The sequence below is a fragment of the Emticicia sp. GW821-FHT11C11 genome (assembly GCF_058808615.1).
The window spans coordinates 737278-852321 of sequence record NZ_JBXARV010000003.1 but is presented as its reverse complement, the minus strand read 5'-3'; the positions used below and the strand labels follow the sequence as shown (position 1 = coordinate 852321).

Genomic DNA, 115044 nt, shown 5'->3' with positions numbered 1-115044 from the left:
ATTGTCGCAATCGGAACGAAGGCTGGTAATAACCGTTGCCGTGGTAATTATAATAGCCGTGTTGCTGATTGCTTTTTTTGCCTGGAGAAACGCCCGCAAAACACGGTTGGTCAATACGCAACTGGCGGAGTCCAATCAGGTGAAAGACCGTTTGTTTTCTATCATCGGCCATGATTTACGCGGGCCAATCGGCAACATGACCCAGTTGCTGTCGATACTTGAAACAGACGACCTCGCTCCTGACGAACGCCGGGAGATTTTCGGTATCATGAAACAGCAATGCGACTCCTCGTTTGAGGTGCTTACCTCGCTACTCAATTGGGGTAAAATACAAATACAGGGCGCAGCAGTAAGTATGGAAGATTTTGAACCGAGAGACATTACTGATAAAAACATAGGTGTATTGCTGAACCAGGCAAAAGAAAAATCATTACAGATTACGAACTGGATTCCGGAGGGCTCACGTGTATTTGCCGATTCGGCGCATTTTGATTTTATCATTCGCAATCTGTTGTCTAATGCCATTAAGTTCAGCTACGCAGGTGGCAGCATTGAGGTGCATTCAGCACCGGCAGGTGACGATTTCGTGGTATTTTCGGTAAAAGATTACGGCAAGGGTATCAGTGCGGAGCAGCAGCAGCAGTTTCTGAAAAGCAATATTAATGTGGCCTTCGGTACCAGTGGCGAAAAGGGTACGGGGTTGGGGCTCTTGCTGATAAAGGAATTTGTGCAATCGAACGGTGGAAAAATCTGGCTGGAAAGCGAAGAAGGCAAAGGCAGTACGTTTTTCTTTACACTGAAAAAAACTTTGTAATTGTCGAATGTCGACGGTTCGCCGCTGCGATTGCAGATTGTCGAATTCATTGGAAAAGGGAAAACGAAGAAAGTGGGTAACGACAAACTGAATAAATCTGTATTGTGAAACATTGTGCGGCGGTCGCTACCGTACTTGGTGAACATAATGGCTATCATTTTGCCACGATGTAAACAATGTTAAACAATGTTTCACAATTCTTTTTTTCTTTCTCCGTTTTCCTTGTTTCGTTCTCCAATAATTCGACAATCTGCAATTGACAATCGACAATTCCCTAATATGACAATTCCCTAATAGCTATATATCGATATATTCATGATTCCCAGTCTTGAGGAAAACGATGAAGCGTAGCGAAGTTTTTCTTTTTCCAGAAACGCCTTGAATCTCTTCAGTGAAGTTAAAGTCATTTCACCTTCAATCCTGACTTTTATCGTGATGAAAAAATCATTACCTGTGGTGTGCTGAGGTATCAGCTTATTTGACTGTAAGGCTTCTGATACCTTGTTCCGGAGGTTAAAAATAGTTGTCATGGCGAACAGATATAATTAAAAATGGGGATTTGTTGTTTTATTGTACCGTTATTCAAGCTGTGAAACACAGCCATTGGAGAAACTATCCGGCAAACCAATTACCTGCCGATAAGCAGCTATTCAGTCGGGCGACAGGAGACGTTTCATGACTATAATTCTATTAATACGAAATTAAATCAATTGCCTGAAGTTTGAAAATATTTTTTCTGAAATCTGCAAAAGATTTTATTGAATGGACTACACACCGGAAAATTATCTACCGTAAAGGCTGCTTCCACGCTGGTATACTGGTACGTTCCCTAAGCAATATCTGTCCTATGCCCATCCCCATCCCCATCCGCCTTTTCCTTTCCCCTCTGCCCTACGCCCTATGCTCTCTACCCTCCCACATTCGACAATCCCTCAACAATTCCTTGTTTTTCCAGCAAAAAACTTAAATTTGTTTCCGGCAAACTAAGATTACCCTAAAAACCATTGTAATGAAGAAAAACCTGCTCTTTTTTCTATTGCTGCTTGCAGCCTGCAAGAACAAACCTTCGCAAACACAACAAATTAAAGGCTTTAGCGAATACGCGGTCGATGTGCCCGGTATCCAGACTTTCTACAACAAAAAAGGCGTACTGGCCGATAACGGCATGGTGGCATCGGCACACCCTTTGGCCTCTCAGGTAGGGGTCGAAATACTGAAAGCGGGCGGCAATGCCATTGATGCAGCCGTGGCCACACATTTTGCATTGGCCGTGGTGTACCCATGGGCGGGTAATTTAGGCGGTGGCGGTTTTCTGGTATATCGTGATAAGAAAGGCGGCACATTCACACTCGATTTCCGTGAAAAAGCACCGGCCAAAGCGCACCGGGATATGTATCTGGATGCCAACGGCAACCCGATAGCCGGGCTGAGTATTCTGGGTCATCTGGCCAGTGGTGTGCCGGGCTCTGTTGACGGCATGGTAACCATGCACGAGCGGTTCGGGCAGTTGCCGTGGGACAAAGTGGTGGCTCCGGCCATTGCACTGGCAAAACAAGGCATTGTGTTGACCGAAAGAGAGGCGGTAGGGCTAAACCGCGTAAAAGGCGATGTCCTGAAAGTAAATGCACCGGGCTCACCCTATTATGTAAGAGCCAACGCACAGGACTGGAAAAAGGGCGACACTCTGGTGCAGGCTGATTTGGGCCGCATGCTCGGGCTGATTCAGGCTCAAAAACGCGCTGGTTTCTACGAAGGCGAATGCGCCGACCTGCTGGTGAAAGAAATGGAACGCGGTAAGGGGATTATTACACACAACGATCTGAAGAACTATCATTCGGTGTGGCGGGAAGCCATTGTCGATAAATACAAAGATTTTAAGATTATCACCATGCCGCCTACCTCAAGTGGAGGGGTGGCGCTGATGCAGCTGATGAAGTTTGTGGAACCCTACCCGATCAAACGCTGGGGATGGAACTCAGACTCAACCGTGCAGGTGATTATTGAGGCAGAACGCCGGGTATATGCCGACCGCGCCAAATGGCTCGGCGACCCTGATTTTGTGAAGGTGCCCGTCAAACAACTGACCGACAAGGGTTATCTGAAAAACCGCATGGCCGATTTCTCGTTTGCCAAAGCAACCGACAGCAAGGCCATCAGCGGTGGGGCAGTGCCGGGTTATGAAAGCGACGAAACCACGCATTATTCGGTAGTTGACAAGGATGGTAATGCGGTGTCTATCACCACTACGCTTAACGGCGGCTTTGGCAGCAAGGTAATAGTACAGGGCGGTGGATTTCTGATGAACAACGAAATGGACGATTTCAGTATCAAGGCAGGAGTACCGAATATGTTTGGCCTGATTGGAAACAAGGCCAATGAGATTGTGCCGGGCAAACGGATGTTGTCGTCAATGACACCTACCATTGTAGAGAAAGACAATAAGCTGTTTATGGTAGTAGGCACGCCGGGCGGCTCAACTATTATTACTTCGGTGTTCCAGACCATCATTAACGTGCTGGAACACGGCATGACCATGCAACAGGCCGTGAATGCCCTGAAGTATCACCACCAATGGCTGCCTGATAACACTACTTATGAAAAAAACGCTTTCAGCGAAGCCACTATCAACAACCTGAAAGCCAAAGGCTATAATCTGGTACCCATGAACGGCTCACTCGGCCGGATGGACTGCATCATGCTCCGTCCTGACGGCAAGCTCGAAGGCGGCTCTGACCCACGCGGAGATAACACGAGTGTGGGGTATTGATATTCAGAATTAGAAAACTATTATAAAGCACTTCTGCCTTGTGGGGAAGTGCTTTATAATAGTTTTGATAAGAATAATGCTAGCTTTAACAATAAATATTGACATTATTATTGACGAGTGAATAATTAAAATATAATTATTCATTCGTCCCCTTTCAATTAGCATAACAATTTTTTATTGCAGGTGTTGGCATCTTAGGAATAATCATTAGTCTTTTTCCATTAAACTTGAATTTTGTATTAATCAATGTGTCCATTTTTAAAGAGATATCTCTTTTATATAACTCTTGCTCGGTTACAAAAAACAATTTAATATCATTATAATTTATATCTAATAATTCTCTGAATTTGTGTTTAATAAAGTCATTTAATGTAGTTTCAAATTTCTCTGTAAGATTTGACAAATTAAACTTACTTGAGGACCCTATTGCCTTTAACTCAACTAATGTTAAGCCGTAACCGCCATTTATACATTTTCTGATTATTAAACAATCAATAGAAGCAGGTCTCCTTTCTATATTTAAGGAATTATAAAATTTATCTACTTTTATTATAAGATATGAATCAGATGATAAACTTGCATCGAAGCTTACACAAACACCATTTTCACAGCATTCATCTTCAATAAATTGAGATAATATTGTATCTGATTTTATTCTATCAAGCATCTGTTTCTAATAAATAGTTCATTCTTTCACTATATAACTGTTCTGAGATATCTTGAAAATTTGAATCATTTATCCCTTCTGCAGTTATCTCCATATCTTGATTTAGTGTAGTACCATTCTGGTTTCTAATTAAATGGTATACCATAATTTTGTCTTTGTTTATTTCTTTTTTTATTAGTAAATTATTAAGTTTATTAAACATGTAATTACTATGAGAAGTAATGAAAATTTTAAGCTTCAAAGGTGACAGTTTGGCAAATATTTCCATTAATTTAACCTGAACCTCTGGATGTAAATGAGCTTCAGGCTCTTCAATAAAAAGTATATCAAAAGGTTTTTCTCTTTTTTTTCGACTATCATAAAAATGGTGTGATTCAAAATTAACTCTATTAGAAGAATATTTGTGATTTAGAATATGCTTAAAATAAACAACTAATGGTGATAATTCTGATACCATTGATGATGCTTCAGATAGGTTCAATTCAAGTTTAATCCCTTTTGGTTTATACAATATTCTTTTTTGTTTGTCATCATAATTTACTTCTCCTCTAAGAATGTCATTTTGTAACATTTTAACAATTATTTCAAATTCCTTATTAATGTTACTTTTGTCAACAGTAGATAAATCTATAAAATAATCCGATAAAGGTTCTGAAAGAGATGGCAGTTCAATACTTTTATTCTGTATAAAAAATCTACTTTGAGTTAATTCAGCAATTATAGGAGTAAATGCATTCAATGCTTGGTAGAGACCGGAACGGCTTGCTGGTAAGTAATAAATATCTCGTATATTGAAGTCAAGTTTTTCAAGGATAGAATTTAAGCAAGTATAAAAAAACTGAACAAACGCACTTTTGAATTCTTCTTCTGTTGGTTTACCAAATTCAATATGACCATTTACATATATTGAGTATTTAGTCGATTTAGTATTTTTCTCTATCCTTGTAATCTTTTTTGTCTGATTTGAGTACCTTAGATTTAAAATACCATCATTATCAGAAAAAATCTTCACGTTTTCATCATTCGAAATCCAAATAATGATTTCGTAATTTTTATTAGAATATCTATTTTTAAGATTCTTTAAAGAAGAAAAGGTATTAGTCAAGGAGTTTTGTAAACCTTCAATGATTATATTTTTTAGTTCTGTTTCAATCAATTCAAAAAAATCACTAGTGCAATCTATTGATTTCTCGTTTTTTGAATTTTTCCCAATCACTCTAAAAAAACTATCAAATTGCGCACTTTTATTTTTTCCATAATAAAGATAGTTATTTTGCCCAAAGTAAAGATAATTATATGGAATTACTTTGTTCTTGATATTTTTAAGCAGACAATAAATACAATATGTAGCATATGATTTTCCTACAGCATTTTGCCCATAAATAAGATGAAGATCCTTGTCAATATCGAATTTTATATTTTCAATAGGGCCAAAGTTTTTTATTTCTATTTCCATTTTAAGACTATTTTGGGTTTCTCCATTAAGTATTTTTAGCGTAGTAAATATAACACTAAAATTGAATTTGCTTTTATTATTTTTTCTCTCCTAAGTATAAAATTTTACAGAAAATTTGCAGTAATTAGCTTTGAACTAATTTAAAATCACTTAAATTCATTAAACTGTCGTAAAAAACTAACAGTAAACCATATACGTAAAATTACTTATATTATATATATAAGGTATTGAGATTATTGAGGAACAAATATTATAAAGCACTTTTGCTGTTTGGTAGAAGTGCTTTTTGATAAACTCTGGATAATATTTTGTTGTGAACTAAAAAATAAACTTATAAGTTGATTTTTATGAGGATTAAAACTATCTTTGCTGTAGACAATTCTGATATACTTTATTCTGTGGCTTTTGGCAGCGAACAAAACGAATTTCAGCGGCTACTCAATTTATGGCTACATGATGTTGAATTTCTGGCGCAATTTTTTGAAGATAATGAAGCTGATTTACAAAGCGGCTATTTTGGAGAAATTACTATCGATAAGGCTATCAGAATGACTCGCCGTAATGCAGAGAAATTAAAAGAAGCATTTTATAATATCTTGAATAATTCAAATCCTGACCAAATAAACCTTCAGCATATATTTAAGTCATTAAATAACAACCATTATACGTTAAGATCTTTGGCAAAGGAAAAATCAAAAGCCGGATGGCTCAGAATTTATGCAATAAGAATCAGTGAAAACGTTTATGTAGTTTCGGGCGGAGCAATCAAATTGACAGCAACGATGAATACAAGACCCCATTTAGAGTTGGAATTGCAAAAATTAGAAATGACCAAACGGTTTTTAATCGAGAATGATTTAACAGATGAGTCTAATTTTGATTTTGTAGAACTTAAACTGTGATTAATATGGAAAATCAGGAAATCATTGAAAAATTGAATAAAATTGCACAGGTTGACACATCCTGGCAAGATGATTTTATATTCTATAAGGAGAATAAAGCCTGGCTTGATTATTCAGCAGAAATTGCTATCCAAGTGTTAAGTGTTTTAAGAAATAATCGTAAAGAGGGCCGCTTACCCGCTTCCCAAAAAGACCTGGCAGAGCTATTGGGCATCAGCCCGCAGCAAGTGAACAAGATTGTAAAAGGCAATGAGAATCTGACATTGGAAACAATAAGTAAGTTGGAAAGGGCCTTGTCTGTACAGCTAATAGAAGTTGGTCAACCTGCCAATAAGGAAACCATGAGTCATTATGAACCGGAGGCTCTGGTGGCTGAAAACAAGCCTGCATACGATACCAATAAAGAAATTGCTTCTTCCTCAGAACCGGAAGTGTAATTTAGATTCCTATCCCAAAACTCGTACATTCAGATTTTCAACCAATCAATGAAACTATTCCTCACCATACTGAAATGGGTGTTAATACTGGCGCTCGTATCGCAACTGACACTGACTATCTCATTGTTTTCAAGTGGTTATGAAATCTCCACGCAAAGGTTGATTCCCGTTGTGCGAGACATCGCCATTCTGCTGGCACTACTGGGCGGTGTTATTTATTGGCGTAGAAAAAAAGCATGATGTTGCTTCCCATGTAGACATTTTATTCATGATGTAAGTCGTAAAAACAAAAAATGCGAGATTATCGTTGAATCTCGCATTTTGCACTTTCACTTAATTACCTAACTTTACAATTTCACTTTATTCCCCGTTTCCGTGAGGGCAAAAAGTTTTGTTCCTTCTCTCTCAATCGGTTTCACCAGGTTTTTGTCAACCAGCGTTTCCATCAGTTCGTTAATCTTCTTATCGCGGATATTCGCTTCACTGGCAATTCCTTTGGCTGTTCTGAATACATACCGCGAATGCTTCAATACACTCAGTGCCGCAGAAATATCGTCAGTAGTAATGCCATTGTCAGCACCTGCTATTTTCATGCCTGTGCTTTTCGGCAGTATATCTTCTACCGGCACCTGTTCGTTTTCGTCTACTTCGGTCAGGCCGAGGGTTGCTATAGTAACAATGTTTTTCGCTTTTTCAGCTTCTGTTTTAGCTTCCTGCGCGTGGCTTTCTGCTGCGGCAGCTCTTTCACTGGCCTCTTCGGCCTGCTTTAATATTTTCTTGCCGATGGTATCAATAAAACTCTTGGAAAGTATGGCAGCGATTAAACAAAAACCGGTAAAAATCAATAGATTCTCATTAAATCCTTTACTTTTTTCAATCAGATCGCTCGAAATCATTTTCAGAAACAGTGGTATAAGAAAAGAAGCCCCCAGACTAGGCACCGCACATTTCAACCAGTTGGTGCCTCCCTTATAGGTTTCTGAATATTGCTGCATAAAGTTGATGGTTCCACCGAAGATACCCGAAAAGATAATGGCTGCAATTAAGTATTCCATCTTTGTAATGTTTTAGTCCTGGCATAAAGTTTACACAAGGTTAAACATATTTTTTGTTATGTAATACTATTTCAATCCTATTGCCTCCGGTTTTTATTTAACGGCTCCCCGACACTCGTTCAGGTTAGGCTTTAATAAGAAAATTCAGCGTAAACCCTGCGCGTTTGCCACAAAGTACACAATGCTTCACAATGCTGTTACTCACAAAATCAGCAAACGTTGCCCGCTCATTCACTCAATCACTCATTCACTAAATCACCATTCACTCAATCACTAATTCACCTCCCCTACCACTGCCATTGATGGCCGGCTTTGAGCCAGCGTAATGGTTATCTTATCGCCCACATCATAGGCATCATACATGTCTTTCGGCACTTTTACTGCCTTGCTATAGGCTTTTCCCTTAAACTGATACTCCAGATTAAAACCCGTTGCCATGCCCTGCACCGAATACTTATCCGTTATTTTAGCCTTGCATGTATACGGACTTCTCTTTATCAATGTAAGCTGATAATCGTTGTATTGACGCTCGTTTACCAGCATTGTATTTCCCAGAAGCCCGAATAGCATCAGAAAAGCAACTATTACAATAACAATTAAAAGCGTGTTGGAAGAAAATCTCTGCATCATTTATCCTAATAATTTTGTATGGCAACATTGACCATGCCATACAGACCTAAAAATTTGTACCAACAAATTCGCTACAGCATCCACAAACAAATTCTCGTCTGTATTAAAAAGTATCGGCACGTAATTTTGAGATGCCATACTGAAAAATCATCAACAACAGATACCAGCCTTTACGGTCTGGCTGCCATCAATTCACACATATGCACATTGAAACCTATCTAAGCAGAATCAATTATGAGGGCCCTCTGACGGCCGACCTCCCGGAGCTCATCCGGTTACATCGGTTGCATCTGTTTCATATTCCATTCGAAAACCTCGACATCCATCTGGGCAATACCATCCGTTTGCAGCTGTCGGCCATTTACAAAAAAGTAGTAGAGCTACAACGGGGTGGTTACTGCTACGAACTCAATAGCCTGTTCAACTGGTTACTTGTGCAATTGGGGTATCAGTCGCGCATCATTGCTGCACAGATTGTAAACAACAACCAACCCAACCCGGAGTTCGACCACATGGCCGTAACCGTAAAACTGGAAAGCGACTGGCTGGTTGATGTAGGTTTTGGGGATCTGTTTCTGAGTCCGATTGAAATAAAACCGGATGTGGTGCAGACTGACGGCGTCAATTACTTCATGATTAAAGCCTTGAACGACGATTATTTCAGCCTGTGGATGTCGACCAATGGCACTAGTTTTGAAGAAAAATACTGTTTCAGATTAAATCCGGTGACTATTGAAGACTTTGAAGATCAGAACCGCTGGAAGCAGACATCGCCGGATTCTCATTTTGTCAAGAACCTGATTTGTACCCAACCCACTCGCATGGGTCGAAGCACCATCTTTAACCAGAAGTTTCTGCAAAGAAATGGCAACCAAAGGAAGATTACGACTTTCGACAGCAACGACGAGTTGGTTCAATGTCTCAGAAATGAATTCGGCATTGACATCAGCGCTCATCAGCATAAGCTGGCAGAATCTGCCACTTATAGTTTTTAGTTGATGTTGCCTGATTGTTTAATATTGAATTATACAGCTTTAATAAGGGTCTCGTCTATGGCCCGGGCCAGTTTTTCATCAACCTTATATGCCCCGGCATAATCTATCCATCGGTTTACTATTGCCAGCACATCCGTTAGGATGCCCTCCGGATTGCGGATGGAATTCTGCTTGGCTATGGTCAATAAATCATTTTTTGAAAAGTCTTTTCTTTTCCCATTGATACTCAGGTTATGCTGACTCACCCAATCGCTATCCGGTCGGTAGGCATGGCAAATATCGTAGGCAGGAGCCAGTTCCCAGTTTCCGTCCCGATCCATTATAAACGCGAAATTCTTCGTGTGGTCGTCACAGTTCCGGGCAAACACGTTGAACACCATCCGGCGATACATCTGCTCGGCTTCGGCATAATTCAGTTTTAATAAGCGCATGGTCTGAAACAACTGTTCGTAGCTATAGCTGGCAATCTGGTTGAAGTCATAATGCTGCAAGGCACAGAGGGTCTGCACATGCAGTTTTTGGTTCCCGTTTCTGCGGTCAAAACGTCTGGTCATAAAATGCGCCCTTCCTTCCTCTTCAATCAGGCGGCTTTCCATCATTTGCACACCGGCATCGGTAGCCATTTTATAATAGGCCATTTCTACGCGACCATACCCATAGCTCGCCCCGAATTGCGAATCATTCACGCCGTCAAATTTAATCAGCCAGTGTTCATATCCTTTTTGCTGTAGTGTTTGCCCTGAGCGAATCATACCTGTGGTCTCGTTATAGGCTATGATGGCTTTAGGACGTGCGCCTCCGGCAGAGGTACCCATTTTCAATACATCCAGCAATGTATCCTGCATGGCGTGGTCGGTATGGGCGGCAAACTGCTCTTTGCTTTGCAGCAATTTCATGGTTGTGTCCACAAGACCGGAAAGCTCCAGTACACTCCCTTTCTCCTTTGCAGGTAAAGTAGGCGGCTCAAATTCCAGCGCCCCCATGCCACGGGTACCTATAAAACACAACAGCTCTACCGGATTGAGTGAGTTCTCCGGACGCCCGTTCCGGGCCAGCCAGATATTAATCAACTCATTACCGTATCTGTCAGGCAGCGAATCTGCCAAAAGCCCCGGTAAACCCTTAAAAGTATTGGTATTGCGTAAATCCGGAAAGGAATATATCCGTGAAGACAACGGCATCTTTATCGGAGCCACGGCAAGGCTGCCATTCAGAAATTTCTTATCATATTCAAAAAAGCCAATATTCAGACTATCGTCCCAGGCTACTGCTCCGATTCTTTCGCCCCATAGTTTGACAAAGGCTGTTTTTACCATCCGATGCTCGCTTTATTGTTTTGCTCATTACTTTTCGAAGCCCGTTTTCTTCTTTTCTCGTCTTCTCTGGCCAATTGCATGGGGCTCACTTGCTGTTGTGTTTTGAATGACTCCAATGCATAGAGGGCATCTAGCACCCGCAATATCTTGAGCAGATTAAGCAACGATATATTTTCGCCCCGTTCGGCAAGGCTGAGCGTAGAACGGCTGATAGCCGCCTTTTCAGCCACTTCGTCCTGAGTAAGATTCTGGTCAATCCGCTTCGACTTGATGAATCCACCCACTTCTCGCAAAATGGCAGTATCGCTGAATTCAGTATTGTATGAAATATTATTCATTATCTATGATAATCGACGTTAATGTCTGAATTATCATTCAAATATAACATATCCATATCGCATTTGCAAAAAATAATAGATATGTATGAAATATCATTCGCTAACGATAAAATAATGACTTAATGAAGCATATTTCATACAGAAATTATATAAATAGTAGAATGAAGCTGGTAGATTTAAAACCATCAATATTATATGCTCTCAATCTTCATTAATAGTCTTAAATAAATAAAATGGGAGGAAATTATTAGTTCAGCCGTCTATTCATCAGCTAATTATCTAATCAAGACAATTTATTCAATAAGTTAATTCTCGACTAATAAAGTGAGGGTGTGGTTCACAACCAATCATGGGATTTGAACTACGAGCGACTCTGTTTAAACAATACAAGGAAGGAAATACTACTAGGTTCTAATTTTCTTAAAATCGTAAAGGCTGATACTTAAAAATACGAGAAGAAATAAAAATAGGTTAATTCGAATTGCGAAAGATTTTAATAAGCACAAAAGGGTATACGTAGTCAATTTGTTAAAATATCAGAGCATTTGATACTAACTTAAATCGATTTCCCTGCATTGATGTTCCTCCATATTCTTTACTGGTAATTTTTGTTTAGCTGCTAATACTCTAGTCAAAAAAAGATTACAATCTTCTATGGTCATTTTCTTTGTTTTTAAAGCTTCACATAAAAAATCCATTGTGGTAAGATAAGCAAGTTTATGCATACTGCAATATCTTTTAATGTCTTTAAGATTGCTACTGGCAAGAATATTTTTTGAATAACGAACAACAGCCATGCAAGCACTTTCTCCATCACCTCTAAATTCCAATTTTTTCAGACGAAAGTATTCTTTTTTTATATCATCATTATCTTCAGGAAATGCTAATATTTCAAACAAATTGTAATCTATCAAATTATCAATTTCTTTCCTCTTACCTGGCATCCTTGAAAGTTCAGAATATACTTTGTCCAGAATTTTTATTTGATACGAAAAAATACTGGGTAATACTGTAATATAACCTCCAACAATGAAATGCGATACTACATCTGCATCAATCAAAATAATTCTACTGGTTGATTTCATCATCTTGAAACTCAACATTTTCAATTGGAACACCTAGGGCTGTCATTATACTGTAATAATGATTTTCGGAAATCCTTTCTTGCTCATAAAGTTCATGAGCAAGCTCTCCATAATTACCTACAACAGATTCGGCAAGACTCCGTTCATACAGAAAGGGAGCGTAACCGTAAGAAACTGCCGTAGATTTAATCGATTTCTCAAATCTTTCAGCTCGGTTTCCATTCAAAAAGCCAAGTTCTTTTAGTCTAACAAGCAAAGCACTTCTGGAACAATTAAACATTTGTTCAATTCTTAAAATCGTCGCTACTGTGATATTCTCATTAATTATTTCTTCATCAGGTATATTAACACGAATAGCATCTTCTGGCAATAAGAAATATGAAGCAAATACATCAGCATTATACTCTTCCTTATCCTTTTTATTAAAAGACCCTACCTCACATATGCGACTTTGAAAATTGTTTTGAATATAAAGATGATATAATTCATGACAAATAGTGAAATTCTGATGCCCAACAGATTTATCAGAATTAATCATCATAAAACGATGAGTTTCTCCATTCTGCTCAATTTTTATAGCCATTCCAGAGAAACTATCGCTCATTGGCCTAAATAATGTCAGCACTTGAAGTTTTAATAATAATGCTTTTAATTGTATAGGTTCAGTTTGTCCAAATCCTAAACTAGTTCTGAAATTGACGGCTTCTTTTTCAAGAATAATTTTATTCGTTATCAATCGTTTCATCTTTCATAGCAGTTTTCATGTGAAGATAGTTACGAACAATTTCACGAAAATTAGCAATTTGTTTAACATCTTCGTCTGTTAAATATGCAGCTCTAAAAGCAAAAGCTATAGCGGCTTGTTGGTTAGCACTATCCTCTTCATATAAATCATATCCATCTATTCCAAACAAGGTCGAAACTTGTGATATAACTTCAGTTGGTACGCTTCTTTTGCCAGTTTCATAATAACTTATAACAGCATGAGAAACTTTTAGATATTCCGCCAGCTTTTCTTGACTTAGACCAAATTGCTCTCTAAATCGACGGATATTATCGCCAATAATGCTATTTAGTGTCGCCATTTTCTTGCGTTTTTTGTTACAAAACTAACGTATAAATATAACAATTCAAAATAATTTAACAAGTTTTAATTCTGCAAATCCATTTTATTTAAGGTGGTAATTCTATTTTACTAAAATCTTAAAGAGTATTTATTCTCCCACCTCCTGCCCAAACTGCAGCAAATACCCGTTGTTGTCAAAGATGGCAAATTCGCGCATGCCGTAGTCGAAGGTTTCCAATTCGTAGCAGATAGTGGCTTTGTCTTTCAGTTGCTCCCACAAGGCATCAACGTTATCAGTATTGAAATAAAAACTGCCGGTGAAAACAGGCTTTGTAAACTCATAATGCGCGTTAGGCAGCGATAACATAATTGCTACTTCATCCTTGCTGATAGATGCCCAGCCCCAGTCTTCCACATAATTATCGATACTAAAGCCCAGCACTTCGGTATAAAACTTTATAGTTTCCTCTATTTTATCAGTCCATAAAACAGGTCTGAGTGCTTGTAGTCTCATCAATTCAATTTTTAGCTTTTTCGGCAGGGATAAAATCGGCTTTAGTAGTTGCATACTCCAGGCCTAGTATCCAGCTAAGCATAAACACATAGCTTATTTTCTGCGCAATAGGCAGTATCTCCAGCCACAGGCTTGTGTAATATAGAAAGGCATTGAAATAGAGCATAAAGAGACAGATGCAGGCATTTATTTTGAGCAGACGCAGGCGAGACCTCAGCACAAAAACAAAAAGGTAGAATATCGCCAACATACCGAATACACAGGCAATGGTAACGGCGATGTCGTGCAGGGGAGAAATAGCCCAGAAAGCAAAAAACATGGAAGCAATACCCCCATAACGGATAATCAGTGCGCTACTATGATGCGGTATTTTGGCAGCCACACGATAGAAAAACGCTCCATAGCCAATACACAAGAAAAACATGCCCACAAATGCCCATTGCTGCCCCGGATTATCGGCGCCATTGATACCCTTTGCACCAAAAAGACTACAGAGGTAATTATCGGCAAAGCTATAACCAATCGAATTGGCACTTGCCTGCGAGCCACCGGGATACATGTATACGGCTACGCCCAAAAACAGCAAAGCCAACGCAAGACAAATACTGGTGAAATGTTTCTGAATCATGGAGTAGTGTTTGATTGGCTGAATTTCGTGATTTTCCGGAGAAATACATTATCCTGCAAGTATTTTTTGTGCGAAAGGTGTATTTTGAGTGCATGGTGGTAAATATAAAGGTATCGTTGGAAATACCTTGAACCTTTAAATAAATTACGGACAAATTATTGCCACTATTGCCGGATACCCTATTTTTGTAAAAAAACGCTTATGACTAAATACCTCCTGTTAATGCTGCTCGGGTTCGTTTTATGGTCTTGCGAAAAACCGGGTCCGAATACCAGAACCTATCGGCTGTCAATAAAGGCAACATATTGGAAAGGCAACCCTGATAATGGCGCTACTGTTTATATATTTAAAGACATTAACGTACATTTTACCGATTTAAAGTTTGATGGTAAGGGCAATATGTACAATACCAAAAAAACTGTTAAATATAACCGGATGCTGACCCTCAACGATAACGGAGAAGGTGGGGTTGTACTCAAGGAAGGATTATACGCCGTAGTATGTGTAAGCAACAACTTCATAAAAGATGGCTCAAAATATTGGATATATACTTCCGTTATTCTCGACGGGCAATTTGATGATTTAACATTCGACTTCAAATAAAGCCCGCCTGATTTCCCTTACCCCTTTATTTCCCCTCCGTATTCGTTTCTCCGTATCCCATCGGGCTTATTCCTTTTTCCATCCTCCCTTCTCCGTGTTTCCTTCGCAATCTTACAGCCCTGCCGCGCGTAAATCTCCGTTGGTGCCTCCTAATTTTTTCTCGATTGTTTCAAGGCGTTCGAGGTGTTTCAGGAATCTCGAATTGGTAGCTATCTCAGTAAGCGCCAGCAGTTGGCTCCGGTTTACCTCCAGATTAGTAGCCTGCGTGATACGGATGGCGTTCATCTGCCCGGCCAGTACTCCGGCGGTTTCTTCTGAAACAGATTTAATAGAACCGGTGAGGCCGTTGCTGTTTTTCCCGAATGCATCATTAAAACCCATTTCTTCAAGCGCACGATTAGCCTCATCAAGAGCCTCAACGTATTGCTGAGGTTTACCTGCTATATTATCATTAAAGCGGGCCATGTCGTCAACAATTGACTGATCACCCCAGATTCCGTATGAATCCATCATTTCTTTTTCAAGCTGCGCAAAATTCTCCTTGAAAAGCGCGGCAAAAAGCAATTTGGCAACCATGTCGGCAATCACATTTCCTACTGTACGGCTAAAGGCTTCGGCCGCATCTTCGCCCGACTTGAAGGCATTAACCAGGCTGTCGCGTATCGAATCTCCCAGCTTGCCGGTCAGCTCAAGAATACCTTCCTTCATCTGTTCTGATGATTGGTTCACTGCGTCGCCGTAGTCCAGTGCGGTCTGCACCAGTTGCTTGGTGTTGTCATCAAGCTGTCCGTTGGCCAACAGGGCCTTGGCCATTTCAACGTTTATTGATTTCCATCCGTCGGCACCTGTTTCTACAAGTGCTGGGTATAATTCCAGGAGCCCGCCGAACGTATCCTTTTTCTTTTTTGTAAACAAACCAGTAATCGCACCCACCGCAGCTCCAATACCAGCTCCGATTGCTGCTCCTGCGAGCCCACCGAATATTGACCCTATCGTTGCACCCACACCGGCACCCTGACCAATCAGTTTACCCATCGATTGCCCGTCAATCACATTTTTCTGGCCTTCTTTCGCTCTTCCTTTGTTCAGTTTTTCTATGGCTTCCTGATACTTGCTTTGGGCATCCTGTAATTGTTTGGCTCCGGCTTTTATCTTGGACTCAATATCATCCATAAACATATTGCCACTTTTCTTGTAGCTGTCGCCTATGCCCTTGTTGAGTGCCAACTGATATTGGTGTTCGTAACCGATTCTTTCCTGTGCAAATTGTTTCTCTTGCTCGGCACGCTTTTTATTGGCAGAAATCACGATTCCCACCATATTAATCACCCCCTGAATAGCCGAGGCGTAATCCTGTACACCAGCTGTAAACCCTTCCTCACCAACCCGCTCAAATATCTTCTGGAGATTGCCGAATTCTCCACCCAAGCCAGATAAAAACGCTCCGACTTCTCCAACATCTCCGCCTACTTCCTGCAGAGCATCACCCAATGCTTTTACACTCCCCGCAATGGCAGCCCAGTTTTTCAGGCTTTGTTCCTTATGCTTTTTCTCGGCTTCTTTAACTACTTCCAGTTGTTTCTTGTATTCTTCAGATGCTTCGCCGCCCTTTTCTTTCAGAATTTGCAATTTTTTTCTTTCAGCATCCAGAATAATCTTCGTCTGTTCGCTATATGCATTTTTAATGGTTGCAGTCAGTGCATCAAACTCTTTCGACTGCGCGGCCACGTGCGCTTTCTGTCCGTCTAGTTCTGCCTTTTCGCGCTTGTCTATTTCATCCAATGCAGTATGATAGTCCTGCCCCATGTTTCCGTTGTATTCTTTTTCCAATGCTGCCCGTAGATTGGCATAATGGCGTTGAATATCAAGTCGTTTTTGCTCTGACCCGGCTACAGCCAGTAGAAAATTTTTCAACTCCTGATGCCTTTGTCTTTCTGCTTCAATGATCTGCTGGTCGAGAAAAATGGATTTCGACTGCCCATCCTTGTCGTCTGACACCTTCAGTGCTTCTTTCTCTTTATTTAGTTGATTTATTTTCTCGGTCTGGCTTTGCGCCTCCCCCATTGCTTTCTCCACCCGCTTCTTGAATTCATCCAGAGCACTGGTATCAGCCACTATTCTGGCTTTCAGTATTATCAGGTTGTTTGTGTCATTGTTTGTGGCAGATTTATCATCAACTTTTGCCTGAAGCGCATTTATTTTGTTTTGCAGATACTCCTGATAGTTATTGCCTGCATCTGTAAGGCTCTTAAACTGCTCAGCTGCACTTTCTTTCCCATATTCTTTCGTCCACTTACTGAACAATTCATACTCCGTTCTTTTCTGATCGAGTTCGTCTTTGAAAATTCTCAGCGATTCACTTTTAAGTTTCAGTAGGTTTGTTTTATCATCGCCACTGCCTTTGCCATCACTGGCTTTAGCTTCTAAAGCGGCAATCTCTTTATCCAGATACGCCTTGTAACTATTGCCAGATTGGAGCAATGCCTCATACTCCTTGTCTGCTGAGGCCTTTCCATAAAGCATTACCCATTGCGTGTGCTGTTCATATAACTTTTTCTTTTCTTCAAGGGTTTGATCAAAGGATTTGATGGAAATGAGCTTGTTGATTTCTTCTGCATTCCTATTGGCTTCAATTTTCTCTTGTTGAAGTTCCGTTATTTTTTGTTGGTCATTTTTATTAAAAGGATTCAGTTTTCGTAGAAGTTCATCAGCCTTTCTGCTGACATTATTCCAATACGTTAAGGAACCAAAAGGTGCATTATCTGAAGACCCTGACTTATTTCCCTCACCGGTTATAGCATTGCGCTGCTTTTGGAGGTCTGCAATTCGCTTTTCATAGTTTTTTGCTTCTTCACGACTTGTACTTGTTAATTTCCTTTTCTTTTGTAAACTATTAATTTCTTCATCATACCAATCTATTGTTTTTCTTCCAATTTCTTTGTTAACAGCATCTTCTTTCAGCTTTAAATTAATACTGTTGGTTATTTGGTTCTGCAATTCTTTTTCTTGCTTTACAATTGCTTTGTTCAACTCTTCTTCATCTCTTCTATTTCTTGCCGACCATGCGCTTCCACCAGCAACAACAAAATTGAGAAGCTTTTTTCCAAAACCAAGTTCATTTTTATTGTTTTCCGCATCTGATTGCCGCTTGATGCTTTCATCAAGTTGCTTGGAAAGCTCACTAATTTCTATCTGTCTTTTTCTTGCCTCTACGTATTTATTAATGAGTTTTGTACCCTCGGCAGTGGCAATATTTTCAAGATTGAGAGCATTTAGTTGTTGAGGAGACTTATCTATTAATTCCTGCAATTTTCTATTACGCTCATCTCTGCTGATATTCTCATTATTTATCTGCGAAACAAGCAATTGAATTTGTCCAATTTCAGAGGCTATTTCTTTTTGACTATTTTCCGATGCTTCATTAAATTTTTCCTGAATCTTCTCTGTATCACTTAGTTCACCTTTATAAGTTATTAGATAGCCTATTAATCCCGCTAATGCAGTTGCCGCCAATACTAAAATATTGGCGTTCATAGCCGCATTAAATGCTGTTTGCTTAATTGTTAGAGGTCCTAATACATTGCCTAAATTGAAGTATCCACTTATTAATGCAATTGTCGAACTAATTGCTTCTCTATTTTGATATATGGTTGTAAGTATCAAAGCTGCTCGGTATGTCCCATATGCAGAAACCAAAATTTCTAATATCTTAATTACATCCTCATAATTCTCAATTAAAGTTGTAGCACCTTGCACTACATCATTTAAAATACCCCCCTGTTGTTGACCGAGCTCATTAAACATCCCGGTTAATGCATTTTTGAGACCCGTAATTAACCCCGCAAGCGATTCAGATTCTTTTTGCATAAGACCTTCGAAAATTCCACTCCCGCTTGTCATTGCCGCAAACGCATTCTGTACTTCCGAAAAACCTATTTTGCCAGCATCTGCAAATGCATTTACTTCATTTACATTAATACGCATGACAGTGGCCAATTCTTCAAAAATTGGGATATTCTTACTGGCTAAATATGACAAGTCGCCTGCAGAAACTGAACTCTTTTCTCTTAACTCTCCATATACTTTGGCCAATTCATCGATAGGAGTTGCAGTCCCAAGTGCCACATCGCCCAACATTTGTATTTCACTGATAGCTGTTTTGGCATTGGCACCGAACGAAATCAATTGTTCGACCCCGCTTGCAATGTCTTTTAGCTCAAAAGGGGATTGCGCTGCTATTGAAGCCATTTGTTCAATAAGCTTGTTTGCCTCTGCTTTACTTTTCAATATTCCGGCAAATTCCCCTTCTATCTTCCTGAATTCCCCTCTCACTTTCACAATAGCCGACGCTACCGCATCTATTGCCTGTATGGCTTCGCTTGTTTCAGTTATCTTAGAAAAAACAGACCCACCACTTTGCAGGCCCTTAATGTTATCCTCAATACCTTTCAATGCCTTATTAAACTGGGCATCGTCAATCGATGCCGTAAATTGTAGATTTCCCATCTTGCAGAACTTGTTGTGTTGGATTCTTCGTATCAACAAATATAATCATTTCATACTTACAAGATAAGCATAAATAAGAAAAATATTTTCAGGCCAAAACACCATTAAAATTTATTGTATGATGGCTGTATCCGGCTCAAAAATCACTTACAAACTACCGCTTAAAATTTACAGGCGGTTTCTGCGGTAGTTCTCAAAACAGAAAATCAGATTTTTAAACAATTGCCTTAATGCTATTAATATTATAACTGGTAGTGCATTTGGAACAATTTGAGTATCAGCGAATAAAACGGTCCGACGAATCGGTCGCTGTCTATTTAAACAAAGGTTTTTCTTATTAATGGCCGACCGCGCGGCGGCCGCTTAAGTCGGCGTAAGAAATAAATCACTTCCTTTGTTAGGATAGCCACCGACTTTAGTCGGTGAGAATAATAACATAAGGAAATTAGGCTTGTCAAATGCACTATTAATTAATATTATAATAAAAAGTCTCGTTTAGTTTTGTTTAGTTTAATTAATGGGTAGCACTTAGGTTACAGCTTAGGTGCATACTTAGGATAGAACTTAGCGCTCAATGATTGACACCTTCTTTTTTTATCCACAGCTTAGGTAATTATCAGCGTGTCAATGGCTGATACCTAAATCCCCTCTTAGGCGTCAGAATCTGATATCCACTGGCATAGAGTTTTTAATGATACAGACACAATTAAACATATCACACAATGGAAAATACAGCCAATACAAACAGACAGGAAAACCAGCTTTCGGCAACTGAGCAAGGAAACAGCCAGTCAAACGATGCCTCAGAAAAATTAACCAGCACCACGCGTAATCAGCAGTCGGGAGATAGCACAGCAGTGCCGGAGGAAACTTCCGAAAGCCCGTATCGCGGACAAGGCGGACAGGAATATGATGTAGATGCCGACGATGCCGTTAACCGTGACGCCAGTTATTCAGACGATAACGACGCACCGGAAATAGAGACTGTTACACCTGAAACCGAATCGGCCGAAGTAGAGTCAGACGAAGATATCGAATCGCAAAGGGATTCTGACCAGAATATTAATCCGGGCGACAAAGCTACTAACCGGGATTTCAACCGATAAACATACATACGCAAAAAAACGGGGCAATATCCTTTTGGGTATTGTCCCGTTTTTTTGCGGATTTCTTTCCACCCCACACCGGTATTTTCAGATAAATCTCAGATAATGCCAATCCAGACCATATAGCCTTCCTTGTTCCTCATAAAATTATTGCTACAGTTGTAACTTTCCGGCCATGATGCAGGTAAGCATATACGAAACGGATACTATGTCGTTGCGTTGCTCTACAGTTTAAGACACATGTAATACTAGACTCACACAACTTTGTTTATGTGTTTGCTGTACAAACAAAATTTTTTTAGGTATTAAACCTTTTATCTTCATTTTTGTCTAAAAATTTTAATGATTTTTAATCTCAATTCATCGAAACATTTTGTACATTTGTCGCACTAACCTATTATTTGGTAGATAGATTATGAAAGTAGCTTTACAAAGAAATGATTTAAGGCAGACTGTTGAAGAAGCATTACAAAAAAGCGATATCCATTCTGAGGAAATCATCGATAATCAGGATATCAGCAGTGTAGCTATTCTCATTCATGAAGCCATACTTCCGGCGCAGCTCAGCACTTTTGTAAAATTGATACAAGAGCAGGAACTGAAATGCAACACCAACACATTTCCGGACATGACCTACATTTCGGTGTTTATTTAAACACCGGCTTTATTTGTTTCTTCCTATCCGTTTTTTGAGCATCCGTCTGTTAATCAGAGGGGTTTCGCTTCATTCCTTTTTATATTCAATTATAGTCTTTTCTAATCCATGGTCAATGACACTGTGCGGTGAATAGCCTGTGTAATCACCGTAAAAGATGCGGTGAATACAACAAGCTTAAGTATTTCAAACGTACCCTCATAAATGACCAGCATACCACCCAAACAACAGAAATCCCCGGCGATCTAACAATCGCCGGGGATTTCTAATTAAGCATCGCTTAAATATCGTGCTGCAATTTGCCTGAATTTCCAGCTTTTACTTTCATCAGGCTATTCTTTTTCCGCATGCTACCCTCAATGCCAGACCACCATTTACGCACAGCGGCCAGGTCAGACTCATCAAAAAATCCTATGATGAGCATGGCTATGATCAGAACTATTTCAATTTCGTAATACATAAGTTGTATGGTTTGTAATTTGTACTGATAATATCTGTCCGGGCTATATTTTCAACCTTCCGGTTTTCCGTATTTTCTTAAAAGAAGCGGAATCCCAGCGTGACTTGTACCCAAGCATTTTTGTAGCGTGGATTAGTCGAAGAGCCATCGCCGTTATTATTCTGCACGTCCCATCCAGCTCTGGTACCAATCACGACTTTATCCAGATTAAAATCCAGTCCGGCCACGGCACTCAAGGTGTTTTTACGGATGTTGTCGTTCGTAAACTCTCTTTCATCTGCTGATGTTCCGAGTGCATTTTTGAACACATTGTTTTCCTGCATTAAATATGAATACTGCGGTCCAACCTGAATCGTCAGCACATTACTGGGTTTTATTGAAACCAGCAAAGGGATATCGATAGAATGTGTGGTGCGGGTTAACTCATAGTTGCTTCCCAGAAAAGAACCGCTCTGTCTGAACCCTTTCTGCGAATACAGTACCTCCGGCTGAATGCCCAGGTATTTGCCCAGAGGAATGGCCAGAAAACCACCGCCTGCAAAACCAAACTTACCGTCGGCGGTGTAATCCTCACTATTCGAATCATAGATGTTTGAATAATTGGTACCCGCTTTTAGTCCGAAAATAAAGTTCTCACGGAGGTCCGGATTAGTGTTCTGCCCATAACTACTGATACTGAACATAGAGATTACTGCTGCAATTGCTACTAACTTTTTCATGGTCATTATTAATGTTTATGTGGGAAAATTGTACTGAGTCGGATCTCAAACGAAAACGTAAGAAAATCGAACAGGTTAATACTAATGCTCTATCATAAAATAACCGTGCCTGATTTACCAGCATACTGGCCTAATAAGTTTTGTGGAAACTTTTCTACGAAATTGGGTATGGGCATCCTATCACTTGTGCGGAGTAAAGCCTTCAAGGGCATTCAGCTATTTAATTCTGGCCTTATTCTTTCATTCAACTGAACCTCAGCGCAACAAAAAATAGGATGGTGCGGATTCTGGAAATATATGTCACCGGCAGGAAGGTGAAGTGGAAGCGAGACAAGAAGAGGCGGTGAAAATACTGTTCAGAGAATGGCGGGCAACATTTGCACATAGTGACTGATTACAGAATCATCCAAGCAGGGCTAATATCCTATAAAAATAGTGTGAAATATTATAAGGAAATATTGGAATATCCCTTCTTTCAAAGGATGCCATATCGTGATCTACAGATAATAAACTTAAATGTTTATCCTTAACACCACGGCCAAAGAGTAAGCCGGCATGCCGGAAGGTTCTCAAATATCTGATTGTATATTTCTCATGATAAAATTTTGTCACAAAGCTTCCATAAGTTTCGAATTCAGAAAATGAATTCAGCTCATTTCTATCTATTGCATTTAAAATTTTGTAAACCCAGTTGCTTCCTTCCAGTTCAGAAGTTTCAACATCTTGTAGCATTTTTTTCATTAAATCTACATCAATCACCATGTGCTCAGCAATAAATGAATACGGCACCTGTTTATCTATCCCCAATATCTTTTTCAGAGTTGTAAAATAAGGTGCATGATATTCGGTCATCCTTGCAAATAGTATCTTGCCATTTTCAAAAAAGCTAATGGGCTTAAGCGGAATAGTATCAGCATCCCAAATCAAATAATGTTCATTTGCATACTTAGATAACGCAAAACCCATCTTGAGGAACTGCTGAAAATACCAGCCGGGTAACTTGACCGAGGCCATTTCTGCAACTTCATTAAAGGTAACACCTTCAATGAGGACATTTTCATCAATTAACTCTACATTATAATCCTTTTTAAACTTTTCCGGAAAGCGTGAAAAATTTTTACAGCTTGTTATAATATAAATACGGTTTGGACTAATATTTTTTTGTATGTATTTAATGTTCTTTTTTACAATCAAACAATCTTCCTTCCCAACTGGTATAATTATATCAAGGTGTTCCATGTCTCTATTAATTATTTTTAATATAACCGGTTGTTTATTATATAAAAGGCTGGCTCAAACCCCTAAGAAGGAGTATCAAGAAGTAGTGTATTGCATTGACTACCCATCAAATACAATCATGAGCAACTTCAAGGCAATTTATTAAAAATTTTGAAATAGTTACGTTCCGCTTTACAAAACATAAATTTACTTCATGAATTATCTGATTTAGAAGTAATTAGCTTGATTGTGTTGGATGAATGAGTGAATGAGCGGATAAATCTTTATACATTGCCCCAATGGAATTGCAACAATGGAATTGCCACAATGTACGCGATGTACTCAATGCTTTATAATTTTTTTATAATCACTAAATCACTCAATCACGAATCAACAACCAATCGCTCATTCACCCTATCAGTAATATTGGTACAAATTACGGTAATATCTATACTTACAACCACATTATCAGTACCTTGAATTTACAATTTCAACCAACAGAGCCTTCTCTGTGCCAGATCGAAGCGAGCGATTCAGATACTTAATTTTTATTTAACTTTACCTAAGTAACCAATTCCGTTTAATTTTATAGTTAAAAACAAAAAGAATGAATCATTACCTGACCGGATTACTAAAAAATACGCTTTTGTTAACCATAATCGTGATTTTTTCATTTAATGAAACCTCAGCGCAACAAAAAGAGATGATGATACGAATTGCAGAAATTGAAATCTTTCCCGAAAAACTGGACGAATACAAAGCCATTTTAAAAGAAGAGGCAGCGGCAACTGTAAAACTGGAGACGGGTGTGCTGGCTATCTTCCCGATGTTTCAGAAAGAACACCCCGCACAGATACGAATTCTGGAAATATATGCCAACCGGCAGGCTTATGAAGCTCATTTGAAAACTCCACATTTTCTGCACTACAAAACAAGCACAGCTGCAATGGTGAAGTCATTAAAACTGATAGACATGAGCGCCCTGGACACAGGAACTATGAAAGAGATATTTTTGAAACTGAAACAGGATTAACGAAGATATTGAAGATAATCTAACGTTTGACTAATAACTATACTGAAATTATCTTTTAGAACAAACATCGGACTTTGCCATCTTCTACATCTTATAAAGCGCCTCTCTCCTGAACAGAAACCATAAGCAGCATTACAATAAATAATCTATTTAATATTAAACCCGTCATAATGGGCTTTCAGTATACACTCTTTTTTTAGTGCTTCTTTCATATCAGGTTTATCTTTTGTGAAACAGACCACAACTATTTCAAAATTTTTAGTAAATTGCCCTGAAGTTCCTCATCATTACAATTGATTGATTTCAATACAACATGTTTTAATGGCATGAGCAACCTTTTCTTTATCGTGTACAGCTGGTATACGTTCATTTTTTAATGATGAGACGATTTATTCAATTAACTGCGTTGTTTCTGTTAGTAGGATTCATACTGATTTCCGTTGCTGTTGGATACTCTGATTATTACCTTAGCAGAAAGGCCGATTTCAAACTAGATACAAACCCTAAATACCTCTTACTCGGGCACTCACACGCCGAATGTGCCATTAATGATTCGCTGATTAATGGCCTCGTAAACATGGCACTTTCCGGTGAATCATATTTTTATACGTATTTCAAGGCTAAAAAAATCCTGGAACAGAATCCGTCTATTAAAGTGGTGTTTGTTGAATTTACCAACAATCAGGTTGATGCATCTTTTGATTATTGGCTTTACAAAGACGGAATCAGTAATCGCTACCTGCACTATCGGCCATTTATGGACTTTTCTGACAAAATGATTTTAGCAAAAGAGAACCCTGTAGGCTATTTAAATGCCACTCTTCTTTCTTACAGACGCAATTATCACCGGATATTAGCGAAGGATTTCGACTATTTTGTACAGGATTTTCAATGGGCAAAATATATAGGCGGCTACCGACAACTGAAACAAAGCCACGTAGATTCGCTGCTCAACACGATGAAAAACAATCCTCCTCCTTCAAAAGAAAGCATGGAGGTTTCGGCCTATAATCTTCAATATCTGACAAGAATTATTGACCTCTGTCAGAAACAAGGTAAAAAAGTAGTTTTTATAAGGAGCCCGCAGCATGAAAAATATCCGGGGTTTTCAAATGAAAAAGAATATCAGGAAATACGAAAAAGATTTTTTCCAACCATTGATTATCTTGATTTTTCAAGATTCCCTTTGCAAACCAGTGAATACTGGGATCTGGAACATTTGAATAATGTTGGAGCCAAACTGTTTTCTACCTCGTTAGGCAATATGATCAATAACGGTTTATTAGATAAGCCTGACAAGCAGGCCTATATTGATAAAGAAATGCAGACACTAAAGCAGAAAACGGATTCGGTATCAGGCGCGGTGAAGTAATAATATTGAACTTTATCCTAAACAATATTTTCACTCCGGCATAGCCGAGCCGCACAAGAGAACCCTGCCGCTTTCAACAAATTAACTCAATACCGACACAGGCTTCTTATCCTCCCCTATCGCCACAAAGGTAAATATCCCCTTAATAGCCTGCTCGCGTTTATCTTCATACATTTCTTCGATGAATCTTCACTCTCATATCCAACTGAATACCAACGATTTAAAATAAAATCCAAACAAAGGTACCTTAAAATAAAAATACTTTGTCTAAATCAATTATATAATCCATATTTAACATAAATCTTAATTAAGCTTCTTGTGTCAATTAAAGGATTGCTGATACTACATATGAAACTACATAAGTTTTAAAGATATGTCAAAGAACATTGTAATTCTCATTGATGGTACTTGGAATGATAGTGTTACAATCAATACAGACACTAATATTCATTGCCTCAATCTTTCGATTTCTTCAGAAAATCAGGTTAAATACTATCATGCAGGTGTTGGTCAAAATGTTGGAGGGCTAAATCGACTCTTATGGGGTATCACAGGAAGAGGTGTTTTCAACATTGCCTTAAATTGTTGGCATTTCATTCAAACAAATTTTACTAACGGGGACAAAATTTATATTTTCGGCTTTAGTCGTGGTGCATTTGCTGCAAGACATTTGGCTAGCATGATAGTTCGTTATGGTGTAAAAGGTTTCGAGGGCAACCTTGAAGAGACGTTTAGGAATTACATGAAGGTTTGCTATAACCCACCTGAATTTACAAAACAAACAATCCAGTTTCTTGGCCTATTCGACTGCGTTCCAGGCAATCATTTATATTTAGCTAGAGACAGAACTTTTCATTTAAATAATTCGAAACTAGAAGAGGGAATTTTAAATTTTCGGCATGCAGTTTCTTCATTGGAGCGCAGATATTCGTTTCGACCTATTTTATTCGAAAAAACTAGACAAAAAACCTTTGCTCAACATTGGTTCCCCGGTTACCATTGTGACGTGGGAGGACACAAAAACAATTCGCGGGGACTTGCTAGTTTTAGTCTTTGGTGGATGATTAGGGAAGCATATGGACTAGGGTTAGATTTCCAAAATATCTATTGTCCCCAACATATAGAAGGAAACTCATTAAGTGTAATCCAGAATTTGAATCCTGATGATAAACCAGTATGCTCAGATTACTGGACAACTAAAATAGGTATTAGATGGGATAGAATTAAAAGTGAAAAAACTAATCTCCCAGAAAAAACACCACTACTCCAAGACTTGGATAAATGCCCGAGATGTCAGCGCGATATGTTTGAGTATTTTTTGACTATTCCAGGTGAAAACTGGCTAAAAAAAATGAATTTTCACAAGACCACTCCGCCACCCCCGCCGCTCTCAACACATTAACTCAATATAGACACAGGCTTCTTATCGTCTCCTATGGCTACAAACGTGAATATCCCCTTGATTGCCTGCTCGCGTTTATCTTCATACATTTCTTCTTTATAGATTTCAACCTCTACGTCGAGGCTCGTATTACCTACTCTGATAATCCTCCCCACAATTTCAATAATGGTATCTGCCGGAATAGACTTCGTAAAATCTATCTTGCTCGACGAAACCGTAACCACCCTCTTCCGGCTGAATCTGGTCGCAGCAATAAAGGCCACTTCGTCCATTAAGTGCATGGCTGTTCCACCGAACAGTGTGTCATAGTGATTGGTTGTGTTCGGAAATACCACCTTAAAAATTCTGGTCTCTGCAAACTTGATTTTCTCTTCAATGCTCATTGTATGTATTTAAATTTTGTTGATTAAAGTGCTCCATTCCGTTCATTAATAATACCCCAACAAACTCTCCCGTGTGCGCTGGCAAAGGTCGGGCAAGGGAACTCTGCGTTGCCTTTTTCTTCTACATTCTGCAAAAGAAAAGCAAAAATAACCCAATCAGTAATATTGGTAGCAAATACAGTAATTTATATACTATTCAACAGGAATATTCCTGGCAACTTTGTATAGTGAAAAGACCACAGGTCTATAATTAATTCTATTGTAATCAAAATAATAAAAATCAATAGGATTAATAAGCAAACCATATCCGTCTGAAACACAAAAGAATACTATTTATTCAACACTTAAAATTTAAAAAATCGTGATAAGAAAAATAACTACCACCGCTCTGCTTGTAATCCTGCTTTGCAGCGTATCCTCGTCTTTCGCTCAAAATACTAAAGAAGAACAGACCGTGCTGCAATTATCAAAAGACAAATGGCAGTGGATGGCCGATAAAGATGTAGACAAACTGAAAGACCTCTTTGACGACAAATCAAAATTTGTGCACATGAGTGGCACCTGGAAAAAGGATGAAGAATTAGAGATTATCAAAACCGGAAGTATCTGGTATAAGAAAGCAACCGTTCATGATTCAGCTATAGAGCTTTCCGGTAACACAGCCATTGTCTGGAATAGGATTACACTCGAATCGGTTGTGAGAGGGAATGACGCTAAGGTAGAATTCACTGTAACTGAGGTATATCAAAAGCAAAAGAAATCCTGGAAAATGCTGGCTCTGACATTCAGTAGTGTAAGAGATACCCATCAGATCAAAAAATAGTGGTTTCATATTTACGGGTTCTCCCGCTTCATGCTTCACAAACCGGCAATACTATGAAAAAATCAGTTCTTACAATATTTCTGCTTACTTTAATTGCGAGCGCGTCCTTCGCACAAAATTCAGTTTCAGAGCAGGAAATAATAAATCTTTCGAAAACAAAATGGCAATGGATGGCCGATAAAAATGTAGAAGCCATCACAAAGCTATTTGATGACAAGTCAGTCTTTGTACACATGGGCGGCTCATGGGGAAAAGACCGCGAAATTGAAGTGATAAAAAGCGGAGGTATCCACTACAAAAAAGCAGACATACACGAGGTATCTGTCAAAATCATTGATAACACCGCCATTCTTTTGAACAGAATCACACTTCTCGCAGTAGTCGGCGGCAACGAAGTCACCAACCCTTTTATGGTAACAGAAGTGTATGTGAAGCAAGGCGAAACCTGGAAAATGGGTTCTCTTTCATTTACACGGCTATTGGGCAACTGATAGTAAATGACGCGCCGATTTTGTAAATTTCCTTATGTTTTAAAATAACCTGTATATACTATGGCAGTATTCAACCTTAAAATCAATGGTAAGGTTCAGAAAATAGACGTTGACCCCTCAACGCCTATTTTGTGGGTTTTACGCGACCACCTCAACCTGCAAGGCACCAAGTATGGCTGCGGAGTAGCCATGTGTGGCGCCTGCACGGTTCACCTCAATGGTTCGGCCGTTCGTTCATGTCAGTTACCGGTGTCGGCAGTGGGTAAGCAAGCCATCACTACTATTGAAGGTTTATCGGCAAACGCCACTCACCCCGTGCAAAAAGCCTGGATTGAGCATGATGTAGCCCAATGCGGCTATTGTCAGGCCGGACAGATTATGAGTGCTACAGCCTTGCTGAAAGACAATGCTAACCCTACCGATGAAGATATCGAAGCCTACATGAGTGGCAATATCTGTCGGTGTGGTACTTATCTGCGCATTAAGGAAGCCATTAAATCAGCAGCTAAAACTAACCTTCAAAAGAAATGACAACTCCAAAAACATATAGCAGACGCTCTTTTCTAAAATCTTCTGCGCTTTCAGGCGGTGGTTTGTTGTTGAGCATCAGTTGGCTATCAGGCTTTAAATCTCCTGATAAGATAGAAGCCTTGAATTTACCCATCGATTGGAAAGAACTCAATGCCTATATCAAAATCACACCTGACAACGCGGTTAAAATCTTATGTCCTAATCCTGAATTCGGACAAAACGTGATGACCTCACTGCCGATGATAGTAGCCGAAGAGCTGGATGCCGACTGGAAAAACGTGGTGGTAGAAATGGGTCCTCATGATAACGTGAAACTAGGGCCTCAATTTACAGGCGGAAGTAACTCAGTGAGAATGTATTGGAAACCGCTTCGGGAAGCAGGGGCAGCAGCCAGGCAAATGCTTCGGGAAGCCGCGGCTCAAACGTGGGGTGTGCCGGCAGATGAGATAAGTACCAGAACGGGCGTGTTGCATCATTCAAGTGGAAAGTCGGCCACTTTTGGTGAGATGGCCACCATAGCAGCCACGCTTCCGGTACCTAAAGGTATGAAACTGAAAGACCCGAAAAATTTTACGGTGGTCAGACACTCAAAGAAAAACGTGGAAGGGCACAAAATAGTAATCGGCCAACCACTTTTCGGATTAGATTACCGTGCTGAGGGTATGTTGATCGCCATGATTCAGCATCCGCCTGCGTTCGGTATGAAACTGAAATCTTTTGATGCCTCGCAAACCCTTAAAATGCCGGGCATAAAAGATGTTTTCAGCCTGAAATTATATCCGGACGGTTTTACACAGGGCGGCTTTGATACCCGCACTTTCAACGATTTGCTGGTAGTTGTAGGCAAAACCACCTGGGAGGTAATGAATGCCCGCAAGAAACTAAAAGTAGAATGGGAGGCCGCAGGTGATGTGAAAGACACGGTTGCCGGAAGAGGCGCTGCCAGAGAGGTGATTGTGCCGGGTAGAATTGAAACCAGCACTGCTCAGTTAGAGTTAATGCAGGAGCGCGCCAAACAACCTGCCACCGTTTTAAGAAAAGACGGCGACCCCGAAACGGCCTTCAAAAATGCGGCTCAGGTTATAGAGCGCACCTACAATGCGCCGTTTCTGGCGCATAACTGCATGGAGCCGATGAATTTCTTCGCTCATGTAACAGACGAAAAGGCACTACTTGTTGGCCCTTTACAAGCACCCGGCTGGACAGAACCCACACTTTCAAAACTATTAAATCTGCCGGCCGATAAGATCGAGATTCAGATGACACGCATGGGCGGTGGCTTTGGTCGCCGTGCTTACGGACATTATCTGGCAGAAGCCGCATTGATTTCCAGAAAAGCCAAAGCGCCTGTTAAATTGATGTATACCCGTGAGGACGACATGACCTACGGAATCTATCGTCCCATGTATACTGCAACCTATCGTGCAGCCTTAGATGCCAATAAAAACCTGATTGGTTTCCATATAAAAGGTGGCGGTGTTCCCGAAAACCCCATTCATGCCAATCGTTTCCCTGCCGGAGCCATCGACAATTATCTGGCAGAAGGCTGGGAGATTCCATCCAATATTACAATCGGGGCATTCCGTGCACCGCGCTCTAATTTCAATGCCGCAGCCGAGCAATCGTTTTTAGACGAAGTAGCCGAAGCCATGGGCAAAGACCCGTTTGAGTTAAGACTGGAGCTATTGAAACGAGCCAAAGAAAACCCCGTTGGCAAAAATAACGAGTATGACGCCAAAAGGTATGAGGGTGTTCTGGAATTGCTGCGTAAGAAATCAGGCTGGGGCAAGCCTGAGCATAGCGGTAAAAAACGAGGCGTGGCCGCTTACTTTTGCCACAACTCTTATGCCGGCCATGTAGTTGACATGGTGATGCGCGACGGCCAACCCTACGTAGAGCAGGTTTTCAGTGCTGTTGATTGCGGCGTAGTGGTTAACCCGGATGCGGCTATTAATATGGTACAGGGTGCAGTAGTTGACGGCATCGGCAATGCTTTCTATGGTGCTTTAACTCATAAGGATGGTGCTGCCGAACAAAACAATTTCCATAATTATCGTATCATTCGCCATCACGAAGCACCCAAAAAGATAGAAGTCCATTTTGTTGAAAACGATATAGACCCCACCGGTTTAGGCGAACCACCCTTCCCTCCTGTTTTTGGAGCTGTAGCCAACGCACTCTATAAAACCACAGGCAAACGGTATTACAACCAACCTTTTAAGACGGAGAGTGAGAAGTCTTAAACTTAGCTTGCCGAAATAAAAGGAAGTTTTCTAAAAAAGATTTTTGGCCGAATATTTTTTTGTAAAACCCCACCCTAACCCTCCCCAACCGCGGGGAGGGAATAAAAAAACCCCTCTCCCTACTGTTGGGAAGCAGTCGCTGCTGCAGAGGGGTTGGGGTCAAGAGGTCATCCCAAAAAGAAAAGTTGCAAAATATTATTTGGTACCAGAAAACCGCCGCGGCCGCCGCGCGGAGAGACTTTAAGTCCTTCCCCACTGTTGGGGAAGGGTTGGGATGGGGTCTTTACCAAAGATTATTTGGTTCAAAATCTTTTTGAGACGACCTATTGACTTTCATACCCCCCCCTTTTCACACCAAAAATCCCCATTCCTTACTAACAATCAATCTTTCTCTTTAGCCGGTGCATTATACTCATCCTCACTTACTGGCTCTAACCAGACTACTCTGCCATTAACATTAGTGGTTACCGCAATCTGCACCAGTGTGTCTGTAGGGGTTGCGCCATGCCAGTGATGCACATTAGGCGGACACTTGATCGCATCCCCTTTTTGTATAATCTCTACCGGTTTACCTTTTTCCTGATAAAGCCCTTTGCCCTCAATAATTAAAAGTATCTGTCCACCCGGATGATAATGCCAGTTGCTTCTGGCACCGGGCTCAAAGGTTACACTGCCCACCTGGGTGTTATTGGTTGTATCTGCCTCTATCAATAAATTAAGCCAGGCCGCGCCTGTAAAATTATTGTTGGTGATTTTGTTACCCTTACTAAATACGCGGTCGCTTTGTGTCTGTTCTGCAGAATGCCTGCAAGCGCCAATGCCGATAGCCATTACAGCCACCAGCATTATGGATATGTTTCTGTTCATCATGAGGTATTATAGGTTTTTACCGTAGAAATCCGTGAGCTTATTGACAACCTGCTCCACATATTGCGGCTTATAGTACAAATCCATGTGTGAGGCACCTTTCACACTGAAAATCTCTTTAGGCCCTTTTGCCTTGTCGTAGGCTTCCTGTGCGAAATAATAACTGTCTGCTTCACTTCCTGCAATAACCAATACAGGCCGAGGCGCAATCAGTTCTACATGATCTAATGCTGTGAAGTTGATGAGCTTGTCAAGACTGGTGAACACATATTGGTTAGGTGCATTGGGGTGAGCATGCGTTACTCTATAATAATCGTAGCCCTCTCTGTACATCACAGGGGCATTGGCCGGTATGTCTTCTATTGACTTCGGCACATAATTGTTGTATCTGACAGGCTCCCCATTCGCTTCCTTGATACGCTGTCGGGCTACTTCATCCAGACGAGACTGTATCTGAGGTTTCAACACTCCGTTCAGTCCGTCCCGGCGTAGTTGTCCTAAATCTACCATGCTTACCGTGGCTACAGCTTTCAAACGCTTTTCTGTCTGTGCGGCATTCATGGCAAAACCACCACCTGCACAAATACCTAACACACCAATTTTATTACCATCAACAGCAGGGTGCGAACTCAGAAAATCGGTAGCGGCACGATAGTCTTCTACTCGCACGGCCGGGTCTTCCAAAAAGCGTGGTTCACCACCGCTTTCTCCCTGATGAGCCGCATCAAATGCCAGTGTAATGTAGCCCTTTTCTGTCAGTAATGCTGCATAATGCCCTGCCGTTTGTTCTTTAACCCCTCCGGCCGGATGCCCTACTAAAATGGCAGGATACTTTTTATTTTTATCAAATCCTTTCGGGAAATACAAATGACCAACCAACGTGATATTTCTATTGGGGAAAATTACTTTTTGAATACTTATCCCATTCGGCAGGGTTTCCATGGTTGTATCTTCCGAACCAAAAATTCTGTCTATCATTTTTGTAGCAGCATTGCCTTGCGGCCACCCTATTTTTGTTGCAATTCCAAACGCAATACCTCTCAGTTGCTGTTCTGTCAACCCCACATTTCTGCCTACGTTCAGGTGGCTGTTTAACTGGCTTTCTACCCCACTCATACTTGCCAATGCGGCAATAGTGGCAATTTCACGGGTCTGGTAATCAAGAATATCCCTGCCAAAAATATCAGCAAACAGATGTTCTTTCAGGAGTGTATCAATGAGCGGAACAAACCTCTGCGCCGAACCGGTTGCCGTTGTGCCTGTTAACTTTGTTACTACTTCTTTGCCATATTCAAATTTTCCGTTTTTGAAATCCTGTTTTGATGGCTCCCTGCCGACAGGGTCATTGATTCCCTGCCCCTTGCGTTCTGTAACCACCCTTTCAAAAGTATTAATGGCATTTAAACTGCGTGGGAATCCGGTGTAAGCATACAGTTGAACGAGAATTTCTTTTATTTCATTAATGCTTAAACCGGCATCCAGCCCCTCACTCAAGGCATTCTTTAAATGTGTCTGATCACCATTAGCCATATAGGCAGCAATAGGAACAATGCTTTGCTGCTTGGCATTTAACGCGGGCGACACGCCCCTATTCTTCTGTGCATTTACCTCTTCTGCCAAAGAAGCGAAAAGTATACTGCCTCCCATTATCATTTTCATTAGTCTCTTTTTCATTGCATCAATTTTGTTATGTGGTCTTTGATTTACTTCAATAAACCGATTTGTTGTAACCATTTTCGTACTTCTGTTTGCGCCTGTTTTTCCTTTTCACCTTGTATGACGAAATAAACGCCATCCCGTTCTACACCGCCTTTGGTCGTGAAGCCTTCTAAAATTTTGCTATCCGGGCATAATTGCTTCACAGTTTCAAAGCTGCTCCCAATTCCATAGCCCGCATTGGTATTAAAGGGGATAACGGTTTTGCCATTGAAGTTATACTGTTTCAAGAAGCTTTTGATGGGTGGCGGCAATTGCATACCCCAGGTAGGGAAACCCACAAACACGACATCGTATTTTTGAATACCGTCAATTCTGGTTTTGAGTGGAGGTAGGAAACCGGTAGCATTCTCGTCAACTACCTGAGCCACTATTGCTTTGTAATCTTCCGGGTAAGGCGTTTGCAATTCTAGTTCAACCAGGTTTCCACCCACATTTTTATGAATGATTTCAGCAATTGCCTTTGTGTTTTTGGTTCGGGAGAGAAACACAATCAATATATTTTTGCCTTTGGCCGATTCTCCTTTTCTGATGGATGAATCCTGAGCCTTAGAGCAGGCAGATAGCAGACAAAAAAAGGTCGCTGCCACCAGCCAGTATTGGGTTATGCTTTTCATTTCATTGCTTTAAAGGTTCTATACAAATTTCGGCAAATGAAACGAAAAGCATGGTATACGGATTACTGGCTTTGCTACCAATATTACTTATCTAATCCCTTTGCCTTTAGCCATCCGGACATTAAATCTGCTATGGCTACATTATTCAGGTCAGACATGGGGAAGTGGGTATTGCCTTTAATACCGACTTCGGGGAGATGAACAACCGTAACGTCTCCGCCATATTTATTTACTACATCTCTCCACTTCTTAGCCATTACAAGCGCCGCACGCCATTGTTCCTGTCCGGGATTCTGCACCGGTTGACTGGGGATGTAATCTCCATAATAAATAACAATCGGGATTTTTGTTAAACGCTTAAACTCAGCCATAGGAACGCTTAAACCTCTCAATGTTCCTCCAACATAAAGCAATGCTTCAGGTACTTCTCCCTCAGGGAACAGAAAATTGCTACCCGGTTCATAAGAAACAATGGCCTTTATTTTCTCATTTTTTAGTGCCGTCAGCCACCCCATACCACCACTGTGTGAATGCGTAACCAGAATACCGTCTCCTATTTTATTGAATAATTCCGAAACTGCATTGGTATTCACAGTTATATCAATAGGCCCGGTATCAGGAGTCATCTGACGGAAAAACTGATCTAATGCCTGTGGGTCTTTTGAAAATTGTACATCCGGATAAAGTTCTGTACCTACACCCATACGAAAAATCCCAAACCAGAGTTGGTCGTCCGGCGCGGCGCTGATGGAACCGGGCCTTGTACCGCGTCCGGCATTGCCCCTTCTGGGTTGGTCTAAATTATAGACGCTGAATCTGCGTCTCAGAAAAATATTCTGGAAACCCTCCCGTCCATCAGGAGTGGTTTGCCAGGTTCTCATAGACTGCCCATAGCCATGCCAGAATACAATAGGAAGTTTTCTTGCATTGACAGGCTTTTGATAGATTACAAAAGCATGGTCGCCATGCAATGTCTGACCCGCAGCATTCTGATTACCGGGACTAAACGCTCCCTGTTTAATAGGGTCAAATGTCCCCGGAGCGGTAATGACAGTTCCGCCTACTGCAAAGCCACCTTGCTGCTCAATCATCAAAGGCGCAGTCTTTGCTGGTTTTTGTGCATGGGCGCAGGCTATCTCTAAGAAGAGAAAAACTACTATTCCCGGAATCCTGAATGCTTTAATCATATTTTTGAATGGTTTATCAGATTAATATTACGCATAATTTGTGCTTTTGATAGCCTGTATGTCCTGTTTTCTCTCGCTTTCTTTCAAAGCAAAATTAATTGGCAGTATTACTTCCCTACTCTTTGTTGCAAATGTGCCGGATATCTATCACCCTGAACATTCGCCTCTGCAAAAGCATCATCTATTGCTTTTACGTCATCAGGCGATAAATCAATGGAAGCGCCTCCGATATTTTCTGTCAGTCGATGCAGTTTTGTAGTACCCGGAATCGGAACAATCCAAGGTTTTTGTGCCAGCAACCAGGCTAACGCAATTTGCGCCTGAGTAGCTCCCTTATCTGAAGCAATGGCACTTAACAAATCTACCAGTTTTTGATTGGCCTTTCTGTTTTCTTCACTGAAGCGAGGCACTATATTTCTGAAATCGGTGGGGTCAAATTTGGTATTTTCATTCATTGTTCCTGTTAAAAAACCTTTACCTAAAGGACTGAAAGGCACAAAGCCGATTCCTAGTTCTTCAAGAGTCGGGATGATTTCCTGTTCTGGTTCTCTCCACCAGATAGAGTATTCACTTTGCAAGGCGGTTACAGCCTGCACAGCATGTGCTTTACGAATAGACTGAACACCCGCTTCCGAAAGGCCGAAGTGCTTTACTTTCCCTTCCTTAATAAGGTCCTTAACCGTTCCGGCTACGTCTTCCATGGGTACGTTCTGGTCTACTCTATGTTGGTAGAACAAATCAATTACATCGGTTTTTAATCGTCTTAACGATTCTTCTGCTACAATTCTGATGCGTTCCGGGCGGCTGTCTTGCCCCAGCTTAGAATCACCCTCTTTAAACCCAAACTTAGTAGCTATCACTACCTCGCTGCGAAAAGGCGCCAAAGCTTCTCCTACTAATTCTTCATTTTCTTTACCATAAGCTTCAGCAGTATCAAAGAAAGTAACTCCCTGATTGTAGGCCTCTCTGATCAATTTTATAGCTGTTTCTTTATCTGTTGCAGGCCCGTAACCGAAACTCAGACCCATACAACCCATACCCAAAGCCGATACTTCCAATCGGCTGTTTCCTAATGCTCTCTTTTTCATACCTTGTTTTTATTAATTTTAGTAATCCTGTTCCCTCCAATCATTCTTTTGCAAATTTCAGCACTTAAAGTAAGACTTTTATTATATGGATTACTGGATATTCAACCAATATTACTTAATACTTAATAAGTGTTTGAGAAGTGTTAATTGTTGTAGTTCAGGTATCTGGCAAAATTATGCCTTTGACAAGTACATTGGAAACGGAGTCAGTTTTATCAAATGACTCCATTTCTAAATAAAAATTTCAATCTGAAATACTTTATAATCCTTTCTTGAGTCTTATTAAATACCACGAGATTGCAGACGACCTCTATTCTTGAATGCTTTTTCGACTACATCGAATCTCGCTTTACGAGGATCGGGTTTGCTCACTATTTTGCCATCTAATTCTACATCGAGCATATCCTGATTTTGGTTGTTGTATAACGGCCAGTTGGGCAATCCTTGTCCATTCGGGTTACCCGTTTTGGCAAAGTTAGTCCAATAGCTACTCATGGCTTTTGCCAGTTCCTTTTCCTGAGGAGTAGCTTCCGCAGGAGCACCCCAGCGAGCATTGAGCGTGTTAAAAACAAACGATACCTCAGACCCATGCCCGGCACCATAAGGCGACCGCTGCTGGGCTGCGGCAGGCACATAGCCAAACTGATACACATAGGCAGGTGCTCCTTTGGCAAGGAAAACCCTGGCTGTCATACGGGCAGGCTCACCCCACACCCAGTCGGTGTTAAACCTGGTGATTACCTCATTAAAGTTTTTGCTGCCGTCAGCATCATAAGCAGCTTTTGCTTCGAATTCCAACGCGCCAAACGAAGCAAAAAACTCTTCTTTTGTTTTGCTGCTACTAACAAAAGGACCACCGATTTCGGCACTACAGTTTCCTATCATCAATGGCATTTTAGGTTGTCTGCCAGCCATATAAGCGCTTTCTGCTGTTTCTACTACCAGTTTCCCATCTAAAATAGGCCCGGAATAGGTGCGAGGACCACCCGGGCCATCGGTTTCCTGACCACCATCAATTATTTTTTCCGCACTCAAGGCTCGTAATTTTGCCACCGCTGAGGCATCAGTCCCCTCGATACCTTGTTTGCGGGCAAAATTTACTCCGATTGTTTCGGCAGATACCGTGTAGAAAACATCAGCATTTTCTTTGCTGATAGGTCTGCCGGTAAGTACGCCATCTCTACCACCACCCGATTCACTTATCAATTTATGAAACAGCCCTTTAGCAGCAGGAATAGTCAACAATGAATGCACCGAAACACCCCCTGCCGAGAAACCGAAAATAGTCACATTTTTTGGGTCACCACCGAAGGCAGCAATGTTTTTCTGAATCCATTGCAGCGCGGCTATCTGATCCATGTAGCCGTAATTGCCTTTTGGTTCATTAGGAAACTCAGCACTTAAAGCAGGGTGAGCAAAAAAGCCCATACGCCCCAAACGGTAATTGATATTAACTAAAATAACGCCATGCTTTGTCATTTCATAGCCGAAGTTCTGAGGACTTGACCCGCTTCCTCCTGTAAATCCACCACCATGTATCCATACCATAACAGGTAATTTTGACTTAGCTGTACTATTGGCCGGTTTCCAGATATTCAGGAAAAGACAGTCTTCTGACGAGTTGGGGTTCATTTTAGGTGCATTAGGGCCAAATCCCGCTTGCCCGCAATCTTTACAGGGTTTGGTAGCATCCAATTCTCCTTCCCAGTTTTTTACTGGTTGGGGTGGCCGCCAACGAAATTCACCCACTGGTGGAGCTGCATAAGGAATGGCTCTGAAAATAGAAACGTCACCTTCTGTTACACCACGTACCATTCCAGCCGCTGTGCGAATGGTAGGATTTGCTTCCTGAGCATAGAGAGAGCATGTCATAAGAAAAGTAAATGCGAATAATATTTGTTTCATAGTATGAATAGTTATTAAAATAAGGTTTGTTTTCGACAGGCTGATTTAAAAGTTATCAGGGGGTAGAGCATTGTATTTGTTGCTGCATCGGTTGTTTTCGTTTACAGTGAGTACAAAGATATTCCCCCGTATTGGCCTGCATGGTATACAGATTACGGATTATTCTACCATTATTACTTATTGGTCTGTTTGTATTATTATAACAGTGTGGAAATGCTTAAATTTGTTTTAAGCAAAAAACAGGACGTATGAAACAGGCATTCCAATTTGATACCATTAGTGAATACAATGATTTTAATAACCACGAAACATTGCATCCATTGGTAAGTGTGATAGATTTTTCGAAAGCGCTTCCAAGAACAGGTTCCCGGATGACCTTCGGGCTGTATTGTGTTTTTTTGAAGGACATAAAATGCGGTGATTTGAAGTATGGCCGTCATTATTATGATTATCAGGAAGGCACGCTGGTTTTTATCTCACCCGGACAGGTCATTGATGTAGAAAATAAAACAGACATTTATCAGCCAATGGGACATGGATTGGTATTTCACCCCGACTTATTGCGTGGAACCAGCCTTGCAAAATCTATTCTTGAGTATAATTTTTTCAGCTACTTTACCAATGAGTCGGTACATCTTTCGAAGCGGGAAAGGCAACTGGTACTGGATTGTTTCTCTAAAATAGCATATGAGCTGGGGCAGTCTATCGACAAACACAGTAAAAAATTGATTGCCTCTAATATTGAGTTATTTCTTAATTACTGCGACCGTTTTTATGACCGTCAGTTTATTACCAGAGATAACGCCAACAGAGGTATTCTGGAGAAGTTCGAAGAATTGCTGAACAGTTATTTTTTATCGGATAAACCGCTGAATATCGGCTTACCGTCTGTTGCCTACTGTGCCGACGAATTGCATTTATCTCCCAATTATTTTGGCGATTTAATCAAGAAAGAAACAGGGAAATCGGCACAAGAACTTATCCAAAACAAAATATTAGACGTAGCCAAAAACAAGATATTCAACAATGATAAAACCGTCAATGAAATTGCTTATGAATTAGGGTTCAAGTACCCTCAGCACTTTTCACGTTTTTTCAAGCAGCACGTAGGTCAGGCGCCTAATGAATACAGAGCACTAAGCCAGTTGAATTGAGGTAAGGCCATACTTATGCCCCGGCAGAGTCTCCCGTGTGCACTGGCAAAAACCGGGCAAGGGGACTCTGCCGCTTCCCATTTAACCATATCTTTTCCGAGAGTACTGGTTATCCCCTACTCCCCGCCTATCATCTTCTTCCGGTGCAACAAGCCCCAGAAATGGAGTTCGTCCACCACCTTTTCGAGCGACATCCCATGTTCGGTGATCGAATATTCTACCGTAGGTGGAAAAGTATCAAATACTTCCCGTTTTACCAGCGCATTGGTTTCCAGGCTTTTCAGTTCTTTCGACAGAGTTTTGTCTGTAATACCGCTCACCTCTTTGGCAATTTGTTTGAAACGCTTCGGTCCGGTATACAGCGAAAACAGAATCAGCAGTTTCCATTTGCCTTCCAGTGCCTCAAGGGCATCTTTAATAGAAAGCATATTTTTTGGGCAGGTTTCTCCGTTCAGCATTGTTTTGTTTTTTACGATACTATCCTGACGGATAGCGCTATCCACCGGGATAGTACTATCAATCGGATAGTAAAATTACATAAAATTGCAGCACAAACGAAACGTATTATTGCATGAACAACCAAAACACACCCAAAACACTGAACATCATCGCCTGGCTATGCCAGATACTCCTGTCGGCAGGTTTTCTTTGGGCGGCTTACATGAAGCTCTTCCAACCGGCCGACCAACTGGCGCAAATGTGGCCCTGGACAGCCGACAACCCCACGCTTACCAAAGTAACCGGCATTGTTGATTTGTTGGGCGGGCTGGGTATTATACTCCCGCCGGCACTGCGTATCAAACCCGTGCTTACGCTCTATACAAGCTATGGAACCATCGTGCTGATGCTCGCCGCCAGTATCTTTCACATTGCCAGAGGTGAAGCCTCACAAATTGGTTTCAATGTTTTCTTTGCGGCATTGGCTGTATTTGTGGTATGGGTGAGAGGACGGAAGGCAGCGTGAAAAGGACTTCGTCTAACCCAGCAAATCATCCCGCATTCAAAATTAATTCAGAATTGAAATGCTACATTTGTTGGCATGAAGATACTGATTATTGAAGACGAAAAAGAACTGGCGCAGAACATAGCCGACTACCTGTCGGCCGAAAGCTACGCTTGTGAATTTGCGGCCACTTACCACCAGGCCATCGAAAAAATCAATCTGTATCATTATGACTGTATCCTGCTTGATCTGATGCTGCCCGGGGGTAACGGCCTGCATATTTTAGAGGCACTGATCGACCTGAATAAGCAGGAAGGTGTTATTATTATTTCAGCCAAAAACGCCATCGAAGACAAAGTGAATGGTCTGAAACTGGGGGCAGACGACTACCTGGCCAAACCTTTTCACTTACCTGAGCTATCTGCCCGTATCTACTCGGTTATCCGCCGGAAACAGTTCAACAATACCAACGTTATAGAGCAAAACGAATTGCAGATTGATGTGCCGGCAAAAACTGTAAAGATAAATGACGAAGCCGTGAACCTCACCCGCAAAGAATTTGAACTGCTGTTGTTTTTCATCGGCAACAAAAACCGTGTGGTTTCTAAAAGCGCACTGGCTGAATATTTGTCAGGGGATATTGCCGATATGCTCGATAACCACGATTTTATTTATGCACATATCAAAAACCTGAAAAAGAAACTTACAGACGCAGGTTGTGGCAATTATCTGAAAACCATATACGGCTCAGGATACAAATGGGAAATATGAGCAAATTACTAAACAGGCCCTTGCGTGCCTTTACGCTCTATGCCCTGGTGATTCTGGTATTGAGCATACCGGCCTATTATTGGGTGGTAGATAAAATATGGTTGGCTGAACTCGACGTCCATAACAAAACCGTTGAAGGCCGCATCAAAGATGGTTTTAAAAGCATTAAACTTAACGATAAGCAGATTGCTGATGCAATCAATATCTGGAATCAGATTCAACCGGGTATAAAGATTAGCCCTGTTCCGGCCACCGAAATAAAGAAAGACAGTGTTTATGAAGTGATAAGACCCAACAAATATGCACACGAAATGCTTGAACGTTTCAGAGGGCGTTCAACCTATTTTTATATTCATGGCAACCTTTACCATTTATTGGTAGAAACAAATGTGGAAGAAACCCACGAAACGGTGATAGCCATAGCGTTAGTTACTGTTATATTTTTCAGTTTATTGGTAATAGGGTTCATTATATTAAACCGGAAAATAGCCGGGCAGATATGGCAGCCTTTCAAAAAAACTTTGAACCAACTCAAAACTTTTGACCTCAATAGCCAGAAACAATTACAATTGGCAGCCTCGGACATTGAAGAATTTGAAGAACTGAATGGGGTATTAACCCGGTTGATTGATAACAACATTGCCGTATATAATCAGCAGAAACAGTTTACCGAAAATGCCTCTCACGAACTCCAGACACCCCTGGCATTGCTGAAAGCAAAAATAGATCTGCTGCTACAAGACAAAAACCTCAATGAAAAACAGTTGGAGCTGATTACAACTCTGCATATACCGCTGGCAAGGGTTTCGCGCATCAATAAAAACCTCCTGCTGCTGGCCAAAATTGAAAACCATCAATATGCCGACAGTGAAACCATTGACTTGAACGAGTTGCTGAACGAAACCATCAGTATCCTGACCGATTACGCTGCCAATAAGGAAATCAATATCCGGAACCATATCGCTGAAACAATAGCGATAAAGGGCAACCGAAACCTGATAGAAATACTACTGACTAATCTGCTGGTTAACGCTATCAGACACAATACCGAAAGAGGTAGTATAGGCATCGAATACCAATCATCTGTTCTTAAAATCTACAACTCAGGCACCATTCCGCTCAACGAATCCACACTTTTTAAGCGTTTTGCCTCAGCCTCTGCCGAATCGCCCAGTAGCGGTCTGGGACTGTCTATTGTGAAAGAAATCTGTCATCGCTACGGCTGGTCAGTCAGCTACACCTTTCAGAACGAACAGCATATTTTTTCTATTGCATTCCTGTAAATTCAAAATTTCTTCAAAATAGGCCGTTTCCTTTGTCCCATCATTCTCTGCTACTTCCGGGCAGTGTTAACCACCCGGTATAATAAACAAAATAGAACAAGCACAAAAACGTCGGCAATACAATGAAAGAATTAATCTTATTACTGCTCCTGATTCCCGGTCTTAGTTTCGGTCAAGCCACAGGTGTAAGTGTTTCGGGCAATGTAAAAGACCAGAGCAGCAAGGCTCCACTACCGTATGTAAACGTAGTATTGAAAAACGAGAAAGACAGCAGTTTTGTAAGCGGAACGGTCACCAGCGAAGAGGGCCGGTTTACTCTGGCCAATATCAAACCCGGAAACTATACCCTGGAATTTTCTTTTATTGGCTACACAACCAGAAAACAATCGCTTTTTGTAGGCAACCTTAGTTCATTTCTGGATGTTGCCACCATTGAACTGTCTGAAAAAACCGAGGTATTGAATGAAGTAACCATAACCGCCCGGCAAGATGAGGTAGGCAGCAAAATGGATAAAAAGATTTTTACAGTAGCTGACAACATCAGCCAGAGTGGTGGCTCAGTGCTGCAGGCTATGCAAAATCTGCCCGGTGTAACTCTGCAGGACGGTAAGGTACAGCTGCGTGGCAGCGACAAGGTAACGGTGCTGATTGACGGCAAACAAACTGCGCTGACAGGCTTTGGTAGCCAGACGAGTCTGGACAATATTCCGGCCTCGGCCATAGAAAAAATCGAAATCATCAATAATCCCTCTGCCCGATACGACGCCAACGGCAATGCCGGCATCATCAATATTATCTATAAAACCAACAAACAGGAGGGTTTCAATGGCAAGGCAGGTCTGGCCGGAGGGCTGGGTGCTTTGTGGATAAAACAAGATAACCTGCCGGGTATTCGCCCACAGTATCAGGCAACGCCCAAAATTAACCCATCGCTGGCGCTCAACTACAGAAAAAACAAAATCAATGCTTTTTTTCAGGGCGATTACCTCTATACCAAAACGCTCAATAAAAATGAATTTGTAGACCGGTATTATGATAGTGGCGACGTGGTGCGACAACAAACCAAACGCAACCGTAGCACAAGCCTGCCTATCGCCAAAGTGGGTATGGACTGGAACATCAACAACCAAAACATGCTTACGGTATCGGGTTTCTTTAGCAGTGAAAAAATACTGGACAACGGCGATGAACCCTTTTTCAATGCCGATTTAACTGAAAGGCTGCGCTTGTGGCAGTTTCTGGAAGATGAGTTGAAAACAACCGTGATGGCGTCGTCGGCCTATCAGCATAAGTTCAAAGAAGCAGGGCATCTGCTCAATATAGGTTTCAATTATACCTTCCACCGCGAAGACGAAAAGTATTTCTTTACCAATATCATGCCCACTTACACGGGGCTGGATGCCTTTAAGCTGATTTCGGATGAACACGTAGGCGATTTGAACGTAGACTATGTTCGTCCGCTCCGGTATGGTCGTTTTGAAAGCGGACTGAAGTTCAGACGCCGGGTGATACCCACCAACATGCTGTTTATTCCGGGGCTTAACTCACCGCTGGATGTAAACGCCGGAGGAGCCGCCACTTACAAAGAGACGATTCCGGCATTGTATGGCACTTATGTGTTCGAAAATCCGAAATATGAACTTGAAGCAGGGCTGCGTCTTGAATACGTCGGGGTGCGTTATGACGTAAACCCCAACCATAATACTTACAAGAGCGATGGTTACAATTACACCCAACCATTCCCCAATGTGCGGTTGGCTTATAAAATCAATGATCAGAACAAATTATCGTTTTTCTACAATCGCCGGGTTGATCGCCCCAACGAAGTAGATATCCGTATTTTCCCGAAATATGACGACGCCGAAATCATTAAAATAGGCAACCCTGCGCTAAGTCCACAATTCACTAATTCACTCGAGTTGGGCTATAAAACGGGCTGGAACAAAGGCTATCTATACTCGGCGATTTATCATCGCATAGCCGATGGTACCATTACCCGCATTGCCAGCACAGTACCCGGCAGCAACCTGATTTACGCCATTTTTCAGAATGCCAAACGCAGCTACAACACAGGTTTAGAGTTGCTGCTTTCGCAGGAACTGAGCCCGGCATTTACCTTAAACCTGAACACAAATATCTATAAAAACAGAATTGATGCCTTTACCGTCGAAAATAAATACCCTGCACCACATACTTTTACGGCTGCTAAACAAGAGCTGGTGTCGGGCAATGTAAAACTAAGCGGCACCATACACCTGCCCAAAAAAGTAGACGCCCAGTTTGTGGCGATATACCTTGCCCCCGACATTATTCCGCAGGGTAAAATGGGTTCACGTTTTTCGGTCGACGCAGGCATAAAAAAGACAATCAATAAGTGTGAAGTATTCTTAAACGCCACCGACCTGCTGAACACAATGGTAATCAGGAAAGAGGTTTTCGGCGATGGTTTCAGATACATAAGCACAGACTACTACGAAACACAAGTGATTCGGATAGGGTACAATTATAAATTCTAGGCTTGAGATTGCTTTACTTGTAGCATGGGTGAGAGGGCGGAAAGCTACAGTCGACTGCCCCCCTTACATCCGGCTACAACAAGCGTAGATTCGGCTACGTCTGTCAATTGAAACCTGCAGAACTTTGCAGAAACAAAAACAGACAAGCAAATGAAAATTGTATTGACAGGTTCCTTAGGCCATATCAGTAAGCCATTGGCACAAGAACTAATCCAAAGCGGGCATTCGGTAACGGTCATCAGCAGCAATGCCGGCAGAGCCACAGATATTGAAGCATTGGGCGCACAGGCAGCCATCGGGTCGGTTGAGAATGTCGATTTCCTCACCGTCACATTCACCGGTGCCGATGCAGTGTATTGTATGGTTCCGCCCAACGATACCGAAACCAATCAGGTGGCTTATTATAGTCGCGTAGGTCGATGCTATGTCGAGGCCATCCGGCAGGCAGGTGTGGCGCATGTAGTAGAGCTCAGCAGTTATGGGGCGCATCTGCCCGCAGGCACAGGCTATATTGTGGGTTCGCATCAGGTTGAGCAGCTATTCAACGCATTGACAGACGCATCGGTTACACACATTCGTCCGGGCTTTTTTTATTACAACCTGCTCAATTTTATCCCGATGATCAAACACGCAGGTTTCATAGGCACCAACTATGGCGGAGACGACAAACTGGCCACGGTGTCGCCGACAGATATCGCCACGGCCATTGCAGAAGAAATAGTAAAACCCACCGAAGGAATCAATATAAGGTATGCAGTGAGCGACGACCGCCCCTGCAACGAAATAGCCGCCCTGCTTGGCAAAGCCATCGGCAAACCCGACTTAAAATGGCTGACTCTCACCAGTGAACAGATGCACAAAAACCTGACCACGAACGGTGTACCGGCACACATAGCGGATAATCTGGTAGAATTGGGCGAAGCCACCCATAGCGGAGCCCTGCGCGAAGACTACGAAACACAGCAGGTAACATTAGGAAAAACCAAGCTGGATGATTTTGTGGCTGAATTTATTGAAGCTTATAACAATTGAGTGAGTTAGTGAATGAGTGATTATAATTATTTGTTGAAGTTTTAAATGTATGGAGCACTAATCATATCCAATACTGTCATAATATGGGTATGTTTATTTGCAAATTAGTAGAATAATTGATAATTTAACTATTCTCAACATTCACTCATTCACTCATTCACTCATTCACTCATTCACTCATTCACTCATTCACTCATTCACTCATTCACTAACTCACTCAATCACTCAATAAAATGCCTCCCATCCGACATATCAGAACCATTCAGGAGTTTCACCAGCTCAGGGGTTTGCCCAAACCGGAGCATCCGCTTATTAGTGTGGTCGATTATGATGCTATCAAACATTCAATTGATGATAATAGCACGAGCCTGGTGCTGGACTTTTACTCCATCGCCCTCAAACGAAACATCAACGGTAAAATCGTCTACGGGCAACAGGAATACGATTTTGATGAAGGGCTGATGTTCTTTATTTCTCCCGGCCAGGTTTTCAGAGTAGAAAGAGACGCCGAAGCCATATCGAAGCGCACGGGTTGGATTCTGCTCATCCACCCAGATTTCCTTTGGAATACAGCATTGGGCAAGCACATGAAACAATACGAGTTTTTTGACTACTCAACCCACGAAGCCCTGTTTCTTTCAGAAAAAGAAGAAGCTATTGTGATGGAAATCATCAAAAACATCGGGCACGAATACCGCTCCAATATCGACAAGTTCAGTCAGAATATCATCATCTCTCAGCTCGAATTGATGCTCAATTACGCCGAAAGATTCTATCACCGGCAGTTTATTACCCGCAAAATAAGCAACCACCGCCTGTTGGAACGCCTCGAAGAACTATTGAACGACTATTTTAACAGAGATGATATAACGGAGAAAGGCCTGCCTACGGTGCAACAAGTGGCCGATGCTCTCAACGTATCTCCCAATTACCTGAGCGGACTCCTGAAAGTACTGACCGGACAAAGCACCCAGCAACACATACACAATAAGCTCATCGAAAAAGCCAAAGAAAAACTGTCGGCTTCCAGTTTGAGCGTCAGCGAGATAGCCTATCAACTGGGTTTCGAACACCCGCAATCGTTCAGCAAGCTATTTAAAACCAAAACTAACCTGTCGCCAATGGAATTCAGGGCATCTTTCAATTAAAAAGCCTTTATGGATAATTCTGCTTGTAGGTCATAAAGGGTCAAAATTTTGCCCCCAACATCATGATAACCCCATTCGACAATCTGCAATCGAAATTCGACAATAATATATTCTTATTCATCTGAAATTATTATCTTTCACCCATCTAACCAACCCTTTCAAATGAAAAAGATATTCAAAATTGTACTATGGTCGGTACTGGCCATTGTAGTAGTGCTTGGCGGCTTGCTGGGCGTGTTCATCTACAAAGTTAAATATGGTTTTCCGGTGTCTTATGAAACCGAAGCGCCTGCCATCAATTTCCCTACCGGTGCACCCGCCATTCTGGTGTTTTCAAAAACCACCGGTTTCCGCCACGGCGAATCCATCGAGGCTTCAAAACCTGTTTTTGCCGACCTCGCTGCTAAAAACAACTGGTTTGTATATGAAACCGAAGACGGCGGTGTATTTAATGAAGCCCAACTGGCAAAATTCAATACCGTTATTTTCAATAATTCAACCGGTGAGGTCATCAACGACGAGCAGAAACGAGCCCTCGAAAAATATGTAGAAAACGGCGGTAGCCTGATGGGTATCCACGGTGCCGGTGACGACTCCCACCACTGGGACTGGTACGAGCAGAACCTGCTGGGTTCTAAATTCTCGCACCACCCTATCGACCCTCAGTTTCAGAAAACCTTTGTGCTGCTTGATTCTCAGGCCGACAGCCTCATTACTTCTGACATCCCGCCAAGCTGGGCTCATGCCGACGAGTGGTATGTATTCTTTAAGAACCCACGCGAAAAAGGCTTTCAGATTCAGTATACCATCAATGGCGAAAGCATCAATCCGAGCGGTAATATCCTATTCGTAAAAGACAAAAACTACGGCATGGGCAAAGACCACCCTGTTGCCTGGTGCAAACAGATTGGCAAGGGTAAAACTTTTTATACGTCTATAGGGCACAACGAATCAGCCTGGAAAAACGAGCATTTCTTAAAACTCGTTGAAAACGCCATCCGCTGGACACAGGAGAAGAAATTTTAAACATTCATATTGTATCCATAAATTTCCCCTCCTTATTTCAAGGAGGGGTGGCAATTTCCCTGACAACGTCGGAAAATTGACGGGTCGGACCGCCGATGCGGTGGTGCAATGGCTTAGGCGCACCTCAAATCAGTTTTATATGCATTTCAATCCATCATGCGAACCATGAAAAAACTTCTATTTCCCACCATACTACTAGCCTTGTGCGCCGTGTTGATGGTTTCTTTCAAAGCCTATCAGCCCAAGAAAAACAAGCGGCCTAATATCGTGTTCATCATGTCTGACGACCACGCCTATCAGGCTATTTCGGCGTATGACACCCGCCTCACCAGCACGCCCAACATTGACCGCATTGCCAAAGAAGGCATGCTTTTCAGCAATGCCTGTGTTACCAACTCTATCTGTGCACCATCAAGGGCCGTTATTCTTACGGGCAAGCACAGCCACATCAACGGAAAAATCGACAACAATTTTCCGTTTGATACCACCAACGTAACCTTCCCGCAGATTCTGCAGGCCAATGGCTACCAGACAGCCATGTTTGGCAAGCTGCACTTCGGCAACAATCCGAAGGGTTTCGACGAATTCAAGATTCTTCCCGATCAGGGGCATTATTATAATCCGGATTTCATCACCAAAAAAGAAGGAAAAACCAAGGTTCAGGGATACGTGACCGACATCATCACCGACATGACCCTCAACTGGCTGAAAAACGAGCGCGATGCCGACAAGCCTTTCTTTCTGGCCTATCTGCACAAAGCGCCACACCGCGAATGGCTGCCTGCCGAGCGTCATTATCGCCAGTTTACTCAAAAAAAATTCCCCGAACCAGCCACCCTTTTTGACAGCTATGAAGGCCGCGGTCGTGCTGCCAAAGAGCAGGAAATGACCCTCATGCACCACATGACCTGGGGCGGCGACTCAAAGATAAAGCCTGAAATAATGGATAAGTTCGGACTGAAAGAGAATCATCCTACCGACAGAGCGTTGTACAAATCGAATCTGGCCCGGATGAACGATGCGCAGCGGAAATCGTGGAACGAAACGTACGATAAGGTAAACGAAGATTTTGTGAGCCGGTATCCGTCCATGACCGACAAAGACCAACTGCAATGGCGTTATCAGCGATACATGCAGGATTACCTCGGCTGCATTGCCTCTGTTGACGACGGTGTGGGCCAGGTGCTCGACTTCCTGAAAGCCAACAATCTCGACGAAAACACGATTGTAATCTACACCTCCGATCAGGGCTTTTATTTGGGCGAACACGGCTGGTACGACAAACGCTTTATTTATGACGAGTCGTTCAAAACACCCCTGCTAGTCAAATGGCCTGCCGTAATCAAAGCCGGTTCTAAAAACTCGCAGATGGTACAGAATCTGGATTTTGCGCAGACATTTTTGGAAGCTGCCGGTATCAAACCTCCGGCCGATATGCAGGGAGAAAGCATGCTGCCGATTTTTAAAGGTCAGGGTGGTAAATTCCGTGATGCCGCCTATTATCACTACTACGAATACCCCGGCGTGCACATGGTGAAACGCCACTATGGCATTGTAACCGAAGATTTCAAGCTGGTGCATTTCTATTATGATATTGACGAATGGGAGCTGTACGACCGTCGTAAGGACAAAAACGAAATGAAAAACGTGTATAACGACCCTGCCTACGCCAAAGTGCGCGCCGAGCTACACAAAAAACTGACTGCCCTGCGAGTGAAATACAAAGACTCAAAAGAGTTAGACAAAATGTATATCGAGAAATATAAAGAGCTGGGGAAAAAGTAATTCCATTGCCGCAATGGAATTGCAACAATGGAATTGTGGCGCGATTTTTCAAATCGCATCATTGACTCTGCTCCCTTAGCAGAATACAACAAACAGAGACGCACCACCATGCGTCTCTGTTTTGTTAATTAGTTTTTCACTATTACCAAAAAGTTAAAAAAACGTAATGCTACAATTAAAAAACGAGAGCAGAGGTACCGGCAAATAATTTCCGTGGCTTTCTCATTGCATTTATCAATCTCGCAATTACATTTGATTATCCATGAAAAAACTACTGCTCATTACTAAATAACACGTGACTAACAAAAACTCGGTATATCTGTAACAATATCGATTAAACACACAAACCCCAGGTATCATACAAATTCCAGCCCTTTTTGTACACGGCTTACTACTCTGAAGACAGGTATTCGTCTTTAGATGTGCTGTCTTGCCCAAAAACAAGACACCCCCTGTTCAGTAATTCTTTGAGTACAATTATCCATAAATTTTTAAACCTTCTATTTCATGAAAACTACATTTAAACTCATCAAAAACAGCAGGCTCATTGCATTACTTATCCTGACTATCTTTGGGATAACACTAACCCAGTGTAGTAAAGATAAGCCGCTTACGCCGGACAATACTACTTCAAAAAAATCACAAACCGATTTCGAGGTCACCCTCTCTGATGCCCAGAATCTGGCAACACATCAGCTAAACATGGTTGATGAACAAAATTACCGACGTTTACGCAAAACAAAAGCTGTAGCCGACCCTTTCAAACCTGAGAAACGGGAAATTGAAACTTCAAGAACAGTTAAAGACTTAGGTGAAGATTTATATCATATTGTTAACTACAAAGAGCAAAAAGGCTTTGTTATTATTGCCGCCGACAAAAGGGTCGGCCCTGTTCTTGCTTATTCTGATAACAGCACTTTTGGTGATGAAAATGCGCCCGGGTTAAAACATTGGTTTCATAATGCCCAAAAACATATAAAACATGCAAAATCGAAAAGGGAAATTCCTGCTGAAACAAAAAGGCTTTGGGAAATTCTTGAGGGTAAACCTTTACAAAGAAAAGGACGTCAAACTGATCAATGTGATGAATTCACTATATATTATGAAACGGGCAGATACGTTGATGCTATAGCCCGGTGGTGGCAGAAGGGTTGGTACAATTATTACTCTCCAACAGATAATGGCTGTAATGGTATTGCAGGATGCAACAAAAAACTTGCAGGTTGCGGGCCGGTAGCAATGGGAATGGTTATGAGATACCATCAATATCCATCAAACCTATCAATATGTATCAATGGAGATTGTGCAACGATGGATTATCCAAACATGCCACAAGACCCCAGTAATAACTGCTCTTTTGCTAACAATAACGAGAAACAAGTGGCTTTATTAATCCGGCAATGTGGAGCATTTACAAGCACAGGATATGGTGCTTTTGGAAATTGTAATACTTGGACCGTACCCGGTAATATCAACAACGGACTTGCCAGTTTTGGATACATTAATGGTGGTGGCACATGGGATGATCTAAACAATAATTATGCTCAGGTAAAATACGATTTAGAACATTTCTATCCCGTTATTTTTACCGGGACACTTAATATTGTTAATTTAAGCGATTCTCATACATGGGTTGGAGATGGATATTCCTATTTATCTTATCAGTATTACATAAATGATTGTCCGGAAAACCAGTTCTGTAATGATAATTGTATAAGTGCTCTGTATGAGTATATAGGATTAAACTGGGGTCTTGGCGGAACAAGTAATGGATATTACACTGCCAACTATAGCTTCCCGTATCAATCTTCACCTGGTGTTTATGACTATTACGACACCTATTTGAGAGCGTTAACAGGGATAAGAAAAAACTAATGGCTTATCAAAAAGAATAGGTTGATGCCCGGCTATTCTACGGCATATTCTAAAACAGAGACGCACCACCGTGCGTCTCTGTTTGTTTGGCTGGTTAATCAATTTCAACAAACTAATTGGCTTATGATTTATAGATTGACTAATCTTTATGTCTGATATACTTTGAGTATTCGGTTCAAAACCGTATTTTTGATGAAATCACAACTACACGAACTAGAAATCCAAAATCCACAATTGGAAAACCGGAACAATTGTCTGAAAATCCGGAAAACGCGAGCGAGTTACCAGTAATATTGAAATTATAGTACTAACAACCATTGAGTGAACGCTTTAAAAGCCAGATACCTCATCATGCAACAGACAAAAGTTTTAATAACATTTTTTAACGTACCTAATCACTAGAATTTTTATAGTTTAACACCTTAAACATTACCCGATATGATTATTGAAACAACTCATTTGCCGGTTGAAGAAGGCGAATCAATTGCTGAGGTTACAGCAAAAAAACAGTGGGTTACTCCAGACCACCAAAAAATAGAGGTTTCTGCCAGGTTATCCATGCTTCTGGACCCGGACTCGACAGGTTCAGCATAAAAAATATCCTATCAGGCATGGTACACACGTATATTTGATACCGTACCCCAAACAATCTTGTTTGCGCTCAGCGTCTCCCGTGCACAACACTTTAAATCGTGCAGAGAGACGCTGAGTTTTAATGTTATTATCCCACACCAGTAGTGACAATTCTCTATCGGCTTTCAACATGCAACTGGCCATTGGTTTGGGTATTTCGAGCGGGCTTTTGATACTGAAATATTTCCAGTACGATCACGCAATGACCAACAACAACGCGCACAACGCTTTCAGATATACGTTTGTCGTAGTGAATTTGATAAGTACCTTATCCAGTCTTGCTTTCAGAAGACTCACGCGTCAGACGGCTCCAATTTGCAATAGTCTTTGATGCCCTTGCAATTGGATACCCGATAGCCGACCCAAAGACTTGTCTGAGAAGTAGAGACAAGGCAATGCCTTGTCTCTACCCCAATCACACAAAAATATCTTCTGTCTGGCTAAATATTCAATCTTCAGTACATCATCCGTTCACAGAAGGCGTTTATGTGTGACAGCAAATTTTCTGCATTAAAATGCTGTAACAATTGCAAATCCGTCAATATTATAATAATATTGCATTCAAATCCGTCAATATTATAATTATTCAGGATTTAAATGCGAAAAAATGATAAAACGTCATCTTCATATACCAATTGAAAACAAACTTTTCAAGGGGAAAGCGATTCTTTTATTTGGCCCGCGCCAAACCGGGAAATCAACACTGATTGAATCTATATTGGAAGATAAGGATTATCTATACCTGAATGGAGACGATGCTGATACCGGGGCTATTCTGGCAAACGCAACAGCAACAAAGTTGAAACTGGCAATCGGTCAAAAGAAAATAGTCTTCATTGATGAAGCCCAGCGAATCTCTAATATTGGCCTGACCCTAAAATTGTTTACAGATCAAATCAAAGATGTGCAGGTTATTGCAACCGGTTCATCTGCCTTTGAATTATCCAACCGTGTGAATGAACCTCTAACAGGGCGAAAATATGAATTTATGCTTTATCCACTGAGTTTTTCAGAAATGGTTGGATATCACGGTCTCATTCAGGAAAAAAGGCATTTAGATCATAGGCTAATCTATGGATATTATCCAGAAATAGTGACCAAAATAGGAGAAGAAAAAGAACATCTAAAGCTCCTGGCCGATAGTTATCTTTATAAAGACCTGCTGATGCTGGAACAAATTAAAAAGCCAATGCTGCTTGAAAAGCTACTAAAGGCATTAGCTCTGCAAATTGGTAGTGAAGTTAACTATCAGGAGCTTGGTCAATTAACTGGAAGTGATGGAAAAACGGTTGATAAATACATAGGTCTGCTCGAAAAAACATTTGTTGTTTTCCGCTTGCCCGCATTTAGCCGGAATGTTCGGAACGAAATCAAAAAAGGTCAGAAAGTGTATTTTTATGATTGTGGCATTAGAAATGCCATTATAAATAATTTTAAGCCGATATCGGGCAGGGCAGACACAGGAGCATTGTGGGAAAACTTTCTCATGGCTGAACGTATGAAATACATTAAGTATAATAATATTGATGCAGAACGATATTTTTGGCGAACAACACAACAGCAAGAGATTGATCTGATTGAGGATTCCGAGGGAAAACTTTATGCTTATGAGTTTAAATGGAATCCATCTTCAAGAGTAAGATTCCCTCAGACATTTACACAACACTATGCGGGGTCTGAAACCAAAGTAATTACTCCTGAAAACATGGAGGAATTTCTCCTCAGATAAACCAGAATATCTTCCACTCAACTGATCATTCTCCAAACAGTGCAAAGGGGACTCTGAGGTTTTCAGGGCTGCCCTTGGCATACTCTTTTAGAAGATAATTGTGCTTGTCTATCGCCGAAATCCACTAATTTTGGTTCATTCATCAGACGTACGGTCATCTATGGATAATACCCTCGTAAAACAAAGGCTACCGGTAACACTCGCAATTGCCATCTTCATGCAAATGCTTGATTCTACCATTCTGAATACAGCATTGCCGGCCATAGCGCAGGATCTCCACCAGTCGGCCATCAATATGCACTATGCTATAGTGAGCTATGTGCTTACATTGGCCGTACTGATGCCCGTGAGTGGTTTCCTGGCTGATAAATTCGGTACAAAGAAAATCTTTATTATGGCGCTGATTATTTTTAGTGTCGGTTCATTGCTTTGTGCGCTTTCACAATCCCTCACGCATCTCATCATTTCTCGCATTATTCAGGGGGCAGGCGGTAGCCTGCTTACACCCGTCGGCAAGCTGGCGCTCATCAAAACATTCGACAGCAAAGAAATGGTAAAGGCCATGAACTTTGCCATAGTACCTGCTCTGATAGGCCCGGTTATGGGTCCGCTAGTGGGTGGGTATGTATCAGTCTATCTTTCCTGGCACTGGATATTCCTCCTCAATATTCCCATAGGCATACTGGGCATTATTCTGGCGCAGAACTACATGCCCGACTACCGCTCCGAATCACCCAAATTTGATTTACGGGGCTTCTTCTATTTCTCTGTCGCCTCGCTCCTGTTGTCGTTGTCCATCGAATTACTGGGCGACATCGAAAATCTTACACTCGTGCTTACAGTTTTCATCGTAGGTATTTTATTGTTTGTCATCTATTTTGCCTATGCCCGTAAATCTGACAACCCCCTCTTTCCCCTCAACCTGTTTCTGGTGCGCACGTTCAGGGTCGGTATACTGGGTAATTTCGCCACTCGGCTGGGCATCAGCGCCGTACCTTTGCTCCTGCCCCTCATGATACAAACCATCTACGGGCAGTCGGCCATTGTATCGGGTTGGATGGTGGCCCCTATGGCACTGATGGCCATTTTTGCCAAGTCGAGGGTTATTAATATCCTTTCCAGGTTCGGGTATCGCAACACACTGGTGGTGAACACCGTCATTATCGGTCTATTGATAAGCGCGCTGGCCATCCCGGGCATACATACCTCTATTTACTGGTTTGTGCCTATCATTGTAGCCATCGGGTTTTTCAATTCCATTCAGTTTACATCCATGAACAGCATCGCCATTGCCGACCTCCGCAAGCACCACACCAGCAGCGGCAATTCTCTGTTGGCTGTCAACCAGCAGTTGGCCATTGGTTTCGGTATTTCGAGCGGGCTCCTGATACTGAAATATTTCCAATACGACCACACAATGACGGACAACAACGCGCACAACGCTTTTAGATATACGTTTGTAGTTGTCGGGCTCATCAGCACCTTATCCAGTCTGGTTTTCAGAAGACTGCACTCCTCAGACGGCTCCAATTTACAATAGCATACCCTTACAATTAGATTTATAAACCCATATTTTAATTTCTCAATTTCCCTTCCAGCCGATACCTTTTATAGCTTATCTTTGTTGAGTACGCTTGTCAATATTAATCCTCAATCATCATGGCACGCTTAAATTTTCTCACTCCGCTTTTTATTGCTGCCAATCTGCAGCAGTCCGTATCATTTTATACCGACAAACTCGGCTTTGAAATATGGTACATCGGCCCGGAAGAAGACCCCTTCTTTGCCTTCCTTGGCCGCGACGGTGTCTCAATCAATCTGAAAGTAATTAATACCGAAGTGCTTCCGCTTCCCAATTCCGTCAGACACAGAGACGCCCGCTGGGACGCCTACATCAATACGTCAGACCCTGACGGCCTGTTTCAAGAATTTCAATCAAAAGGTGTCACATTCAGCCAGCCTCTTATGAATAATGACGACAACCTGCGGGGATTTGAACTCGCTGACGCCGATGGCTATATCTTATTTTTCGGACGACCGCTAAGTGAGGAAGAAAAAGCCCTGCCCGGCTGATTATTCAATTTCTGGCATGGTTCTTTTCTGTCTATGCGTGTAAACTAACAGATACTGAAATGGAATATAAAATCGAAAAATTCTACTTCCTTGATGACGGTACCATGCCGAACAGCGAACTACCCGTTATTATCTACCGGCAAGTAACCGATGCCGAAAACAAAACCAAATGGTTTGAAGAGACTTTCAAAGCCAATGGCTGGACCAACAACTGGCGCGATACAATTTATCATTACGATCATTTTCATAGTACCACCCACGAAGTACTGGGTGTGGGTGAAGGAAGCGTTACCCTGCGTATCGGTGGCAGAAACGGAGTTTCGTTTGAAGTAACCGCCGGTGACGTACTGATATTACCTGCAGGTACTGCGCATTCTGCCGTATCTGAACATCTCAATTACGAAATAGTTGGCGGCTACCCCGACGGCCGGAAATGGGATATTCTGATAGGCAACGATGACGAACGGGAACAGGCACTGGAGAATATCAACAATGTACCCATGCCCACCACAGACCCTGTTTTCGGTCAGCAGGGAGAATTACTGAAACAATGGCAATTTCAAGATATTAATGAACTACCCGACTTCAAGCGGGTTATCGGACCAGGCGGGTGTTGAGGGGCGTATTTCTTTGCAATTAATTCGTTCACCGAATACTTCAACTGCCACCTGAACCAGAGCGGCATTATCTCCTCTTTCACCACACCCTGAACCCAACTGCCAGACTGAACGCCTTTCCCCCCTCATTAAGATAATTCTCATGTCTGCCGGCTACCATAAATCTCCCTGCTTCCATGCCTACTTCCATCACATATCCTACCATTCCATCAATGAAACCTCCATTAAATTTCCTTTGACCTCGAACGTCAAAATAAGGTCCAGACCATGAAAAAGCAAGACCGCCGGCTAGGTAAGGTCTCACTGTGCCACTAGCCAGATTAGCACACAGCAGCGTAGAAATATTATAGGCATTCCACTTAACGGTCGTGTTCTGATAAGAATACCCGTGATCGTTCATATTTAATTCCATGCGACTGTACAAGTGCCTGTTAGAACCCGATAAAGGTATTTTCATAAAAACTCCGAGCAGTTTTCCCTGCATGTAGTTATAACCCTGTAAACTCGAGGCTCTATTCGATAGGTTTATCCCCCCTTTCACACCAAAGGAAACATGGTTTTTGGATGTAGTCTTGACCACCTCGGTACTCCCACCGAAACATGAATTATATTTCCCGACAATAGTCGATAAATCCTTCTCTGTGAACTCAACATTGGTTACTGGCAACGTTATCTTGTCACAATCCTGCAACAATATATTGAGCATATTCAGGTATTCTTTTCGCACTCTTTCATAAACCAGCCCGCCTTGCTCCTTCAGCACTTTTTCTCTGATTATCCGTAGCTGCAAGCTTAGGGTGTCCTTTTCAGCAAAAAAAATGGCCAGGCCATCCTGCTGTTGATAAGTATACAACGATACCCTGCCTCTCACCAGTGCCTTTGCAAAAACCTGCTCTTCAATCGTTCCTTCATCCGATTTCACCCGAAACATCTTGCTCACAAACGGGGTTTCGTCAGTAATAAACCCACTGATATCTTCCGGCCCATAATTTACGGCTTTGCCCTTATCAATTTTGAAAGAAATACCATAGGCATCACGAAAAACATTGATAGCCCCACTCAGCGTATCTCTATGCGGTGTGATTATCTTACCCGGAATAAAATCTCTTTGCCCGAAAGCATGTAGAAGAATTACTGAAAAAGCGAAAGTCAGAATGAATTTTTTGGCCAGCATGTTGGTGGATAGTAGTTTTAGCCCAGCGTATTTAGGGTACGCCACAAATATACTTCTTTTCAGATTGCATACAAATAAACACCTCTGAGTCTCACAAAAATATCCTATCCCAGTGGGGCTTACATCCCTTTAACAAATGGCCGTATATTCAAACATCGCTTACTACCACCTTCCGGTGTTCGCGGCCCCAGTTAATCATTTCCTGTATAATCCTGCCGAAAGAGCGGCAGTGTTCGGTGGGTTCGTATTCAATCAAAACAGGTATATCGGTATAAACCGTGCGTTTCACCAGCTTGCTCATTTCCATTTCCTTCAGTTCTCTTGCCAGCATACGCGTGGTGATACCAGGTATACTGCGTTCAATTTCTCTGAACCGTCTGTTTCCGTTGCAAATAGAGTTGATCACCGGCAGGCGCCATTTACCACCAATAAAATAGAGGGTATCCTGCAATGCTTTCAGTTCTTCGGTATGATTTCTTTCGTTCGCCATGTTGTAATCTGATATACTTAGTGATACTGATTACAAAAGTATATCATTTACCAAATACCTTTGCCAAAAATCAAAGAAAAAATGACAACATTCAAAAACAAAGTAGTACTGATTACAGGCGGAAACAGCGGCATAGGCTATGCCACAGCGCAGGAATTCGCACAACAGGGCGCCACGGTGCTGATTACCGGCCGCCGCAAAGAAGCCATAGAAAAGGCCGCAGCAGAAACAGGCGCCATACCATTTGTAGCCGATCAGGCAAATCTGGACGATACCGACGCCCTCGCAGAAGCCATGCGCACGCAATTCGGGAAGATAGATATATTGTTTATCAATGCCGGTATCACAGGGCAAATGATCGCCATAGAACAGGCCACCGAAAACAATTTTGATGAGGTGATAAACATCAATTTCAAAGGCGCCTATTTCACCCTGAGTAAACTGATACCTTTACTTAACGATGGCGCATCGGTAGTCATTCTGTCGTCAATCGTAGCATCAACCTACAAGGTGGGCAGTTCGGTCTATCAGGCCAGCAAGGCTGCACTCAATTCCATAGCCAAAACAGCGGCCAACGAACTGGCGCCACGCAATATCAGGGTAAATATCGTCAGTCCGGGGCCAACCCGTACCGAGGTACTCAGCAAATCAGGTTTAGATGAAGCCGGTGTGCACCAGTTGTACAACAGCCTGGCGCAGGTCATTCCCCTAAAGAAAATCGGTACGGCCGAAGACGTGGCCAAACTTGTGGCGTACCTGAGCAGCGATGCCGCGCTGTTCATCACGGGCAGCGAAATTATCATTGACGGCGGCATGACCCTCTGAAAGATTCCATCTCAGTACACCATTGCCCCGCAGCGAAACAGATTGTTTTTAAGCGGGGCAATTATTGCATCAAGACCCCTGCGCTCCGGCAATGCAGCCCCGCAAAATAGTGCTTCCGACTCTATGATTAGCAGTAACACGGCCTTATACAAGCATAATTATCAATATCTGCTCAAAAAGTAAGTCATTATTACTAAAAATTATATAATATGGCTTGCATTTTCAATAGCTTCACTATAATTTTGAATAATTGACTAAAGATACCCAGATTAAACGTGAAAGGCAGCTCTTAAAAAGAGTACGTACGCCTGCTATCACTTAGCCAAGACGTGTATAAGCAACCATTTTGGTAATACATTTACCAGAATGAATATAAAAATTCTGCAATAGGTAATTATTCATTGCAGGCACCTGACAAAGCATTATTTGTACCCGATTACGTGTTTTTAAACTATTGAACCTCTCATGAAAATGGTATTTTGCAGAACAACTGTGCTCAGTCCTTTCTTTACGTGCAACCCCCAGTTTGATATTTATTTACACCATTAACTTATGATTAGCCACTTTACTGTGTTTTCCGATTTTCATCATACATTTGTGTACGCTATCAAACTGAAACTTATTTAACCTAAAAATTTTGTCTTTATGCAACCGATTTTTCGCGAAATTACCATTTCCGCCTCTTTTTTGTACTTTTCCGTCTTCCTGATCCTATTCCTGCTCTACTTACTGTTATTCTTCACCAAGAAAAAAGCAATGCTGAGGGTTTTATCGTTTCCGATAAAAAGAATAAGCAATGCCAATTTCACCAAGCTGCTTGACAAATACTCGGCAGACGAAAACGAAGATTATAAAGGGATAATGATTATTGCCTACACCCTGCTGTACCTGTTCTTCGCTGCATTTATTCTTAAAATAATGTTTATCTTCTTTAAACAATTATTTATTGACAGCGCCGATATCAGCAGTACAGGAGCACCGAATCCGAATTTTGTACCGGGTGCCATGTATGAGCTGTTGTTACACATGGACCTCGCAGGTATCATCATCGGGTTTTTAGGTATACTTTTCGGAATCATCATTGCACTGATGGTTGATGGCGAAAACAGAAAAGAAAAAGAAGTGAGCTTTGCTTCTATCTACGATAAAAGCAATATCCTGCTTGAAAAGACAAATAACATAGTAAAGAATTTTACGGCGGTTCAGCCTAAATATACGCTTAGAGAAAGACTTGACTCACTCAAAAGTATTCTGGCGCTGTGCCTTGAAAACGAAGAAGACAGTGAGTTATACATCATGAGCTACTCGGCCGACCTTAATTACATGACCAGCCACAACCTGGAAGTAGTACTGAATTCTTTCGGCCAGGGTAGTACAGACATAACGAAACTCAGCCAGCTCGACTACCACAAACACTACAGAAAAATTGACAGACAAAATACGGAGATCAACGATCTGATAGAAAAACTGGTTACCCGATACAGACAAAAATCTGATTCGATACACTTTGCGGTTCTTAATACCAAAAAGGATGACATCGAGTTCAGCCAGTATGAAAACTACCTCACAAAAGGTTTGGAAAGAGCCGATATCATCTATTATGACCAGTTCGGTGAAGAAGCACTCAGCAACCGTAAAGTGAGCCTGAACGTTGAAGAAGGAAACGTTGTATACGCGTTTGCCAAAGCAAACAATTTAGGCATGAGCGACGACAAATCGATTGAAGAAAAACGCGAAGAACTGAAAGAATTCTTGTATGCCAATAACCTGAATCAGATTGATAAACTGATAGACTGGGGTTATCTGAGAGAAAACATGCTCGAGTTCGACAGCATTCCGTTCCAGTTTGTGCTTACCAAGTCTATCAACGGCACAACGCCTTCAAAGGCCTTAATCACGCTTACCAATATTGACGCCCTGGGCAAAAATGGTGGTATTTTCTCGTTCGAAACCAACGATGCCAAAACCATTGCCAACCTGGTTAATATTTTCAATGCTTACAGCAAAAGCCAGCAGTCGAGAGACAACGATGCCCGCGAGGTAAAAGAAAGAAGAGCGAAGTTCAGCAACCTGTTTAATGCTAATACAGTAAACAGAAACAATATAGCTACTATTCTTAAATATAAGTTTATTGATACTGACAACGACGATTTCTACCCGGGTGTTCCTAAAACAGACATCAAAACAGCCGTGGCTGTGAGAGAAGCGTTCTATGATAACCTCGGCATCATTCCGCTTCCGGTTTATATCGGTGTTGGTGAGAAATACAAAAACGTTAAAGAACTTATAAGAACCAGAAAACCGGGTGTTTATATAGCCATCGGTATATTCGGCAGTGATCAGAACCCGCCAACCGTTGCTGAGTACATCATCAACTCTGACAACTCGTTGCCGTTCGAACTGGTAAGAAAATCGACAAGACCTAAAAAGATTGAATACAAAGACGAAAGCGAAAGAAACATTTTCTATGCCAAGTTTGCCGACAAGTGGGTTGAGTATGAAGAAAAATGGGTGAACGATGATTGCGCAGACTACGCTATCGTAGCTAAATTGAACCTGGGTGACGATATCTCTATCTTCATTGCCGGTGGATTGAATCACTATGGTACCGAGAAAATCGGAGCGTATCTGAGAGACTCATGGGAAACCATTGCCGACGAAGTGGGCGATAAGGAATTCCTGTTCCTGTATGATATCCCTGAAAAACAATCAAGTGAGCCAATCACTTTAAGAGAGAAGAAAATCTGGTAATAAATATACCGGTCAATTCAGATACACCCTTTGTCTGTGTCCTCCCGTATGGGTGGTTCCCGGGCAAAGGGTTTTTCATTCAATAGCCAGTTTATTGCCCTACCTGATGCTGTTTCACCACCTTCTCCCCCGCCGGTTTACCCATTACTTTTTTACATTTTCCTCATATTGCGAATAAAGCCGCATTCTGCTTAAAAATTATTCTCTAAAGTTCATAATTGTTCCCGCCAGTGCGCAAATCAGACTTGTATTTCAATTGCTTACCCCTAATTTTGGATGAATTAAACTGCTTTTGATTATTAAACAGATTTGAAGTAAATGTGTCTAACGTTAACAATTGAACTTGCATAGGAAACCTTCCAAAAAATGAAATGAGGCAGGCATATCCTGCCGTAAATAATACAGGCACATGCCGGACAAACACAAAGACCGGCGCTCAGAAGTAAATACATTGGCACGACCGATCAGGCCAGAGTGTATTTCAGGATTTTTTACAAAACAAAGCCCTGCAAGGGCGGGCATATTGCTTTCTATGCAGCAGCACTCCTCAAGCCGGCTGCCACCAGCTAAGGCATATACCCACTTGTTTAACATGTTTCATATATGAATTTTGCTGAGAAAAAACACCATGAGAGTTCCCTGTCGTTATTATTCATTTCTTTTTTTACCGGATTCACAGCTTTCAATTATTATCTGATCTGGCAACAATGGCTCATGGCACGGCCCGGGCTGCATTTTATAGACCTCCGGCTGGCCATAGTGCTGTTTATTGTATGGTTTTTTCTGGGCTATTTTATTGGTGAACAAATGCTGCCCGAAATTACCAAAAGCCTGATGATGACCATCTTTGTATTACTGGAACTGACTACGGCCGTTTTTGCCATATTCAGCAAGTTTATTTTTTACAATTGGTTGCTTAAAGGAAGCTTCATTCAGGACCTGCCGACCGTTCAGCTTGTTCTGTTGCTTTTTCCGGTCATGATCCTGCCGTGTATAGTCATGAGTTCAACCAACTCGCTGCTGTCTCGGATATTCGACATACCGAAAACCCGTGGCGGCAACAGGCTGTATTTGTACTATTTTTCAGGTTCGGTATTCAGCTTTTTTGTATCATCAAAAATGCATAGGCATCTGATGGGATTCGAAAACGCTATTTACCTCGGTGCATTTTTGAATTTTTCGTGCGCGGCCATAGCTGCGGTTCATTACTATTTCACTCGTACCAAAAAAAAATAATGAAAACGGAGCTCTGTAAACGGCAGAACCATAAAATTTTAAGGTTATAGGTGCATATAAGCATGAACTTCCGCATAGGGGATAAAGCCACGCCCGTTTTATTCTATATATTTGCAGAGTCATGCTCCCACCTTAAAAGTCTCATCATGGGCAGGCAACACTGCTCATGGCTTCGCCCCGTAACTAGGTTTTAAAACCCGCTTACTAGGTCCATACAAACTTTGTTTGCTGTTAATAATTCTATTGAGTGCCTTAAAATTAATTCAGATTCAGACTTACCCTAAGAAAACATCAGATACCTGCGGGTACATATTCTGACAGTGTATCCGGACAGTTCTGTTTTGATTAACACAGACACAGCCGGTCTGAGTTAGTCACTGAATCCTGTAGCCTGAACTCAAATACAAAGCAATTTGCTGTACAAACGAAAGCTTCTTGATCAGCCGGTGGCTTCCTGCCATTGGCTGACTGAACGAAAGCTTTAGCGGAAAACGCCGTTTACCTGATGATAACCCCGGGTAAAAGGCGCCATTTGTACAGCAGAGCATCTTTTGCATTTTTTAAGAGGCAGATAACAAATTAAAATAGAATAGAATGTTAATAGGAACAAGGCTGAGGAAATTACGTGAATTACGGAACTACACCCAGGAATACGTAGCCAGAGAACTGAACATGACCGCTACCGGGTATGGAAAAATAGAGAGAGACGAGTCGGAAGTATCGTTTCAGAAGCTGAAGAAAATCTCCTCTATACTAGATGTAAAAGTAGAAGACATCATCAATTTCAGTGAGAACATGGTATTCAATGTAATCAGCGGCCAATCGGCTGCAAAGAGCAATAATGCATTGGCAGACACCGAAAAACGCCTGTATGAAAAAATAATTGAACAACTAAAAGAAGAAAACGCCTATCTGAAAACTATTATTGACAGGTTACAGGGGAAGTAGAAGAGGATAAACACAATGCACTGAAGCAATAATAATCTTATTAAGAACTGCCTTCTTTTCCACACTTTTTTAGTTTTTAATTTATAGCCTACTTGTTATCTTTATCTGGAGGTACATTTAGTAATCTTTTAAGTTGTTCATCAAAATTATTTGTTTGGGTTTTTGCCGTTGGTATTACATCGTCTTTCATCGTTATTTTGATGAGTTTATCAAAATCTGATTCATAATTATTGTCTTGTGCTATTCTGAATTTTTCATACTCTTGTTCAGCGAATGAAACAGCACTTTGATGCGAAATACTTCCGGCATCTTTTAATACATCATATTCGTTGAATTGCAGGAATGCATCTACACGATTAACCCAATCAGACATTTTCATTTCTTTTTTTCTTCTTGCTTGCGATTCAGCATATTCAAGAAGACCATTTACTACTCCGGTTAAATCTTTTAATTCTTTCTCTGTTAAATAGTTTTTGGCAATAACTGTATCAGATTTTTGAATTTTTCCACCTTTAGATTCATTCCTCCATGAAGTTAATCCCATATTAAGGACATTGGCATTTGCTCTTGACTTTACAATTTCTGCTGCTGTGTAGCCTGTTATTGCATAAGCTAATTTATTCTGAACGGTTGCAAAAAATGTCTTTGTAATTGGAGAATTTTTATCATAGTCAATACTACATTGTTGATAAATGTCAGTTATTTTTTGATAAAATCTTCTTTCAGAAGCTCTTATTTCTCGAATCCTCTCAAGTAATTCATCAAAATAATCCTTTCCGAAATAACTTTTTCCTTGTTTTAATCTTTCATCGTCTAAAATAAACCCTTTTATTAAATACTCCTTTAATATATTAGTTGCCCAAATTCTGAATTGAGTAGCTGAATAAGAATTAACCCTATAACCAACTGCTATAATAACATCTAAATTATAATACAGTATTTCTCTTTTAACTTGTCTTTTACCTTCCATTTGAACTTGTGCAATTTTTGCACAAGTTAGATTTTCATGCAACTCACCAGTTTCATATATATTTTTAATATGTTTCACTATTGAGGTTCTATCAGTTTGAAAAAGTTCAGAAATTTGGAGTTGACTTAGCCAAACTGTTTCTTCTCCTAAGATTACTTGTATCTTAATACTGCCATCTCCACTCACATAAAAAAGAAAATCGGAATAGTCCTCTTGAATATTCATTTTTATTTATCTATATAAATTACACTAAGTTAATCTCTTATCATTGCTTTTCAAAACAATGATAAACCTTACAACTATTTTACTTTAACAAAAACTTTAGTACTATGATTAACTCTTTGGTACTTAAATTCTTCTTTGATTTTACCTACGTTACTACATTAACTAATACTAAAAATACCCTCCATCTCCCCTTTCCTGCTTTTCTCATTCAATAATTGTTTACCGTACGCCCTTAGCCCCCTGCCCTCTGCAAAACAATTCACCTAAACTGCTCAATCAACTCCCGGCGGTAAGTAAGGCCTATTGGCAGCGACACATCATTCATAAACAGATCATTGCCGCTGATACGCGTTACACGTTTAATGGCCACCAGATACGATTTATGCACCCGCACAAACTCTGACGTCGGTAGCCGCTGGTCAAGCTCAGAAAGCGTCAGCGCGGTGAGATAAGTATGGGTATCGGTAAAAATCTTCACATAATTTCCCCAGCTCTGGGCATATTTTATTTCTTCCGTTTCAAGCCGCATCCAGTCGCCGTCTACCCGAATCACGATAGACGATTCAGTCTGGGCAGCCGGTGCCATACTATCGGCTTTATCAGGCAAGCCCAAACCAAAATGATAAAAGGCTTTATCTACCGCTTTCAGAAACCGTGTAAACAGAATCGGTTTCAGCAGATAATCAACCACATCGTAGCTGTAACTTTCAAGTGCGTAATCAGAATAGGCCGTGGTGAATATCACCAATGGCTTTTGTTTCAGAGTACTCAGCATTTCGAGGCCACTCATCTGCGGCATGTTGATATCCAGAAAAACCAGATCTACCTTGGTCTGATGCATCAGGTTGATGGCCTCCAGCGCATTTTCACAACTACCAATCAGCTCAAGCCTGTCAATCTGTGATACATAATGCTGCAGCACCAGATGTGCCCCGCGCTCGTCGTCAACAATAATACATCTTAAACTTTTCGGAGTTGTGGGCTCGGTCATTTGTGTTTTATTTTAATTGCAGGGTTAGCAGTGTCCGGTATTGACCTTCCGTTTCGCTCATCGTAAGGGTATAACGCCCGGCATAAAAAGCCTCCAGCCGTTTTTGGGTGTTGGGTATACCAACTCCGGTAGATACCAGTTTGGGTCTGCGTGCAGGAACAGAATTCAGTATGTCAAGCACCAGGGCGTGGTTAACAACACTGATACCGACAGAAACAAAACAGTTTTTAACCGTTCCGCTGCTGTGTTTAAAGGCGTTTTCTATCAACGGCAGCAAAAGCAGGGGCACTATCTGATAAGCCGCCAAAGACTCAACGGGCTTCGGATGCCGGTAATCAAGCGTGCACCGATGCCCTATGCGCTCTTTTTCCAGATTGATATAACTGCTCAGGTACTCAATTTCATGGCTTAGTTTTACCTGTTGCTTCGAAGCCGACTCTACCTGATACCGCATCAATTGCGACAACTGCATGATCATGTCCGGCATACGTACCGGTTCTTTGATACTGATGCCATACAGGTTATTGAGCGTGTTGAACAAAAAATGAGGGTTTAGCTGCGCCTGCAACAGTTTGGTTTGCGCCTCGCTGAGCTGTAATAACTGATTGCTACCCCTGATTTGCTGACGGTAGAAGTATTCGAGCAGAAAAATGGCCTCCATTGTAATCAGGCTCACAGAGGTAGTGGCTATATAGAGCAGGCCCATTTTTATCCAGTTCTGCGACTGATGAAATTCAGGATAAAACCAGAAATAATCGGCAACGAAGAGAAATATACCGCTCGAAACCAGCAGAACCACCGAAAAAAACAAAAACCGATTCAACTGTCCACGGGTAAAGAACGGAAACAGAAACACCCTGTAAAAAATAGCCAGCGTATACAGAATCAGAAAATGCAGAAAGCCTTCGGTGATTTCTTTGACCGACGAAAGGAAGTTCCAATGGCTGATAGACATCAGAATAAAAAAGCCCCAGAAGAAAATCAGTTCGCGTACCCAATCAATTTTACCCGTCTTTATATTGGTTTTCAGCATGTTTTTATCATTTCTACAAAAGAAAATAAATCAATTTTTTTATCAAAAAAGAAATGACAAACTCAGAATATCACCAAAAAAACGGTGTTCGTCATTCATATTTCGGCATAAAACATTTAACGCCTATATTGGCTTAAACTAATGAGTGAATTTTAATTCGTTTTTAAGTTTAAATCGTTTATATTTGTACTATTGACACTTATTAGATTCCTACACAGTGGAACAGGAGTGCAATCACATGAGTGTGACAAATATAAATGAAAAAGTTATTGACTACCTCGCGCAAGCTTAAAACTGTCATGTAAGTCAATCTAACCAATATAAAAACAAGAGGATGAAATGATTTTTCATCCGTCGTCAGTGTTTTTAAACCAAGCCATGAAAAAAAGATATGCCGGGCCTGCAGAGGCCCTCAAAGACGTTAGATTCTACATGAATCTTTCATACGCTTGTAGCAAAAAGCCCCTTCTTTTAGGGGCTTTTTTGTTGGGATTCATCACTCAATTGCCATTAAATCTTTGTCCATCTTTTATTATTTTTCGGTATATTTAATAGCATTATTAAGAACATTTGTTATATTTATAACGTTATATTCATCAAGGTATACTCCAAGTTAATTTGGGTTAAATTAATAGGGTATTTAATTTTAATACAGGACTTCCTCTTTTATTTTTATATTGGCTATAAACTTGGATATAATTGGTCATTTGAAAATACAGGTAATATTGATAAGGAAAGATTTAAACAATAGATATGCTGTGTAGTCTTATCATTTTGTAAGACTATAACTAATTTCTTGTAAGACTATAACTAATTTCCTTAATTTAGTAAATTGCAATTAACTTTAGACCGATACAACAAATTATAAACAAACTGATATTCAATAAGAATAATTAGTAATTTTGAATTATGGAAAAGAAACCACTTTATACCATAGGACACGGAAGCAGGAAAATTGACGAGTTCTTAAAAATACTGAAAGATTTCGGTATAGAATATCTTATTGATGTTCGATCTCAACCATACTCCAAATTTAGCCCACAATACAACCAAATAGACTTGAAATTCTATTTAGAGAGTAATGGAATTACTTATGTGTTTATGGGCGATAATATTGGTGGGCGACCAAAAGATACAAGTTGTTATGATAAAGAAGGAAAAGTTGATTATGAAATTGTAAAAACAAAAGACTTTTTTATTCAAGGCGTCAATAGATTAAAAACAGCATATGAGAAAGAAGTAAATGCTGTCATTATGTGTAGTGAAAGTAACCCTTGCGAATGTCATCGAAGTAAATTAATAGGTAGAGTATTACAGATCGACAAAATAATACTAAAACATATTGATGAGAAAGGCAAGTTAAAAGACCAAATAACGGTAATTAGTGAACTGAACAAGGGTAAATCTGAAATCAATTTATTCGGAGAAATTCAAAATGCAACATCAAGAAAAGCATATACATAACGATGGAATTTTATACAATTGGAGTTTATAATTCCACAGAAAAGGAGTTTTTTGATAAACTCATAAATAACCAAATAGATACATTCTGTGACATAAGACAACGAAGAGGGGTTCGTGGTGCGAAATATTCTTTTGTGAATAGTAACCGTCTACAAGAGAAACTAAATGATTTGGAAGTAAAATATGGTTATATCCCAGAATTAGCACCGACATCTGAAATCCGTGAGTTACAAAAAGAAGTTGACTTTGCAAAAGGAGAACTCAAAAGAGAAAGACAAGAATTAGGAAAAGTATTTGTTATTGAATATAAAAACAAAATCCTAAAAGATTTTGACTTTGAGCAATTCATTGAAAACCTAGAAAAAATTGGAGCAAATCGAATAATTCTTTTTTGTGTTGAGGAGCATCCAGAGGCTTGTCACAGGTCAATTGTAGCTGATAAACTTATGAATCGTTATAACTTTAAAATCACTCACCTGTAATGGAGGTATTAATCGTTTCAAAAACTCATATGTCAACTTTGGCTTGCGTAGGCGGTTTAGTACTTTCAGATAATCGCTATGTTAGAATATTAAATAAAGGAAACTATAATCAACCTCAAGATACAGATTTTGCTGTAGGACAAGTTTGGAATTTAGAATTTACTAATAGAACAGTTTTGCAACAGCCTCATATCGAAGATATTATCTTGACCTCTAAAAGATATTTGAGAACAATTGAGGATTTACCTTCATTTTTTATAGGAGCGAATACAATTGACTGGACCGATCATGTAGACAATTTATTTGATGGTTTCATTCATTGGACAAATTCTGGAACAGGTTATATACCATACAATCGAAGTATGCCGCCCAAAAGCGTTGGTTTTTGGATTTCTGATAAAGATTTAGTTAGAGTAACATTCGACAATAATAGTAAAACAAAATATAGATATCCTAATAGCACCAACTACCGAAATATTGCCTATGTTGGTTTTCAAGAAACTATATCAATTATTCCTGCTGGGACAATTTTAAGAGTTTCGTTATCTAGAATTTTTCCGCCCGAGAACTCCGAAATTAATGCACCAAGAGGATATTATTTACAATTATCAGGCTGGTACTTGTGATGATATAAGAAAAACGAATACATAACATCATTTTTGTGATAATAGAGCAATTGAGAATTTCCGCTCTAAAAAACATTTGTACATAAACTGACGTATTTCGATTTCTACATTTATAATAAGACAGCCCGATAAACATAAGGAACAAAATTAAAATAATATTCAGACTAAAACTAGAAAGTATTAAACTCAACGACATTCTGAGACTTAAGAATTTAGATAATGTTAAAATCAGACTTAAACTTTCAAATAGCTCTTTTATGCATTAACGAAATATCATAATAATCCAAGTTCACTTTTGATTGAGAACTTTTACAATGGGAAATAGTATTTCAACTAATCATAAAGAAAACGACTGGAACCATCCTGATAACAACCACTGGGACGACTATTAAAAGATTATGTACAAACAAGGCGATATTGTTCTGCTACCATTCCCTTATACTGACAACTTTGTGAATTCTAAAAAAAAGACCTGCAGTAATTATTCCCAAAACCTGAGCGAATATTCGTGGTTATATTGTCGCTAAAATCACATCGGTTATTCATAACTATAAGTTTAGTTTCCCTATATTTAACAGAGATATAGATTTTATTCCGTAAAAACCATGTGAAGGATAATAACGTTAAGCCATACCCTCATTAATCGTAAAATAGGCAAAATTAAGTGCGACGGACTTGAAAAATTATTAGCAATGATTGAAGATAATATTGCCTTGGAATAATAGAATCCAAATCATCCACTATGTTCCACTTCCGTAATTAAATCCTGAATAATGGCCGTGGTTGAGCGCCCGCTGAAACCATTCAGAGATTGCCCAGCCCATATACTTACAAAATGTGGGTTTTCCTGCGCTTTGGCTACTTTTCTCAGTTCAGCGGTCAGCTTGTTCTGATACGGATACGGCAGTATGAAATCTGTATGCTCTAGTGTTTCAATGAATGTGTTTTTGATACCCCGGGCGTATCGTCCCGTAAAGCTTCTGGTCAATACAATGCTGCTCTCCGTTGCCTTACGCAGCCTTTCTTTCTCGAAGTCTTGCAGGGCGCTTTCTTCCGATCCCAAAAAAATGCTGCCAATCTGAAACCCCTGCGCTCCGAGCGCCCTGGCCGCCAGCAAAGTGCGGGCATTGTAGATACCCCCGGCATAAATCAAGGGTACTTTCACAGCTTCATATACCTGTGCAAACAGCGGCATCCCTCCTATCAGCGGTATCGTGGCCCTGGCAAAGCTGCCTCTGTGGCCACCGGCTTCAATACCCTGTACGCAAATCAGGTCAATGCCCGATGCTTCCAGTATCAGCGCCTCTTCAACCGACGTGCAGGTACCAATTAGCAGGGTATTATTCGCTTTTAGCCGGGCAATGCTTGGCGCATCCAAATTGCCGAAAGTGAAACTCACAATCCTGCAGTTTTCGGCTATAATGGCATCAATCTGGTCGTGATAGTTGGTAAGCTTGATATTTTCAATGGCAGGTAATGACACATCCAACTGATATTGCTTAGCCAGTTGGTCAATAAAGAGTCTGGCTTTGTTATATTGCTCCCTCAGTACATCAGTTATGGCAGGTATTTCGTTCAGAAAAATATTAACCCCAAAGGGTTTGTCGGTAAGTTGTCGGGTTGATCTGATGGCCTCCACACATTTTTCAGCAGGCAAATCTCCCAGCGACAAAGCCCCCAAAGCTCCTGTTTTCAACGCTGCGGCCACCATTTGTGGTGTAGTGACACCCAACATTGGCGCCTGAATAATTGGATACTCAATGCCCAGCAACTGAGTAAGTTCGTTTGTCCACTTCATTATCCTGCCTTGTTTATTGTTGCACAATCAAATATACATAGGCAAGGGCAAACATCAAAGGATAATTACCTCTCGTACAGACGCAAATCTGCTCATTAGTAAAGCATTATAAAGATTCCGGTAGCTTACTTTTTGGCTACAATTTTTATAAGCAATTCAATGTCATCTGAAACTATTTGATCGGCTACAATATCATAAAATTTCCCTGAGTTGTAACGGATACCCCAATCTGTTCTATCAATGACTAGCTTACCATTCGCTTTTAAAATTCCGTCCACAATTTCCATTTTGGCAGGAAAAGTAACCGAACGTGTAACCCCTATAATGGTCAGGTTCCCCGTAACTTTTAAAGTCTTCCCACTGGCTGATGTAACCTTGGTAATTGCGATTGCGGCAGTGGGGAATTTTTCTACATCAAAATAATCGGGCGATTTTAAGTGTTTAATTGGGGTATTTTTATTTGTCTTGTCTTTATACTCCATTGAATTCATGTCTATTTCAGCAGTACCACCCACAAGCTGGCCTTTCTCTACCAGCAATTCACCTTTTGATAGATGGACATACCCCACATGCCCTTCCTCAGAATCCAGCAGCATTGACCCTTTCCATGTTATAACACTTTCTGTCGTGTCTATACTATATTTTTGTCCAGCGGATGCTGAGCTTGCCGATGCATTGTCGTTTGCCTCATTGTCAGATCCACCGCAACCGAATAACAAAGACGCACTCATTAAAACTAAGTAAGAGATTGATAGCTTGTTGTTCATAGTATAGAAATAATAAATGACAAATGATTTTAAACTCAGCAATACACATGAGTGCTGAGTTTAGAGTTTTTCAACATCCTTTACTTGGTATGACATAGATTACCTTGTCCGAAACAGATAAATTGAAGCCAAAATTTCCTGTAGGAGGAAGTACTAGTTGTTGCCATGTTTTGCCCATGTCTGATGACCGGAATATACCATTTACGCGACCACAGACTAAATACTTACCCATTTGTTTGATAGATAAAATATCTGATGAAGATTTTAGTAGGCCTACTTTTTTCATGAATAAACTACCCCGGGAAGGCTGAAGGTCTTCGCCTATGGTATTCCAGGTTTTCCCACCATCCATTGAAATGTGTATTGTGTTTGTTTGGGTATCTGTGTTATTTACTATGGCAGCGAATCCCCCATTAATACGTTCCACAGCGAGGCCAACACCCCCTTCATTAAGCACAAGATCCCAATTTTGACCATCATCGGTCGATCTTAATATTCCATCTTTGTAGGTAGCCATGAGTACACCGTTTGATTCTATCAATTTCATTGCCACGCCCCCGGTATGTACTTTTTCCCAGGTTTTTCCTTTGTTAGTTGATCTAAAAAGAATGTTGCTGGCATTGATGAAAACTGTGCCTCCGGCAGTTTCAAAAACGTTGGTTACTTGTCTCGCTTTATAATTCTTGTACATCCAATCTTTCGTTTGGTCTAAGCGTACGGCTTGCTCTTGAAAATCCGTGTACACGGGCGACCAATCACTCGTTCCGTTTATTTTTTGTATAAATTGACCCCTGAAATCATAGGCAAATATCCCATTCTTACCAGGGGTAATGTTACGTTGTTTACCAGGGAAAATCTCTTTTGTCCAAAATGAAGTTGTGGAATTTGGTTCAGTATGATAAACCCCATTGCCAGCACGTAAATAGAGTCCGTGGTCATTTGCAAATAAACCATCTCTCGACACACCCGCTCTCTGCAAATTTTCAGGCAGCCCTTTGCTAATGTCCTGCCAGGTTTGGCCGCCATCAGTAGATTTAAAAATGATGTTGGCAATCTCTGATGATTTCCCCTCTTTTATTATTTTCTTTTTTGCTTCCTTTTCTTTTACCACAAAAGAATTTAGTAGAAATAATACCAGGAAGATAGCCGGAATAAACACAAATAGTTTTTTCATTTTTTAAAAATTTAAAGTAAAATCCTATTAATTAGTAATTAGCGGAAAGCAGCAGATGGGGCTATCCCTATTATTGCTGACTCTCTTTACTTTTAAAATCCGTGATGGTCTTTCCTCCCGCCCTGAGCATTGCCGAAGGGTCATATCGATACACTCCGGATAAAGATCCAAACCAAATACTTCCATCGTTAGCTTCCAAAATCCCACAAAGCATTTTTTCGGTTAACATTATTTCGGTTACAGCGGGGGTTTTATTGTACAAAGACTTTGCATCATAACGGGAAAGTGCCCAGTTTCCATTGGGCTTTACTTCACCGGTAGTCCAGATGTTCCCTTTTTTATCTTCGATTATTGCAGAAGCACCCCTCTTCGCTACGTTTGTAAAGATACTGCCGTCATAGCGCCAAAGACCACCAATGTCACCGAACCAAATGCTTCCTTTTTTATCTTCGATTATTGACCAAACGTTTTTAAACGCTTTGCCATCTTTGTTTTTTAGAACGGTAAATGTTTTTCCATCATAAAAACAAGGCCCGTCCTCTGTGGCAAGCCATAATTTCCCGGTTCTGTCTTCGATAATATCCTTAATACCATTAGGGGGCAGTCCGTCTTTCGTTGTAAAACTTCGAAAGGATTTCCCATCTGCCCTTCTGGGATCGTAACGGCTTAGTCCACCTCCGAACCAAATATTACCGGCTTTATCTTCATGAATAGAAAAAACCAAATTATCGGCAAGTCCTTCCGCGGTTGTAAAATGTTGAAAGGATTTCCCCTTGTAACGATAAACTCCTGAATCTCTGGTAGCAAACCAAAGATTTCCTTTTCTATCTTCCAGAACATCCCAGAAGCTGGGAGAACTTATTTTACTCGTGAGGTTGGTAAACGATTTGCCATCGTATCGAAAAATACCTTTGAAGGAAGCAACCAAAATGTTTCCGTTTCTATCTTGCTTTATATTCCGAACCATACTATTGGGCACACCGGAAGTGGTGGTGTCTTTAGTTTCGGACTTGACATTATCTTTTGAGAGGTCTGTCTTGCTGTGCCCCCAGGAGGTGTACAAAACAACCATCAACAAAACACATAGCTGCAAAAGCTTAATCATTTCTCTTTTTGCTTTTAAGAATTTCAGTAAAGCTAAATGTTCTTATTCCGACATCTGTAAAAGGTCTGTAAAAAAAGGTTAATGATATGTAAAAATTGTAGGGACAGGCATCAAACAACTGAGAAAACAGCAATACCTCCCTATTTTTGGAATCTCAGTGCCGATAAAACTTCTTCGATTAATATCCACATAAGGTTGTACAAACAAATACCCACGGGCAAGGGCATACATCAAAGGTCTAAACACGTTCGGTGTCCGGAACAAATAGACTAGAAAAATGTATATTTGTGAAATACACAAAACCAATCAATCACTCATTCAACCTGATGAAAACAAAAACTATCTACTTATTGCTGATACTCCTGGTGGGTGTATTCCACCTGAGTGCTTCAATGGCACAAACCAAGCCCCGCACCATAGTAACCACCGACGGCGAACTGGACGACGTGGACTCGTTCATCAGGATGCTGCTCTACGCCAACGAGTTTAAACTGGAAGGCCTCGTGTACAGCAGTTCACAATGGCACTACAAAGGCGATGGCAAGGGCACAAAGTTCACGTCGGAAATGGAATCAACCGCCAAACGCTACGGTGAACGCACTGAATTGCGCTGGCCCGGTACTACCTGGATGGAAGAACTGATTGATGAATACGCCAAAGTACAGCCCAATCTGGCTAAACACGCCGCGGGCTATCCCAAAGCCGCTGCCCTGAAAAAACTCGTAAAAGTCGGAAACATAGATTTTGAAGGAGAAATGGAAAAAGTAACGGATGGGTCTGAGCTCATCAAACACGTATTGCTTGACGGCAACCCGCAGCCCGTATACCTGCAGGTATGGGGTGGCACCAACACCATTGCCCGCGCGCTGAAATCAATAGAAGACGAATACAAAACCAAACCCGATTGGCAAAAGATTTACGACAAGGTATCAAAAAAAGCCATCATCTATGCAGTGCTTGATCAGGATGCCACCTATCGCAAATACGTAGCACCCAACTGGCCACAGATACGGGTTTTCTATAATTCAAACCAGTTCTGGTGCCTGGCATACCCCTGGACACACGTAGTACCTGCCGAATTACAGCCGTACCTGCGCGGTGAGTTTATGAGCAAAAACATCATCCATAATCACGGGCCGTTGCTGGCTAAATACTATTCTTGGGGCGACGGACAAAAAATAGCCGGAGATGCCGAGCATACGCAAGGCACCATTGAAGACATGACGAAAAATAAAATGACGCCATACGATTTTATTTCTGAGGGCGACTCCCCCGCTTATTTTCAACTGCTTGACGTAGGCCTCATGAACCGTAACAACCCCGAATACGGTGGCTGGGGTGGCCGCATGGTGCAATCGAAAGACAATCCGTACCGTTGGGAAGATGCCCGCACCCTCACAGACTATAATCTTTTCACCGGCAAGCCTGATGCTTCGTTCCCGCAGACCCGCTGGATCGACGCCCTGCAACTGGATTTTGCTGCCCGGGCAGACTGGTGTATTAAACCCTATAAGGAGGCGAATCATGCGCCACGTATCTCTGTAAAAGGCGGAAATATCAGAAGAGTAAAGCCAGGTGAAAAACTAACGATTACGGCAACAGCCTTCGACCCCGACGGACACACGGTAAGCTACACCTTCTGGCAATATGCCGAGGCAGGGACATCGCCTGAAAAAGTTACCATTCAGTCACCCACAGGCGATACTGCCGCAATTGAAATACCACAAACCGCCAAAGTCGGCGATACCATCCATATCATAGCAGAAGGCAAAGACAGCGGCACCCCGGCGCTGATACGCTATCAGCGTGTGATATTAGTGGTTTATTAAATAGCTTAGCTTTGCAGAGGGCATGGGGCTAAGGGCAGAGAGGAATTTTATATCAAGCGTGTCACGCCTATCCTCGATATAAAACGGGCGTGGCACGCTTAATTGCTTCAATTATCATCACAAAAAAAGGCTTAAACCCGCCGGTTTAAGCCCTGCATCAGAAATTTATACTATTTCAATCCCTCTAATATCGTTAGCCATTCATTAAAATGCCTGCACTCCAACCTGAGTTTATCTAATCCAATCTCTTGTAATATTAGAACTCCATCTGTAACTTTATTATAAGATTTACAAATGCGTAGAATCCTCTTTGATGGAGCAGTTTCAGGGCTTTCATTAATTAATTCAGGATTAGCCTCTGGCATTGAGGCTTTAATCTCTAAAAAGCAATTATCAGGCAACTCATTATCAATTTCCAGCCATTCTTCCATCAATTTCGGATCCGAAAACAATAGCGTTTCAAATTCATGTAGCTGGATATAGGGAATAAAATTCGGAAAGTTTAAGTCCACTTTTAACATTTGTTCCATTGCAGCTATACGTTTATAAGGGCTTAGCTTTCTGGTAGAATTATAACCTGGAAAGTCCGTTGTTAAACCATATAAATCAATCAAACAAGAGTGATATACATCAGGGCATTCTTTGAACCATTGAGTTACATCATTTTTAAACTTCGAATATCCCACTATTCCACCTCTTTTTCGCAATGATCTATTTGTTAGCACCTTCCTGGCCTCGACATAAATATTGAACTGAAGCAAGTGTGGCCTTAAAATATCAGACACAAAACGCTCTTCTGAAAACCCCTCTGCAGTTATATTTAATCTAATCATGGGTTGCCTCCTATTACATTTTTATCCCACAAATCACCCAATGAATAGCTTTCCAACCACGAATCCAATTTTTCCAAGTCTAATCTTCTAAAAACCGTCTCTGCACCCTCTTTTTCAACAACTATTATATCTTCAGTCTCAAATTCATTAACTAAACTTACAGATTGTGTTGAAATAATAACCTGTGTTCGTGTAGAAGCTTTTTTCAACAAACCTGCTAAAATGGTAATAGCTGTTGGGTGCAAACCAAGCTCGGGTTCATCAATTATCACCAACTTAGGCAAGTTACTTTGTAACAAAAGAGTGGCCATGCATATAAACCTTAAAGAACCGTCTGACAATTGATTGGCTGTAAAGGTTTTATCAGAAAAAACATCGTTCCATTCCAATCTGATGTTTTCTGTATTTAAAAGATTAGGCGACAAAACAAAATCCTTAAAAAATGGAATGACCAACTGAATTGTTTTAATGATTCTGTCATAATGCTTTTTATCCGCATTCTTCATTCTAAATAAGAATGGAGCTAAATTTGAGGCATCATCGAACAAAAACTTGTCATCAGCCAGAGATGCATATTTTTTTATACCGGCAGTTTCGCTTGTGTCATGAAAATGATACACTATCCAATCCTTCAGCACATCATATACATGATTGGCAACTCTATTAGATTGAGCTTTAGACGAAAGCTTGCTTTCGTCTTCTGAGAATGTTATTGTAGTAAAATAAGGATTTTTATAATCTTCTGCAGTGAAGCCGCATTTCTCAGAATCTATAATCAAACTGTCATTTAAGGTAGGCAGTAGATTTATCTGGTACGAATTCGGATAAAAGTCAAGAAATAAATTTATACTTTTAGTTTCTTTACTTCCATAATAAAGTATATTTTCTGCCCCTTCTCTGATAGATACACTCTTAAGTCTGCCTATAATAATATTCCTGATAAACTTAAAAACGCCAATAAAATTACTCTTTCCTGCACCATTTTGGCCAATTAAAACATTCATATCGCCAATCGCTACGACTTGCGAACGAATTGATTTAAACCCGCCAATAGTAATCTCTTTTAAATTCTTGTTGTTCATTATCTGGCAATTAACCTATGCTATACATTATAACCCTACTACCTGAAAAAGAAAAAATACAAGCTTCATTTAAATCAAAGTATTGTTAAAATCAAAATTAGAGTATTCAAATTAAGGAACCAAATTTAACATAAATAAAAAAAGGCTTAAACCCGCCGGTTTAAGCCCAGGAGGAACGTTGTTCCCAGCCGGAGCCACTGATAGTGATTCATGTCTTAAAGATTAGCATTTTTTCTATGGGATCCGATAGAAAGGTACATCTCTTCAAGAAAAGTAAAGGTTTGTTTTGCGTACTATCGTTGTACAGATATCAGAGATATCTATTTCCGGGATGCATTACGAAGTTAAGGAAATAAATTCCGGATTTCAAAACAGATTGGTAGAAATTTTGAACCCCTGCCTATGCGTGCCACGCCCGTTTTCTATCGAGTATAGGCGTGCCACGCACACATTAAAATTTATTATGTTCCAGAAACACTCCCAGCAAGAGGCATGTCAATAGATTACCCAATTTGCCGGGTTCTGTCAATTGCTGTGCTTTCACCAACTCTATACTTCTTCCGAGTTTTGGGGTATCAATAAAATGTCTGAACGTCGGGTTTTCTTCAAAACGGTGGAAATAATCTTCTACTCTGTCGATATCGGTATGAATACGCATAAAAATATCGGCCGATTGCAGCCCCTTTCGTTTTTCATACAACACCTTATCAGGCAGCCTGCCTGCCATCATGTGGCGTATCACCTGTTTGTCTTCGCCTTTTTCGTTAAAGTAAAACTGATTCGGTATCGCCAGACAATGCTCTATCACACGCACATCGCCGATGGGGTCTAATTTTCTGAAGCTGAACGTTGTATCAATATCTACCTGTCTGAACAGGTCCGACTGCCTCTGTATCGTAAGGATATGTTCCGTCCGGGTTCTATATACGGTTTTCAGGCTGGTACCGTTCAGCAATATATCGGTTTTGGGTTTGTATTCATCAAGCAGAGAGGCATTCAGGAAATGATCGTTCCACCTCTCATTGAAAAACCGGTAGGTCAGATAATTACTTAATGCCGGTTTTAGTACTTTTTGTTTCAGTGCCTGCCAGCCTGGTGGCATCGGCAACAGGTGTTTTAGCCCTTTGTAAGATATTGTCACATTGCCCATAGCAGCATTAAATAGCACTTCTACTCCCATGGTCGATGCCTGTTCATAAATATCAATGAGCCAGAATGCATTCCCGCCATTACCGATAAGCGTATTGAAATTTTTCACAAATCTTTCCAGCCCGTCCAGAGGCGAAATATGCGCTGATTTCAGTTTCATCGACCGGATGTTCGGCCAAAAAGCAGCCACGGCGTCAATATGCTCACTTTCGTCGTTAAACAGACTGCGGTACTTATGAAAAAACTGGTCATACAAAGGTATATGGCTGAACGTAAGCAGGGGTGCATCTCCCAGCAGCTCGGCAGTAAGGCTGGTGATAGTGCCTGAATCGTAACCACCGCTCAGTAGCGATCCCACCTTCCCGTTTTCGGGTATACGGCATCTGATAGCCTCTCTGGTTATTTCCAGTAGTTCATCGGCATAATCCTGTGTAGACTTGTAATGCTTCAAACCAATGTTTTCAGGATGCCAGTATCTTTCGATTCTCAAACGACTTCCCATATACGTAAGCATATGGCCCGGCGCTAAACTGTTTATGCCCTTAAAAATGGTTTCGTGCTCCTGATTTTTATACCGCCACCGGCTTAGTGATCCGAACGCGTATTGATAGTTTAATTCTTTCGATACTTCCGTAAGTCGGCGTAAAGAATTACTGAAACAAAATCCTGTGGGTGTCTGTCTGTAGAACAGTCCCTCCTTACTTGCGTGGTCTCTGGCAATAAACAGTTCGCCCGATTGTGTGTCATAAGCCACAAACAGCCAGTCGCCCAGTATACGTGAGGCACATTTTTTTCCCCATAGCAAATAGGCCTTCCAGATATACTCCGCAGCCGACGAGCACTTGCCTGTAAATGGTTCTAATGCAGGCTTGTTATCTACCCTGCCTTGAGCCATAAAAATCAGATGCCTGTGCTCATCCTGAAAAATACCTGCCCCGCAATCACTCCTGTAAGCCAGCTTTATGGCTGGTGTTTCAATGGTTTCAAAACCTGAAAAATTGAAAGAATCTCCGGCAGGAGTGCATCCAAGTATCATATCATTAGTTTCAGTATTATACCATTCTCAAAAATAAGCTTTCCGGTTCCATCAAGCAAATTCTTGTTCTTTTTAAATAATCAGGCAATAATATCTCGGTTACAATATGCCTCTGCCCTGTTTATCTCAGTACGTAGGCGCAGAAAAACACCTGATGCCTGCAAACCTTTTCATGTAGAATTTTATCGGGTAGCCGGAGGCTATTTTCAGAATGCAGGTATCGTTCATTATGCAGCCTTTTTCCTTTACTGGTAAGTGTGTGACCTCGCAAAAAGCAAAGGTCTGTCTGTAATCTAAAAAAACAAAGCGCCCACATTATCCAGACATCAAATCCGGTCGGGGGCGCTTCTAAAGTTTTAAGTCCTGTGAAATCAATAAGGTGTCTTTCTGATTACTACCTGATATCAGGATTCATCAACGCTATAAGTAAAAGAATCCGTACCGGAATGAAGAATACCATACTCAATTTTTATATGGATTAATTCAGGTGTAACCCATTGGCTTTTTTTTATAGTTTCTTCGTTGGGAGATACCAAAACACTGCTAGCCACTTTTTGCATAAATTTTTTGGCTGGGTGATGTGACGAAGCCATTCTTCAAAGCTACTTATTCGAATCGTAACTAACAAATAATGAGATAGTTATATTAAATAGACTCAGCAAGCATTTCTATTCAGAATACTGTTTTCTAAAAGTAATTTTTTAGATATCAACATTGCTTAGCATTAAACCATGATACATATACGTAAAAACCTCGCCTATCGCATTTTTACATTTTTTAATCCTGTGAAATTCGGTTAGGCATTTGAGCATACTTTGAACCTAAAACCCGTTCTGCTCCAGAAACACCCCCAGCATCAGGCTTGTCAGGATATTGTTCATCGCACTGCGCTCGGTCAATTTCTGTTCCTTCACCATCGTAATCGCGTTTCGCAGCTTGGTAGTATCTATAAAATAACTGAAAGCCGGATTCTCTTCAAAGCGGTGGAAGTATTCTTCTGCCCGGCCTATTTCCTGATGCAAACGCATAAAAATATCAGATGCCTGAAGCCCCATCCGGTTTTCGTTCAGGGTTATGTCAGGCAGCCTGCCAGCCATCATTCGGCGTATCACCTGTTTATCTTCTCCTTTTTCGTTAAAGAAAAACGCATTCGGTATCGCCATACAATGCTCTATGATGCGCACATCAGCTGTAGGGTCTGCTTTTTGAAAACGATAAGTATCGTCAGGAGGTAACAACCTCGACCCATCCGATCGTCTTATCAAATGCAGCATATCTTCCTGAATAGATTTCGGAACCTCTTTAATGCCATTACCTTTCAGCAGTATGTCGGCCCTGACACCGTAATCATCCAGCACCTGTGAGTGCAGAAAGTTATTCCCAAGGTTCCGCATCAATTTCCGGTATCCCAGATAATTCCGTAGTGCCGGCTTCAGAATCTTTTGCTTCAGCGCTTCCCAGCCCACACTCATGGGCAGCAGTTGTTTCTTCCCCCGGTACGACAAACCCACATTTCCCATTGCTGCCGAAAACAACACGTCTATACCCATGGCATCTGCCTGTTCGTTGATATCCATCAGCCAGAACGCATTGGCGCCATTCGGTACAATCACATTATAGCTTCTGACAAACTTCTCTATGCCATCAATGGGTGAAATACTTTCGGATTTCAATTTTATTGACCTCATATTGCGCCTCGAAGCAACCAGCGCATCTATGTGCGTGCTTTCGTCGAAAACCTTGTTAGTGCGGTTATGATAGAAACGGTTATACAGAGGCACATGGCTGAATGCAGTCAGAGGAGTTTCTCCCAGCAATTCAGACGCCAGATAGCCAACAGTACCCGAATCGAACCCGCCACTAAGCATTAAACCCACTTTCCGGCTAGGCGGAATCCTGCACCTGATTGCCTCCCGGGTTATTTCGAGCAGTTCGTCGGCGTAGTCTTGTGTTGATTGATAATATTTAAGAGGAATGTTTTCAGGATGCCAGTATCGTTCAATATGCAACCTGTTTTCTTTATAGGTAAGTGAGTGACCGGGAGCTAAACTCGTTATGTTTTTAAACACTGTGTCATGCTCAAAACGGTCATACTGCCATCCGCTGAACACCCTTATCACATAACGGGGGTTCAGTTCTTTCGACAAACGCAGCAGCGGATACACGGAGGTACTGAAACAAAACCCTTGTGGAGTGGACAGGTAAAAAACGCCACTTTTGCTGTTGTGGTCGCGGGCTATGAAAATTTCGCCAGACCCAATGTGATAGACAGCAAGAAACCACTCCCCCAGCAAACGCGACGGACAGTTTTTACCCCATTTCAGATAAGCTTTAAGTATAAAATCAGCATTGGTAGCGCAAACTCCCAGATGGCTTTGTAGTTCGGCCCTGTTATCTATTCTTCCAAATGCGGCCAGTAATAGCTGTCGGTCGGTATCATGCTGCACAACAACATCATTGCTTCCCTTACGCCCCAGGCGAAAAGAAGACGATTCAATGGTTTCGAATCCTGTAAAATCCAGCGAAGAACTAAGTCCTAAGCCCCCTAGAATCATGAAAGATCCCGTTTCGCAGATGATACATCAATCTCATCCTCACCGCTATTATTGATATTCAAAACCCTTGCTTTAGGTTTAACCCATTGTTTTTTAGAAGAAATTTCTTCCTGATTGGCAGAAACAGATGGTACTTCTGCAGTTTCTTGTTTTGAAAAATTCTGGTTCATTACAGCTTTATTGGATTGGATTTACCTTTACTTACATATAATTAGATTGTCTGAAAATCAATCATAATCTTTCAAAGATAAGTAATCAAATCCAAACGTTCCAATTAGAAATGTTAAATTCTGATTAAATCACTATTACGTATATATCAGGCACTTAAACCCAGTTTTACTCAGGAAACTGCTGTATTTGGCGAAAATTGATAGTAGAATATGATTAGTGTCTGCTCTTTCGGCAGAGGATTCCTTTGTTAGTTCATGCAGGCTATCATGTTTTCATAATTTATTGAAAATACAAACTAAACAATATTTACAATCAAACCAATTATTTATATAAAATGCAATAACAACAAAAACCATTGAGGGTGATTCGCTCTACAACCTTAAGAGCGAATCCCTCGCTGGTTCCTTATTAGTACCGGCACGCAAACACCTCTATCAACCTTAACTTTATCTTTATAAAATAGTATCTAAGTTACATGGTATCTACAAGCCCTTATTTGCTCAGTGAAAAGAAATAAGCTGCTTTGAAACCAATTAAATAATGGCGTGCCCAATACTCAGACGCATCTTTTGTAATGGAAAGATATGAAGTAAGCGACGGCGACGCCATCAAAGAGACTTCCAACGGCTTATCCATCACGGTAAAGTCTTTGGCAAGACCCAGATTCAAACTGATATCAAGCGGTTTAATATCACCGTCACTACCAATTTCTAACGTTTCAGTTGCACTAATAGACCCTCCTTTATACTTCACCTTCGCACTAAGAGCAAAATTAAGCGAAGGACCAGCCAGTAACTTAAGGCCAGAGTCGCCGATTTTATAGTTCACCAAGAGAGGAATTTCCAGATAAGTAATTTTTTGATGAGCCTTTCCATCACCTGATGACTCCTTTGTGGTTACGCCTTTCCCTGAAAAAATTAAGCCGCTTCTGAACCCAAGTTTTTCATCCTTTGCATATTCAATCCAGCCGCCTATACTTAACTTAATGGCCGGACTGTTTTTGGTATCCGAATCTTTTAATTCTGAAGAATAGAGCGCACCTGCCGCTCCGATACCTATTACAGGAGCTACCTTGATTTCCTGACCATACGAAATAAATGAGATTGTCACAGCAAAAAGAATAAATAGTGATTTCATAAGTGATAATGATTAATTGGATATATGTTTAATTAAAAAATGCATCGGCAAATACCTGCACCGAATGATTCAACAGCCCTTTATTCCTGAAAAAAATAAAAGGTTACAACCAAGGCACATAAATTTTGAAAATAGTTTTTGCAGAAATAAACCCTGCCAAGGCGAGTAGAGAGATGTAGAGAAAGAAGGAATGAATCAAAAATACTGAATTTTCAGAAATTACTGAAATATCAAAAATAAAAGTAACTACTTCAAGCGATTACCCTGCCGGATGCGTATTCCTTACTTGCGCTGTCTGAAACTCTGTGCGAGCAGGCCACGGCACAAAAACCATAAGTTGACAATGAAAATAACCAGGTTGACAAGAAAGATGTTGTCGAAGAAATAAGAAAAGTACCTGAACTCAATGCTGTTGTCGCCCTCGTTTCGGAACGAACTCACATTGGCATAGAAATAAACTACAAAACCTGCCGCCAGCATCAGCAAGCCAAAGTGAATATTGTTGAGCAGCAAAGCCCTTTGCTTTTGGCCGAACTGCCCACGCCAGGCAAGACCTGCATGCAGCAATTCCAACACCCCAAACACCACCCAGAAACTACGTACCAGCTTCACGGCACCGTAGGTATACAACGCCATGCCGACAACCGCCGCTATCACAAAAGAGATTATTAACCAGCAGATATGAAACAGTATTCGGTAGAGCATAGGGCAGATTGGTTTTTGGCAAATGTAGTGATTTTCACAAACCATTAATCCACATTCTATTTTAAAACCTGTATGTCCCGACAGAGTCTCCCGTGTGCGATAGCCTAAAGCTAAGCAAGGGGACTCTGTCGCAGAGGCTTGAATAAGCTAAATCCTGTAAGGACGATATACTAATATACCGTCCCTACGGGACTAAAGATTCGCTTTCATTACATTTTCTACTGATATATCATCCCTACGGATTAAATCAACAACTATCATAATCTGAGAGCCTTCAGTAAATTACCACACTTCCCCTCACCCACTAATTCTCAAAGATAAAATCGTATCCCCTTCCAACTCAAAATGGTACTTAAACACGATCGGACTACCGGGAAAAGTACCTGAACCGCTTACGGTTAAAACACCTCCATTCGTGGTGTCTGTAAACGCAATCGGCTCAAGAACGGTACTATATTCGTCATTAGTCTGTTCGTTCCATGCTTTTATTGCTGCAAAACCAATGTGGGTTCGTCCATCGTCAAATACTTTTGCATTTTCTGCAAAACATCGGGCATATGCTTCGCTGTCAAAATCCGTCTGGGCTTTCAACAAAGCCGCTATTACATTTGGTAAGTTCATATTTTTTTATTAATTATTGTTAAACCTTTAACCACGGAGTTGCACTAAGAAAAAAATAACAAAAAAAATTAAAGTCCTTGAAACATCATTTTTTGTTTGAGACCAATTAAAAATCGAGCAATGAAACTCGGGAAGGGGAAATTAATTGCGGATTTTTAATTGGACGAGTTTAAATGATGCCTGCTTTTTGGGTTACTTTTTTTCAGGTAAAAAAAGTAACAACCGGGGCATATAAAAACAGTAGATTTTTTTTTTGAAGTGTGGTAGCAAAGTTTAGAACAGTATTCAAGCGACTAACCCAGCACAACCCCACTATAAAAAATCTCTAAACCGTAGGTATCGTCCCACCGTCAATTACATATTCCGTTCCTGTCAGGTATTGGGCTCGTGGCGACACCAGAAAACCCACCAGTTCGGCCACTTCTTCGGGTTGCGCCGCGCGGCCATAGGGTATCCCACCCAGCGCATCCATCACACTTTGGGCGGCTTGCTCCATAGTAATGTTTCCGCTTTCTGCAATGCGTTCCATCATTCGGACGGACGAGTTTGTCATAATCCAGCCCGGCGAAACCGTCAGCACACGCACACCTTTAGGTGACACCTCATTCGACAGACTCTTGCTGTAGTTAATCAAACCCGCCTTGGCTGCTGCATAAGGTAGTGTAGAGTCATACAGAGGCAAACGTCCCTGAATAGACGCAATGTGAATAATAACCCCGCTCTTCTGCGCTATCATTGGTGGCAGAAAAGCCCTGTCGAGCCGCACAGGTGCCAACAAATTGGTCTGCAGGGTCTGTTCCCAATCTTCATCGGTCAGCACTGCAAAACCACCGCCGGGAGTTTCGGAACCTCCCAGATTATTGATAAGAATATCCAGCCTGCCGTATGCTGCCAATATTACATCGGTCACCTTCCGGGCACCTTCGGGCTTACTAAGGTCTGCCGCTATGAAGTGCATCTGCGGGTTGGCTTCATCCGGCGGGTTTCTGGCTGTAATAATCACCTTAGCCCCTGCCTGTAATAGCCGCACAGCAATGGCTTTCCCCGTCCCTTTTGTTCCGCCAGTTACCAGCGCAATTTTTCCGTCCAGTTCGTTACTAAAATTAAATTTCTGCATCTTTTTTAAGTTTTTATTGTGCAAATTTCAGTAGTATCTACGGCCTGTACAAGTACGGAAATACGATTCACATAGGGATAAATTTTTCCCTATTGCGCATTTTGACACATAAAGCTACATTTGTAACATGTACGAAAGAAAGATTACACCCAACCTCAACTGTGGCCTCGACCTGATAGGCGAAGTGCTTTATGGCAAGTGGAAAATACGCCTGTTGTGGTTTATTCATGAGGGCAACCTGCGCCCCAGCGAACTGCAACGTAAAATTCCGGATGCGTCCCGACGGGTGCTGAACCTGCAACTGAAAGAACTGGAAGAACACGAGCTGGTATCGAAAGTGATTTATCCGGTTGTTCCTCCCAAAGTAGAATACAGCCTGACCGATTTCGGCAAAAGCCTGATACCCATCATCGGGGCAATAGGCCAATGGGGCGATGCGAACGAAGAGCGCCTGCGCACAGTGATTCTGAGGCAACTGGCAAAACCTGATGAAGAACAATAGTACAAGAATCATGTTTCATATTTTTCAATAATTATTGAAATTACGAAATAGATAATCTATTCTAAATATCCAATCACAACTAATTCCCCTTAAGAAAAAAGCGGCATTCCGATTCCCGGTTCAGCAATTTCTTTGTATATTTGACTTAAGCACCAGGTAGTCTATACAGATTTACATTTATCCTCATCCACCATACCCATGCAGTTAACCCCGGAAGAGTTATCCGACCCAGATTATACCCTGCTTGAGCGCCTCAACCACAAAGACATGATACCCTTTGTGCAGACATACCTCAAAAAACGTACGTTTTCATCGGTTTTCTATTATGGCATCAACCTGCTGGTGCTGTGTGTTATTATCTTTTTGCTGGTATTTAAATCTATGTCGGCGCAGATACGCTGGGTCGACGCCTTGGAGTATCTCTCACTCGGTTTCGGGCTTTTCTTTCTGCTGATACCCCTGCACGAATACATCCATGCACTGGCCTACCGATGGCAGGGTGCCATGCAGACATCTTACGACATGAACCTGAAAAAATTCTATTTTCTGGCTGTTGCAGATAGATTTGTAGCCAGTAAGGCTGAGTTCAGAATAGTGGCTCTGGCGCCCTTTATAGTTATCTCTGCTATGCTGGTCGCCTTGCTGTTTTTTGTCAGTCAGTTGCAGTTATTTACCGTTCTGACGGCTTTGTTTATGCATACATATGCCTGCTCCGGCGATTTCGCCCTGCTCAGTTTCTATGATTTCCACGCACACCGAACCATCCTGACCTACGACGACAAAGCCAAGCAGATATCTTACTTCTACGAAAAAACCAAATAATCAGAGAACGAAGATTGTGGTGCGAACTTTCAGTTCGCAGTAAAACCGGAGATTTTCTCTCCACTACTTTCTCCATGTTCCAATAATTCGACAATCCGAAATCGAAAATCGACAATAAAACCGCATCTTACATCACCACCCCATACACCCGCTTATAAATCTCGGTCTTGGCGGCTATCACATCCACCGGCTCAGTAGCCATCAGATACAGATTCGGGCTATTCTTCGAGGCATCATACGCCGGTTGTCGGTAATGTTTATCAATCACCTGAAAACCACTGCTTTCATAGAAGCCAATCCGTTTCCGGGCGATCGACCCCATTTCCGGCGGTTCGGTTTCGAGCACTATTACGTTATAATTGTTTTTTAGTTCTTCCAGTGCCCTTGCACCAAGCCCTGTACTTCTGAATACCGGGTAAATCTCGAAAAACTCGACAAACAAAAAGTCCTGCATGGGCCAGGTAACAAAATACCCCATGGCTTTGTCGTTCGAGTCGATACTTAAAATAGAAGTACTGGCATTTGCAAACAAGGCATAGAACTGTTCTTCGTTCCGTCGTTCATCAATCGGGAAGGTCTGGATATACTGATTGTAAATAAAATCCCATTCGTCTTTGGGCGCAGTTTTTAAATTTCTGAAATTCATCTCAATAAGCCACTTATTTTAGCGGTACGAATCTAGGCCTTTTTAAAGGAAGTAAACAAGCATTTGTCCGGAAATTATTCCCGGGCATGCCCTATTTAATACTATTCTAAAAAACAGCTCGAATCTGAAATCCCCCCGACAGGTCTTCCAAACCATCGCCTGAACCAATTTTTTGACGTATATCCCTGAAAAAAAACTATATTTGTTACCTACTTCAACCTTTAACGAAAAACAAAAATGAGAAAGTTAACCTTAATGACCCTCTTGCTCGGTTTTACGCTGATTCAATTAAACGCACAGAACACCCTCACTGCCGAAGAAAAAAAAGCCGGCTGGAAACTGCTCTTCAACGGCAGGGACTTTACAGGCTGGCATGCCTATGGCGATAAGGAAGTAGGCGCTGCCTGGTTGATAGACCAGGGTGCTATTAAGCTCAATGTGCCCGAAAGAGCAGGCAACAAAGCTAAAAATGGTGGCGATATTGTAATCAATGAAGAAATCAAAGGCGATTTTGAATTGAAAGCCGAATGGAAAGTGAGCAAGTTTGCCAACAGTGGTATTTTCTTCTTTGTGAAAGAAGAACCCCAATACAGAAACATGCACGACACCGGCCTGGAACTACAGGTGATTGACGACAAGATATATGAAGGTGCCGCCGAAAACACCCACCGCGCCAGCGATTTCTTCGGTGTAGCCAATGCCCGCTTGCGCGAAAGCAACCCGCAGGGCGAATGGAACACGATTCACTTTATAGTGCGCAAAGGCAAACTGACCGTGTATCAGAATGGCTTTATGGTGCAGGAACACAACCTGAACGGACAAGACTGGAAAGATAAAATAGCTAAAAGCGGGCTAGCCAGAGCACCCATCGGTAAAGGTAATTACACTGGCTTGGTAGGTTTGCAAGACTGGGGCAGCACAGTATGGTATCGCAACATCAAGCTGCTCAAATTGTGAGTTAGTATTCCGTTCTTTTTTAATTGAGGCCTTCTCAAAAAGAGAAGTTGCACAGTATTATTTGGTACCAAGAAAACCCCACTCTCTAATCTCTCTCCGCGCGACGGTCGCCCCAACAATGGGGAGCGGACGCCGCGCGGAGAGACTTTAAGTCCCTCCCCACTGTTGGGGAGGGTCAGGGTGGGGTTCCCCCCGGCCCTCTCAACAAAGTAAATTCGGCCTTTTAAACAAAATTCCTCTGTTTTTTATACCCTAGCTTTGTTCCATCAAATTAATATAAACATGGAACAAAACAATTATCAGGGCGCCTTGCAGCATCCTATCGGCTCAGGATTCAACGCACAATCAACTACAGAAGAAGTAATCAAGGGTATCGACCTCAGCGGTAAAACCGCCATTGTTACCGGTGGCTATGCCGGTATCGGTCTGGAAACCACCCGCATACTGGCCCAAGCCGGAGCAACCGTAATAGTACCTGCCCGCGACACCGCCAAAGCACAGAAAAACGTGGAAGGCATAACAGGCGTAAGCGTAGCCGCAATGGACTTGATGAATCCCGATTCCATTGATGCATTTGCGGCCGATTTTCTGTCCACGGGCAAGCCACTACACCTGCTCATCAACAATGCGGGTATCATGTGGGTACCACTTCGACGCGACGCCCGCGGATACGAATCACAACTGGTAACCAATCATCTGGGACATTTTCAGCTTACTGCCCGTTTGTGGCCTGCACTTAAAAAAGCAAATGGCGCAAGGGTGGTCAATGTGTCGTCATTGGGTCATCAGATGGCTCCTTTCAATTTTGAAGACCCCAACTTTGAGCACCGCGCCTACGAAACCCTGCTGGGTTACGGGCAATCTAAAACCGCCAATATTCTGTTTACAGTTGAGCTCGACAAGCGGGCAGCTGCCCACAACGTGCGGGCTTATGTGCTCCACCCGGGCTCAGTAGGCGGTACCGACTTAGCCCGCGAGGCCTCAGTAGATTTATTCAAGCAAATGGGCATACTGAACGATGCCGGCGAAATACGCCCCGAGGTGGCAGCGCAACTCAAGACGATTCCACAGGGCGCAGCCACTACTGTGTGGTGTGCCACCAGCCCGCAGCTGCAAAATTCAGGAGGCACGTACTGTGAAGATGTTGAAGTTGCCACCATAACCAGCGGAGATACCCCGGCCACACATGGTGTAAAACCCTACGCGCTCGATGAACAGTCAGCCGGAAAATTATGGCAGTTAAGTGAACAATTGACAGGTATTACCTTTCAGGTTGATTAACGCTTAGATAGCTTATCCTTTGCACTCAGCCCGCTCCGGTGGGCTGTTTGTATGAGTATATGAGAGAGGATATAAAAATAAAGACCGCTCAAAGAGCGGTCCTTATCCAGAATAACTTTTGCTGTGACTTTTAAAACACAAATTAACACAGGACAAAAAGGAGTAATGAGAGAAATTATGCGAATGCCCGGAATTGCCCGTTAAACAGCATAAAACGGGGGATTTTTGGTAATAAGATTTCTTTAAACACCTGATACTTTTTAGCCTGAAAGAGCAGCAATGCCCCTTGATTGAACAGCACGCACGGGAAATCTGAAACAGAAGAAGTAACTTTCAACGTAAACATCACTAAAACATGCTCAGTTTTTATTAATTTGGTGGGGTATAAAAAACAGGCGTTTATTTTATTCATACCAAACCTGGCAAAACACATCATGTCGACAACCAACTTTTCTTTTGCGCCGCAGTTGTATATTCCGAGCGGATGCACCGATGTAGACTTTTATATCAAGGGGCTTGGCGCTACCGAATTACGACGATTCAGCAATGACGACGGCAGCATTCACGTATCAGAATTATCGGTAAACGGCGCTATGTTTCACCTGCATGAGCAAAAAAACAGCGCCGGATTGTTTGAGCCCGACACGGTTAAAGGCACCACCGTATTGATAGGACTATTCGTAGACGATGTACACGCTCTGGTCAACCGCGCAGTTGAAGCAGGTGCCACACTGGTAAACCCTGTGCAAGACTACGACTACGGTTATCGGCAGGGTGACTTCCGCGATCCTTTCGGACATATCTGGATGATACAGAAAGCCATTTAGGCAAGCCGGATCGAAACACTTATTACAAGCGCTGGTCTGCTATAAGAACTAAAATAATTTACGTATATATATAAACGAACGACTCTTCAGCCGTTTTTCTGCGCAAGCCTTTCTCCAGGTTCGGCAAAATACAAAGTCAATCGTTTCATTAAATAAACTTCCTGTCTTATATTTGAAGAAATTTTAATAGTAAATACCACCAATGACAACTGAAATATTTAGCCAAGCACTGCAAACTTTTGCCGGCACTTCTGACAAACAACAATGGGTAACTCCTTCATTCGAAAAAATCACTGTTCAGGGTAAAATTGGAGGTTCATGGGATGAAATTACAGAAAATAATAACTTCGAAAGCTAAGTAAAACAATATGCCGGTTAGTAAGAAGCTATTGGGTGATAACGTCACCTACCTGAATGCCATTGCCCAAAGAGAAGCGAACGTTCAGTACTATACTGATGCCAACCTGAGTATTATCTGCTCAGGAGAGCTCTATAATGCCCGGTTTTCTGACCTCGGCGCTTATCTGGCAACAGCATATCAGCAATGGCACAAAGCACTACCCGGACATTTGTATGGCTCCAACTGGTGGTTTATTATTTATGATAAAAACAGGAAGGAGGTTTTCACGGCCGTAGAACAATACGGAGACACGTTCCTGTATTATGCGCTGCATGGCAATCACCTGTATATTTCCAGAAACCTGTCTTTTTTCAGAAGTGCTATTCCTGCCAGTCTCGATTTTCAGTATTTGCTGGCAAATGCTTCCATTGGTGTTTCTGTAGGTAGAAATAACACCCATTACAAAGATATTTTCTACATACCGCTGGGCCATACGCTAAGCTATAACGGCGATACCCTAAAACTTGAAAAGTACTGGTTTCCGGAAGCAATAGCTGTCAGGGAAAACCAAAAAAAGGCTGATCTTTACGAAGAGCTTTACGAACTTTATCATGACGCCGTAGCCAAAAGGCTGGCAGGCGCCAGAAAACCGGCAGCCATGCTGAGCGGAGGCCTCGACTCCGGCTCTGTCGTTACACTGGCCGCTCAGATACTGGCTACACAAAACCAATCGCTTCATGCGGCCAGTCATATACCCAGATATCAGGAAACCACCCCGGATAAACATTGGTTCAACGATGAATCGACGCATATCAACGCGATACTGAGCGGGCATAAAAATATTTCGCATCGATTTCTGACCTCCGAAAAAAGCTGTCCGATAGAAGGCATCGAAAATTACCTGAATGTTTCTGAAGGCGTTGTTGCGGGTGCAGGCAATCTCTACTGGATTCTTGATATTTACAAGCATCTGCAAGAAACAGATGCCGACGTCTGCTTAAGTGGCAAACACGGCAATTATGCCTTATCGGCCACTGGCCTGCCTATGCAGTTACCTGTGTATCATCCCTATTACAGGCATAAGCCGCGGCGTATACTCAGCAAACTGGCCCGGCCATTCAAAAAAATTGATTTAGAAAAAAGCCTGAATGAATCGCTGGCGGCTTCTTATGTTTCTTCAGATTTACTGAGTCGTGAACAGAAAGAACAAATTATTGATTTATCAGCTAAGGCCCTCTTACCCGATTCTCAAAAGCAAAATCTGATACTTTCGCTTTCATTGGCCAATAATAATCATATCAAAAACCTTTACGGAATTTATAACCGGTTCGGGTTTCAGATCAAAGACCCCACTGCCGACCTGCGCCTGATAGAATTCTGTTTGTCGCTGCCCAACGACATGTTCTATGGGCCTAATGGTGAGAGCCGGTATCTGCTCCGCAAAATCATGCATCGCTCAATGCCGCATAGTGTTTTGTACGAAAAACAGCGGGGCAGGCAGTCGTCAGATATCAGCCGGCGACTCATCGCTAATAAAAAGAAAGTAAAAACCACTGTAGAAACACTGTTGGAAGACCGCGATTTCAGCGCAATGATCAATGCCCCCAAATTGCAGAAAACCGCCCAAAATATATTGGAAGATACCGATATAGGCTATTACGAAGGCATGAATTTCCTGACAGCCATCATGCTGGGGCTTTTCCTCCGGCACCATAAAAAGTGAGGCAAACCTACATTTACGTATACGCACAAACAGTCATTGGTTTCGCTACGAAAAAATAACATATCAAAACTTGAAAATCTCAATTAAACCACTACATTTAGGTTAAAATTAGCCTATATTATGACTAGAAAGCAGCCAGCCTCCTCTGACAAAAATCAACCGGATACACAAGCCGATGGTGTTTCAGCTAAGGTTTCCGGAAAACGCTTGTGGGTTACTCCAAAACTTGAAATTTTTCAATTTAAACAAGATGCAGGTGCTGATACGGGTGAAGACCCCTTCTCTCCTGAGATTCTCGCCCAGCTAAAAAAATAAAAAACCACGCAACTTCCTGTTCAACAAAACCTCAACCGCTTTAACAACCTAAAGTGCCTGACGTGCTATTATACAATAACAGTCAGCTACTTTTTCGTATCATAATTTTGAATATTACGGGCAAAAAACTAATTTTGTACAAACCTGAATACTCTTTATGATAACCGAAACCACTACCACCAGCGCTCAGCAAGTTGAGCAATCATCTCCCGTTTCTGAAAAGAAACAATGGATACAACCCAATCATGAAAAAATCGAGGTAACAACTACATTCTCGTTGCTATCCCATTCAAAACTTGATCCGTTAGGTTCATAATAATCCGGTTGGTTTGTTTTATTTGCCGCATCAGGAAATACTATTGTGTTAAACCATAGTGTTTCCGTTGCTTTTTATTGTCCAGATTTATTCCTATTCATATCAAACGCATCATTATGGTTACTGAAAAAACAACTAAACAACCTGCTGCACCATCTGCTGAGAAAAAACAATGGCTCACACCCAAGCATGAAAAAATTGAGGTATCAGCAAAACACTCATTGCTACCCGGTTTGAAACTTGATCCCATGTATTCATAATAATCTGGTTGGGCTGATATACCGCATCAGGAAATACTATAGCATTAAACCATAGTATTTTCCTTGCTTTTTATTACATAGATTTATTCCAATTACATATCAAAACATCATTATGGTTACTGAAAAAAAGACTAAACAACCTGCAGCAAAATCTGCTGAGAAAAAACAATGGCTTACACCCAAGCATGAAAAAATTGAGGTATTAGCAAAGCATTCATTGCTACCAGATTTGAAACTTGACCCTTTGAGTTCTGTGTAATGTAATACAAAACTGTCTGGTTCTGAAATAGGTTTACACTAATCTATTTCAGAACTGTTTTTACGCATAAAAGACCATATGCGTTTACTTTCTACCAATATCCTTTAAAATACTCCGAATCTCAGGATTATAGCTTACATTTACAGGATAAACAATACTCTCGCATAATTATATGTTAACCACAGAAACCAACCCATCCCTAACAAAAGCAGTTAGTGAAGAAAAAAAAGCGCAATGGATTTCTCCTGCTTTTGAGAAAATCCAGATCACAGGACTAGGCAAACTTGGTGGAGCCTATGATGAAGTTGATCATGCCAATAATTTAACCAGCTAAACATACATCTTTAGCGTTAGCTTAACCCTCTCCTTTCCTGTTGGTTGGAGAGGGTTGTTTTTTTTAGAACCGTGCGGAAACCTCTTCTAAATTCAATCCTAAAACCGCAAACAACTCTCAATTATATCTACCTTTACCCGGCAACAAAAAACGAACCCATGTCTGAGCAACAAGTAGATAATATTCTTGATCAATTAAGTACCAATAATCTGCTGAATCATTTCGTCGGCATCAACCACGATGGCGACTTACTGCACGTCTTTTATCCGACATTTACTCTGTTAAACTACGAGTCGCTGGTTGAGTTTTGTGCAGAAGAAGAACTGTTTTTTTACTCAGCGCCAAACAAAGACCTTTTCCAGCTAACCCTGCTGAACGACCCTGTTTATACGGCTGGCAATTGAAAGATATTGTTCTCTATACACAAGGTTGCGCCGGGCAAGGGGATTCTTTGTCCCGACAGAGTCTCCCGTGTGAGTTGACCTTACGCCCGGCAAGGGGACTCTGTCGCGGGATAACTTAATTTAAGCTGACACACGGAAGAGATATAATCAGGTTAGGATAAAATAAATTTACCAGATACTGTAACATTTGCATTTAAAAATTTGTTACGTTATGTAACAAGCTATATCTTTGCTAATACTTAACAAAGATTCTGTATGAATAAATTGAATGCTGAGAATAATTTGAAAGTAGCAGAGATGATGCTTGAAGAGATTATTGAGGCAGGTGAAGTAGAAGCAAGACAAGATGAAGTAGATGAATTACTAGACTTCATAATTAGAGTAAAAATAATACTCAAGGAAATAAATGATACCAAAACGGAAGAATAACCTTCCATTCAAACTTTATAATCATGGTAAAAGAACGTATAGCTACTAAAGAAAACGTAGCTGATTTTCTGAGAAAAGCGAATAAAGAGTTAGACCAGATGCAGAATTCTCTGAATATTAACGGAGAAACCATCTTGCTTGGTGAATTTGTAACCATTAAGCGCTATTGCCAGCTATTTGATATTGAAGATACTCAGGTAGTTTCTAACTGGATTAAACGAGGTATCATCCCACCCGAAAACATCAAAGAAATAACGGAACTGAATGGTTTAAAGCTGATTAAGGCTGTTGCGTATAGGTGATTTGAGCAGATTCTTTTTGGGTGAAGCTTATCTTCTATCACAGGGGGATTTTAACCCTCTTTATTCAAAAAATTGTTCATTATTCTGAATATATAGTCTTCTACTAAGCTTTCAATTCTTAATTTCGTCGGGATTAATTCCATCCATCTTAAGAAGCCAAATATTCCAAATAAAGCCGATATAATACAAATCAAGCTATTAAACCAAATATTATTTAATTCTGGTTTTTGCATCTTTGTCCAAAAACTTACTAATATTAATGCTCCTCCAATTAAAACAAAAGTGGATTTTGCTAAGAATTTCGAGATTCTTCGAATATTATTATTAATTATAAATATTTTCGATTGCTCGGCAATTAGGTCAGTCTTTATTTTTAACTCTAAATCTTCCAGAATTTCAGATGGAGTTTTGTCTGTATATTCTTCAATATCATTAAGTGTCTTTTGCTCTAATAGAGTATAAGTAAGATTAGAAGCGCTTAAAAGATAAAATTGTTCATCATTAATAAGATTTTCCTTTCTCATCTTACTTATATCTTCATAAAATCTATTTAATAATCTATTGTCCAACTCGATAATATTATAACATTCACTAATTAATTGACGAATATTCAAATTTTCATTTTTAACTGGATAATTAGCCCATAGAATAGTAGAAAGAAAAATATCGGTTACGCAAACAGGTATTGTTGACTTATACTCCCATTCGTTTCTCTCATAAATCTTTGAAGCGTAGGCAATTTTCTCATTACTTGTTAAAAGAATCGCCTTACTTAATTTTAGACTTGTTGCACGAGTTTGCTTGCGTATCTTAAAAATACTAGATATAGCTTCAACATCTCTTTCAATTTTTTCAGTTATATGCCACGGAGTCTTTCTTGAATCATCTCCTTTATAAAGATCTTCAATACTTTTTTTAAGTTTGATTTCGTCAATTTGAAATTTATGCTGTGAGTCATTTAACGATGGACTTTCAACCTTAACTATTGAGTATTTTTTTAGTATTAATTCAAGTTGGTTTAATTTAATCTGAAGTTGCTGAGCTGAAATATTTTCTCGTATTGAAGTTCTTAACACTCTTGAGCTTTTCGTAATATCATAATTCTTCTCATTTAATCTTTTAATACTATCCTGTATTGACTTTATTACTTCCCCATAATTCAATTCGAAAACTTTAAGATGTGCATGATTATTTTTTAAAATTTCAATCAATTCTTTGCTTAGCTTGTAATTAGAATCACCATTTAATCCCAAAAGATTAAATATTATTGGTGCATCAAGGTAAATCTCTACATTGTTTAAGGCACCTGTAAAATTCTGAATATCCTCATACGTTATTAAGGATGCTATAGCATAACCTTTTGCTAGTTTCAAAATAGTTTTAAACTTCTTATCGTCATTGCTTTGTAAGTCCGTAATAAATTTAGCTATGATATACATTGCCTTTTTACTCTCCTTCACTTTAGGTAGAATGCTATTTCCATTACTACTGGCAAAAAGCAAGTCTAAATCATATTCTTTAAAGAACGCGATGATTGCATCTTCTATTTCCTCTTTCGAAAGTATAACCGAAAAAACGTCTGAACAATAATTATTTAATTCAATTATTAGCTCTTTGAAAGCCGAATCAAGATTATCTCTTTCATCGCTCTTTACAATTATACAAATTTTACTATAATTAACTATCCATTCTCCTGAATGCTTATTTAAGAGGCCATCCTTTGCCATTCTTTTTAGAATAGATTCTATTGCACCCAGAGGGATATTAATGCCATAAAATTCTTTAAAATCATCTTGGATATTTTCTCTTGTGACTTTATCATACTCCTTTATTCTAATAGAACTACAAACTAAGGGAATATAACTATCAATAATATCCTTCTTATTATTTTCCCAATTATAGGAAATTAATGCTAATCCAAATAGAGTTTTGTTCATATCAGCTAATTATATATAACTTATACCATTTTCTTAATCCAATACTCCCTTATTTAAGGTAGAAAGTAAAATATCACCTCTACTTGCAATAATTAAACACAGATTTTAATCAAATTTGAACGAGCATTTAGCAATTATTTGTTTAATTCACTTTTTATTAACAAGCTTATACAATCTCTTTAACAAAAACCTATGTATAAATATTATACCTAAAAGTAAAGTAAATCATATTTTATCAATTTATAAGCATGGTACTTATTTAAATTAAAGATAAAATCAAATTCTATCTACACATAAAAAAAGCTACCTCAAAATGGTTTGAGATAGCTAAATAATGCTTCCGAAATTGTTAATTATTTTTTTGTTTATTCTTACTTAGAAGCCCGAATTGTCCCATTTTGAACAAGATTGAATAAGTCGAAACAAAAAAGCCGCATTCGCGGCTTTCCCCTACCCTCCCCCATTCAACTGATTAAAATACTCCAGCATTTCTTTCGCATTTTTATTCGTTAATTTTTTGGCATGTTTCAGATTTTTGGGTTTGGTTTTGTCGTCAGTATCAAAATGATACTGTGGTGCATCGGCAAGCATGCGCTGCACTATGCCCCAGCGAATACCCCAGACCAGATACTCATAAGGCCAGTGAAAATGGCTGCAGATAGCTCCTCGTGAGCCAAACGTACTATTCAGGCCGCTGGCGTGGCTGTCTCTATCCGATGAGGAGCTGTCGTCCGGGTCGCGGACATCAATCTGATAGAGCTGATAAAATCCCCGAGATTATTAATCTGATTGATGTATATCGTGAGTTGTATGAGCTTAGAGGGCTGTATGCGCCATAGAAAATAATTGGCCAGCAGACTCGAAAACAATCGTATCTTCCACTTCGAATTCAGCACGGCAATGGCCACGGCCATCGCAGATTTCTTCGCCGATTCGGCCGTGATACGCTTCGCCTCTGCCAGTGTATTTTCTGACAGCATGGCTTCATCAAACTCAATGCTCAGAAACAGATGACTCAGCCGGTCTAAAGTACCCAGATACGGCTGCTCTATACTGAAAGTACGTTGTTTCTGCTTCGAAAAATATCTTAAAATGCTGCGCTTCGGCACTGTAAACTGTATACCACGGCTTATCAGCACATTGGCTTCGTGCATCTCTGCTTTATGTGGGTCAAAATCTAAATTTTCAAACATAATCGGGTGAGTTTTAAATGGGCAGGAAATAACCCCAAACCCCTGACCCTCTCCCCAACAGGAGGGAGAGGGCCCGAGTAGGGTCAATCAAATCAATCTTAGCTTTCGTCTGAAGCCAGCGACAGAATCATAGGCGCATTGCCACCTGCAGGTTTCAGAACGGTAATTACCACTTCTACCTTCAGTGTTTCAGAGCGACCAAACTGACCTGTAAACTTGGCAGAAAGCTTTGCTCTCGGAATCTTGAATACAAGGCCTTCTTTGGGAGTAATTTTCACCGATCTTTCGATATTCTCGGCAGATGCCGGGTAATTCCAGGTTAGCGGTTCCTCTTCGTCAGTGGAAAGCGTACCGCCAAAAACCGCCTTACATTGTGCCAGGTCAGGCGATGCCAGTTGGAACGTGATAGTGGTCTGCCCCTGTTTGGTAGCCGTATGGATGGGGCTATCTTCCTCTTCCGCAAAAAACTCGGTCACCTCAGGGTCTGCGGTTTCAATGGTACAACTTCCTTCCGCTGTATGGCCGATAGTAGCCAGTGGAGCACCCATTACTCCGTCAACTCCTAATGCAGCTACTTCTATTTTCGCTAAGCCAATTGTTACTATATTTCCCATTTTGTTTTTGAAATTTTATAATGTTTCCTGTAATCTGAACTCAATTCTGAAATGAAGCCTGGTTTGTTTAATAGCAGGCTCATCATAATCTCCCTGCCGCGATGTCCACAGCGAATAATAGCTGCCGTAGGCCTCTCTCAACACTCCCCGCGCCACTGCCAGCACCTCATCTACCCGTTTGGTATCTTTCAGTGTCTGTTTCCGGCCGTTTATGTTCTGATACACCTTGGGCACATAAATATTCACATTGGCCACACCGGCCTGTAGTGTTCCCTCTCCTATCAACATACTGCTGATCACCACATCTTCATCCGGCGAGTCCAGCGGACGTTCGCCTTTGTAAATTCCACCTCTGATAAAGGCTTTCAAGGATGAATGACTGATTAAATCATAGAGTATGTTGTCCTGATCGGCTGTTGTTCTCATTTTTCTGACGATTAAACTTTTCCTGCCCTGAGTTTTTCCAACAACAGAGGCAAGGTTTTTTCTGCATACATTTCAGCACCGGTGAGTACATCTTTCGACAGCGACTCTGCCTGTACTGCATATTCTGACCCCGAAACCACAATCAGCGCATAGCCTTTACTAAATTTTGCCGCCAGCGTTAAAGCCAGGCTTTCGCCTTGTCGGGCTTCATTCGCCGGTGTTCCGGCTTCTTCTGCATCAGCGGGGCTGGCAGGCATATCGGGCAGCGCATTGAACTCACTGGCTACCACCACTCCGTCTGCCACGATCACGTAGCCAATAGATGAAGCAAGCCTGCCCGAGGCATCAATTTCATTGGCGCTGGCACGTGCCATCTGCACACTTTCGTCTCCCACCTGCCTTAACGACAGCACAATACCCGCCTTTAACTGTCTGACGCCCGCCTCCAGTTCCTTTCTGATGTCGGCCAGGCTGAAAGTGGATTTCAGAGCCATAATCTTGTATGAAAACGGTCTTTGCTTACAAAAATCACCTCGCCTTCTAATCGTACGTAGCCGTCTTTCTCCAATACCTTTATGCGCTCGCCCGCATGCAAAGGCGCTGTGCCCGCAGGGCATTGGATCAGGTGCGTGGCCTGCAGATACGTGCCGTCTTCCCTGCTGAATTTCCTTTGCCGGCCTGCTTCGTTGCGGCAGGGGCCTACTGTTATCCAGCCGGCTTCTTCTGCCACAAAATTACCCTGGGCATCCTGCACTGAAACCGGCATGCCGAGCTTTTGTAGCGTATATGGATATTGGATTGACATCACCACAGATTCGATTTGTTTTTAATTTTCGGTTGTGCTTTCAGCAGTTTGTTTTCGTAGCCCAGATTACTACACAGCAAGGCGTAATAATCGAGTATACCTTCTCTGTCATAGCTGATACCGTAGCCACCCTCTGAGACCGACGAAAGCACCAGCAACTCAGGTATAAAATAATACAGTGCCCGCTCGGTTTTGTCTACACTATCCAGCGTATACGTTTCGTCAGAGGCGATGTTGTTTTTCAAAAGCAGGGCTTCGAGCTCAAAGTCGTCAATCATCAAACCAAACTTCCCGACCTTACTTCTTATGTAGTCTGCTACTAACATCGGCGTATAGTTTATTTCGACCAGCCGGAGTTCAGTCCGTCAACCAGCCATTTCGAACTGGCGCCGTTCAGTACCGGAAACGCATTGGCAATACCCAGGCAGGTTTCAACCAATGGCTCTTCGCTGGCGAATCGTTTAATCAACACGTGTTCGCGTTTCACTTTCAGCGCTGTTGAGCTCTCTACGTCTTCATCAGCCAGGCGGGTATGAGCCGTGTTGCCCAATACCGGTGCTTCAGAGAACAACAACACACCGGCTTCCCACGGATTCACCTGCGTGCGCACTCCTTTGATTTCGATTTCGATGAAACTCTCAACCAGACCAATCACCGGCAAACCCTGCGCTTTCAAAGCCATGTTGAGTGTCGACAACAACGATACCTGCGTAGGAGCCGGTGTTTGTGCCGCCCAGGGTGCCACAAAGGCAATGGTTTCGGCCGATACCAGAATGGCATCAATCATGTCCTGATCGGTGAAGAGATAGTTCAGCTTTTTGCCTTTTGCCTTAGCTGCCTTTACTACGTCTCTGATTTTGGTGATGGGTTTTGATGTTTCGGCATTGGCCACCGTAATGTTTACTGAAACGCCCGACTTATTGGCCGCCGGAATCAGGAAATCCACATTGGCTTCGGTTACCACGCCATCGTTGTTGGTGTTGGTCAGAATCACCTTGCCGGTTGAAGCCGCTCTCAGTGCCAGCCATTCCAGCCGTGCGTTTACACCGTTGAACACAAACAGCTGGTCTTCCCATATCCAGTTCAGCAGTTCTTTTCGGGCGGCATCGTCTTCATAGCGTTTCAGAGTGTTGTACTCGTTCATCTGCGACTCGGTTTTTTCACGAGCCACCCCGATTTTCGGAATACTGCCACTCAGTTTAGAAACCACCTCACGTCTTTTACGAGGCGCACGCGAATCCCACGAAATCACATCACCCGCCACCGGTGCACCGAACTCTCCCTCGAGCGACTCCCACTTCAGAGAGGTGACGAATTTGAGCGGAAAAAGCGTAGGAAAGTAGAAGTCTGTCAGCGCATATTCATTTGCCACAGCCTGCATATCCTTCTCGCTTAGTCCGTTTATCAATGATTTTATCATTTAATGAATCAATTTTGAATGAAAAATAATTACCTGGCTATAAAACCCCAACCCTTTCCTACGTGAGTCGCCCCAACAATGGGGAAGAGCACAGTTTGTCCCCTCCCCACAGTTGGGGAGGGCTAGGGAGGGGTTAAGCCCTTTCCGTTTTATTAACTAATAAGCCCCGCTTACACCCACAATACCTGCGGTAAAGCCGCCTTGATCTGTGCTGTAGCCACGGGTGCATTCGCCTCATAAATGGTGGCTCTCAACCAGGCATCAACCACGTTGGTATCACCCGTTTGTAACTGAATGGCATGGCCGGTAACCGCAATTGGCGTTACCTTAAAGGCCGATGTATTAGAGGCAGCCTCGGCCACAGCCTGAAAAATACCTGCATATTGCGCCACAGCCACACCTAATGTAGTACCTACCGAAATCGTGTCGTAGTCGGCATTAGATGTATCAATAGCTGTAATGGCATAGGCTTTGGCACCTGTCAGCGCGGCAATGAAATCGCCAACCTTAAAACCATGCCCTTTAAACACCAGATAATTGGTGGCCGAATTACCCGCAGCCGTATGGAGTCTGGCGGTTTTCAGCACATGATACAGACCGTTGCCGTCTTTGCCAACCACCGACCCGGCCGGAACAACCGCGCCGTCGGTAAAATCGGCTATCGCAATGGTAATACCTCCGCTGATATCTTCCAGCTTGGTAGCGAACGCAACCTTATCCGTTGCCGGATCGCTCTCTCGAAAATTTTGCATAATGAGATTTTGAAATTAAGAATGAAAAACCTGCTTGCCGACACCTGCATTAACAGTGCCCGGCTCTGCCCCCGCACCGAAAACGGGCTTGCCCGGTGTACTCCCCCTGCCCTCTCTCTCGGCTTTTCTGGCTTCAATATAGGTCTGGGTGTCAACCGAAACACCGTTTCTGGCAGTTCTGCCCGGCATCGGCTGTGGAATTTTGCCCAACCCTTGCTCACCAAACAGCGGTTTTACTTCCTCTAACCCTGCTTCCAGCTCAGTCTTGTAGGTTTCAAATTCGCTCTCGTCCCTGAAACTCATCCGTACAAAATCACGCAGTTTCATTTGTCTGAACGACTCAGGCGTGTCTTTCAGCAGCGACTCAAGTGTTGCCTTTCTCGACTCAGTGGCGTTGCCGTTTTCCAGTGCGCTTACTTTGTCCATCAATGCCCTGTTGGCCGCAATCAACCCCTGTGCCCAGCCCGGCACATCGTCATTTTCCGGCTTTGTAAAGCCATTTTCATTGCTCTCTTTATGGCCTTTCTGTCGGGCGATGGCATCAGTTACCCGTTTGTCGGCATCGCCCTGAAACGCCTTCAGCAGCGCCTCTACCCCTCCGGTTGCGGTGTCAACTTCACTTTCATCTGTTACTGTGGCTTCCAGCATGGTGGCAACAGCATCAAAAGCTTTTTCGCCAAACCCCAGGTGTTTATATCTGGTTTTCAACGCTTGTAGAATTTTCCCCTTTAATAACATAAGGTGTGGATTTTTGAAAATTTAAATGATCATGTTGTGTTCTTAGCAAAGATAAATACATTATTTTTGCACTTATAATATAAGCGTATACAATAACACATACCCGTGTTAGTTACACAATCAACCCGGATTCCACACATGAAACACACAAAAGATGTTATCTATCGCCTTACGTTCAAGCGTATCCGGCAGACCGAATATTACCGCCAGCTGAAAAGCATTTATGCCTACCACACCCGCGACGAAATCGGCTGCAAAGTAGGCCACCTTTATGATTCAAAGATTGAACCTGGTAAGCCATTCAGCAACAAGAAAGTTATAATTGAGGTGATAGAAGTGAGGTGATATCTTGTGGCGCGAACATCCTGTTCGTAGCTAAAGAAAAATTGTACAACATTGTGTTACAATAGTGTACATCGCGGCAGAAAACACTCCCTATTCTATCAGAATTTAAATTCCCCTACAATTCCCATCATCAATCTTCGTTTATACATAAGCGCCTGACTGAGGAGGAGGATATTAACTTCTATTTTCCATTAAATCCTTTTTATGCCTACTATCCTATTGGTTTTTCTTTCTGCTTTTGTATGTCTTTTCAATGGTTTTGCATGGGCTCAGAATCCTGCTGATAGTGTTGTTCTTGGCAAAATCAGAGCCGCAGCTGAAACTAACCGCCTCCAGAATATCATCAGCAATTTCGCCGACCTTAACGGCCCGCGGCTTTTAGGCACCCTCAATTACTACGAAGCTGCCCGTTGGGCAAAACAGGAACTGACTTCTTACGGAACTGACAGTGCCTACTTCGAATCCTTCGACGAAAAATACAGAGGCTGGAGCGTGAAATCATTCAATGTGGAAATGACATCCCCCAACTATATGCATGTCATTGCGTATCCGTTGGCTTATACTCAAAGTACCCGGGGAATAGTAAGTGGAGAGGTCGTAATACTGTTTAATACAGACAGCCTGTCGAAACTTAAAGGAAAACTCAGAGGCAAGATTCTATTATTAGCTGCAGATTACAGATCCTTCAATGCCTCGCAACAGATTCTATCAGAGAGATTATCAAAAGAAACCTTGCAGCAAGCTGCTGATAATCCTGACCCTAACGACCTGATGATTGGATATCACAGCCGACGGTCTACCAGTCAGGCCATTGAAAATCAGGAAGCGGCAAGAAGTAACCTCAAAGACTTTTTTATCTTTTGCGAAAAAGAAGGTGTTTTAGCCCTGATTGAACCCAGTAATTATCCTTATGGAATTCTCCATGCCGATGGTAATCAGCATGTGCCATCTTACCGGAAATTGACTGATATAAAGCCCATCGCCTCTTTTGTAATTGCTAATGAGCATTTCGGTAGGATTGTAAGGCTGATAAAAGCAGGTCAAAACCCTTTGCTAAGGCTGAACCTACAAACGGAATTTAACTATAATCCGGCATACAACGTCAATGTCATTGCCGATATCAAAGGACATGATACGGCTCTGGCACAACAACAGGTGATTATCGGAGCACATCTGGACTCGTGGCATGCAGGTACAGGAGCCGTCGACAACGCAGCAGGTTGTGCCGTAATGATGGAAGCTATCAGGCTACTGAAAGCAGCCGGACTGCAACCACGCCGAACCATAAAAATTGGCCTGTGGGGAGGTGAAGAACAGGTGTTTGCAGGCTCACGGAAATATATAAATACACATGTAGGGAATCTGGCTGATGGCAAGCAACAGGAAGATTTCTCCCATATTTCGGCCTATTTCAATCTCGATAACGGCACGGGTAAAATCAGAGGAATTTACGCCCAGGGCAATCAAAAAGTGAAACCATTACTGGAAGAATACCTGCAACCTTTTGCAACGGCAGGCAACGGCACTGTAACCATGCAAAATGCCAACCAGACCGACCACGAGCTATTCGATGCGCTCAATATCCCGGCGTTTCAGTTCATACAAGATCCACTCAATTATATTTCGGCGGTGCATCATACCACCATGGATGTCAGCGAATACGTCAACATAAAAGACCTGAAAGAAAGTGCCATTATAGTTGCATATCTTGCCTATAAAGTGGCAATGGCTGATAATCTCTTACCCCGGCGAGATTACATCAGTATTCTGCCGAGCATGCAGGGGAACACCACTTTTTTTCTGAAAGGGTTTGAAAATGCCCGTTCGGTTTCTATCGCAAGTGATTTCAACAGTTGGAATATGTTTGGCACTCCATTGGCCAAAGTAACAGGAGGCTGGCAATGCAAACTGAACCTGCCACCGGGCAGATACCTTTTCAAATACATTGTAGATGGCGACTGGACAGCCGACCCAACCACACCTGCTAACCAACTATTAAGAGATGGCAAAGGCCACGCAGGCCTTACAGAAGTAATAGTTAAGTAGCAAAACCAGCCCCACGAACATCCCATTCGCAGCCAGAGAAAAATTGTAAAACATAGTGCAGCAATAGTGTACATTGTGGCAAAAAAAAGATAGCCACAAAGTACTGGAAGTAAACCATGTGACACAAATAAGCTATCCCAAACTTCCCGCATTCGACAATCCGAAATCGAAATTCGACAATCCCCTAGCCTTTTTGTGTGCTAGCCTCAATCATTCGCATCACCTCTGTTCCTTCAAAGCCGCTGCAGGGATTCGGGCCTTTGCCTAAGAAATATTTCACAGTAGCTTCAATCATCGGTTGCTGCACATGCAAAAGCGGGTCGAATGTCAGCGTCTCTGTTTTACCATCTATTTCTACCGTGATGCTGTCGGTACTAAAAACCGTGAAGCTTATTTTGCCTTTAGAACCCTGTATCTCGCAATAATCAACCGACTGTGCCGCACTGAAACACCACGTTCCGTTGAAAACCACCCCGTTCTTAAAAAGCACATTGCTCACCACCATGTCGTCAGCATGATACAATCCACCCTGATTAGTGGCCAGTCCGCTGATGCGTTCCACCTCACCAAAGAAATAATACATCAGGTCAAGCTGGTGCGGTGCCAGGTCATGAAACAACCCACCACCTGCTGTAGCCGGGTTTACCCGCCAGACTGTTTTTGGGTCAGTCAGGTCTTCGGGTGTCAGCGGTGGTTTGGCCAGCTCTAGCCTTACCAATCTCACATCGCCAATGGCTTTATCGGCTATCAACTGTTTTACTTTTCTGAATCGCTGCTGCTCACGTCGGTAATGCGCCACCACCAGCTTTATACCAGCTTTTTCAGCGGCCTCGGCCATTCTGCATGCCGCGGCGTAATCGCCTGCCATAGGCTTTTCTACATACACAGGCTTACCGGCTTTAATAGCCGCCAGTGTGTATTCTTCATGGGTTGATGGAGGCGTAGCCACATAAATGGCATTGATTGCCGGGTTATCAATCAACGCCTGCGCATCGCTATACCATTGGGGTACACCATGCCTGCGGGCATAGTCTTTGGCTTTGGCGGCATCGCGCCGCATCACAGCTATCAGCGCCGAGTCGGGCACTTTATTAAAAGCAGGCCCGCTCTTCAGTTCGGTAACGTCACCGCAGCCGATAATCCCCCAATTGATTTTCTCCATGTCGATTCTTGTATTGCTGGTTTTGATAAAAACAAATATCGAAATAATGCGCCACTTATCAAATGTCATTATCAGCCTGAACCGGGAATCCACAGCAATACATACATTTCCCCTCCTGCAAAGTTTTTAATTTATTCTTTGGAATTTCACGCTTTATCTCTAACTTCATCAAAAGGGTTACTAACACATACCCTGTTTCACAGCTTTGATTCTTAAATACTTATACCATGAAAAAAACTATTCTACTTCTGGGCTTAGTGGTTAGCATGAGCATGATTTCATTTGCTCAGGAATCTAAACCTAAAATCACCATTACTGCCGGATACGGCCTGCTCACCATGCCTCAGTTTGCCGAGGGTCTCAGCGATATTCTGAGTACTGCCATTAGCGGAGGGAATGTCCGCTACGAAGATGCCACTTTCAGCGGTGCAATCATTGCCGGAGTCAGAACACCCGGTAAAGGCAAAGTTAAATTCGGGGTCGATCTCGTTTTTGAAAAATTCTCAAAGGAAGTATACAACAACGCCAACAACGAGTTTATGGGCGACAGCAAGGGGAAATATTTCAGTATCATACCCCGTATCGATTACTACTGGGTCAATAAATCCTTGTTCCGTTTGTACTCGGGTATAGGCGCCGGTGCGTCCTTTGCCTCGCAGAAATTTCAGAGCAACAAAAGCAATCACACTTTTTTTGCGTTCAATGTAGCCCCTATAGGTTTCGAGCTGGGCAACATAGTGTCAGTCTATGGCGAAACCTCTGTCGGCTACAATGGTTTGCTCAATTTGGGTGCGCGGTTAAAATTGTAAGTTCGTACTACTGATACGCAACAAAGGGGCGCATAGGGACAGTTTCTATCCTTGTGCACCCCTTATCTTTTAATCCATTGGCTCATCACAATCCGAATATCAACGGTGTATAGTTTCGTATATCACAATAATTTCTTTTCTTCGTCAAACAATTCAATCTATAACCTAATGAAAATATTAAAACTGTTTTTTGTTGCATTCACACTCTTTTTTGCAGAAAACACCCTGGCACAGAAACGTAGCCCCGTTAATACCTATAGAAACCCTGTTATTGCCGGGGACTTCGCCGATCCATCGGTGATACGCGTGGGCGACACCTATTATGCAGCAGGTACTTCGTCTGAATGGGGACCGGCGTATCCGATGTATACCTCCAAAAACCTGGTCGACTGGGAGTATCTCGGGCCTGTTTTTAACCAATTACCCGAATGGACCATGGGCAGCTTCTGGGCACCGGAGTTATTCTACCGCAACGGCACTTTTTATGTGTATTATACTGCCCGCCGGAAGTCAGACAAGCAATCGTTTATTGGTGTGGCCTCTACAAAAGACCTAAAGAAAGGCTTTACCGACCACGGCCTCATCATTGAATGGACAAGCGAGGCCATTGATGCTTTTGTGGTAGAAGACAAGGGCAAGCTGTACATCAGCTGGAAAGCCTATGGCCTCGACAAGGGCAAAACTATAGAACTGCTGGGTGCGGAGCTATCGCCCGACGGACTGAAAGTAATAGGCGAAGCATTTACTATGATTACCGCCAATAAAAACGACTGGGAGGCCGGTGGCGCCGAAGGACAGGCCATTTTTAAAAGAGGAAAATACTGGTACATGTTATACTCGGGCAACTCATGTTGCGGAAGCAAATGCAACTATATGGTAGGCGTGGCAAGGGCTGAAAAAATACAGGGCCCCTGGGTGAGGTATGCCGGGAATCCGGTGCTGGTTAGTGATGACGTCTGGAAATGCCCAGGCCATGGTACTGTGGTAACCACGCCCGACAACCGTTATTTTTTCCTGCACCATGCCTATAGCGCGGCCGATTTCACTTACGTAGGCCGACAAGCAGTGCTAAGCGAACTGGTATGGGACGAAACCACCCAATGGCCGGTATTCAGATACGGCAAGGCCACTCCTGAACAGGCGGAATCTCCGGCCGGAACCAGTGTAGCCGACTATTCTGGCTTTTCCATTGATTTCAGTAAGAATATGCCCAACCTGAGGTGGATATTTGATGTGCGCCAACCGGAACCCATTTACACCGTAAACAACGGTACGCTGCAGATTGAAAACAATAATCCGGGTACTCCGGCAGGCAATTTTATAGGTTTCAACATCAAAAAAGGCAGCTATGCTTTTTCGGCAGAAATAAACCCGAAAGATGAGCTGACACAAAGCATTGTGATTTACGGCGACGCCAAAAATGCCATAGGCTACGGTGTCCGTAAAAACACAGTTGAATTGTGGCGCATAAAAGACGGCGTGCATGAGATAACAAAAACACAGACCATACCACCAGACAGCAAAGACATCATACTGAAACTGCAAAGCTACAACGGCCGTTTTTACGAATTCAGCTGGGCAATAAAGGGAGAAAAAACCGACGCCACCCACAAGATGGCAGAGGTTGATACCATCTGGCTACCCCGCTGGGATAGAGCCGCAAGGGTAGGTCTCAATGTATCAGGCAAGTCCGGCGCCAAAGGCGAAATAAAATCCGTTGAGATGAGTTATCAGTAATGGGCTAAGGGCAGAGAGCAGAGGGACAATGTATAAATTTTACGTCCTATGCTCCCTACCCCATGTCCCATGCCCTTCGCCCCATGCTCCTTGCACTATGCCCTTCGCCCCATGCCCTATGCACTTCACTTACTCAACAACCTGCTTTTCACCACCAGTTCAATCACCTGCTCGCGCATGGTGCGGCTGATGGGTATCAGGTGAGTCCCGATGCTCAGGTCATTGTTTTCTATACTGCCTATTTTTGAAACCGCCACCAGATACGATTTATGCACCCGCAGAAAACGGCTGCCATCCAGATACTCTTCTACGGTTTTCAGAGGCAGCAGGGTCATGTACTTACCTCGCGTAGTGTATATCACCACATAATTCTGCATTGCCTGCACAAACAGAATCTCGTTAATCAGTATTTTCTCATACTTGCTTTCGCACTTGATAAACAGGTAATCCGGCTCCTGATTCACTGCCACGCTCTCATTCTTACGGTTCTTCAGCAAGTGCAGGTCTTTTGCCTTGGTTGCTGCCTTAAAAAATCGGTTGAAAGTTATCGGTTTCAGCAAGTAATCAACGGCATCAAACTGAAAACCCTCCAATGCATAGTTGGGGTAAGCCGTGGTGATAATCACCATAGGCAGGTTGGCCTTGATCTTCAGGAAATCCAGCCCCGTCATGTAAGGCATCTGAATATCCAGAAAAATAAGGTCTATGGGCTCGTTTTCCAGTATTTTGTCCAGTTCCAGCGGATTCTCGGCCACAGCCACCGGTTCGAGGTAATCAATTACCTCCATGTACTTCATCAGGCCCTCGCTGGCCAATGGCTCGTCGTCTACAATTACACACCTGAGTTTCATTTCAAATCTATTGACAGGTCTATCCGAAAACTATGGTTATCCGCATTGATTTTTAAGCCATGCTGGTCAGGGTAAATCAGATTCAGACGTCTTTGCACATTACTGAGCCCGATACCTGGCATCCCTTTGCCCGTTTCTGTGCTTCTGCTATTTTCAATATGCATTTCAAGCGTTTGGGCGTCTTTCACTGCCAGACACATGCGTATGAAGTTTTTCTGCGTTTTGCCTTTCGATACATGCTTGAAAGCATTCTCGACAAAGGGAAGCAACATAAACGGAGCGATGTTTGCTCCCTGCGCCGATGCATGGTTTATCTCAAACTGCAGTTCGGTCTGGTTTTCGTTCAGCCGCAGAGACTCCAGTTCTATGAAGTTCTCCAGAAAAAGCAATTCCTTGCTCAGCGGAATCACGCGGTCGTTGCATTCGTATAACTGATACCGCAGCATGTCGGAAAACGACGCCAGCGACTCCGAGGCAAGGTCGGGGTTCTTGTGTATCAGAACAAAAATAGAGTTAATGGTATTGAACAAAAAGTGCGGATTAATCTGCGACTTCAGATATTTTAGCTCCGTTTCCAGATTATCTTTTTCGAGCGTAAGTCGTTTTTTCTCAGTTTCGAGCCAGTTTTTGCCCAGTTTCACACTCATGGCCAGTGTCATGCTTCCGGCTGTAGAGGGCAGAGCATTGGTTGAGAAAATAATCAGGTACTCATCAGGCTGACGGTGAAACATTTCGTAGAACGATAGTCCTGAAAAATAAGGAGCCAGATAATAACCGCCCGTAATAAATGCCGAGCAAGCCATTATCGTCAGAATCACCAGTGCGATGTAAGTGCGGTATCGGCCCACATACAAAAACCGCGGAATGAGGTAATACAGATTAAAATAAGCCCCCAGCGCCTGAAAGACAATATAGCCTATAAACTTGACAGGCAACGGCCCCAGAAACAGATAAGCGTAGACATCTGGCAGGCTGCCCACGTTTATCATCATCCACAACAGATGATAGCCAATCCAGAACGGTATGTGGTGAAGTTTATATCTGAAAAACCAGTTTTGCATCCAGGATGTTTCGGTCGGTTAAATAGCTGTAAGATACAGAGAATGCCTCCCGTTCCCAAACCCTGATTGACGTATGGTACAAAATAATTGATGAAATGCAGAGACAAATACCGATTTATAAGTATATTTACTCGAAAGCCTGATAGACAATGACTATTGTCCAAAAAAATAAGTCGTCGGTACCCCGCTAAAATCATCGAATTACACATCGACGACATTTTGTTTTGGATTTGTAGATAAAAACACGTAAAATAGCATCTACAAAGCATTTTTTTAACGGGTCATAATCGCACCATACAGGAATTGAAACTTAGATGCCACGTCTCCCGTTTTCTTATCCCATACGGTCATAATCGCACCATACAGGAATTGAAACATTGCCGATTGGTCACCTACAGACGTGTAGTAGTGAGTCATAATCGCACCATACAGGAATTGAAACAAATTTAGATTGCCTTTAATAAGTTGTGTTTAGAATAGTCATAATCGCACCATACAGGAATTGAAACTACCTATTACAAGCGCAAACTTTGAAAACCGTGTAGGTCATAATCGCACCATACAGGAATTGAAACCCGATTTGCCGAATAACGAATCTGCGATGTTCGCAAAGTCATAATCGCACCATACAGGAATTGAAACTTTCAGGTTGTGCATACGGATGATGAGAGTGCAGAGGTTTTAATCGCACCATATAGGAATTGAAACTACAAAGAAAAGGGTAAGCAAGTAGCACAGTTTCAAGTTATAATCGCACCATATAGGAATTGAAACATGTCCAACATCGTGTAACGAAAAGGCACTTGCGTGGTCATAATCGCACCATATAGGAATTGAAACTAGTAAGGAATTTTGGAGTAAATTAAACTAATTTGTCATAATCGCACCATACAGGAATTGAAACAGTATGAAAGTAAAGACCGGCATCAGGTATTCACCGTCATAATCGCACCATAC

The 115044-nt window shown here is 41.7% G+C and carries 117 protein-coding genes and 1 CRISPR repeat array (1 of these 118 only partly in view); of the genes, 59 read left to right on the top strand and 58 right to left on the bottom strand.

Translation table 11 applies throughout. From position 1 onward, the window contains the following. Positions 1–814 carry the 3' portion of a tetratricopeptide repeat-containing sensor histidine kinase gene (locus tag AC1RRY_RS18815; protein WP_492821719.1) on the top strand. 1142 nt of this gene lie to the left of the window's left edge, so only the last 814 of its 1956 coding nucleotides appear in the window; its start codon lies off the left edge, out of view; it ends in the stop codon at positions 812–814. A 290-nt stretch (positions 815–1104) separates the two neighbouring features. Here the strand turns inward: AC1RRY_RS18815 and AC1RRY_RS18810 are convergent, their stop codons facing one another. After that, entirely contained in the window at positions 1105–1344 is a 240-nt protein-coding gene (locus AC1RRY_RS18810) for a hypothetical protein (protein ID WP_492821721.1), read from the bottom strand. Positions 1345–1823: 479 nt separating this feature from the next. Here AC1RRY_RS18810 and ggt point away from each other — a divergent pair, with 479 nt between their 5' ends. Further along, positions 1824–3581, top strand: a complete 1758-nt coding sequence (gene ggt, locus AC1RRY_RS18805; protein ID WP_492821723.1) for a gamma-glutamyltransferase — start codon at positions 1824–1826, stop codon at positions 3579–3581. Positions 3582–3735: 154 nt separating this feature from the next. Here ggt and AC1RRY_RS18800 read toward each other — a convergent pair whose 3' ends face one another. Together AC1RRY_RS18800 and AC1RRY_RS18795 are read right to left on the bottom strand one after the other, a co-directional pair. Continuing rightward, the gene (locus AC1RRY_RS18800) at positions 3736–4248 is read right to left on the bottom strand and encodes a hypothetical protein (protein WP_492821725.1); all 513 of its coding nucleotides are present in this window, start codon (positions 4246–4248) and stop codon (positions 3736–3738) included. After that, positions 4241–5704, bottom strand: coding sequence for an AAA family ATPase (locus tag AC1RRY_RS18795; RefSeq protein WP_492821727.1), 1464 nt, complete (start codon positions 5702–5704; stop codon positions 4241–4243). The genes AC1RRY_RS18800 and AC1RRY_RS18795 overlap by 8 nt, the downstream gene beginning before the upstream one ends. A 347-nt stretch (positions 5705–6051) precedes the next feature. On the opposite strand from AC1RRY_RS18795, the gene AC1RRY_RS18790 reads away from it, so the two are divergent. Genes AC1RRY_RS18790 through AC1RRY_RS18780 form a run of 3 tightly spaced genes read left to right on the top strand, consistent with a single transcriptional unit; the run spans position 6052 to position 7283 of the window. Then, positions 6052–6606, top strand: a complete 555-nt coding sequence (locus AC1RRY_RS18790) for a hypothetical protein (protein WP_492821729.1) — start codon at positions 6052–6054, stop codon at positions 6604–6606. Between the two features lie 5 nt (positions 6607–6611). Then, entirely contained in the window at positions 6612–7043 is a 432-nt protein-coding gene (locus tag AC1RRY_RS18785) for a helix-turn-helix transcriptional regulator (protein WP_492821731.1), read from the top strand. Positions 7044–7091: 48 nt separating this feature from the next. Continuing rightward, entirely contained in the window at positions 7092–7283 is a 192-nt protein-coding gene (locus AC1RRY_RS18780) for a hypothetical protein (RefSeq protein WP_492821733.1), read from the top strand. Between the two features lie 107 nt (positions 7284–7390). On the opposite strand, the gene AC1RRY_RS18775 is transcribed toward AC1RRY_RS18780, so the two are convergent. Further along, complete coding sequence (locus AC1RRY_RS18775; protein ID WP_492821735.1) at positions 7391–8098, bottom strand: YEATS-associated helix-containing protein; 708 nt, start codon at positions 8096–8098, stop codon at positions 7391–7393. A 273-nt stretch (positions 8099–8371) separates the two neighbouring features. Next, on the bottom strand, positions 8372–8728 hold the full coding sequence (locus AC1RRY_RS18770; RefSeq protein WP_492821737.1) for a hypothetical protein: 357 nt from the start codon (positions 8726–8728) through the stop codon (positions 8372–8374). 200 nt (positions 8729–8928) lie between these two features. Here AC1RRY_RS18770 and AC1RRY_RS18765 point away from each other — a divergent pair, with 200 nt between their 5' ends. Further along, complete coding sequence (locus AC1RRY_RS18765) at positions 8929–9723, top strand: arylamine N-acetyltransferase family protein (protein ID WP_492821739.1); 795 nt, start codon at positions 8929–8931, stop codon at positions 9721–9723. Between the two features lie 29 nt (positions 9724–9752). Here the strand turns inward: AC1RRY_RS18765 and AC1RRY_RS18760 are convergent, their stop codons facing one another. The 7 genes from AC1RRY_RS18760 to AC1RRY_RS18730 form a co-directional block, all read right to left on the bottom strand. Next, a complete protein-coding gene (locus AC1RRY_RS18760; protein ID WP_492821741.1) occupies positions 9753–11039 on the bottom strand; it encodes a type II toxin-antitoxin system HipA family toxin in 1287 nt (428 codons plus the stop codon). After that, complete coding sequence (locus AC1RRY_RS18755; RefSeq protein WP_492821743.1) at positions 11033–11377, bottom strand: helix-turn-helix domain-containing protein; 345 nt, start codon at positions 11375–11377, stop codon at positions 11033–11035. The genes AC1RRY_RS18760 and AC1RRY_RS18755 overlap by 7 nt, the downstream gene beginning before the upstream one ends. A gap of 551 nt (positions 11378–11928) precedes the next feature. Then, positions 11929–12465, bottom strand: coding sequence for a hypothetical protein (locus AC1RRY_RS18750; RefSeq protein WP_492821745.1), 537 nt, complete (start codon positions 12463–12465; stop codon positions 11929–11931). Further along, positions 12446–13207: an ImmA/IrrE family metallo-endopeptidase gene (locus AC1RRY_RS18745; protein ID WP_492821747.1), complete on the bottom strand. Its 762-nt coding sequence runs from the start codon at positions 13205–13207 to the stop codon at positions 12446–12448. The genes AC1RRY_RS18750 and AC1RRY_RS18745 overlap by 20 nt, the downstream gene beginning before the upstream one ends. Next, positions 13185–13547 carry a helix-turn-helix domain-containing protein gene (locus AC1RRY_RS18740; protein ID WP_492821749.1) on the bottom strand — a complete coding sequence of 121 codons (363 nt, stop codon included), beginning with the start codon at positions 13545–13547 and terminating at the stop codon, positions 13185–13187. The genes AC1RRY_RS18745 and AC1RRY_RS18740 overlap by 23 nt, the downstream gene beginning before the upstream one ends. 129 nt (positions 13548–13676) lie before the next feature. After that, positions 13677–14042 (bottom strand): VOC family protein, encoded by a 366-nt coding sequence (locus AC1RRY_RS18735; RefSeq protein WP_492821751.1) that lies wholly within the window; start codon positions 14040–14042, stop codon positions 13677–13679. Between the two features lie 4 nt (positions 14043–14046). Further along, positions 14047–14670 carry a hypothetical protein gene (locus AC1RRY_RS18730; RefSeq protein ID WP_492821753.1) on the bottom strand — a complete coding sequence of 208 codons (624 nt, stop codon included), beginning with the start codon at positions 14668–14670 and terminating at the stop codon, positions 14047–14049. A 201-nt stretch (positions 14671–14871) separates the two neighbouring features. Here AC1RRY_RS18730 and AC1RRY_RS18725 point away from each other — a divergent pair, with 201 nt between their 5' ends. Next, positions 14872–15273, top strand: coding sequence for a hypothetical protein (locus AC1RRY_RS18725; protein ID WP_492821755.1), 402 nt, complete (start codon positions 14872–14874; stop codon positions 15271–15273). 111 nt (positions 15274–15384) lie between these two features. Here the strand turns inward: AC1RRY_RS18725 and AC1RRY_RS18720 are convergent, their stop codons facing one another. Continuing rightward, a complete protein-coding gene (locus tag AC1RRY_RS18720) occupies positions 15385–19779 on the bottom strand; it encodes a tape measure protein (RefSeq protein WP_492821757.1) in 4395 nt (1464 codons plus the stop codon). A gap of 722 nt (positions 19780–20501) precedes the next feature. On the opposite strand from AC1RRY_RS18720, the gene AC1RRY_RS18715 reads away from it, so the two are divergent. Together AC1RRY_RS18715 and AC1RRY_RS18710 are read left to right on the top strand one after the other, a co-directional pair. After that, positions 20502–20885, top strand: a complete 384-nt coding sequence (locus AC1RRY_RS18715) for a hypothetical protein (RefSeq protein WP_492821759.1) — start codon at positions 20502–20504, stop codon at positions 20883–20885. A 415-nt stretch (positions 20886–21300) separates the two neighbouring features. Next, a complete protein-coding gene (locus tag AC1RRY_RS18710) occupies positions 21301–21540 on the top strand; it encodes a hypothetical protein (protein ID WP_492821761.1) in 240 nt (79 codons plus the stop codon). Positions 21541–21820: 280 nt separating this feature from the next. Here AC1RRY_RS18710 and AC1RRY_RS18705 read toward each other — a convergent pair whose 3' ends face one another. The 3 genes from AC1RRY_RS18705 to AC1RRY_RS18695 form a co-directional block, all read right to left on the bottom strand. Continuing rightward, positions 21821–22000 (bottom strand): hypothetical protein, encoded by a 180-nt coding sequence (locus AC1RRY_RS18705; protein ID WP_492821763.1) that lies wholly within the window; start codon positions 21998–22000, stop codon positions 21821–21823. Between the two features lie 77 nt (positions 22001–22077). Then, entirely contained in the window at positions 22078–22719 is a 642-nt protein-coding gene (locus AC1RRY_RS18700; protein ID WP_492821765.1) for a porin family protein, read from the bottom strand. Between the two features lie 402 nt (positions 22720–23121). Beyond that, the gene (locus AC1RRY_RS18695; protein ID WP_492821767.1) at positions 23122–23958 is read right to left on the bottom strand and encodes a DUF6492 family protein; all 837 of its coding nucleotides are present in this window, start codon (positions 23956–23958) and stop codon (positions 23122–23124) included. 586 nt (positions 23959–24544) lie between these two features. On the opposite strand from AC1RRY_RS18695, the gene AC1RRY_RS18690 reads away from it, so the two are divergent. The 3 genes from AC1RRY_RS18690 (at position 24545) to AC1RRY_RS18680 (ending at position 27744) form a co-directional block, all read left to right on the top strand. Continuing rightward, positions 24545–24970 carry a putative quinol monooxygenase gene (locus tag AC1RRY_RS18690; RefSeq protein ID WP_492821769.1) on the top strand — a complete coding sequence of 142 codons (426 nt, stop codon included), beginning with the start codon at positions 24545–24547 and terminating at the stop codon, positions 24968–24970. A 379-nt stretch (positions 24971–25349) separates the two neighbouring features. Beyond that, complete coding sequence (locus tag AC1RRY_RS18685) at positions 25350–26342, top strand: LB_356 family protein (RefSeq protein WP_492856580.1); 993 nt, start codon at positions 25350–25352, stop codon at positions 26340–26342. A gap of 373 nt (positions 26343–26715) precedes the next feature. Beyond that, positions 26716–27744 carry a phospholipase effector Tle1 domain-containing protein gene (locus tag AC1RRY_RS18680; protein WP_492821773.1) on the top strand — a complete coding sequence of 343 codons (1029 nt, stop codon included), beginning with the start codon at positions 26716–26718 and terminating at the stop codon, positions 27742–27744. Here the strand turns inward: AC1RRY_RS18680 and AC1RRY_RS18675 are convergent. Continuing rightward, positions 27741–28127: an acyl-CoA thioesterase gene (locus AC1RRY_RS18675; protein WP_492821775.1), complete on the bottom strand. Its 387-nt coding sequence runs from the start codon at positions 28125–28127 to the stop codon at positions 27741–27743. The two genes, AC1RRY_RS18680 and AC1RRY_RS18675, sit on opposite strands and share 4 nt — an antisense overlap. Before the next feature lie 361 nt (positions 28128–28488). On the opposite strand from AC1RRY_RS18675, the gene AC1RRY_RS18670 reads away from it, so the two are divergent. The 4 genes from AC1RRY_RS18670 to AC1RRY_RS18655 are packed head-to-tail and all read left to right on the top strand — an operon-like array spanning position 28489 to position 32215. Continuing rightward, entirely contained in the window at positions 28489–28950 is a 462-nt protein-coding gene (locus tag AC1RRY_RS18670) for a nuclear transport factor 2 family protein (RefSeq protein ID WP_492821777.1), read from the top strand. 53 nt (positions 28951–29003) lie between these two features. Beyond that, positions 29004–29441: a nuclear transport factor 2 family protein gene (locus AC1RRY_RS18665; protein ID WP_492821779.1), complete on the top strand. Its 438-nt coding sequence runs from the start codon at positions 29004–29006 to the stop codon at positions 29439–29441. Between the two features lie 60 nt (positions 29442–29501). After that, positions 29502–29972 carry a (2Fe-2S)-binding protein gene (locus AC1RRY_RS18660; RefSeq protein ID WP_492821781.1) on the top strand — a complete coding sequence of 157 codons (471 nt, stop codon included), beginning with the start codon at positions 29502–29504 and terminating at the stop codon, positions 29970–29972. Next, positions 29969–32215, top strand: coding sequence for a xanthine dehydrogenase family protein molybdopterin-binding subunit (locus AC1RRY_RS18655; RefSeq protein WP_492821783.1), 2247 nt, complete (start codon positions 29969–29971; stop codon positions 32213–32215). Before AC1RRY_RS18660 ends, AC1RRY_RS18655 begins: the two co-directional genes overlap by 4 nt. A 381-nt stretch (positions 32216–32596) precedes the next feature. Here the strand turns inward: AC1RRY_RS18655 and AC1RRY_RS18650 are convergent, their stop codons facing one another. The 6 genes from AC1RRY_RS18650 to AC1RRY_RS18625 form a co-directional block, all read right to left on the bottom strand. Beyond that, positions 32597–33085: a cupin domain-containing protein gene (locus AC1RRY_RS18650; protein WP_492821785.1), complete on the bottom strand. Its 489-nt coding sequence runs from the start codon at positions 33083–33085 to the stop codon at positions 32597–32599. A gap of 6 nt (positions 33086–33091) precedes the next feature. Beyond that, positions 33092–34756 (bottom strand): alpha/beta fold hydrolase, encoded by a 1665-nt coding sequence (locus AC1RRY_RS18645; protein WP_492821787.1) that lies wholly within the window; start codon positions 34754–34756, stop codon positions 33092–33094. Positions 34757–34785: 29 nt separating this feature from the next. Beyond that, positions 34786–35415, bottom strand: a complete 630-nt coding sequence (locus AC1RRY_RS18640; protein WP_492821789.1) for a flavodoxin family protein — start codon at positions 35413–35415, stop codon at positions 34786–34788. A gap of 83 nt (positions 35416–35498) precedes the next feature. Further along, positions 35499–36602 (bottom strand): alpha/beta hydrolase, encoded by a 1104-nt coding sequence (locus tag AC1RRY_RS18635; protein WP_492821791.1) that lies wholly within the window; start codon positions 36600–36602, stop codon positions 35499–35501. Between the two features lie 107 nt (positions 36603–36709). Then, on the bottom strand, positions 36710–37690 hold the full coding sequence (locus AC1RRY_RS18630; RefSeq protein ID WP_492821793.1) for an aldo/keto reductase: 981 nt from the start codon (positions 37688–37690) through the stop codon (positions 36710–36712). Between the two features lie 282 nt (positions 37691–37972). Next, entirely contained in the window at positions 37973–39595 is a 1623-nt protein-coding gene (locus tag AC1RRY_RS18625; protein WP_492821795.1) for a carboxylesterase/lipase family protein, read from the bottom strand. Between the two features lie 248 nt (positions 39596–39843). Between AC1RRY_RS18625 and AC1RRY_RS18620 the strand changes: the two genes are divergently transcribed. Beyond that, the gene (locus AC1RRY_RS18620; RefSeq protein ID WP_492821797.1) at positions 39844–40749 is read left to right on the top strand and encodes a helix-turn-helix domain-containing protein; all 906 of its coding nucleotides are present in this window, start codon (positions 39844–39846) and stop codon (positions 40747–40749) included. Between the two features lie 116 nt (positions 40750–40865). On the opposite strand, the gene AC1RRY_RS18615 is transcribed toward AC1RRY_RS18620, so the two are convergent. After that, positions 40866–41207, bottom strand: a complete 342-nt coding sequence (locus AC1RRY_RS18615; RefSeq protein WP_492821799.1) for a winged helix-turn-helix transcriptional regulator — start codon at positions 41205–41207, stop codon at positions 40866–40868. Positions 41208–41320: 113 nt separating this feature from the next. Between AC1RRY_RS18615 and AC1RRY_RS18610 the strand changes: the two genes are divergently transcribed. From AC1RRY_RS18610 to AC1RRY_RS18540, 15 genes are all read left to right on the top strand, one after another. Next, a complete protein-coding gene (locus AC1RRY_RS18610) occupies positions 41321–41713 on the top strand; it encodes a DoxX family protein (RefSeq protein ID WP_492821801.1) in 393 nt (130 codons plus the stop codon). Between the two features lie 75 nt (positions 41714–41788). After that, on the top strand, positions 41789–42463 hold the full coding sequence (locus AC1RRY_RS18605; protein ID WP_492821803.1) for a response regulator transcription factor: 675 nt from the start codon (positions 41789–41791) through the stop codon (positions 42461–42463). Next, on the top strand, positions 42460–43746 hold the full coding sequence (locus tag AC1RRY_RS18600; protein WP_492821805.1) for a sensor histidine kinase: 1287 nt from the start codon (positions 42460–42462) through the stop codon (positions 43744–43746). Before AC1RRY_RS18605 ends, AC1RRY_RS18600 begins: the two co-directional genes overlap by 4 nt. 122 nt (positions 43747–43868) lie before the next feature. Beyond that, the gene (locus AC1RRY_RS18595) at positions 43869–46262 is read left to right on the top strand and encodes a TonB-dependent receptor (RefSeq protein ID WP_492821807.1); all 2394 of its coding nucleotides are present in this window, start codon (positions 43869–43871) and stop codon (positions 46260–46262) included. A 150-nt stretch (positions 46263–46412) separates the two neighbouring features. Beyond that, on the top strand, positions 46413–47294 hold the full coding sequence (locus AC1RRY_RS18590) for an NmrA family NAD(P)-binding protein (protein ID WP_492821809.1): 882 nt from the start codon (positions 46413–46415) through the stop codon (positions 47292–47294). Between the two features lie 233 nt (positions 47295–47527). Then, the gene (locus AC1RRY_RS18585) at positions 47528–48442 is read left to right on the top strand and encodes a helix-turn-helix domain-containing protein (RefSeq protein WP_492821811.1); all 915 of its coding nucleotides are present in this window, start codon (positions 47528–47530) and stop codon (positions 48440–48442) included. A 162-nt stretch (positions 48443–48604) separates the two neighbouring features. Beyond that, positions 48605–49468, top strand: coding sequence for a ThuA domain-containing protein (locus tag AC1RRY_RS18580; RefSeq protein WP_492821813.1), 864 nt, complete (start codon positions 48605–48607; stop codon positions 49466–49468). A 165-nt stretch (positions 49469–49633) separates the two neighbouring features. Continuing rightward, complete coding sequence (locus AC1RRY_RS18575) at positions 49634–51253, top strand: sulfatase family protein (RefSeq protein ID WP_492821815.1); 1620 nt, start codon at positions 49634–49636, stop codon at positions 51251–51253. Positions 51254–51760: 507 nt separating this feature from the next. Beyond that, entirely contained in the window at positions 51761–53128 is a 1368-nt protein-coding gene (locus AC1RRY_RS18570; RefSeq protein ID WP_492821817.1) for a Spi family protease inhibitor, read from the top strand. A gap of 438 nt (positions 53129–53566) precedes the next feature. Beyond that, positions 53567–53722 carry a hypothetical protein gene (locus AC1RRY_RS18565; protein ID WP_492821819.1) on the top strand — a complete coding sequence of 52 codons (156 nt, stop codon included), beginning with the start codon at positions 53567–53569 and terminating at the stop codon, positions 53720–53722. A 121-nt stretch (positions 53723–53843) separates the two neighbouring features. Beyond that, complete coding sequence (locus AC1RRY_RS18560) at positions 53844–54092, top strand: hypothetical protein (RefSeq protein WP_492821821.1); 249 nt, start codon at positions 53844–53846, stop codon at positions 54090–54092. Positions 54093–54368: 276 nt separating this feature from the next. Further along, complete coding sequence (locus AC1RRY_RS18555) at positions 54369–55490, top strand: ATP-binding protein (RefSeq protein ID WP_492821823.1); 1122 nt, start codon at positions 54369–54371, stop codon at positions 55488–55490. A 160-nt stretch (positions 55491–55650) separates the two neighbouring features. Beyond that, complete coding sequence (locus tag AC1RRY_RS18550; protein ID WP_492821825.1) at positions 55651–57030, top strand: DHA2 family efflux MFS transporter permease subunit; 1380 nt, start codon at positions 55651–55653, stop codon at positions 57028–57030. 119 nt (positions 57031–57149) lie between these two features. Then, entirely contained in the window at positions 57150–57563 is a 414-nt protein-coding gene (locus tag AC1RRY_RS18545) for a VOC family protein (RefSeq protein WP_492821827.1), read from the top strand. A 59-nt stretch (positions 57564–57622) separates the two neighbouring features. Beyond that, the gene (locus AC1RRY_RS18540; protein ID WP_492821829.1) at positions 57623–58180 is read left to right on the top strand and encodes an AraC family ligand binding domain-containing protein; all 558 of its coding nucleotides are present in this window, start codon (positions 57623–57625) and stop codon (positions 58178–58180) included. Positions 58181–58259: 79 nt separating this feature from the next. Here the strand turns inward: AC1RRY_RS18540 and AC1RRY_RS18535 are convergent, their stop codons facing one another. Continuing rightward, entirely contained in the window at positions 58260–59354 is a 1095-nt protein-coding gene (locus AC1RRY_RS18535) for a hypothetical protein (RefSeq protein ID WP_492821831.1), read from the bottom strand. A gap of 148 nt (positions 59355–59502) precedes the next feature. Beyond that, positions 59503–59844, bottom strand: a complete 342-nt coding sequence (locus AC1RRY_RS18530) for a winged helix-turn-helix transcriptional regulator (protein WP_492821833.1) — start codon at positions 59842–59844, stop codon at positions 59503–59505. Between the two features lie 81 nt (positions 59845–59925). On the opposite strand from AC1RRY_RS18530, the gene AC1RRY_RS18525 reads away from it, so the two are divergent. The 3 genes from AC1RRY_RS18525 to AC1RRY_RS18515 all read left to right on the top strand — a co-directional run bounded on the left by AC1RRY_RS18525 (position 59926) and on the right by AC1RRY_RS18515 (position 64656). Continuing rightward, complete coding sequence (locus tag AC1RRY_RS18525; RefSeq protein WP_492821835.1) at positions 59926–60669, top strand: SDR family oxidoreductase; 744 nt, start codon at positions 59926–59928, stop codon at positions 60667–60669. 645 nt (positions 60670–61314) lie between these two features. Further along, positions 61315–63420, top strand: a complete 2106-nt coding sequence (locus AC1RRY_RS18520) for a hypothetical protein (RefSeq protein ID WP_492821837.1) — start codon at positions 61315–61317, stop codon at positions 63418–63420. A 603-nt stretch (positions 63421–64023) separates the two neighbouring features. Then, a complete protein-coding gene (locus tag AC1RRY_RS18515; RefSeq protein ID WP_492821839.1) occupies positions 64024–64656 on the top strand; it encodes a hypothetical protein in 633 nt (210 codons plus the stop codon). Positions 64657–65030: 374 nt separating this feature from the next. On the opposite strand, the gene AC1RRY_RS18510 is transcribed toward AC1RRY_RS18515, so the two are convergent. Further along, positions 65031–65213, bottom strand: coding sequence for a hypothetical protein (locus AC1RRY_RS18510; RefSeq protein WP_492821841.1), 183 nt, complete (start codon positions 65211–65213; stop codon positions 65031–65033). A 37-nt stretch (positions 65214–65250) separates the two neighbouring features. Between AC1RRY_RS18510 and AC1RRY_RS18505 the strand changes: the two genes are divergently transcribed. After that, a complete protein-coding gene (locus AC1RRY_RS18505) occupies positions 65251–65604 on the top strand; it encodes a helix-turn-helix domain-containing protein (RefSeq protein WP_492821843.1) in 354 nt (117 codons plus the stop codon). Positions 65605–65692: 88 nt separating this feature from the next. Here AC1RRY_RS18505 and AC1RRY_RS18500 read toward each other — a convergent pair whose 3' ends face one another. The 3 genes from AC1RRY_RS18500 to AC1RRY_RS18490 form a co-directional block, all read right to left on the bottom strand. Further along, positions 65693–66799: a virulence RhuM family protein gene (locus AC1RRY_RS18500; RefSeq protein ID WP_492821845.1), complete on the bottom strand. Its 1107-nt coding sequence runs from the start codon at positions 66797–66799 to the stop codon at positions 65693–65695. A gap of 259 nt (positions 66800–67058) precedes the next feature. Continuing rightward, complete coding sequence (locus AC1RRY_RS18495; RefSeq protein ID WP_492821847.1) at positions 67059–67790, bottom strand: LytR/AlgR family response regulator transcription factor; 732 nt, start codon at positions 67788–67790, stop codon at positions 67059–67061. A 7-nt stretch (positions 67791–67797) separates the two neighbouring features. Continuing rightward, entirely contained in the window at positions 67798–68823 is a 1026-nt protein-coding gene (locus AC1RRY_RS18490; RefSeq protein ID WP_492821849.1) for a sensor histidine kinase, read from the bottom strand. A 909-nt stretch (positions 68824–69732) separates the two neighbouring features. Here AC1RRY_RS18490 and AC1RRY_RS18485 point away from each other — a divergent pair. From AC1RRY_RS18485 to AC1RRY_RS18475, 3 genes are read left to right on the top strand one after another with little or no spacing between them, the layout of a single operon-like run. Further along, on the top strand, positions 69733–70287 hold the full coding sequence (locus AC1RRY_RS18485; RefSeq protein ID WP_492821851.1) for a DUF488 domain-containing protein: 555 nt from the start codon (positions 69733–69735) through the stop codon (positions 70285–70287). A 2-nt stretch (positions 70288–70289) separates the two neighbouring features. Next, positions 70290–70769: a DUF488 family protein gene (locus AC1RRY_RS18480; protein ID WP_492821853.1), complete on the top strand. Its 480-nt coding sequence runs from the start codon at positions 70290–70292 to the stop codon at positions 70767–70769. Then, positions 70769–71395, top strand: a complete 627-nt coding sequence (locus AC1RRY_RS18475; protein ID WP_492821855.1) for a dual OB domain-containing protein — start codon at positions 70769–70771, stop codon at positions 71393–71395. Before AC1RRY_RS18480 ends, AC1RRY_RS18475 begins: the two co-directional genes overlap by 1 nt. Positions 71396–72128: 733 nt before the next feature. Here the strand turns inward: AC1RRY_RS18475 and AC1RRY_RS18470 are convergent. The 4 genes from AC1RRY_RS18470 to AC1RRY_RS18455 all read right to left on the bottom strand — a co-directional run bounded on the left by AC1RRY_RS18470 (position 72129) and on the right by AC1RRY_RS18455 (position 76239). After that, the gene (locus tag AC1RRY_RS18470) at positions 72129–73193 is read right to left on the bottom strand and encodes an NAD(P)H-dependent flavin oxidoreductase (protein WP_492821857.1); all 1065 of its coding nucleotides are present in this window, start codon (positions 73191–73193) and stop codon (positions 72129–72131) included. A gap of 125 nt (positions 73194–73318) precedes the next feature. Then, positions 73319–73960: a YceI family protein gene (locus AC1RRY_RS18465; RefSeq protein WP_492821859.1), complete on the bottom strand. Its 642-nt coding sequence runs from the start codon at positions 73958–73960 to the stop codon at positions 73319–73321. A gap of 70 nt (positions 73961–74030) precedes the next feature. Continuing rightward, positions 74031–75134 (bottom strand): WD40/YVTN/BNR-like repeat-containing protein, encoded by a 1104-nt coding sequence (locus AC1RRY_RS18460; protein WP_492821861.1) that lies wholly within the window; start codon positions 75132–75134, stop codon positions 74031–74033. A gap of 70 nt (positions 75135–75204) precedes the next feature. Continuing rightward, on the bottom strand, positions 75205–76239 hold the full coding sequence (locus AC1RRY_RS18455; RefSeq protein WP_492821863.1) for a ligand-binding sensor domain-containing protein: 1035 nt from the start codon (positions 76237–76239) through the stop codon (positions 75205–75207). A 326-nt stretch (positions 76240–76565) separates the two neighbouring features. Here AC1RRY_RS18455 and AC1RRY_RS18450 point away from each other — a divergent pair, with 326 nt between their 5' ends. Beyond that, positions 76566–78068 carry a DUF1593 domain-containing protein gene (locus AC1RRY_RS18450; RefSeq protein WP_492821865.1) on the top strand — a complete coding sequence of 501 codons (1503 nt, stop codon included), beginning with the start codon at positions 76566–76568 and terminating at the stop codon, positions 78066–78068. Between the two features lie 170 nt (positions 78069–78238). Here the strand turns inward: AC1RRY_RS18450 and AC1RRY_RS18445 are convergent, their stop codons facing one another. From AC1RRY_RS18445 to AC1RRY_RS18405, 9 genes are all read right to left on the bottom strand, one after another. Continuing rightward, positions 78239–78901 (bottom strand): DUF4276 family protein, encoded by a 663-nt coding sequence (locus AC1RRY_RS18445; RefSeq protein ID WP_492821867.1) that lies wholly within the window; start codon positions 78899–78901, stop codon positions 78239–78241. Then, the gene (locus AC1RRY_RS18440; RefSeq protein ID WP_492821869.1) at positions 78898–79983 is read right to left on the bottom strand and encodes an AAA family ATPase; all 1086 of its coding nucleotides are present in this window, start codon (positions 79981–79983) and stop codon (positions 78898–78900) included. The genes AC1RRY_RS18445 and AC1RRY_RS18440 overlap by 4 nt, the downstream gene beginning before the upstream one ends. Positions 79984–80434: 451 nt before the next feature. Then, positions 80435–82168 carry an asparagine synthase-related protein gene (locus tag AC1RRY_RS18435; RefSeq protein ID WP_492821871.1) on the bottom strand — a complete coding sequence of 578 codons (1734 nt, stop codon included), beginning with the start codon at positions 82166–82168 and terminating at the stop codon, positions 80435–80437. 821 nt (positions 82169–82989) lie between these two features. Beyond that, complete coding sequence (locus AC1RRY_RS18430) at positions 82990–84723, bottom strand: asparagine synthase-related protein (protein ID WP_492821873.1); 1734 nt, start codon at positions 84721–84723, stop codon at positions 82990–82992. Next, complete coding sequence (locus AC1RRY_RS18425; protein ID WP_492821875.1) at positions 84720–84893, bottom strand: hypothetical protein; 174 nt, start codon at positions 84891–84893, stop codon at positions 84720–84722. The genes AC1RRY_RS18430 and AC1RRY_RS18425 overlap by 4 nt, the downstream gene beginning before the upstream one ends. A 493-nt stretch (positions 84894–85386) precedes the next feature. After that, on the bottom strand, positions 85387–86031 hold the full coding sequence (locus AC1RRY_RS18420; protein WP_492821877.1) for a porin family protein: 645 nt from the start codon (positions 86029–86031) through the stop codon (positions 85387–85389). Between the two features lie 282 nt (positions 86032–86313). Next, positions 86314–86736 carry a hypothetical protein gene (locus AC1RRY_RS18415; RefSeq protein WP_492821879.1) on the bottom strand — a complete coding sequence of 141 codons (423 nt, stop codon included), beginning with the start codon at positions 86734–86736 and terminating at the stop codon, positions 86314–86316. Positions 86737–87033: 297 nt separating this feature from the next. Beyond that, positions 87034–87357, bottom strand: a complete 324-nt coding sequence (locus AC1RRY_RS18410; protein WP_492821881.1) for a nuclear transport factor 2 family protein — start codon at positions 87355–87357, stop codon at positions 87034–87036. A gap of 325 nt (positions 87358–87682) precedes the next feature. Further along, positions 87683–88474: an SDR family oxidoreductase gene (locus AC1RRY_RS18405; RefSeq protein ID WP_492821883.1), complete on the bottom strand. Its 792-nt coding sequence runs from the start codon at positions 88472–88474 to the stop codon at positions 87683–87685. Positions 88475–88601: 127 nt separating this feature from the next. Here AC1RRY_RS18405 and AC1RRY_RS18400 point away from each other — a divergent pair, with 127 nt between their 5' ends. Beyond that, complete coding sequence (locus tag AC1RRY_RS18400; protein WP_492821885.1) at positions 88602–88976, top strand: winged helix-turn-helix transcriptional regulator; 375 nt, start codon at positions 88602–88604, stop codon at positions 88974–88976. Between the two features lie 198 nt (positions 88977–89174). Further along, on the top strand, positions 89175–89798 hold the full coding sequence (locus tag AC1RRY_RS18395; protein ID WP_492821887.1) for a DUF3267 domain-containing protein: 624 nt from the start codon (positions 89175–89177) through the stop codon (positions 89796–89798). Positions 89799–89925: 127 nt separating this feature from the next. Here AC1RRY_RS18395 and AC1RRY_RS18390 read toward each other — a convergent pair whose 3' ends face one another. Further along, the gene (locus tag AC1RRY_RS18390; RefSeq protein ID WP_492821889.1) at positions 89926–90444 is read right to left on the bottom strand and encodes a GNAT family N-acetyltransferase; all 519 of its coding nucleotides are present in this window, start codon (positions 90442–90444) and stop codon (positions 89926–89928) included. A 255-nt stretch (positions 90445–90699) separates the two neighbouring features. On the opposite strand from AC1RRY_RS18390, the gene AC1RRY_RS18385 reads away from it, so the two are divergent. From AC1RRY_RS18385 to AC1RRY_RS18325, 13 genes are all read left to right on the top strand, one after another. Further along, positions 90700–91401, top strand: coding sequence for a 3-keto-disaccharide hydrolase (locus AC1RRY_RS18385; protein WP_492823124.1), 702 nt, complete (start codon positions 90700–90702; stop codon positions 91399–91401). A gap of 282 nt (positions 91402–91683) precedes the next feature. After that, positions 91684–92682, top strand: coding sequence for an SDR family NAD(P)-dependent oxidoreductase (locus AC1RRY_RS18380; protein ID WP_492821891.1), 999 nt, complete (start codon positions 91684–91686; stop codon positions 92680–92682). A gap of 434 nt (positions 92683–93116) precedes the next feature. Continuing rightward, the gene (locus AC1RRY_RS18375; protein WP_492821893.1) at positions 93117–93509 is read left to right on the top strand and encodes a VOC family protein; all 393 of its coding nucleotides are present in this window, start codon (positions 93117–93119) and stop codon (positions 93507–93509) included. A 202-nt stretch (positions 93510–93711) separates the two neighbouring features. Then, positions 93712–93867 (top strand): hypothetical protein, encoded by a 156-nt coding sequence (locus AC1RRY_RS18370; protein WP_492821895.1) that lies wholly within the window; start codon positions 93712–93714, stop codon positions 93865–93867. Between the two features lie 10 nt (positions 93868–93877). Then, positions 93878–95572, top strand: coding sequence for an asparagine synthase-related protein (locus AC1RRY_RS18365; protein ID WP_492821897.1), 1695 nt, complete (start codon positions 93878–93880; stop codon positions 95570–95572). Positions 95573–95692: 120 nt separating this feature from the next. Next, positions 95693–95887, top strand: a complete 195-nt coding sequence (locus tag AC1RRY_RS18360) for a hypothetical protein (RefSeq protein ID WP_492821899.1) — start codon at positions 95693–95695, stop codon at positions 95885–95887. Between the two features lie 157 nt (positions 95888–96044). Next, positions 96045–96203, top strand: coding sequence for a hypothetical protein (locus AC1RRY_RS18355; protein ID WP_492821901.1), 159 nt, complete (start codon positions 96045–96047; stop codon positions 96201–96203). Positions 96204–96319: 116 nt separating this feature from the next. Further along, positions 96320–96463, top strand: coding sequence for a hypothetical protein (locus AC1RRY_RS18350; RefSeq protein WP_492821903.1), 144 nt, complete (start codon positions 96320–96322; stop codon positions 96461–96463). A gap of 112 nt (positions 96464–96575) precedes the next feature. Further along, a complete protein-coding gene (locus AC1RRY_RS18345) occupies positions 96576–96722 on the top strand; it encodes a hypothetical protein (protein WP_492821905.1) in 147 nt (48 codons plus the stop codon). A gap of 172 nt (positions 96723–96894) precedes the next feature. Further along, a complete protein-coding gene (locus tag AC1RRY_RS18340) occupies positions 96895–97056 on the top strand; it encodes a hypothetical protein (protein ID WP_492821907.1) in 162 nt (53 codons plus the stop codon). Positions 97057–97214: 158 nt separating this feature from the next. Next, positions 97215–97460: a hypothetical protein gene (locus AC1RRY_RS18335; protein ID WP_492821909.1), complete on the top strand. Its 246-nt coding sequence runs from the start codon at positions 97215–97217 to the stop codon at positions 97458–97460. Positions 97461–97715: 255 nt separating this feature from the next. Beyond that, a complete protein-coding gene (locus AC1RRY_RS18330; protein ID WP_492821911.1) occupies positions 97716–97889 on the top strand; it encodes a hypothetical protein in 174 nt (57 codons plus the stop codon). Positions 97890–97912: 23 nt separating this feature from the next. Continuing rightward, the gene (locus tag AC1RRY_RS18325) at positions 97913–98191 is read left to right on the top strand and encodes a hypothetical protein (RefSeq protein ID WP_492821913.1); all 279 of its coding nucleotides are present in this window, start codon (positions 97913–97915) and stop codon (positions 98189–98191) included. 50 nt (positions 98192–98241) lie between these two features. Here the strand turns inward: AC1RRY_RS18325 and AC1RRY_RS18320 are convergent, their stop codons facing one another. From AC1RRY_RS18320 to AC1RRY_RS18270, 11 genes are all read right to left on the bottom strand, one after another. Continuing rightward, entirely contained in the window at positions 98242–100128 is a 1887-nt protein-coding gene (locus tag AC1RRY_RS18320) for a hypothetical protein (RefSeq protein WP_492821915.1), read from the bottom strand. Positions 100129–100578: 450 nt separating this feature from the next. Further along, the gene (locus AC1RRY_RS18315; RefSeq protein ID WP_492856587.1) at positions 100579–100728 is read right to left on the bottom strand and encodes a hypothetical protein; all 150 of its coding nucleotides are present in this window, start codon (positions 100726–100728) and stop codon (positions 100579–100581) included. Positions 100729–100814: 86 nt separating this feature from the next. Further along, the gene (locus tag AC1RRY_RS18310) at positions 100815–101321 is read right to left on the bottom strand and encodes a hypothetical protein (RefSeq protein WP_492821919.1); all 507 of its coding nucleotides are present in this window, start codon (positions 101319–101321) and stop codon (positions 100815–100817) included. A gap of 98 nt (positions 101322–101419) precedes the next feature. Continuing rightward, positions 101420–101935: a hypothetical protein gene (locus AC1RRY_RS18305; RefSeq protein WP_492821921.1), complete on the bottom strand. Its 516-nt coding sequence runs from the start codon at positions 101933–101935 to the stop codon at positions 101420–101422. 15 nt (positions 101936–101950) lie between these two features. Beyond that, complete coding sequence (locus AC1RRY_RS18300) at positions 101951–102361, bottom strand: hypothetical protein (protein ID WP_492821923.1); 411 nt, start codon at positions 102359–102361, stop codon at positions 101951–101953. Between the two features lie 11 nt (positions 102362–102372). Next, complete coding sequence (locus AC1RRY_RS18295) at positions 102373–102855, bottom strand: hypothetical protein (RefSeq protein ID WP_492821925.1); 483 nt, start codon at positions 102853–102855, stop codon at positions 102373–102375. Next, positions 102846–103166, bottom strand: coding sequence for a hypothetical protein (locus AC1RRY_RS18290; protein WP_492821927.1), 321 nt, complete (start codon positions 103164–103166; stop codon positions 102846–102848). Before AC1RRY_RS18290 ends, AC1RRY_RS18295 begins: the two co-directional genes overlap by 10 nt. Continuing rightward, complete coding sequence (locus AC1RRY_RS18285; RefSeq protein ID WP_492821929.1) at positions 103166–103492, bottom strand: DUF6706 family protein; 327 nt, start codon at positions 103490–103492, stop codon at positions 103166–103168. The genes AC1RRY_RS18290 and AC1RRY_RS18285 overlap by 1 nt, the downstream gene beginning before the upstream one ends. A gap of 11 nt (positions 103493–103503) precedes the next feature. Then, a complete protein-coding gene (locus tag AC1RRY_RS18280; protein WP_492821931.1) occupies positions 103504–104586 on the bottom strand; it encodes a major capsid protein in 1083 nt (360 codons plus the stop codon). 170 nt (positions 104587–104756) lie between these two features. Continuing rightward, positions 104757–105338, bottom strand: a complete 582-nt coding sequence (locus tag AC1RRY_RS18275; RefSeq protein ID WP_492821933.1) for a hypothetical protein — start codon at positions 105336–105338, stop codon at positions 104757–104759. Between the two features lie 15 nt (positions 105339–105353). Then, positions 105354–106076, bottom strand: a complete 723-nt coding sequence (locus AC1RRY_RS18270; RefSeq protein WP_492821935.1) for a hypothetical protein — start codon at positions 106074–106076, stop codon at positions 105354–105356. Between the two features lie 138 nt (positions 106077–106214). Here AC1RRY_RS18270 and AC1RRY_RS18265 point away from each other — a divergent pair, with 138 nt between their 5' ends. Further along, positions 106215–106421, top strand: coding sequence for a hypothetical protein (locus tag AC1RRY_RS18265; protein WP_492821937.1), 207 nt, complete (start codon positions 106215–106217; stop codon positions 106419–106421). Between the two features lie 204 nt (positions 106422–106625). Beyond that, on the top strand, positions 106626–108467 hold the full coding sequence (locus AC1RRY_RS18260; RefSeq protein ID WP_492821939.1) for a M20/M25/M40 family metallo-hydrolase: 1842 nt from the start codon (positions 106626–106628) through the stop codon (positions 108465–108467). 184 nt (positions 108468–108651) lie between these two features. Here AC1RRY_RS18260 and AC1RRY_RS18255 read toward each other — a convergent pair whose 3' ends face one another. Beyond that, positions 108652–109629 (bottom strand): Gfo/Idh/MocA family protein, encoded by a 978-nt coding sequence (locus AC1RRY_RS18255; RefSeq protein ID WP_492821941.1) that lies wholly within the window; start codon positions 109627–109629, stop codon positions 108652–108654. Between the two features lie 227 nt (positions 109630–109856). On the opposite strand from AC1RRY_RS18255, the gene AC1RRY_RS18250 reads away from it, so the two are divergent. Continuing rightward, positions 109857–110438: a hypothetical protein gene (locus AC1RRY_RS18250; RefSeq protein ID WP_492821943.1), complete on the top strand. Its 582-nt coding sequence runs from the start codon at positions 109857–109859 to the stop codon at positions 110436–110438. A gap of 168 nt (positions 110439–110606) precedes the next feature. After that, positions 110607–112175 carry a glycoside hydrolase family 43 protein gene (locus AC1RRY_RS18245; protein WP_492821945.1) on the top strand — a complete coding sequence of 523 codons (1569 nt, stop codon included), beginning with the start codon at positions 110607–110609 and terminating at the stop codon, positions 112173–112175. A 125-nt stretch (positions 112176–112300) separates the two neighbouring features. Here the strand turns inward: AC1RRY_RS18245 and AC1RRY_RS18240 are convergent, their stop codons facing one another. Both AC1RRY_RS18240 and AC1RRY_RS18235 read right to left on the bottom strand, forming a co-directional pair. Continuing rightward, complete coding sequence (locus tag AC1RRY_RS18240; protein ID WP_492821947.1) at positions 112301–113026, bottom strand: LytR/AlgR family response regulator transcription factor; 726 nt, start codon at positions 113024–113026, stop codon at positions 112301–112303. Further along, entirely contained in the window at positions 113023–114087 is a 1065-nt protein-coding gene (locus AC1RRY_RS18235; RefSeq protein ID WP_492821949.1) for a sensor histidine kinase, read from the bottom strand. The genes AC1RRY_RS18240 and AC1RRY_RS18235 overlap by 4 nt, the downstream gene beginning before the upstream one ends. A 280-nt stretch (positions 114088–114367) precedes the next feature. Next, positions 114368–114991: a CRISPR direct-repeat array (repeat unit 30 nt; unit sequence GTCATAATCGCACCATACAGGAATTGAAAC). Positions 114992–115044 lie beyond the last annotated feature (53 nt).

What these genes read in the sequence shown, in the direction of transcription:
- ggt (WP_492821723.1), top strand. Translation starts at nt 1,824, where the DNA reads ATGAAGAAAAACCTGCTCTTTTTTCTATTGCTGCTTGCAGCCTGCAAG.
- AC1RRY_RS18335 (WP_492821909.1), top strand. Translation starts at nt 97,215, where the DNA reads ATGTCTGAGCAACAAGTAGATAATATTCTTGATCAATTAAGTACCAAT.
- AC1RRY_RS18395 (WP_492821887.1), top strand. Translation starts at nt 89,175, where the DNA reads ATGCAGTTAACCCCGGAAGAGTTATCCGACCCAGATTATACCCTGCTT.
- AC1RRY_RS18750 (WP_492821745.1), bottom strand. Translation starts at nt 12,465, where the DNA reads ATGATGAAATCAACCAGTAGAATTATTTTGATTGATGCAGATGTAGTA.
- AC1RRY_RS18535 (WP_492821831.1), bottom strand. Translation starts at nt 59,354, where the DNA reads ATGCTGGCCAAAAAATTCATTCTGACTTTCGCTTTTTCAGTAATTCTT.
- AC1RRY_RS18430 (WP_492821873.1), bottom strand. Translation starts at nt 84,723, where the DNA reads ATGATTCTAGGGGGCTTAGGACTTAGTTCTTCGCTGGATTTTACAGGA.
- AC1RRY_RS18345 (WP_492821905.1), top strand. Translation starts at nt 96,576, where the DNA reads ATGGTTACTGAAAAAAAGACTAAACAACCTGCAGCAAAATCTGCTGAG.
- AC1RRY_RS18615 (WP_492821799.1), bottom strand. Translation starts at nt 41,207, where the DNA reads ATGCTGAACGGAGAAACCTGCCCAAAAAATATGCTTTCTATTAAAGAT.
- AC1RRY_RS18425 (WP_492821875.1), bottom strand. Translation starts at nt 84,893, where the DNA reads ATGAACCAGAATTTTTCAAAACAAGAAACTGCAGAAGTACCATCTGTT.
- AC1RRY_RS18260 (WP_492821939.1), top strand. Translation starts at nt 106,626, where the DNA reads ATGCCTACTATCCTATTGGTTTTTCTTTCTGCTTTTGTATGTCTTTTC.
- AC1RRY_RS18655 (WP_492821783.1), top strand. Translation starts at nt 29,969, where the DNA reads ATGACAACTCCAAAAACATATAGCAGACGCTCTTTTCTAAAATCTTCT.
- AC1RRY_RS18800 (WP_492821725.1), bottom strand. Translation starts at nt 4,248, where the DNA reads ATGCTTGATAGAATAAAATCAGATACAATATTATCTCAATTTATTGAA.
- AC1RRY_RS18375 (WP_492821893.1), top strand. Translation starts at nt 93,117, where the DNA reads ATGTCGACAACCAACTTTTCTTTTGCGCCGCAGTTGTATATTCCGAGC.
- AC1RRY_RS18785 (WP_492821731.1), top strand. Translation starts at nt 6,612, where the DNA reads ATGGAAAATCAGGAAATCATTGAAAAATTGAATAAAATTGCACAGGTT.
- AC1RRY_RS18770 (WP_492821737.1), bottom strand. Translation starts at nt 8,728, where the DNA reads ATGATGCAGAGATTTTCTTCCAACACGCTTTTAATTGTTATTGTAATA.
- AC1RRY_RS18665 (WP_492821779.1), top strand. Translation starts at nt 29,004, where the DNA reads ATGAAAAAATCAGTTCTTACAATATTTCTGCTTACTTTAATTGCGAGC.
- AC1RRY_RS18310 (WP_492821919.1), bottom strand. Translation starts at nt 101,321, where the DNA reads ATGTTTGAAAATTTAGATTTTGACCCACATAAAGCAGAGATGCACGAA.
- AC1RRY_RS18775 (WP_492821735.1), bottom strand. Translation starts at nt 8,098, where the DNA reads ATGGAATACTTAATTGCAGCCATTATCTTTTCGGGTATCTTCGGTGGA.
- AC1RRY_RS18715 (WP_492821759.1), top strand. Translation starts at nt 20,502, where the DNA reads ATGGAAAATACAGCCAATACAAACAGACAGGAAAACCAGCTTTCGGCA.
- AC1RRY_RS18575 (WP_492821815.1), top strand. Translation starts at nt 49,634, where the DNA reads ATGAAAAAACTTCTATTTCCCACCATACTACTAGCCTTGTGCGCCGTG.
- AC1RRY_RS18440 (WP_492821869.1), bottom strand. Translation starts at nt 79,983, where the DNA reads ATGAACAACAAGAATTTAAAAGAGATTACTATTGGCGGGTTTAAATCA.
- AC1RRY_RS18470 (WP_492821857.1), bottom strand. Translation starts at nt 73,193, where the DNA reads ATGAAGTGGACAAACGAACTTACTCAGTTGCTGGGCATTGAGTATCCA.
- AC1RRY_RS18480 (WP_492821853.1), top strand. Translation starts at nt 70,290, where the DNA reads ATGGAATTTTATACAATTGGAGTTTATAATTCCACAGAAAAGGAGTTT.
- AC1RRY_RS18320 (WP_492821915.1), bottom strand. Translation starts at nt 100,128, where the DNA reads ATGAACAAAACTCTATTTGGATTAGCATTAATTTCCTATAATTGGGAA.
- AC1RRY_RS18680 (WP_492821773.1), top strand. Translation starts at nt 26,716, where the DNA reads ATGTCAAAGAACATTGTAATTCTCATTGATGGTACTTGGAATGATAGT.
- AC1RRY_RS18270 (WP_492821935.1), bottom strand. Translation starts at nt 106,076, where the DNA reads ATGTTATTAAAGGGGAAAATTCTACAAGCGTTGAAAACCAGATATAAA.
- AC1RRY_RS18740 (WP_492821749.1), bottom strand. Translation starts at nt 13,547, where the DNA reads ATGGCGACACTAAATAGCATTATTGGCGATAATATCCGTCGATTTAGA.
- AC1RRY_RS18355 (WP_492821901.1), top strand. Translation starts at nt 96,045, where the DNA reads ATGATAACCGAAACCACTACCACCAGCGCTCAGCAAGTTGAGCAATCA.
- AC1RRY_RS18590 (WP_492821809.1), top strand. Translation starts at nt 46,413, where the DNA reads ATGAAAATTGTATTGACAGGTTCCTTAGGCCATATCAGTAAGCCATTG.
- AC1RRY_RS18520 (WP_492821837.1), top strand. Translation starts at nt 61,315, where the DNA reads ATGCAACCGATTTTTCGCGAAATTACCATTTCCGCCTCTTTTTTGTAC.
- AC1RRY_RS18475 (WP_492821855.1), top strand. Translation starts at nt 70,769, where the DNA reads ATGGAGGTATTAATCGTTTCAAAAACTCATATGTCAACTTTGGCTTGC.
- AC1RRY_RS18415 (WP_492821879.1), bottom strand. Translation starts at nt 86,736, where the DNA reads ATGCTCTACCGAATACTGTTTCATATCTGCTGGTTAATAATCTCTTTT.
- AC1RRY_RS18505 (WP_492821843.1), top strand. Translation starts at nt 65,251, where the DNA reads ATGTTAATAGGAACAAGGCTGAGGAAATTACGTGAATTACGGAACTAC.
- AC1RRY_RS18790 (WP_492821729.1), top strand. Translation starts at nt 6,052, where the DNA reads ATGAGGATTAAAACTATCTTTGCTGTAGACAATTCTGATATACTTTAT.
- AC1RRY_RS18295 (WP_492821925.1), bottom strand. Translation starts at nt 102,855, where the DNA reads ATGGCTCTGAAATCCACTTTCAGCCTGGCCGACATCAGAAAGGAACTG.
- AC1RRY_RS18720 (WP_492821757.1), bottom strand. Translation starts at nt 19,779, where the DNA reads ATGGGAAATCTACAATTTACGGCATCGATTGACGATGCCCAGTTTAAT.
- AC1RRY_RS18600 (WP_492821805.1), top strand. Translation starts at nt 42,460, where the DNA reads ATGAGCAAATTACTAAACAGGCCCTTGCGTGCCTTTACGCTCTATGCC.
- AC1RRY_RS18630 (WP_492821793.1), bottom strand. Translation starts at nt 37,690, where the DNA reads ATGAAAAAGAGAGCATTAGGAAACAGCCGATTGGAAGTATCGGCTTTG.
- AC1RRY_RS18685 (WP_492856580.1), top strand. Translation starts at nt 25,350, where the DNA reads ATGAGACGATTTATTCAATTAACTGCGTTGTTTCTGTTAGTAGGATTC.
- AC1RRY_RS18595 (WP_492821807.1), top strand. Translation starts at nt 43,869, where the DNA reads ATGAAAGAATTAATCTTATTACTGCTCCTGATTCCCGGTCTTAGTTTC.
- AC1RRY_RS18540 (WP_492821829.1), top strand. Translation starts at nt 57,623, where the DNA reads ATGGAATATAAAATCGAAAAATTCTACTTCCTTGATGACGGTACCATG.
- AC1RRY_RS18550 (WP_492821825.1), top strand. Translation starts at nt 55,651, where the DNA reads ATGGATAATACCCTCGTAAAACAAAGGCTACCGGTAACACTCGCAATT.
- AC1RRY_RS18780 (WP_492821733.1), top strand. Translation starts at nt 7,092, where the DNA reads ATGAAACTATTCCTCACCATACTGAAATGGGTGTTAATACTGGCGCTC.
- AC1RRY_RS18290 (WP_492821927.1), bottom strand. Translation starts at nt 103,166, where the DNA reads ATGTCAATCCAATATCCATATACGCTACAAAAGCTCGGCATGCCGGTT.
- AC1RRY_RS18445 (WP_492821867.1), bottom strand. Translation starts at nt 78,901, where the DNA reads ATGATTAGATTAAATATAACTGCAGAGGGGTTTTCAGAAGAGCGTTTT.
- AC1RRY_RS18570 (WP_492821817.1), top strand. Translation starts at nt 51,761, where the DNA reads ATGAAAACTACATTTAAACTCATCAAAAACAGCAGGCTCATTGCATTA.
- AC1RRY_RS18650 (WP_492821785.1), bottom strand. Translation starts at nt 33,085, where the DNA reads ATGATGAACAGAAACATATCCATAATGCTGGTGGCTGTAATGGCTATC.
- AC1RRY_RS18515 (WP_492821839.1), top strand. Translation starts at nt 64,024, where the DNA reads ATGAATTTTGCTGAGAAAAAACACCATGAGAGTTCCCTGTCGTTATTA.
- AC1RRY_RS18240 (WP_492821947.1), bottom strand. Translation starts at nt 113,026, where the DNA reads ATGAAACTCAGGTGTGTAATTGTAGACGACGAGCCATTGGCCAGCGAG.
- AC1RRY_RS18385 (WP_492823124.1), top strand. Translation starts at nt 90,700, where the DNA reads ATGACCCTCTTGCTCGGTTTTACGCTGATTCAATTAAACGCACAGAAC.
- AC1RRY_RS18675 (WP_492821775.1), bottom strand. Translation starts at nt 28,127, where the DNA reads ATGAGCATTGAAGAGAAAATCAAGTTTGCAGAGACCAGAATTTTTAAG.
- AC1RRY_RS18585 (WP_492821811.1), top strand. Translation starts at nt 47,528, where the DNA reads ATGCCTCCCATCCGACATATCAGAACCATTCAGGAGTTTCACCAGCTC.
- AC1RRY_RS18605 (WP_492821803.1), top strand. Translation starts at nt 41,789, where the DNA reads ATGAAGATACTGATTATTGAAGACGAAAAAGAACTGGCGCAGAACATA.
- AC1RRY_RS18300 (WP_492821923.1), bottom strand. Translation starts at nt 102,361, where the DNA reads ATGAGAACAACAGCCGATCAGGACAACATACTCTATGATTTAATCAGT.
- AC1RRY_RS18380 (WP_492821891.1), top strand. Translation starts at nt 91,684, where the DNA reads ATGGAACAAAACAATTATCAGGGCGCCTTGCAGCATCCTATCGGCTCA.
- AC1RRY_RS18755 (WP_492821743.1), bottom strand. Translation starts at nt 11,377, where the DNA reads ATGAATAATATTTCATACAATACTGAATTCAGCGATACTGCCATTTTG.
- AC1RRY_RS18765 (WP_492821739.1), top strand. Translation starts at nt 8,929, where the DNA reads ATGCACATTGAAACCTATCTAAGCAGAATCAATTATGAGGGCCCTCTG.
- AC1RRY_RS18255 (WP_492821941.1), bottom strand. Translation starts at nt 109,629, where the DNA reads ATGGAGAAAATCAATTGGGGGATTATCGGCTGCGGTGACGTTACCGAA.
- AC1RRY_RS18365 (WP_492821897.1), top strand. Translation starts at nt 93,878, where the DNA reads ATGCCGGTTAGTAAGAAGCTATTGGGTGATAACGTCACCTACCTGAAT.
- AC1RRY_RS18725 (WP_492821755.1), top strand. Translation starts at nt 14,872, where the DNA reads ATGACTAAATACCTCCTGTTAATGCTGCTCGGGTTCGTTTTATGGTCT.
- AC1RRY_RS18235 (WP_492821949.1), bottom strand. Translation starts at nt 114,087, where the DNA reads ATGCAAAACTGGTTTTTCAGATATAAACTTCACCACATACCGTTCTGG.
- AC1RRY_RS18435 (WP_492821871.1), bottom strand. Translation starts at nt 82,168, where the DNA reads ATGATACTTGGATGCACTCCTGCCGGAGATTCTTTCAATTTTTCAGGT.
- AC1RRY_RS18645 (WP_492821787.1), bottom strand. Translation starts at nt 34,756, where the DNA reads ATGAAAAAGAGACTAATGAAAATGATAATGGGAGGCAGTATACTTTTC.
- AC1RRY_RS18610 (WP_492821801.1), top strand. Translation starts at nt 41,321, where the DNA reads ATGAACAACCAAAACACACCCAAAACACTGAACATCATCGCCTGGCTA.
- AC1RRY_RS18695 (WP_492821767.1), bottom strand. Translation starts at nt 23,958, where the DNA reads ATGGAACACCTTGATATAATTATACCAGTTGGGAAGGAAGATTGTTTG.
- AC1RRY_RS18510 (WP_492821841.1), bottom strand. Translation starts at nt 65,213, where the DNA reads ATGCAAAAGATGCTCTGCTGTACAAATGGCGCCTTTTACCCGGGGTTA.
- AC1RRY_RS18275 (WP_492821933.1), bottom strand. Translation starts at nt 105,338, where the DNA reads ATGCAAAATTTTCGAGAGAGCGATCCGGCAACGGATAAGGTTGCGTTC.
- AC1RRY_RS18500 (WP_492821845.1), bottom strand. Translation starts at nt 66,799, where the DNA reads ATGAATATTCAAGAGGACTATTCCGATTTTCTTTTTTATGTGAGTGGA.
- AC1RRY_RS18490 (WP_492821849.1), bottom strand. Translation starts at nt 68,823, where the DNA reads ATGCTGAAAACCAATATAAAGACGGGTAAAATTGATTGGGTACGCGAA.
- AC1RRY_RS18560 (WP_492821821.1), top strand. Translation starts at nt 53,844, where the DNA reads ATGTTATTATCCCACACCAGTAGTGACAATTCTCTATCGGCTTTCAAC.
- AC1RRY_RS18280 (WP_492821931.1), bottom strand. Translation starts at nt 104,586, where the DNA reads ATGATAAAATCATTGATAAACGGACTAAGCGAGAAGGATATGCAGGCT.
- AC1RRY_RS18640 (WP_492821789.1), bottom strand. Translation starts at nt 35,415, where the DNA reads ATGAAAAGCATAACCCAATACTGGCTGGTGGCAGCGACCTTTTTTTGT.
- AC1RRY_RS18265 (WP_492821937.1), top strand. Translation starts at nt 106,215, where the DNA reads ATGAAACACACAAAAGATGTTATCTATCGCCTTACGTTCAAGCGTATC.
- AC1RRY_RS18690 (WP_492821769.1), top strand. Translation starts at nt 24,545, where the DNA reads ATGAATCATTACCTGACCGGATTACTAAAAAATACGCTTTTGTTAACC.
- AC1RRY_RS18400 (WP_492821885.1), top strand. Translation starts at nt 88,602, where the DNA reads ATGTACGAAAGAAAGATTACACCCAACCTCAACTGTGGCCTCGACCTG.
- AC1RRY_RS18460 (WP_492821861.1), bottom strand. Translation starts at nt 75,134, where the DNA reads ATGAAAAAACTATTTGTGTTTATTCCGGCTATCTTCCTGGTATTATTT.
- AC1RRY_RS18250 (WP_492821943.1), top strand. Translation starts at nt 109,857, where the DNA reads ATGAAAAAAACTATTCTACTTCTGGGCTTAGTGGTTAGCATGAGCATG.
- AC1RRY_RS18555 (WP_492821823.1), top strand. Translation starts at nt 54,369, where the DNA reads ATGATAAAACGTCATCTTCATATACCAATTGAAAACAAACTTTTCAAG.
- AC1RRY_RS18330 (WP_492821911.1), top strand. Translation starts at nt 97,716, where the DNA reads ATGAATAAATTGAATGCTGAGAATAATTTGAAAGTAGCAGAGATGATG.
- AC1RRY_RS18405 (WP_492821883.1), bottom strand. Translation starts at nt 88,474, where the DNA reads ATGCAGAAATTTAATTTTAGTAACGAACTGGACGGAAAAATTGCGCTG.
- AC1RRY_RS18390 (WP_492821889.1), bottom strand. Translation starts at nt 90,444, where the DNA reads ATGAATTTCAGAAATTTAAAAACTGCGCCCAAAGACGAATGGGATTTT.
- AC1RRY_RS18580 (WP_492821813.1), top strand. Translation starts at nt 48,605, where the DNA reads ATGAAAAAGATATTCAAAATTGTACTATGGTCGGTACTGGCCATTGTA.
- AC1RRY_RS18340 (WP_492821907.1), top strand. Translation starts at nt 96,895, where the DNA reads ATGTTAACCACAGAAACCAACCCATCCCTAACAAAAGCAGTTAGTGAA.
- AC1RRY_RS18325 (WP_492821913.1), top strand. Translation starts at nt 97,913, where the DNA reads ATGGTAAAAGAACGTATAGCTACTAAAGAAAACGTAGCTGATTTTCTG.
- AC1RRY_RS18370 (WP_492821895.1), top strand. Translation starts at nt 93,712, where the DNA reads ATGACAACTGAAATATTTAGCCAAGCACTGCAAACTTTTGCCGGCACT.
- AC1RRY_RS18350 (WP_492821903.1), top strand. Translation starts at nt 96,320, where the DNA reads ATGGTTACTGAAAAAACAACTAAACAACCTGCTGCACCATCTGCTGAG.
- AC1RRY_RS18305 (WP_492821921.1), bottom strand. Translation starts at nt 101,935, where the DNA reads ATGGGAAATATAGTAACAATTGGCTTAGCGAAAATAGAAGTAGCTGCA.
- AC1RRY_RS18455 (WP_492821863.1), bottom strand. Translation starts at nt 76,239, where the DNA reads ATGATTAAGCTTTTGCAGCTATGTGTTTTGTTGATGGTTGTTTTGTAC.
- AC1RRY_RS18760 (WP_492821741.1), bottom strand. Translation starts at nt 11,039, where the DNA reads ATGGTAAAAACAGCCTTTGTCAAACTATGGGGCGAAAGAATCGGAGCA.
- AC1RRY_RS18565 (WP_492821819.1), top strand. Translation starts at nt 53,567, where the DNA reads ATGATTATTGAAACAACTCATTTGCCGGTTGAAGAAGGCGAATCAATT.
- AC1RRY_RS18285 (WP_492821929.1), bottom strand. Translation starts at nt 103,492, where the DNA reads ATGTTAGTAGCAGACTACATAAGAAGTAAGGTCGGGAAGTTTGGTTTG.
- AC1RRY_RS18620 (WP_492821797.1), top strand. Translation starts at nt 39,844, where the DNA reads ATGAAACAGGCATTCCAATTTGATACCATTAGTGAATACAATGATTTT.
- AC1RRY_RS18700 (WP_492821765.1), bottom strand. Translation starts at nt 22,719, where the DNA reads ATGAAAAAGTTAGTAGCAATTGCAGCAGTAATCTCTATGTTCAGTATC.
- AC1RRY_RS18545 (WP_492821827.1), top strand. Translation starts at nt 57,150, where the DNA reads ATGGCACGCTTAAATTTTCTCACTCCGCTTTTTATTGCTGCCAATCTG.
- AC1RRY_RS18410 (WP_492821881.1), bottom strand. Translation starts at nt 87,357, where the DNA reads ATGAACTTACCAAATGTAATAGCGGCTTTGTTGAAAGCCCAGACGGAT.
- AC1RRY_RS18495 (WP_492821847.1), bottom strand. Translation starts at nt 67,790, where the DNA reads ATGACCGAGCCCACAACTCCGAAAAGTTTAAGATGTATTATTGTTGAC.
- AC1RRY_RS18530 (WP_492821833.1), bottom strand. Translation starts at nt 59,844, where the DNA reads ATGGCGAACGAAAGAAATCATACCGAAGAACTGAAAGCATTGCAGGAT.
- AC1RRY_RS18705 (WP_492821763.1), bottom strand. Translation starts at nt 22,000, where the DNA reads ATGTATTACGAAATTGAAATAGTTCTGATCATAGCCATGCTCATCATA.
- AC1RRY_RS18735 (WP_492821751.1), bottom strand. Translation starts at nt 14,042, where the DNA reads ATGAGACTACAAGCACTCAGACCTGTTTTATGGACTGATAAAATAGAG.
- AC1RRY_RS18465 (WP_492821859.1), bottom strand. Translation starts at nt 73,960, where the DNA reads ATGAACAACAAGCTATCAATCTCTTACTTAGTTTTAATGAGTGCGTCT.
- AC1RRY_RS18450 (WP_492821865.1), top strand. Translation starts at nt 76,566, where the DNA reads ATGAAAACAAAAACTATCTACTTATTGCTGATACTCCTGGTGGGTGTA.
- AC1RRY_RS18635 (WP_492821791.1), bottom strand. Translation starts at nt 36,602, where the DNA reads ATGATTAAAGCATTCAGGATTCCGGGAATAGTAGTTTTTCTCTTCTTA.
- AC1RRY_RS18625 (WP_492821795.1), bottom strand. Translation starts at nt 39,595, where the DNA reads ATGAAACAAATATTATTCGCATTTACTTTTCTTATGACATGCTCTCTC.
- AC1RRY_RS18360 (WP_492821899.1), top strand. Translation starts at nt 95,693, where the DNA reads ATGACTAGAAAGCAGCCAGCCTCCTCTGACAAAAATCAACCGGATACA.
- AC1RRY_RS18730 (WP_492821753.1), bottom strand. Translation starts at nt 14,670, where the DNA reads ATGATTCAGAAACATTTCACCAGTATTTGTCTTGCGTTGGCTTTGCTG.
- AC1RRY_RS18795 (WP_492821727.1), bottom strand. Translation starts at nt 5,704, where the DNA reads ATGGAAATAGAAATAAAAAACTTTGGCCCTATTGAAAATATAAAATTC.
- AC1RRY_RS18420 (WP_492821877.1), bottom strand. Translation starts at nt 86,031, where the DNA reads ATGAAATCACTATTTATTCTTTTTGCTGTGACAATCTCATTTATTTCG.
- AC1RRY_RS18810 (WP_492821721.1), bottom strand. Translation starts at nt 1,344, where the DNA reads ATGACAACTATTTTTAACCTCCGGAACAAGGTATCAGAAGCCTTACAG.
- AC1RRY_RS18745 (WP_492821747.1), bottom strand. Translation starts at nt 13,207, where the DNA reads ATGAAACGATTGATAACGAATAAAATTATTCTTGAAAAAGAAGCCGTC.
- AC1RRY_RS18660 (WP_492821781.1), top strand. Translation starts at nt 29,502, where the DNA reads ATGGCAGTATTCAACCTTAAAATCAATGGTAAGGTTCAGAAAATAGAC.
- AC1RRY_RS18710 (WP_492821761.1), top strand. Translation starts at nt 21,301, where the DNA reads ATGAAAGTAGCTTTACAAAGAAATGATTTAAGGCAGACTGTTGAAGAA.
- AC1RRY_RS18245 (WP_492821945.1), top strand. Translation starts at nt 110,607, where the DNA reads ATGAAAATATTAAAACTGTTTTTTGTTGCATTCACACTCTTTTTTGCA.
- AC1RRY_RS18485 (WP_492821851.1), top strand. Translation starts at nt 69,733, where the DNA reads ATGGAAAAGAAACCACTTTATACCATAGGACACGGAAGCAGGAAAATT.
- AC1RRY_RS18525 (WP_492821835.1), top strand. Translation starts at nt 59,926, where the DNA reads ATGACAACATTCAAAAACAAAGTAGTACTGATTACAGGCGGAAACAGC.